General features: G+C 63.4%; 113 protein-coding genes, 1 tRNA gene and 1 riboswitch (2 of these 115 running past the window's edge). Of the genes, 71 read left to right on the top strand and 43 right to left on the bottom strand.

All coding sequences use genetic code 11. The features are described 5' to 3' along the window. The 7 genes from pilM to C2L66_RS14745 form a co-directional block, all read left to right on the top strand. Nucleotides 1–413, top strand: partial view of a type IV pilus biogenesis protein PilM gene (gene pilM / locus C2L66_RS14775; RefSeq protein ID WP_060599596.1) — the 3' portion only. The gene continues 547 nt to the left of window position 1, outside the view; 413 of the gene's 960 nt are visible here — the last part of the coding sequence; the start codon falls outside the window, past its left edge; its stop codon occupies nt 411–413. Next, on the top strand, nt 410–1,021 hold the full coding sequence (locus tag C2L66_RS14770) for a hypothetical protein (protein ID WP_060599597.1): 612 nt from the start codon (nt 410–412) through the stop codon (nt 1,019–1,021). The genes pilM and C2L66_RS14770 overlap by 4 nt, the downstream gene beginning before the upstream one ends. After that, nucleotides 1,018–1,932 carry a type 4a pilus biogenesis protein PilO gene (gene pilO / locus C2L66_RS14765; protein ID WP_060599598.1) on the top strand — a complete coding sequence of 305 codons (915 nt, stop codon included), beginning with the start codon at nt 1,018–1,020 and terminating at the stop codon, nt 1,930–1,932. Before C2L66_RS14770 ends, pilO begins: the two co-directional genes overlap by 4 nt. Then, nucleotides 1,929–3,512: a type IV pilus secretin PilQ gene (gene pilQ, locus C2L66_RS14760; protein ID WP_060599599.1), complete on the top strand. Its 1,584-nt coding sequence runs from the start codon at nt 1,929–1,931 to the stop codon at nt 3,510–3,512. Before pilO ends, pilQ begins: the two co-directional genes overlap by 4 nt. 137 nt (nt 3,513–3,649) lie before the next feature. After that, a complete protein-coding gene (locus tag C2L66_RS14755) occupies nt 3,650–4,201 on the top strand; it encodes a shikimate kinase (protein WP_035988874.1) in 552 nt (183 codons plus the stop codon). A gap of 16 nt (nt 4,202–4,217) precedes the next feature. After that, nucleotides 4,218–5,300, top strand: coding sequence for a 3-dehydroquinate synthase (gene aroB, locus C2L66_RS14750; RefSeq protein WP_060602433.1), 1,083 nt, complete (start codon nt 4,218–4,220; stop codon nt 5,298–5,300). Between the two features lie 81 nt (nt 5,301–5,381). Next, entirely contained in the window at nt 5,382–6,578 is a 1,197-nt protein-coding gene (locus C2L66_RS14745; RefSeq protein WP_082670365.1) for a deoxyguanosinetriphosphate triphosphohydrolase, read from the top strand. 189 nt (nt 6,579–6,767) lie between these two features. Here C2L66_RS14745 and C2L66_RS14740 read toward each other — a convergent pair whose 3' ends face one another. Both C2L66_RS14740 and C2L66_RS14735 read right to left on the bottom strand, forming a co-directional pair. Next, entirely contained in the window at nt 6,768–7,151 is a 384-nt protein-coding gene (locus C2L66_RS14740; RefSeq protein ID WP_054929144.1) for a DUF883 family protein, read from the bottom strand. A gap of 332 nt (nt 7,152–7,483) precedes the next feature. After that, nucleotides 7,484–8,206 (bottom strand): OmpW/AlkL family protein, encoded by a 723-nt coding sequence (locus C2L66_RS14735; RefSeq protein WP_054929143.1) that lies wholly within the window; start codon nt 8,204–8,206, stop codon nt 7,484–7,486. 187 nt (nt 8,207–8,393) lie between these two features. Between C2L66_RS14735 and C2L66_RS14730 the strand changes: the two genes are divergently transcribed. From C2L66_RS14730 to thpR, 5 genes are all read left to right on the top strand, one after another. Continuing rightward, the gene (locus tag C2L66_RS14730) at nt 8,394–9,101 is read left to right on the top strand and encodes a transposase (protein ID WP_035988887.1); all 708 of its coding nucleotides are present in this window, start codon (nt 8,394–8,396) and stop codon (nt 9,099–9,101) included. Between the two features lie 310 nt (nt 9,102–9,411). Beyond that, entirely contained in the window at nt 9,412–14,115 is a 4,704-nt protein-coding gene (locus C2L66_RS14725) for a glutamate synthase-related protein (RefSeq protein WP_054929142.1), read from the top strand. A 101-nt stretch (nt 14,116–14,216) separates the two neighbouring features. Further along, the gene (locus C2L66_RS14720; RefSeq protein WP_060599601.1) at nt 14,217–15,683 is read left to right on the top strand and encodes a glutamate synthase subunit beta; all 1,467 of its coding nucleotides are present in this window, start codon (nt 14,217–14,219) and stop codon (nt 15,681–15,683) included. A gap of 699 nt (nt 15,684–16,382) precedes the next feature. Then, entirely contained in the window at nt 16,383–17,804 is a 1,422-nt protein-coding gene (gene tnpC / locus C2L66_RS14715; protein ID WP_060599602.1) for an IS66 family transposase, read from the top strand. 274 nt (nt 17,805–18,078) lie between these two features. After that, a complete protein-coding gene (gene thpR, locus C2L66_RS14710; RefSeq protein WP_060599603.1) occupies nt 18,079–18,696 on the top strand; it encodes an RNA 2',3'-cyclic phosphodiesterase in 618 nt (205 codons plus the stop codon). 38 nt (nt 18,697–18,734) lie between these two features. Here the strand turns inward: thpR and C2L66_RS14705 are convergent, their stop codons facing one another. After that, nucleotides 18,735–20,003: a D-amino acid dehydrogenase gene (locus C2L66_RS14705; RefSeq protein WP_054929137.1), complete on the bottom strand. Its 1,269-nt coding sequence runs from the start codon at nt 20,001–20,003 to the stop codon at nt 18,735–18,737. 8 nt (nt 20,004–20,011) lie between these two features. Continuing rightward, on the bottom strand, nt 20,012–21,283 hold the full coding sequence (locus C2L66_RS14700; RefSeq protein ID WP_060599604.1) for an MFS transporter: 1,272 nt from the start codon (nt 21,281–21,283) through the stop codon (nt 20,012–20,014). A gap of 360 nt (nt 21,284–21,643) precedes the next feature. Here C2L66_RS14700 and C2L66_RS14695 point away from each other — a divergent pair, with 360 nt between their 5' ends. Beyond that, nucleotides 21,644–22,603: a tyrosine-protein phosphatase gene (locus C2L66_RS14695; RefSeq protein ID WP_060602436.1), complete on the top strand. Its 960-nt coding sequence runs from the start codon at nt 21,644–21,646 to the stop codon at nt 22,601–22,603. Nucleotides 22,604–22,812: 209 nt separating this feature from the next. Here the strand turns inward: C2L66_RS14695 and C2L66_RS14690 are convergent, their stop codons facing one another. Together C2L66_RS14690 and C2L66_RS14685 are read right to left on the bottom strand one after the other, a co-directional pair. Next, nucleotides 22,813–24,117, bottom strand: a complete 1,305-nt coding sequence (locus C2L66_RS14690) for an ATP-binding protein (RefSeq protein ID WP_060602439.1) — start codon at nt 24,115–24,117, stop codon at nt 22,813–22,815. Between the two features lie 16 nt (nt 24,118–24,133). Further along, nucleotides 24,134–24,871: a response regulator gene (locus C2L66_RS14685; RefSeq protein ID WP_054929135.1), complete on the bottom strand. Its 738-nt coding sequence runs from the start codon at nt 24,869–24,871 to the stop codon at nt 24,134–24,136. A 407-nt stretch (nt 24,872–25,278) separates the two neighbouring features. On the opposite strand from C2L66_RS14685, the gene C2L66_RS14680 reads away from it, so the two are divergent. From C2L66_RS14680 to C2L66_RS14665, 4 genes are all read left to right on the top strand, one after another. Further along, nucleotides 25,279–25,482, top strand: a complete 204-nt coding sequence (locus C2L66_RS14680) for a hypothetical protein (RefSeq protein WP_054929134.1) — start codon at nt 25,279–25,281, stop codon at nt 25,480–25,482. A gap of 16 nt (nt 25,483–25,498) precedes the next feature. Further along, a complete protein-coding gene (locus C2L66_RS14675) occupies nt 25,499–25,708 on the top strand; it encodes a DUF6726 family protein (RefSeq protein WP_060602442.1) in 210 nt (69 codons plus the stop codon). Nucleotides 25,709–25,738: 30 nt separating this feature from the next. After that, nucleotides 25,739–26,464: a hypothetical protein gene (locus C2L66_RS14670; protein ID WP_060599605.1), complete on the top strand. Its 726-nt coding sequence runs from the start codon at nt 25,739–25,741 to the stop codon at nt 26,462–26,464. A 63-nt stretch (nt 26,465–26,527) separates the two neighbouring features. Continuing rightward, nucleotides 26,528–27,205, top strand: coding sequence for a flagellar basal body L-ring protein FlgH (locus tag C2L66_RS14665; protein WP_405083842.1), 678 nt, complete (start codon nt 26,528–26,530; stop codon nt 27,203–27,205). Between the two features lie 100 nt (nt 27,206–27,305). Here C2L66_RS14665 and C2L66_RS14660 read toward each other — a convergent pair whose 3' ends face one another. The 5 genes from C2L66_RS14660 to C2L66_RS14640 all read right to left on the bottom strand — a co-directional run bounded on the left by C2L66_RS14660 (nt 27,306) and on the right by C2L66_RS14640 (nt 32,871). Then, a complete protein-coding gene (locus C2L66_RS14660) occupies nt 27,306–28,052 on the bottom strand; it encodes a response regulator (protein WP_009771308.1) in 747 nt (248 codons plus the stop codon). A gap of 983 nt (nt 28,053–29,035) precedes the next feature. Beyond that, nucleotides 29,036–29,563: a hypothetical protein gene (locus C2L66_RS14655; RefSeq protein ID WP_224100698.1), complete on the bottom strand. Its 528-nt coding sequence runs from the start codon at nt 29,561–29,563 to the stop codon at nt 29,036–29,038. Between the two features lie 110 nt (nt 29,564–29,673). Continuing rightward, the gene (locus tag C2L66_RS14650) at nt 29,674–30,171 is read right to left on the bottom strand and encodes a hypothetical protein (RefSeq protein WP_060599607.1); all 498 of its coding nucleotides are present in this window, start codon (nt 30,169–30,171) and stop codon (nt 29,674–29,676) included. Between the two features lie 196 nt (nt 30,172–30,367). Next, nucleotides 30,368–31,141, bottom strand: a complete 774-nt coding sequence (locus C2L66_RS14645; RefSeq protein WP_060599608.1) for an SDR family NAD(P)-dependent oxidoreductase — start codon at nt 31,139–31,141, stop codon at nt 30,368–30,370. Next, entirely contained in the window at nt 31,138–32,871 is a 1,734-nt protein-coding gene (locus tag C2L66_RS14640; protein ID WP_060599609.1) for an ABC transporter ATP-binding protein/permease, read from the bottom strand. Before C2L66_RS14640 ends, C2L66_RS14645 begins: the two co-directional genes overlap by 4 nt. A gap of 317 nt (nt 32,872–33,188) precedes the next feature. After that, nucleotides 33,189–33,299, top strand: a riboswitch (TPP riboswitch). Between the two features lie 230 nt (nt 33,300–33,529). Here C2L66_RS14640 and C2L66_RS14635 point away from each other — a divergent pair. The 29 genes from C2L66_RS14635 (at nt 33,530) to tatC (ending at nt 55,678) form a co-directional block, all read left to right on the top strand. Then, the gene (locus tag C2L66_RS14635) at nt 33,530–34,669 is read left to right on the top strand and encodes an FAD-dependent oxidoreductase (protein ID WP_035988929.1); all 1,140 of its coding nucleotides are present in this window, start codon (nt 33,530–33,532) and stop codon (nt 34,667–34,669) included. Nucleotides 34,670–34,679: 10 nt separating this feature from the next. Continuing rightward, complete coding sequence (gene thiS, locus C2L66_RS14630) at nt 34,680–34,877, top strand: sulfur carrier protein ThiS (RefSeq protein ID WP_009771314.1); 198 nt, start codon at nt 34,680–34,682, stop codon at nt 34,875–34,877. A 59-nt stretch (nt 34,878–34,936) separates the two neighbouring features. Beyond that, nucleotides 34,937–35,761: a thiazole synthase gene (locus C2L66_RS14625; RefSeq protein ID WP_035988932.1), complete on the top strand. Its 825-nt coding sequence runs from the start codon at nt 34,937–34,939 to the stop codon at nt 35,759–35,761. Next, the gene (thiE, locus tag C2L66_RS14620; protein ID WP_082670306.1) at nt 35,758–36,879 is read left to right on the top strand and encodes a thiamine phosphate synthase; all 1,122 of its coding nucleotides are present in this window, start codon (nt 35,758–35,760) and stop codon (nt 36,877–36,879) included. The genes C2L66_RS14625 and thiE overlap by 4 nt, the downstream gene beginning before the upstream one ends. Before the next feature lie 86 nt (nt 36,880–36,965). Then, the gene (locus tag C2L66_RS14615) at nt 36,966–37,787 is read left to right on the top strand and encodes an ABC transporter ATP-binding protein (RefSeq protein ID WP_054929124.1); all 822 of its coding nucleotides are present in this window, start codon (nt 36,966–36,968) and stop codon (nt 37,785–37,787) included. Further along, complete coding sequence (gene mlaE, locus C2L66_RS14610; protein ID WP_035988938.1) at nt 37,784–38,551, top strand: lipid asymmetry maintenance ABC transporter permease subunit MlaE; 768 nt, start codon at nt 37,784–37,786, stop codon at nt 38,549–38,551. The genes C2L66_RS14615 and mlaE overlap by 4 nt, the downstream gene beginning before the upstream one ends. A gap of 78 nt (nt 38,552–38,629) precedes the next feature. Further along, on the top strand, nt 38,630–39,184 hold the full coding sequence (mlaD, locus tag C2L66_RS14605) for an outer membrane lipid asymmetry maintenance protein MlaD (RefSeq protein ID WP_035991115.1): 555 nt from the start codon (nt 38,630–38,632) through the stop codon (nt 39,182–39,184). Between the two features lie 11 nt (nt 39,185–39,195). Further along, nucleotides 39,196–40,128, top strand: a complete 933-nt coding sequence (locus tag C2L66_RS14600) for an MlaA family lipoprotein (protein ID WP_060599610.1) — start codon at nt 39,196–39,198, stop codon at nt 40,126–40,128. A 137-nt stretch (nt 40,129–40,265) separates the two neighbouring features. Then, a complete protein-coding gene (locus C2L66_RS14595; RefSeq protein ID WP_054929122.1) occupies nt 40,266–40,898 on the top strand; it encodes an MlaC/ttg2D family ABC transporter substrate-binding protein in 633 nt (210 codons plus the stop codon). Beyond that, nucleotides 40,895–41,200 carry an STAS domain-containing protein gene (locus C2L66_RS14590; RefSeq protein ID WP_054929121.1) on the top strand — a complete coding sequence of 102 codons (306 nt, stop codon included), beginning with the start codon at nt 40,895–40,897 and terminating at the stop codon, nt 41,198–41,200. Before C2L66_RS14595 ends, C2L66_RS14590 begins: the two co-directional genes overlap by 4 nt. 265 nt (nt 41,201–41,465) lie before the next feature. Then, entirely contained in the window at nt 41,466–42,392 is a 927-nt protein-coding gene (locus C2L66_RS14585; RefSeq protein ID WP_060599611.1) for an ABC transporter ATP-binding protein, read from the top strand. Further along, a complete protein-coding gene (locus tag C2L66_RS14580) occupies nt 42,389–43,144 on the top strand; it encodes an ABC transporter permease (RefSeq protein ID WP_060599612.1) in 756 nt (251 codons plus the stop codon). Before C2L66_RS14585 ends, C2L66_RS14580 begins: the two co-directional genes overlap by 4 nt. A gap of 8 nt (nt 43,145–43,152) precedes the next feature. Then, nucleotides 43,153–43,392, top strand: a complete 240-nt coding sequence (locus C2L66_RS14575; protein ID WP_007731848.1) for a BolA family protein — start codon at nt 43,153–43,155, stop codon at nt 43,390–43,392. Nucleotides 43,393–43,626: 234 nt separating this feature from the next. Then, entirely contained in the window at nt 43,627–44,889 is a 1,263-nt protein-coding gene (gene murA / locus C2L66_RS14570; protein ID WP_060599613.1) for a UDP-N-acetylglucosamine 1-carboxyvinyltransferase, read from the top strand. Next, nucleotides 44,886–45,584: an ATP phosphoribosyltransferase gene (gene hisG, locus C2L66_RS14565; RefSeq protein ID WP_060599614.1), complete on the top strand. Its 699-nt coding sequence runs from the start codon at nt 44,886–44,888 to the stop codon at nt 45,582–45,584. Before murA ends, hisG begins: the two co-directional genes overlap by 4 nt. 54 nt (nt 45,585–45,638) lie before the next feature. Next, entirely contained in the window at nt 45,639–46,961 is a 1,323-nt protein-coding gene (hisD, locus tag C2L66_RS14560; protein WP_054929116.1) for a histidinol dehydrogenase, read from the top strand. 150 nt (nt 46,962–47,111) lie between these two features. Then, the gene (hisC, locus tag C2L66_RS14555) at nt 47,112–48,182 is read left to right on the top strand and encodes a histidinol-phosphate transaminase (RefSeq protein WP_060599615.1); all 1,071 of its coding nucleotides are present in this window, start codon (nt 47,112–47,114) and stop codon (nt 48,180–48,182) included. Nucleotides 48,183–48,235: 53 nt separating this feature from the next. Further along, nucleotides 48,236–48,823 (top strand): imidazoleglycerol-phosphate dehydratase HisB, encoded by a 588-nt coding sequence (hisB, locus tag C2L66_RS14550; RefSeq protein ID WP_054929114.1) that lies wholly within the window; start codon nt 48,236–48,238, stop codon nt 48,821–48,823. A gap of 61 nt (nt 48,824–48,884) precedes the next feature. Beyond that, entirely contained in the window at nt 48,885–49,505 is a 621-nt protein-coding gene (locus C2L66_RS14545; RefSeq protein WP_054929113.1) for a MarC family protein, read from the top strand. After that, nucleotides 49,502–50,143 carry an imidazole glycerol phosphate synthase subunit HisH gene (hisH, locus tag C2L66_RS14540; RefSeq protein WP_035988975.1) on the top strand — a complete coding sequence of 214 codons (642 nt, stop codon included), beginning with the start codon at nt 49,502–49,504 and terminating at the stop codon, nt 50,141–50,143. The genes C2L66_RS14545 and hisH overlap by 4 nt, the downstream gene beginning before the upstream one ends. A 204-nt stretch (nt 50,144–50,347) precedes the next feature. Continuing rightward, entirely contained in the window at nt 50,348–51,100 is a 753-nt protein-coding gene (gene hisA, locus C2L66_RS14535) for a 1-(5-phosphoribosyl)-5-[(5-phosphoribosylamino)methylideneamino]imidazole-4-carboxamide isomerase (protein ID WP_054929112.1), read from the top strand. 147 nt (nt 51,101–51,247) lie between these two features. Then, nucleotides 51,248–52,021: an imidazole glycerol phosphate synthase subunit HisF gene (gene hisF, locus C2L66_RS14530; protein ID WP_054929130.1), complete on the top strand. Its 774-nt coding sequence runs from the start codon at nt 51,248–51,250 to the stop codon at nt 52,019–52,021. Between the two features lies 1 nt (nt 52,022). Then, nucleotides 52,023–52,430 (top strand): phosphoribosyl-AMP cyclohydrolase, encoded by a 408-nt coding sequence (hisI, locus tag C2L66_RS14525; protein WP_009771325.1) that lies wholly within the window; start codon nt 52,023–52,025, stop codon nt 52,428–52,430. Then, nucleotides 52,427–52,801 carry a phosphoribosyl-ATP diphosphatase gene (locus tag C2L66_RS14520; protein WP_054929111.1) on the top strand — a complete coding sequence of 125 codons (375 nt, stop codon included), beginning with the start codon at nt 52,427–52,429 and terminating at the stop codon, nt 52,799–52,801. Before hisI ends, C2L66_RS14520 begins: the two co-directional genes overlap by 4 nt. 120 nt (nt 52,802–52,921) lie before the next feature. Further along, a complete protein-coding gene (locus tag C2L66_RS14515; protein WP_054929110.1) occupies nt 52,922–53,317 on the top strand; it encodes a DUF4870 family protein in 396 nt (131 codons plus the stop codon). 30 nt (nt 53,318–53,347) lie between these two features. Next, nucleotides 53,348–53,713 carry a histidine triad nucleotide-binding protein gene (locus C2L66_RS14510; protein WP_007731835.1) on the top strand — a complete coding sequence of 122 codons (366 nt, stop codon included), beginning with the start codon at nt 53,348–53,350 and terminating at the stop codon, nt 53,711–53,713. A gap of 302 nt (nt 53,714–54,015) precedes the next feature. Next, nucleotides 54,016–54,252 carry a Sec-independent protein translocase subunit TatA gene (gene tatA, locus C2L66_RS14505; RefSeq protein WP_007731834.1) on the top strand — a complete coding sequence of 79 codons (237 nt, stop codon included), beginning with the start codon at nt 54,016–54,018 and terminating at the stop codon, nt 54,250–54,252. A gap of 55 nt (nt 54,253–54,307) precedes the next feature. Further along, complete coding sequence (gene tatB / locus C2L66_RS14500; RefSeq protein WP_060599616.1) at nt 54,308–54,856, top strand: Sec-independent protein translocase protein TatB; 549 nt, start codon at nt 54,308–54,310, stop codon at nt 54,854–54,856. A 42-nt stretch (nt 54,857–54,898) separates the two neighbouring features. Then, nucleotides 54,899–55,678 carry a twin-arginine translocase subunit TatC gene (gene tatC / locus C2L66_RS14495; protein WP_035988995.1) on the top strand — a complete coding sequence of 260 codons (780 nt, stop codon included), beginning with the start codon at nt 54,899–54,901 and terminating at the stop codon, nt 55,676–55,678. Between the two features lie 118 nt (nt 55,679–55,796). Here tatC and C2L66_RS14490 read toward each other — a convergent pair whose 3' ends face one another. Beyond that, on the bottom strand, nt 55,797–57,005 hold the full coding sequence (locus tag C2L66_RS14490; RefSeq protein ID WP_035988997.1) for a Do family serine endopeptidase: 1,209 nt from the start codon (nt 57,003–57,005) through the stop codon (nt 55,797–55,799). 20 nt (nt 57,006–57,025) lie between these two features. On the opposite strand from C2L66_RS14490, the gene C2L66_RS14485 reads away from it, so the two are divergent. From C2L66_RS14485 to C2L66_RS14450, 8 genes are all read left to right on the top strand, one after another. Next, a complete protein-coding gene (locus tag C2L66_RS14485) occupies nt 57,026–57,772 on the top strand; it encodes a Nif3-like dinuclear metal center hexameric protein (RefSeq protein WP_054929109.1) in 747 nt (248 codons plus the stop codon). A 219-nt stretch (nt 57,773–57,991) separates the two neighbouring features. Further along, complete coding sequence (petA, locus tag C2L66_RS14480) at nt 57,992–58,609, top strand: ubiquinol-cytochrome c reductase iron-sulfur subunit (RefSeq protein WP_054929108.1); 618 nt, start codon at nt 57,992–57,994, stop codon at nt 58,607–58,609. Beyond that, a complete protein-coding gene (locus C2L66_RS14475) occupies nt 58,609–59,991 on the top strand; it encodes a cytochrome b (RefSeq protein WP_035989005.1) in 1,383 nt (460 codons plus the stop codon). Before petA ends, C2L66_RS14475 begins: the two co-directional genes overlap by 1 nt. 23 nt (nt 59,992–60,014) lie before the next feature. Then, nucleotides 60,015–60,770 carry a cytochrome c1 gene (locus C2L66_RS14470; RefSeq protein ID WP_054929107.1) on the top strand — a complete coding sequence of 252 codons (756 nt, stop codon included), beginning with the start codon at nt 60,015–60,017 and terminating at the stop codon, nt 60,768–60,770. 95 nt (nt 60,771–60,865) lie between these two features. Then, nucleotides 60,866–61,477, top strand: coding sequence for a glutathione S-transferase N-terminal domain-containing protein (locus C2L66_RS14465; RefSeq protein WP_006052302.1), 612 nt, complete (start codon nt 60,866–60,868; stop codon nt 61,475–61,477). A 75-nt stretch (nt 61,478–61,552) separates the two neighbouring features. After that, nucleotides 61,553–62,038 carry a ClpXP protease specificity-enhancing factor gene (locus C2L66_RS14460; protein ID WP_054929106.1) on the top strand — a complete coding sequence of 162 codons (486 nt, stop codon included), beginning with the start codon at nt 61,553–61,555 and terminating at the stop codon, nt 62,036–62,038. Nucleotides 62,039–62,064: 26 nt separating this feature from the next. Next, nucleotides 62,065–62,140: transfer RNA gene (locus tag C2L66_RS14455), tRNA-Thr, on the top strand. Between the two features lie 148 nt (nt 62,141–62,288). Beyond that, complete coding sequence (locus C2L66_RS14450; RefSeq protein ID WP_060599617.1) at nt 62,289–63,434, top strand: methyltransferase; 1,146 nt, start codon at nt 62,289–62,291, stop codon at nt 63,432–63,434. A gap of 25 nt (nt 63,435–63,459) precedes the next feature. Here the strand turns inward: C2L66_RS14450 and C2L66_RS14445 are convergent, their stop codons facing one another. Then, nucleotides 63,460–64,728, bottom strand: coding sequence for a TIGR03862 family flavoprotein (locus tag C2L66_RS14445; RefSeq protein ID WP_060599618.1), 1,269 nt, complete (start codon nt 64,726–64,728; stop codon nt 63,460–63,462). Nucleotides 64,729–64,999: 271 nt separating this feature from the next. Between C2L66_RS14445 and C2L66_RS14440 the strand changes: the two genes are divergently transcribed. Next, nucleotides 65,000–65,212 carry a DUF1059 domain-containing protein gene (locus tag C2L66_RS14440; RefSeq protein ID WP_060599619.1) on the top strand — a complete coding sequence of 71 codons (213 nt, stop codon included), beginning with the start codon at nt 65,000–65,002 and terminating at the stop codon, nt 65,210–65,212. Nucleotides 65,213–65,234: 22 nt separating this feature from the next. On the opposite strand, the gene C2L66_RS14435 is transcribed toward C2L66_RS14440, so the two are convergent. The 3 genes from C2L66_RS14435 to C2L66_RS14425 form a co-directional block, all read right to left on the bottom strand. Then, the gene (locus C2L66_RS14435) at nt 65,235–66,779 is read right to left on the bottom strand and encodes a UxaA family hydrolase (RefSeq protein ID WP_060599620.1); all 1,545 of its coding nucleotides are present in this window, start codon (nt 66,777–66,779) and stop codon (nt 65,235–65,237) included. A gap of 22 nt (nt 66,780–66,801) precedes the next feature. After that, nucleotides 66,802–68,091, bottom strand: a complete 1,290-nt coding sequence (locus C2L66_RS14430) for an MFS transporter (protein ID WP_035989029.1) — start codon at nt 68,089–68,091, stop codon at nt 66,802–66,804. 427 nt (nt 68,092–68,518) lie between these two features. After that, nucleotides 68,519–68,839, bottom strand: coding sequence for a type II toxin-antitoxin system HicA family toxin (locus tag C2L66_RS14425; RefSeq protein WP_007731784.1), 321 nt, complete (start codon nt 68,837–68,839; stop codon nt 68,519–68,521). 393 nt (nt 68,840–69,232) lie between these two features. Here C2L66_RS14425 and C2L66_RS14420 point away from each other — a divergent pair, with 393 nt between their 5' ends. Then, complete coding sequence (locus C2L66_RS14420; RefSeq protein ID WP_054929101.1) at nt 69,233–70,063, top strand: class I SAM-dependent methyltransferase; 831 nt, start codon at nt 69,233–69,235, stop codon at nt 70,061–70,063. A 21-nt stretch (nt 70,064–70,084) separates the two neighbouring features. On the opposite strand, the gene C2L66_RS14415 is transcribed toward C2L66_RS14420, so the two are convergent. Continuing rightward, nucleotides 70,085–70,654, bottom strand: coding sequence for a DUF1415 domain-containing protein (locus tag C2L66_RS14415; RefSeq protein WP_060599621.1), 570 nt, complete (start codon nt 70,652–70,654; stop codon nt 70,085–70,087). A gap of 27 nt (nt 70,655–70,681) precedes the next feature. Beyond that, the gene (locus tag C2L66_RS14410; protein WP_054929099.1) at nt 70,682–71,314 is read right to left on the bottom strand and encodes a TetR/AcrR family transcriptional regulator; all 633 of its coding nucleotides are present in this window, start codon (nt 71,312–71,314) and stop codon (nt 70,682–70,684) included. A gap of 168 nt (nt 71,315–71,482) precedes the next feature. On the opposite strand from C2L66_RS14410, the gene C2L66_RS14405 reads away from it, so the two are divergent. Both C2L66_RS14405 and C2L66_RS14400 read left to right on the top strand, forming a co-directional pair. Continuing rightward, nucleotides 71,483–72,766 carry an MFS transporter gene (locus C2L66_RS14405; protein ID WP_060599622.1) on the top strand — a complete coding sequence of 428 codons (1,284 nt, stop codon included), beginning with the start codon at nt 71,483–71,485 and terminating at the stop codon, nt 72,764–72,766. A gap of 184 nt (nt 72,767–72,950) precedes the next feature. Beyond that, on the top strand, nt 72,951–73,544 hold the full coding sequence (locus C2L66_RS14400; RefSeq protein WP_060602449.1) for a nitroreductase family protein: 594 nt from the start codon (nt 72,951–72,953) through the stop codon (nt 73,542–73,544). 79 nt (nt 73,545–73,623) lie between these two features. Here C2L66_RS14400 and C2L66_RS14395 read toward each other — a convergent pair whose 3' ends face one another. Next, nucleotides 73,624–75,093 (bottom strand): MFS transporter, encoded by a 1,470-nt coding sequence (locus C2L66_RS14395; RefSeq protein ID WP_060599623.1) that lies wholly within the window; start codon nt 75,091–75,093, stop codon nt 73,624–73,626. 280 nt (nt 75,094–75,373) lie between these two features. Between C2L66_RS14395 and C2L66_RS14390 the strand changes: the two genes are divergently transcribed. Further along, complete coding sequence (locus tag C2L66_RS14390) at nt 75,374–76,642, top strand: Hsp70 family protein (RefSeq protein WP_060599624.1); 1,269 nt, start codon at nt 75,374–75,376, stop codon at nt 76,640–76,642. Nucleotides 76,643–76,736: 94 nt separating this feature from the next. Here C2L66_RS14390 and C2L66_RS14385 read toward each other — a convergent pair whose 3' ends face one another. Beyond that, a complete protein-coding gene (locus C2L66_RS14385; RefSeq protein ID WP_007731769.1) occupies nt 76,737–76,940 on the bottom strand; it encodes a cold-shock protein in 204 nt (67 codons plus the stop codon). 455 nt (nt 76,941–77,395) lie between these two features. Between C2L66_RS14385 and C2L66_RS14380 the strand changes: the two genes are divergently transcribed. Further along, on the top strand, nt 77,396–79,000 hold the full coding sequence (locus C2L66_RS14380) for an APC family permease (RefSeq protein ID WP_063803351.1): 1,605 nt from the start codon (nt 77,396–77,398) through the stop codon (nt 78,998–79,000). Between the two features lie 84 nt (nt 79,001–79,084). Here the strand turns inward: C2L66_RS14380 and C2L66_RS14375 are convergent, their stop codons facing one another. The 7 genes from C2L66_RS14375 to C2L66_RS14345 all read right to left on the bottom strand — a co-directional run bounded on the left by C2L66_RS14375 (nt 79,085) and on the right by C2L66_RS14345 (nt 85,221). Beyond that, nucleotides 79,085–79,870, bottom strand: a complete 786-nt coding sequence (locus C2L66_RS14375; protein WP_054929095.1) for a DODA-type extradiol aromatic ring-opening family dioxygenase — start codon at nt 79,868–79,870, stop codon at nt 79,085–79,087. A gap of 135 nt (nt 79,871–80,005) precedes the next feature. Beyond that, nucleotides 80,006–80,605 carry a UbiX family flavin prenyltransferase gene (locus C2L66_RS14370; protein ID WP_060599626.1) on the bottom strand — a complete coding sequence of 200 codons (600 nt, stop codon included), beginning with the start codon at nt 80,603–80,605 and terminating at the stop codon, nt 80,006–80,008. A gap of 25 nt (nt 80,606–80,630) precedes the next feature. Continuing rightward, nucleotides 80,631–80,942, bottom strand: coding sequence for a Grx4 family monothiol glutaredoxin (grxD, locus tag C2L66_RS14365; RefSeq protein ID WP_035989050.1), 312 nt, complete (start codon nt 80,940–80,942; stop codon nt 80,631–80,633). 104 nt (nt 80,943–81,046) lie between these two features. After that, nucleotides 81,047–81,895: a peptide chain release factor N(5)-glutamine methyltransferase gene (gene prmC, locus C2L66_RS14360; protein WP_060599627.1), complete on the bottom strand. Its 849-nt coding sequence runs from the start codon at nt 81,893–81,895 to the stop codon at nt 81,047–81,049. Nucleotides 81,896–81,904: 9 nt separating this feature from the next. Continuing rightward, on the bottom strand, nt 81,905–82,987 hold the full coding sequence (prfA, locus tag C2L66_RS14355) for a peptide chain release factor 1 (RefSeq protein WP_060599628.1): 1,083 nt from the start codon (nt 82,985–82,987) through the stop codon (nt 81,905–81,907). Nucleotides 82,988–83,130: 143 nt separating this feature from the next. Continuing rightward, on the bottom strand, nt 83,131–84,420 hold the full coding sequence (gene hemA / locus C2L66_RS14350) for a glutamyl-tRNA reductase (protein WP_060599629.1): 1,290 nt from the start codon (nt 84,418–84,420) through the stop codon (nt 83,131–83,133). A 54-nt stretch (nt 84,421–84,474) separates the two neighbouring features. Further along, nucleotides 84,475–85,221 (bottom strand): response regulator transcription factor, encoded by a 747-nt coding sequence (locus C2L66_RS14345; protein WP_054929090.1) that lies wholly within the window; start codon nt 85,219–85,221, stop codon nt 84,475–84,477. Nucleotides 85,222–85,266: 45 nt separating this feature from the next. Here C2L66_RS14345 and C2L66_RS40655 point away from each other — a divergent pair, with 45 nt between their 5' ends. The 5 genes from C2L66_RS40655 (at nt 85,267) to C2L66_RS14325 (ending at nt 88,844) form a co-directional block, all read left to right on the top strand. Beyond that, the gene (locus C2L66_RS40655) at nt 85,267–85,410 is read left to right on the top strand and encodes a hypothetical protein (RefSeq protein WP_156516618.1); all 144 of its coding nucleotides are present in this window, start codon (nt 85,267–85,269) and stop codon (nt 85,408–85,410) included. After that, entirely contained in the window at nt 85,410–85,664 is a 255-nt protein-coding gene (locus C2L66_RS14340) for a hypothetical protein (protein WP_054929089.1), read from the top strand. The genes C2L66_RS40655 and C2L66_RS14340 overlap by 1 nt, the downstream gene beginning before the upstream one ends. 19 nt (nt 85,665–85,683) lie before the next feature. After that, nucleotides 85,684–87,498 carry an aminopeptidase P family protein gene (locus C2L66_RS14335; protein ID WP_060599630.1) on the top strand — a complete coding sequence of 605 codons (1,815 nt, stop codon included), beginning with the start codon at nt 85,684–85,686 and terminating at the stop codon, nt 87,496–87,498. Nucleotides 87,499–87,672: 174 nt separating this feature from the next. Then, complete coding sequence (locus C2L66_RS14330) at nt 87,673–88,224, top strand: cysteine hydrolase family protein (protein WP_060599631.1); 552 nt, start codon at nt 87,673–87,675, stop codon at nt 88,222–88,224. Continuing rightward, entirely contained in the window at nt 88,221–88,844 is a 624-nt protein-coding gene (locus C2L66_RS14325; protein WP_060599632.1) for an HAD family hydrolase, read from the top strand. Before C2L66_RS14330 ends, C2L66_RS14325 begins: the two co-directional genes overlap by 4 nt. Before the next feature lie 18 nt (nt 88,845–88,862). Here C2L66_RS14325 and C2L66_RS14320 read toward each other — a convergent pair whose 3' ends face one another. The 7 genes from C2L66_RS14320 to ychF all read right to left on the bottom strand — a co-directional run bounded on the left by C2L66_RS14320 (nt 88,863) and on the right by ychF (nt 98,566). Further along, the gene (locus C2L66_RS14320; RefSeq protein ID WP_060599633.1) at nt 88,863–90,002 is read right to left on the bottom strand and encodes a DUF748 domain-containing protein; all 1,140 of its coding nucleotides are present in this window, start codon (nt 90,000–90,002) and stop codon (nt 88,863–88,865) included. Nucleotides 90,003–90,234: 232 nt separating this feature from the next. Next, complete coding sequence (gene ettA, locus C2L66_RS14315) at nt 90,235–91,902, bottom strand: energy-dependent translational throttle protein EttA (protein WP_035989071.1); 1,668 nt, start codon at nt 91,900–91,902, stop codon at nt 90,235–90,237. Nucleotides 91,903–92,966: 1,064 nt separating this feature from the next. After that, nucleotides 92,967–94,058, bottom strand: coding sequence for a sn-glycerol-3-phosphate import ATP-binding protein UgpC (locus C2L66_RS14310; RefSeq protein WP_060599634.1), 1,092 nt, complete (start codon nt 94,056–94,058; stop codon nt 92,967–92,969). A gap of 12 nt (nt 94,059–94,070) precedes the next feature. Beyond that, entirely contained in the window at nt 94,071–94,916 is an 846-nt protein-coding gene (ugpE, locus tag C2L66_RS14305; RefSeq protein WP_060599635.1) for a sn-glycerol-3-phosphate ABC transporter permease UgpE, read from the bottom strand. Continuing rightward, complete coding sequence (gene ugpA, locus C2L66_RS14300) at nt 94,913–95,797, bottom strand: sn-glycerol-3-phosphate ABC transporter permease UgpA (RefSeq protein ID WP_060599636.1); 885 nt, start codon at nt 95,795–95,797, stop codon at nt 94,913–94,915. Before ugpA ends, ugpE begins: the two co-directional genes overlap by 4 nt. A 73-nt stretch (nt 95,798–95,870) precedes the next feature. Next, nucleotides 95,871–97,196, bottom strand: a complete 1,326-nt coding sequence (gene ugpB / locus C2L66_RS14295) for a sn-glycerol-3-phosphate ABC transporter substrate-binding protein UgpB (protein WP_060599637.1) — start codon at nt 97,194–97,196, stop codon at nt 95,871–95,873. Between the two features lie 275 nt (nt 97,197–97,471). Then, nucleotides 97,472–98,566 carry a redox-regulated ATPase YchF gene (gene ychF, locus C2L66_RS14290; protein ID WP_054929079.1) on the bottom strand — a complete coding sequence of 365 codons (1,095 nt, stop codon included), beginning with the start codon at nt 98,564–98,566 and terminating at the stop codon, nt 97,472–97,474. A gap of 422 nt (nt 98,567–98,988) precedes the next feature. Between ychF and C2L66_RS14285 the strand changes: the two genes are divergently transcribed. From C2L66_RS14285 to C2L66_RS14270, 4 genes are all read left to right on the top strand, one after another. Further along, nucleotides 98,989–100,161 carry a UbiH/UbiF family hydroxylase gene (locus tag C2L66_RS14285; RefSeq protein ID WP_060599638.1) on the top strand — a complete coding sequence of 391 codons (1,173 nt, stop codon included), beginning with the start codon at nt 98,989–98,991 and terminating at the stop codon, nt 100,159–100,161. A gap of 226 nt (nt 100,162–100,387) precedes the next feature. Next, a complete protein-coding gene (locus C2L66_RS14280; RefSeq protein WP_054929076.1) occupies nt 100,388–101,113 on the top strand; it encodes a DsbC family protein in 726 nt (241 codons plus the stop codon). 86 nt (nt 101,114–101,199) lie between these two features. After that, nucleotides 101,200–102,993 carry a M61 family metallopeptidase gene (locus C2L66_RS14275; RefSeq protein ID WP_060599639.1) on the top strand — a complete coding sequence of 598 codons (1,794 nt, stop codon included), beginning with the start codon at nt 101,200–101,202 and terminating at the stop codon, nt 102,991–102,993. Between the two features lie 199 nt (nt 102,994–103,192). Continuing rightward, nucleotides 103,193–103,789, top strand: coding sequence for an FMN-dependent NADH-azoreductase (locus tag C2L66_RS14270; protein ID WP_054929074.1), 597 nt, complete (start codon nt 103,193–103,195; stop codon nt 103,787–103,789). Between the two features lie 151 nt (nt 103,790–103,940). Here C2L66_RS14270 and C2L66_RS14265 read toward each other — a convergent pair whose 3' ends face one another. The 8 genes from C2L66_RS14265 to rpe all read right to left on the bottom strand — a co-directional run bounded on the left by C2L66_RS14265 (nt 103,941) and on the right by rpe (nt 111,259). Then, complete coding sequence (locus tag C2L66_RS14265; RefSeq protein WP_060599640.1) at nt 103,941–104,747, bottom strand: uracil-DNA glycosylase; 807 nt, start codon at nt 104,745–104,747, stop codon at nt 103,941–103,943. Between the two features lie 93 nt (nt 104,748–104,840). Continuing rightward, complete coding sequence (locus C2L66_RS14260; RefSeq protein ID WP_060599641.1) at nt 104,841–105,476, bottom strand: CYTH domain-containing protein; 636 nt, start codon at nt 105,474–105,476, stop codon at nt 104,841–104,843. A 30-nt stretch (nt 105,477–105,506) separates the two neighbouring features. After that, complete coding sequence (trpC, locus tag C2L66_RS14255) at nt 105,507–106,292, bottom strand: indole-3-glycerol phosphate synthase TrpC (RefSeq protein ID WP_054929071.1); 786 nt, start codon at nt 106,290–106,292, stop codon at nt 105,507–105,509. An 11-nt stretch (nt 106,293–106,303) separates the two neighbouring features. Then, on the bottom strand, nt 106,304–107,332 hold the full coding sequence (gene trpD, locus C2L66_RS14250) for an anthranilate phosphoribosyltransferase (protein ID WP_060599642.1): 1,029 nt from the start codon (nt 107,330–107,332) through the stop codon (nt 106,304–106,306). Nucleotides 107,333–107,348: 16 nt separating this feature from the next. Then, on the bottom strand, nt 107,349–107,936 hold the full coding sequence (locus C2L66_RS14245) for an aminodeoxychorismate/anthranilate synthase component II (RefSeq protein WP_054929067.1): 588 nt from the start codon (nt 107,934–107,936) through the stop codon (nt 107,349–107,351). Nucleotides 107,937–107,949: 13 nt separating this feature from the next. Beyond that, nucleotides 107,950–109,443: an anthranilate synthase component I gene (trpE, locus tag C2L66_RS14240; protein WP_060602453.1), complete on the bottom strand. Its 1,494-nt coding sequence runs from the start codon at nt 109,441–109,443 to the stop codon at nt 107,950–107,952. A 408-nt stretch (nt 109,444–109,851) separates the two neighbouring features. Beyond that, nucleotides 109,852–110,574 carry a phosphoglycolate phosphatase gene (locus tag C2L66_RS14235; RefSeq protein WP_060599643.1) on the bottom strand — a complete coding sequence of 241 codons (723 nt, stop codon included), beginning with the start codon at nt 110,572–110,574 and terminating at the stop codon, nt 109,852–109,854. Between the two features lies 1 nt (nt 110,575). Then, complete coding sequence (gene rpe / locus C2L66_RS14230) at nt 110,576–111,259, bottom strand: ribulose-phosphate 3-epimerase (protein ID WP_035989105.1); 684 nt, start codon at nt 111,257–111,259, stop codon at nt 110,576–110,578. Nucleotides 111,260–111,514: 255 nt separating this feature from the next. On the opposite strand from rpe, the gene apaG reads away from it, so the two are divergent. Beyond that, nucleotides 111,515–111,889 carry a Co2+/Mg2+ efflux protein ApaG gene (apaG, locus tag C2L66_RS14225; RefSeq protein WP_007580651.1) on the top strand — a complete coding sequence of 125 codons (375 nt, stop codon included), beginning with the start codon at nt 111,515–111,517 and terminating at the stop codon, nt 111,887–111,889. A gap of 34 nt (nt 111,890–111,923) precedes the next feature. Here the strand turns inward: apaG and C2L66_RS41245 are convergent, their stop codons facing one another. After that, nucleotides 111,924–112,097 carry a hypothetical protein gene (locus C2L66_RS41245; RefSeq protein ID WP_007580649.1) on the bottom strand — a complete coding sequence of 58 codons (174 nt, stop codon included), beginning with the start codon at nt 112,095–112,097 and terminating at the stop codon, nt 111,924–111,926. On the opposite strand from C2L66_RS41245, the gene mltA reads away from it, so the two are divergent. Continuing rightward, nucleotides 112,018–113,064 carry the 5' portion of a murein transglycosylase A gene (mltA, locus tag C2L66_RS14220; RefSeq protein ID WP_082670307.1) on the top strand. 186 nt of this gene lie beyond the right edge of the window, so the window shows 1,047 of its 1,233 coding nt (coding positions 1–1,047); the start codon lies at nt 112,018–112,020; its stop codon lies off the right edge, out of view. The two genes, C2L66_RS41245 and mltA, sit on opposite strands and share 80 nt — an antisense overlap.

The following is a 113,064-nucleotide window of genomic DNA, read 5'->3' as shown; positions in this document are numbered from 1 at the left end:
CGCATGCGGCGTTGCGCGCGCTGCGTCACGCCGCGACTTTCGAACTCGAGCTGCACGAGCCGTATGCGGCGATCTGGATCGGCAGCGATGGCGTGTACGGCTGGCGCGTCGAAGGGGAAACGATCGCGGAAGAAATCCGTTACCCGTCGCCTGAATATTCGTGCGTCGCCGACGCGTTGCGCGATCTCGCGGAAAACAACCTGAACGTGTGCGCGCTGGTGGGCGGCGAAATCGAATTGCTCGATGGCGTGTGCTTTTCACTTGCCGATGTCGGTGATGTGCTGGGCTGTTCCGTGTTGCCGTTCGACTGTTCTTCACTCAGCGACGGCAACGTGATACCCGACTCGGAGCTGTTGCATGAGCCTTCGTTCGCGGTCGCCTTCGGTCTTGCATTGCGGGGCGTGACGCAATGACCTTCGCCCACGGTTTCAATCTGTTGCCGCACCGGCAGCGCGATGCGCGGCTCGCGCGCCGGCGCCGCTATGTCGAATGGACGAGTGCGACGCTGTGTGGTTGCACCGCTGTGGCATTGCTGATGGTGTGGCAGGCGTTCGAGCGGGTGCGTATCGACAGGCAGCGCGCGGCGATCGAGCAACGCCTTGCCGTGCTTGCGCCGCCGCTTGCCGAACACACGCGGCTCGTGGGCGAGGCACGCGAGGAGCGTCTGAGAAACGAGCGCGCCGCGACGCTTTCCGAACCGCTCATGCACCTGCTCGATCTGCTCGATGCGTTGGGCCGGGAGTCGTCCGAGGCTGTCGCCGTCAGGCAGTTGCGGCAACGCGGATGGGATACGGAACTGCTTGCCGCGTCTTCCGATCATGCAGCGTCGGCGGCGTGGCTGAACCGCCTCGCCGCGTTGAAAGGCGTGAAGGACTCCGACTTGAGCGACATGCGTCGGGCGACGGGCGCAACGGAGGCATCGTCGGCGTTCGAAATCAAAGCCCATCTGAAATGGGACGGGCCGCCTGAGAAAAAACGGGCGCAGGCAGAGGCGCATCAGAACACGAGAGGGAAGCAATGAACACGACTATTGCTGGCCGCATCGGCATGCCAACGACGCGCGAGCGGTTCGGCCACACGCTGGTCGAGCGCTTGCGCGTGCCACTCGAAGCATGGAGCGTGCGACGACGTTGGGCCGTCGCATTGTGCATAGCTGTGGCTGCCTTCGTGCTCGGCGCGAATGCATGGCTCGCCACGGATATGAGCGGAGTCCAGGCCAGCCGCGAAATGTTATCGGCGGCGCAGGGCAAGCTGGGCGAAGCGGAAGCGGTCGTCACGCAGTTGCCTGCATTGCGTCGGGAGGCAAGCGTCGCGCCGATGCCTTCGAACTGGACCTCGGCCGACGACATACGCGTGATCTCACAGCTTGCGGCGCGCAACGAGGTGACGCTGCTCGCAATCGAGCCGGGCGTCGTCACGGGTAGCGGATTCGACGCCATGCGTCCGCTGCATGTGACGGCTCAAGCCGACTTCGATCATGTCGTCGATTTTCTGGAAGGGCTTGCGGGTTTGCCCGTCCTCGTGGTGCCTGAAGACGTGACGCTCAAGCGTCAGGGCGAGGTCTTGTCAATCAATGCGACGCTGCATTCGTTCAGCGCGGTTCATCCAGTGCGGGATGTCACGCGTCGAACGGTGCGCGATGATCCTGACGCGTTCGATCCCGACGAAGAGATCGTGTTCTACGATCCGTTTCAACCTGCGGCGCTTGCGTCGGTCCAGGGGGACGCTTCGTCATCGATGCGGCTGGTCGGGCTTCTGGCCGACCGCCTGCGAGGTCTCGCGCTGATCGAAGCGGGCGACAACGCAGAGACGCTCGAACCGGGGCAACAGTGGGGCGAAGAGCGGGTTGCGCATGTCGATGCACGCGCCCTCACGTTTGCAAAGCGCGATGGCAGCTCGTATTCGCTGACGCTTGCGGAGGCCGTCGAATGATGCGGCTCAATGTCATGCGCTCGATGCTCGCGTGTGCTGCTTTCGTCGCCATGGCAGCGCGCGCATCGTTGCCGCCGCTTCCCGCCGACATGCCGTTCGACGAGGCGCTCACACCCGCCGGCATGCCGCCGTTGCCGCGCGTGGTGACGACGGACGTCGCCAATCCGTTCACGCCGGATGCAACCGATGAAGCGGGCGCGGCCGGGCGCGAGACGGACCCGGCGCGGGATGCGGCACAACCGCCTTCCGCCGCGCGCGTCGAAACCGAACCGAAACGCCAGGACGAAGCGCGCACGGAGCCGCTGGAAGGCCCGCCCGTGCCGCTTCCGCCCGCCGCGCGTCTGAGCACGAACGCCTCGCCGTCGATTCCCGCGGACAGCCCGATTACGTTGCATTTCCAGCACGCCGAACTGGGTGCGGTGCTCGGCGCGTTCGCGAAATTCACCGGCCTGAATATCGTCGCCAGCGACAAGGCGCGCGGCGCGGTCACGCTGCATCTGGACAACGTGCCGTGGCGCGCCGCGTTCGATACGCTGCTCGACGTCAACGGCCTCGCGATGGAGCAGCGCAGCAACGTGATCTGGGTCGCGCCGCTGTCCGAACTGGCGGCGCGCGAGCGTCAGCGCTTCGAAGCGCATGCACGCGCCGCCGAGCTCGAGCCGCTCGCGAGCCGCACTTTCGAGCTGCACTACGCGCACGCCGAAGAACTGCGCAAGCTGCTGACGGCGTCGGGCAATCAGCGTGTGTTGTCCAAACGCGGCGCGGCGATGGCCGACCCGCGCACCAATCTGCTGTTCGTCACCGATCTCGATGCGCGCCTCGCGCAGATCGCGGAACTGATCGCGTCGCTCGACCGGCCGACGCGTCAGGTGCTGATCGAGGCGCGCATCGTCGAAGCGGAGAAGGGTTTTTCGCGCAACCTCGGCGTGAAACTGTCGATGCTCGCCACGAACGAAGACGGCAAGGCGATTGGTGTCGTCGGCGGCAAGGAGGGCGCGATCTACGATCTGTCGGCGCGGCCGATCTCCGGCTTCGACGCGGCCACGGCGGGTTTCACGCTGTTCGCCGCGCAGGCGACGCGGCTCGTGAACATCGAGTTGAGCGCACTCGAAGCGGAAGGGCTCGGAAGAATCGTGTCCAGTCCGCGCGTGGTGACGGCGGACCGGATGAAGGCGATCGTCGAGCAGGGCACCGAACTGCCGTATCAGGCGAAAGTCGGGCAGGGCGTGTCGGGCGTGCAGTTTCGCCGCGCCAGCCTCAAACTGGAGGTCGAGCCGCAAATCACGCCGGACGGCCGGGTCGTGCTGGATCTCGACGTCGCGAAGGACAGTGTCGGCGAGCAGACGGCGTCGGGGCCCGCCATCAACACCAAACATGTGCAGACGCGCGTCGAGGTGGAGGACGGCGGAACGGTGTCGATTGGCGGAATCTACGAGTCGGACGACCGCGATGATGTGACGCGCGTGCCGCTCCTGGGCAAAATACCGCTTTTGGGCGCGCTTTTCCGGCATCGCGCCCACCGCGATCTGACCAGCGAACTCGTCGTTTTCATCACCCCGAGGGTTGTGCAGACAAATTGACGGATCGTCGGGAAAGCGCCATGGGCGCGGGCCGAAAGCATGATCGGCGGCAGCCGCTCCGGCCGTCAGGCTCGACAAGGCAGGCGCTTTGCCAGTAAGCTGCCGCACGAACTACACCGGATTAGCCAGAGGATAAGTTGCAACCGCGGGACGCACACGCCAACGTTTTTTTTGTAGGGCTCATGGGGGCAGGTAAGACCACCGTGGGCCGGGCCGTGGCGCGCCGGCTGGATCGCCCGTTCTTCGACTCCGATCATGAAATCGAGGCGCGCACGGGTGCGCGCATCCCGGTGATCTTCGAACTCGAAGGCGAATCGGGCTTTCGCGACCGCGAGGCCCAAGTGATCGCCGAACTCACCGGACGCGAAAGCATCGTGCTCGCGACGGGCGGCGGCGCGGTCTTGCGCCCGGAAAACCGCGACGCGCTGCGAGCGCACGGCATCGTCGTCTATCTGCGCGCCAATCCGCACGACCTCTGGCTGCGCACGCGCCGCGACAAGAACCGGCCGCTTCTGCAGACCGAAGACCCGAAAGGGCGCCTCGAAGCCCTCTATGAAGTGCGCGATCCGCTCTACCGCGAATGCGCCCATTTCGTGATCGAAACGGGCCGTCCGTCCGTCAACGGGCTCGTCAACATGGTGCTGATGCAGCTCGAGATGGCGGGCGTCGCCAAGCCTGCTACGTCATAATGGCGAGATGAATTCCATGATTACCGTCAACGTCGAACTGGGCGAGCGCGCCTATCCCATACACATCGGCGCCGATCTGATCGGCCGCAGCGAACTGTTCACGCCGCATATTCGCGGCGCGTCGGTGACGATCGTCACCAACACGACGGTCGATCCCCTGTACGGCGACACCCTGCGCAAGGCGCTCGCGCCGCTCGGCAAGGACGTGACGACGGTCGTGCTGCCTGACGGCGAGGCGCACAAGAATTGGGAAACGCTGAACCTGATCTTCGACGCGCTGCTCGGCGCGCGGGCCGATCGCAAGACCACGCTGATCGCGCTCGGCGGCGGCGTGATCGGCGACATGACGGGTTTCGCGGCGGCCTGCTACATGCGCGGCGTGCCGTTCATCCAGGTGCCAACCACGCTGTTGTCGCAGGTCGATTCGTCGGTCGGCGGCAAGACGGGCATCAACCATCCGCTCGGCAAGAACATGATCGGCGCGTTCTACCAGCCGCAAGCGGTGATCGCCGATATCGGCGCGCTGCGCACGCTGCCGCCGCGCGAACTGGCGGCGGGGGTCGCGGAAGTCATCAAGACGGGCGCGATTGCCGACGCAACGTTCTTCGACTGGATCGAAGCGAACATCGAGGCGCTCAATCGCCGTGAGCCGGAAGCGCTTGCCGAAGCGGTCAAGCGGTCGTGCGAGATCAAGGCTTCCGTCGTCGCGGCCGACGAGCGTGAAGGCGGTCTGCGCGCCATCCTCAACTTCGGGCATACGTTCGGTCACGCGATCGAAGCGGGGCTCGGCTATGGCGAGTGGCTGCACGGCGAAGCGGTGGGCTGCGGGATGGTAATGGCGGCGGACCTGTCCGTGCGTCTCGGCCATCTGGACGAAGCCGCGCGCAAGCGGCTGGTCGCCGTCATCGAGGCTGCGCATCTTCCGGTTCAGGCACCCACGCTCGGCGCGGCGCGCTACGTCGATCTGATGCGCGTCGACAAGAAGGCGGAGGCGGGCGAAATCAAGTTCATCCTGCTGAAGCGTTTCGGCGACACACTGATTACCCGCGCCCCCGACGAGGCGGTGCTCCAAACGCTCGACGCCAGCGTCGGCACCTGACGCGAAGCGCAGCGGCCCCGCCAGACAGCGGCCGTCGCATCTGATTCGGAGATATCGGTGAGTGAAATACGCAGCGACCCTCTGAGCGAATCACTCGACGCCGCTTCGGTCACGCCCGTTACCGGCGTCGTATCGCTGCCCACCATCGCCGCGCTCGAAGCGCACCTCGCGCCGTATGCCGCGCATTCTTCCCAATCGCGCGGCCGGCGCCATCACGAAGCCCCGCCGAGCGCGCGCACAGAATTTCAACGGGATCGCGACCGCATCGTTCATTCGACCGCTTTCCGAAGGCTCGAGTACAAGACCCAGGTCTTCGTGAATCACGAGGGCGATCTGTTTCGCACACGGCTCACGCATAGTCTCGAAGTCGCGCAGATCGCGCGTTCTGTCGCGCGCAATCTGCGCGTGAACGAAGATCTCGTCGAGGCGATTTCGCTGGCACACGATCTCGGACACACGCCGTTCGGCCATGCCGGGCAGGATGCGCTCAACGAATGCATGCGAGACTACGGCGGCTTCGAGCACAACTTGCAGAGTCTCGCCGTCGTCGACGATCTCGAAGAGCATTACGGTGCGTTCGACGGCCTTAACCTGTGCTTCGAGACGCGCGAAGGCATCCTCAAGCATTGCTCACGCGAAAACGCCCGGCGTCTGGGCGAACTGGGCGAGCGTTTTTTGCAAGGGCGCCAACCGTCGATCGAAGCGCAGATCGCCAATCTCGCCGACGAAATCGCATACAACAACCACGACGTGGACGACGGTCTGCGTTCGGGGTTGCTCACGATCGAGCAGCTCGCCGAAGTCGAGCTATGGCACACGCACTACGACGCAGCGCGGCGCGACTATCCGCAGATCGAGGGGCGCCGGCTGATTCACGAGACGGTGCGGCGCATCATCAACACGCTGATCGTCGATCTGATCGACACGACCACGCGCAATATTGCGCAGCATGCGCCCGCGTCGCTGGACGACGTGCGCCGCGCGCCGCCGCTCGTCGCGCACAGCGACGCTGTCGCTGCGCAGGCCACACAGCTCAAGCGGTTTCTCTTCAAGAACCTGTATCGCCACTATCGCGTCATGCGGATGGCCAACAAGGCTCAACGGGTGATCGCCGGTTTGTTCGACGCGTTCATCGACGATCCCCGCCTGCTGCCGCCCGCCTACCAGACGCCGGACGCAGCGAAGCAGCCACGCCTCATCGCGCATTACATCGCGGGCATGACGGACCGCTACGCTTCGAAGGAATACCAGCGACTGTTCATCGTAGACGGCGATTGACGTAGTGACTTCTCGCGCCTGACAACGCTGCCAGAGCCGCGCGAACCGCGACGTCAGCAGTCTGCGCAACGATGCCGCGCGCGCGAACTTCCGCTCGCCCGGCTCGACATATCGAAGGGAAGCGGCGCGCAGTCACGCGCCGTGCCCGTGCTGCGCAACTATCCGAGGTCCAGCCCGGCGCCGCGTGCGTCAGCGCGAGCCGCCTCGCGCAAGCAGGGCGCCTGCGATCAGCGCGACGCCACCAACAATGGCAATCGTCCGCCACGGATTTTCATGCACGTAATCGTCGGCATCGTGGATTGCCGCTTCGGCGCGCTCGCGCATCGCATCGCGCGTGTCGTTCAGACGTGTGCGCGCTTCATCGAGGCGTTTGCGCATTTGCGTGCGCAGCACCGCGGCGTCCGCTTGCGTGCCGTCTCCGAGCGTATTCTCGAGTTCGGTCATCAGGGTGCGCAGTTCGCTTGCAATATCTTCTGCGGCATGTCGACTGTGGCGCGCAATGCGTCGCGCACGACGTCCAGCCGTGGTCCAGGATTCGCCCAGGGCATCTCGCGTGTTAGGAAGTGCAGTCATGGTCGCTCCGTCGATGAGGGTAGTTTGAGTGTCCCCGCAACACAGCGCGGGAAGTATCCTCTGACGCAACTTCGATGCCCGCCCCGGCGATCTGATCCACACAGACGCTCCCACTGGACCGATGCATGCCGCATGCGGCAGAAATTGCACCGCTGGCGCGCCCGTTTCAGTCAAATTTACAACGGGCGGCGGCGTGTATGGCGGGAATGATGTCGCGATCCGTCGGAGACGAAGGCGTGTACATACAGGTATCGTGATCGCATGGAAAAACGCCGACGCGCTTTTGCAGATCGGCGTTGTTCAAGCCCGAAAATCTCGTCTACCCTGTTGTGTTAGAACCGGTAACCGAGGTTCACATACGTGACGATCGGGTTCAGACGAATCTTCGTTTCCGACTGCACGTTGACGGTACCGATGGGAGTCTGCGCCTGGGTGTTCAGCTTGGCGGTCGTCGAGAGCGGCAGATACGAGATCGAGAAGCCCGCGAACCAGTGGTCGGTGAACGCGTACGTGAAGCCGGCATTAAACACGGGCTCCCACGAACTATCCGTTGTTACCGTGGTCGGACCATGAAGTACGTTGGCTTCGAAAGCACCGTTCGTGATGTGCTCGTCGGTGAACGAGACGCGGCTCACACCCAAGCCCAGATACGGACGGAACTTCGCTTGCGGCTGGTTGAAGTAGTACTTGAACAGCAGCGTCGGGCTCCACTGTTTTGCTGAGCCGAGCTTGCCATATTGCTGGAATGCGCCGCTGCCGTGCAGGTCGAATTGCGGCGGTACGCCGATCACGAACTCGGTGGCGATATGGTCGGTGACGAAGTAACCTCCGGTGAAACCGATGGTGTCGCCGCTGCCGAGTGTGGCGCCCGTGTTGGGCACAGTGATATTGACGGGCGTGCCGTTGACGTTTGTCTCTCTCAGCGGGTCACTACTGGACTGAGGCGCGAGATGGAACCACCCTGTTGTAACGAAGAAACTGCCGGCCGATTGCGCGTGCGCTGTGGTTGTTATGCAAGCGAGTGCCGCGACCCCCAAGGCCTGTTTTAATTTCATTTGTGCTCCTCCAAAAAAGGCCCGCCAATTATGACCACAACGTTTCAAACAAACCATACGCACCGGTTAGAGCGTTCTGCCTAGGCTTTTTGCCGTTTTCCGGCAGACCCGCTTGGCGCGTGAGGCCGCGCCGGCGCAGCTTTTCGGACCTTCGGGTATGTACCAACGCGACTTTGGATAATCCAGCATGGCACGGCTTGCACGTCTTTATGTCCCCGACCAGCCGCAACACGTGATCCTGCGCGGACTCGACCAGCAGCCCGCATTCGTCGACGACCAGGATTACGAACTGTTCATCGATTGCCTGAAGGCGGCTTCGCGCGATCACCATTTATCCGTTCACGCATACGCGCTGATGCCGGGCGCGGTGCAACTGCTCGTCACGCCCACCGACGAATCGAGCCTGCCGAAAGCGATGCAGGCGGTCGGCCGACGTTACGTTGCGCACTTCAATCGCCGGTACTCGCGGCGCGGCACGTTGTGGGAAGGCCGCTATCGCGCGACGGTGATCGAAGGCGAGAAGTACTTCCTGCTCGCGAGCCGCGTGGTCGAAATGTCGCCGGTGCGCAACCAGCTGGTGAGCACGCCCGAAGACTACCGATGGTCCAGTTATCGGCATCACATCGGCCTGACCTTAGACAGTTTGATCACCGATCATCGTTTGTACTGGTCGCTCGGCAATACGCCATTCGAGCGGCAGCGCGCGTACCGCGAACTGTGCGAGCAGCCGCTCGACGAACGCGAAGCCAGCCAGCTTCAGCAGGCCACCTTGAAGGGCTGGGTGCTCGGTAGCGACTCGTATCGGGAGTGGGCGGCGCGGGCCGCGAACCGGCGCGTCTCGCCCTTGCCAAGGGGCCGGCCGCGCAAGGTCCGGGAGACGCCGCAAACCCAATAAGCCTTTTGTGTTCAACGGCTTGCTGGCAAAAGCAGAAAGAAAACGGCATCCACGCATGCCGTTTTCTTTTGCCCCGTTTTGATGTGGCACCAATTAACAGGGCGAAAAATGCACCACATTGATAATAGGGGCCCGACCATCACATTTTGTTTGCTATTCCTTTGATTCGTCGCGTATATTCCGATTTCCGGCGTCCCGATGTGCAACTGCAATATCGCGCGTCCGCGGCCGCCCGCGCGGTCGAAGTCCGCACCGCGGGCAAAAACAAAATGGTTCAACGGCCCCACGGCCCCTGACAGACGGTGTCCCCATGAACGACCATCAGCAGCCGCTTTCCACGGTTCCCGCCGCGCAAGGTCTTTACGACCCCGCAAACGAGCACGACGCATGCGGCGTCGGCTTTGTTGCGCATATCAAGGGCAAGAAAAGCCACGAAATCATCCAGCAGGGCCTGAAGATCCTCGAAAACCTCGATCACCGGGGCGCCGTCGGCGCCGACCCGCTGATGGGCGACGGCGCGGGCATCCTGATCCAGATTCCGGACTCGTTCTACCGCGAGGAGATGGCGAAGCAGGGCGTGACGCTGCCGCCCGAGGGCGAATACGGCGTGGGCATGATCTTCCTGCCGAAGGAACACGCATCGCGTCTCGCCTGCGAACAGGAACTGGAGCGCACGGTGAAGGCCGAAGGCCAGGTCGTGCTCGGCTGGCGCGACGTGCCCGCGGACCACACCATGCCCATTTCGCCGACCGTGAAGGCGAGCGAGCCGCTGATCCGCCAGATTTTCATCGGCCGCGGCAAGGACATCATGGTGACGGACGCGCTGGAGCGGAAGCTGTACGTGATCCGCAAGACGGCGAGCCACCGCATTCAGGCGCTCAAGCTGAAGCACGGCAAGGAATACTTCGTGCCGTCCATGTCCGCGCGCACGGTCGTCTACAAGGGGCTGCTGCTGGCAGGCCAGGTCGGCGTGTACTACCGCGACCTGCAGGACGAGCGCGTCGTGTCGGCGCTCGCGCTCGTGCACCAGCGTTTCTCGACCAACACGTTCCCGGCGTGGGAGCTGGCTCACCCGTACCGCATGATCGCCCACAACGGCGAAATCAACACGGTGAAGGGCAACGTCAACTGGCTGAACGCGCGTACGGGCGCGATCGCCTCGCACGTGCTCGGCGACGACCTGCCGAAGCTGTGGCCGCTGATCTATCCGGGCCAATCGGACACGGCGTCGTTCGACAACTGTCTCGAACTGCTCGTGATGGCCGGCTACCCGCTGGTCCACGCAGTGATGATGATGATTCCCGAAGCATGGGAACAGCACACGCTGATGGACGACAACCGCCGCGCGTTCTACGAATACCACGCCGCGATGATGGAACCGTGGGACGGCCCCGCTGCCATCGCGTTCACCGACGGCCGCCAGATCGGCGCGACGCTCGACCGTAACGGCCTGCGTCCGGCGCGCTACATCGTCACGGACGACGACCTCGTGATCATGGCGTCGGAGGCGGGCACGCTGCCCATTCCGGAGTCGAAGATCGTCAAGAAGTGGCGTCTGCAGCCGGGCAAGATGTTCCTGATCGACATGGAGCACGGCCGCATCATCGACGACAAGGAACTGAAGGACAACCTCGCGAACGCCAAGCCGTACAAGAGCTGGATCGACGCCGTGCGCATCAAGCTCGACGAAATCGAGCCGAACGCGGAAGACGTCGTCACGGAGCGCCGCGAAGCGGCTGCGCTGCTCGATCGCCAGCAGGCGTTCGGCTACACGCAGGAAGACCTCAAGTTCCTGATGGCGCCGATGGCGCAGGCAGGCGAAGAAGCCGTTGGCTCGATGGGCAACGACTCGCCGCTGGCCGTCATGTCCAACAAGAACAAGACGCTCTATCACTACTTCAAGCAGCTGTTCGCGCAGGTCACGAACCCGCCCATCGACCCGATCCGTGAAAACATGGTGATGTCGCTGGTGTCGTTCGTCGGCCCGAAGCCGAACCTGCTGGACACGAACAACATCAACCCGCCGATGCGCCTCGAAGTGTCGCAGCCTGTGCTCGACTTCAAGGACATCGCGAAGATCCGCGCGATCGATCAATACACGGGCGGCAAGTTCAGCTCGTACGAACTGAACATCTGCTACCCCGTGAGCTGGGGCAAGGAAGGCATCGAAGCGCGCCTGGCATCGCTGTGCGCGGAAGCCGTGGATGCCGTCAAGTCCGGCTACAACATGCTCATCGTGTCGGACCGCAAGACCGACCGCGACAACGTCGCGATTCCGGCGCTGCTGGCTACGTCCGCGATCCATTCGCACCTCGTGCAGCAAGGTCTGCGCACGAGCACGGGCCTCGTCGTCGAAACGGGCTCGGCGCGCGAGACGCACCATTTCGCGCTGCTCGCGGGCTTCGGCGCGGAAGCCGTTCACCCGTACCTGGCAATGGAAACGCTCGCGCAGATGGCCGCGGGCATGAAGGGCGACCTGTCGGCGGAAAAGGCGGTCTACAACTTCACGAAGGCAATCGGCAAGGGCCTGCACAAGGTCATGTCGAAGATGGGTATCTCGACGTACATGTCGTACACGGGCGCGCAGATTTTCGAAGCAGTCGGTCTCGCTGAAGATCTCGTGAACAAGTACTTCAAGGGCACGGCGTCGAAGGTCGGCGGCATTGGCCTGTTCGAAGTGGCGGAAGAAGCGATCCGTCTGCACCGCGACGCGTTCGGCGACAACCCGGTTCTCGCCAACATGCTCGACGCGGGTGGCGAGTACGCCTACCGCGTGCGCGGCGAAGACCACATGTGGACGCCAGATGCGATCGCCAAGCTGCAGCACTCGGCGCGCAGCAACTCGTATCAGACGTACAAGGAATACGCGCACCTGATCAACGACCAGACGAAGCGTCATATGACGTTCCGTGGCCTGTTCGAGTTCAAGGTCGATCCGTCGAAGGCGATTCCGCTGGACGAAGTGGAATCGGCGAAGGAAATCGTCAAGCGCTTTGCAACGGGCGCGATGTCGCTCGGCTCGATCTCGACGGAAGCGCACGCCACGCTGGCTGTGGCGATGAACCGTATCGGCGGCAAGTCGAACACGGGTGAGGGCGGCGAAGATGAAAACCGCTATCGCAACGAACTGCGCGGCATTCCGATCAAGAATGGCGACACGATGAAGTCCATCCTCGGCGATGAAGTCGTGACCGACATCCCGCTGAAGGAAGGCGATTCGCTGCGCTCCAAGATCAAGCAGGTCGCGTCGGGCCGCTTCGGCGTGACGGCGGAATATCTCGCTTCCGCCGACCAGATCCAGATCAAGATGGCGCAGGGCGCGAAGCCGGGCGAAGGCGGCCAGTTGCCGGGTCACAAGGTGTCCGAGTACATCGGCAAGCTGCGTTACTCGGTGCCGGGCGTCGGCCTGATCTCGCCGCCGCCGCACCACGACATCTATTCGATCGAAGACCTGGCTCAGCTGATCCACGATCTGAAGAATGCCAACCCGGCGGCGAGCATCTCGGTGAAGCTGGTGTCGGAAGTGGGCGTCGGCACGGTCGCTGCGGGTGTCGCGAAGGCGAAGGCCGATCACGTCGTGATCGCCGGTCATGATGGCGGCACGGGCGCATCGCCGCTGTCGTCGGTGAAGCACGCCGGCACGCCGTGGGAACTGGGCCTCGCTGAAACGCAGCAGACGCTGGTGCTGAACCAGTTGCGCGGCCGTATCCGCGTGCAGGCCGACGGCCAGATGAAAACGGGCCGCGACGTCGTGATCGGCGCGCTGCTCGGCGCGGACGAATTCGGCTTCGCGACGGCGCCGCTGGTCGTCGAAGGCTGCATCATGATGCGCAAGTGCCACCTGAACACGTGCCCGGTCGGCGTCGCGACGCAAGACCCCGTGCTGCGCGCGAAATTCCAGGGCCAGCCGGAACACGTCGTGAACTTCTTCTTCTTCATCGCGGAAGAAGTGCGCGAAATCATGGCGCAACTGGGCGTGCGCAAGTTCGACGACCTGATCGGCCACAGCGAATACCTCGATATGAAGAAGGGCATCGAGCACTGGAAGGCGAAGGGTCTCGACTTCTCGCGCGTGTTCTATCAGCCGGACGTTCCGGCGAGCGTCGCGCGCATGCACGTCGATTCGCAGGATCACGGCCTCGACCGCGCGCTCGATCACACGCTGATCGAGAAGGCGAAGGCGGCCATCGAGAAGGGCGAACACGTGTCGTTCATCCAGCCGGTGCGCAACGTGAACCGTACGGTCGGCGCGATGCTGTCCGGCACGATCGCGAAGAAGTACGGCCACGATGGTCTGCCCGACGACGCGATCCACATCCAGTTGAAGGGCACGGCGGGCCAGAGCTTCGGCGCGTTCCTCGCGAAGGGCATCACGCTGGATCTGGTCGGCGACGGCAACGACTATGTCGGCAAGGGTCTGTCGGGCGGGCGCATCATCATCCGTCCCACCAATGATTTCCGCGGCAAGTCCGAAGAAAACATCATCTGCGGCAACACGGTGATGTACGGCGCGATCGAAGGCGAATCGTTCTTCCGTGGTGTTGCGGGCGAGCGCTTTTGCGTGCGTAACTCGGGCGCGACGGCGGTCGTCGAAGGCACGGGCGACCACGGTTGCGAATACATGACGGGCGGCACGGTCGTCGTGCTCGGCGAAACGGGCCGTAACTTCGCGGCGGGCATGTCGGGCGGCCTCGCCTACGTGTACGACGTCGACGGTACGTTCGCGGCCAAGTGCAACAAGTCGATGGTCGCGCTGGAGCCGGTGCTGCAACAGGCCGAACAGGAACGCACGGTCGACAAGGCGCTGTGGCACATGGGCCAGACCGACGAAGCGCTGCTCAAGGGGCTCATCGAACGTCACTTCCAGTTCACCGGTTCGCCGCGCGCGAAGGCGCTGCTCGAAAACTGGGATGCGTCGCGCCGTCAGTTCGTGAAGGTGTTCCCGACGGAATACAAGCGCGCGCTGGGCGAAATGGGCGCGAAGAAGGCAGCCAAGGAAGTACTCGCGGCCTGATCGTTTCCCGCCCCAACCCCTGACGACATAACGAAGCGCGCCCGCTGCAACACGCAGCGGGCGCCGATCCCCTCACCGATTAGATAGACATAGAGAACCACATGGGCAAGGCAACCGGTTTTCTCGAGTTCGAGCGCCGCCACGAGGCGTACGAAGCACCCCTCACGCGTGTGAAGCACTACAAGGAATTCGTCTCGGCATTGACCGACGACGAAGCCAAGATTCAGGGCGCGCGTTGCATGGACTGCGGCATCCCGTTCTGCAACAACGGCTGTCCGGTGAACAACATCATCCCGGACTTCAACGACCTGGTATTCCGCCAGGACTGGAAGAACGCGATCGACGTCCTGCATTCGACGAACAACTTCCCCGAGTTCACGGGCCGCATCTGCCCGGCGCCGTGCGAAGCGGCGTGCACGCTCGGCATCAACGACGACCCGGTCGGCATCAAGTCGATCGAGCACGCAATCATCGACAAGGCGTGGGCCGAAGGCTGGGTTGCGCCGCAACCTCCGAAGCACAAGACGGGCAAGAAGGTTGCCGTCGTCGGTTCGGGCCCGGCGGGTCTGGCGGCTGCGCAGCAACTCGCGCGCGTCGGTCATGACGTCACGGTGTTTGAGAAGAACGACCGCGTTGGCGGGCTGCTGCGTTACGGCATCCCCGACTTCAAGCTGGAGAAGTGGCTGATCGACCGTCGCATGCGCCAGATGGAGGCGGAAGGCGTGACGTTCCGCGCGAACGTGTTCGTCGGTAAGGACCCGCTTCCGGCGCACATCGGCAACACGGCGAAGGAAACCATCACGCCGGAAGAACTGAAGGATCAGTTCGATGCCGTGATCCTGACGGGCGGCTCCGAGACGCCGCGTGATTTGCCTGTGCCGGGCCGTGAGCTTGCGGGCATTCATTACGCGATGGAATTTTTGCCGCAGCAGAACAAGGTCAACGCGGGCGACAAGGTTGCGGACCAGTTGCTTGCGAAGGGCAAGCATGTCGTCGTGATCGGCGGTGGCGATACGGGTTCGGATTGCGTTGGCACGTCGAACCGTCATGGCGCGAAGGGTGTCACGCAGTTCGAACTGCTGCCGCAGCCGCCGGAAGAGGAAAACAAGCCGCTCGTGTGGCCGTACTGGCCGGTCAAGCTGCGCACGTCGTCGTCGCATGAGGAAGGTTGCGAGCGGGATTGGGCGGTTGCTACGAAGCGTTTTGAAGGCAAGAACGGCAAGGTCGAGAAGCTGATCGCGGCGCGTGTCGAATGGAAGGACGGCAAGATGGTCGAAGTGCCCGATTCTCAGTTCGAAATGAAGGCTGATCTCGTGTTGCTGGCGATGGGCTTTACGCAACCTGTTTCGCCTGTGCTGGAGGCCTTCGGCGTCGATAAGGATGCGCGTGGGAATGTGCGTGCTTCTACCGAAGGCGATAAGGCTTATTACACGTCGGTCGAGAAGGTGTTCACGGCCGGGGATATGCGCCGCGGGCAGTCGCTCGTGGTGTGGGCGATTCGCGAAGGGCGGCAGTGTGCGCGGTCAGTTGATGCTTATCTGATGGGGCATTCTGAATTGCCGAGGTAGTTTTTGTTTGTCTGCGACGCTGGGCGGTTTGCTTGGGTTTTGCGCTGGCATCCGCGTGCGCTGGCATCCGCGGTGCGTTATCTCGCTTCAAGCGTCGCCCCTGTGCGGGGCGGCACCTACTTTTCTTTGCCGCCGCAAAGAAAAGTAGGCAAAAGAAAGCGGCTCACACCGCCAGCCTTTGACGTTTGCCCACGGGCCCCCAACGTCCCCGCGCTTCACACGGCAACGCACCTGTTCGCGTGCGTTGCCAACGACCTCTCTGTACGCCTCACCCACTCCATATACCCTCGTCACAGCACGCCACGCCAGACAGTGCACCGCCGCCCAGGTGGCAAACTGTGTGTCGGCTCCTTGTGCTCCACACGCTTCACTTCGGACCGATAGCGCGCGCGCCCCACCCTGTAAGAACGCCACCCTATACGACGCGACAACCTACACACAGTTTGCCACCTGGGCGGCCCATACCATTCGCTGACGCTGGCCTTTGTGTGGGAGTCTGAAGCGGGTGAGGCGCCAGTTCGATGCGTTGGCAACGCACACGAACAGGGGCGCTGGCGTGTGAAGTGTGGGGACGTTGGGGGCCCGTGGATAAGAACATGGGCTGGCGGTGTGAGCCGCTTTCTTTTGCCTACTTTTCTTTGCGGCGGCGTAACTATTCAGCGCTTGTAAACTGCTACCAGGATGTGCATAGTGAGGGGCATGACGAAGATGCCCGACATCAAGGAGCTGACACCGGAGCAGAAGGACGCACTTATCATTGATCTGGTGAGGCGTCTGAACGAGCTCGAGGCAAAGCTTGAGAAGAACAGTCATAACTCCAGCAAGCCGCCGTCAAGCGATGGTCCGAAGCGCAAGCCAAAGTCATTGCGTAACACGAGCGACGCCAGGCCGGGCGCCCAACCGGGGCACAAAGGCAAGACGCTCAAACGCGTCGCGCAAGCCGATCACATCGAGATTCACCCGGTGGCGCGGGTATGCGATAAATGTGGCAACCGCATCGCGGCAGCCAGCGTGGCCGTGTTGCCCGAAGGCCGCCAGGTGATTGATCTGCCGCCCACGCGCTTTGAGGTGACTGAACATCGCGTGCAGATCGCACAGTGCCGCTGCTGCGGCAAGCAGCATTCGGGGGCATTTCCCAAGGGCGTGAGCCAGGCGGTTCAGTACGGCCCCCAGATTCGCGCCGCAGCCGTCTATCTGACGCAATACCAGCAGTTGCCGGTTGCGCGCACCGCCCAGGCGCTGGAAGACCTGTTCGGTTTGCATGTGAGTACGGGAACCGTCCAGCACAGTATTGATCAGGCCGCGCAGTTACTGGCGCCGTGCGTTGATCAGATCCAGCAGGCGCTACGCGGGCAACCCGTCGTGCATTTCGATGAGAGCTGCATGCGCGTGGGGCGTGAGTCCCACTGGCTGCATGTCGCCTCGACGCACGCGTTGAGCTGGTATGGCGCGCACAGCAAGCGCGGCAGTCAGGCGCTGGACAGCTTCGGCATTCTCCCCGGCTTTACGGGAGTCGCGGTCCATGACGGCTGGCGGCCGTATGCCGGCTATGAGTGTGAGCATGCGCTGTGCAATGCCCATCATCTGCGTGAACTGGTGTTCGTCCTGGAGTCCACGCAGCAACCCTGGGCACAGCAGATGATTGACCTGCTTCGCCAGGCAAAGCGCGAGGTCGAACTCAGTCGGGCTTCAGGAAACAACATGCTGAGCCCGGCGCGCCAACGCTATTACACACGGCGCAGCCGCGCCCTGATCGCCCGGGCGCGCAAGCTCAATCCACAGCAGGCGCGTGAGCCCTTGCGCCAGGAACGTCGCGGCAGGATCAGGCAAAGCTTTACCTGCAACCTGCTCACACGGCTTCACAAGTATGCCGATGAGGTGTGGCGCTTCATTGCCGATCACCGCGTACCGTTCGACAACAATCAGGCCGAACGCGATATCCGCATGCCCAAACTCAAACAGAAGATTTCCGGGTGCTTCCGCTCGGAATCGGGCATGGAGGCGTTCTGCACGATCCGCTCCTACCTTGCCACCTTACGCAAGCAGAACCGTTCGCTGATCAACGCGCTGGCGTTAGGCTTTGCCGGATTCGTCGTTTCACCTCTGGTTACCGCTGAATAGTTACGCGGCGGCAAAGAAAAGTAGGTGTCGCCCCGCACAGGGGCGACGCGTGAAGCGAGCTAACAATTCGCGGATGCCAGCGCAAAGGCCAAACCACCAAACGGCGACGCGTGAAGCGAGCTAACGCATCGCGGACGCCAGCGAAAAAGCCACAACAACCAAACCGCCCGGCGCCGCGAAGGCGCCACCGAAAACCGAAAACCGAAAACCAAACCACACCACGATCGAACAGGCATAAAGTGTGATTGAGCGGGAACACGCCAGGAGCCACCCAATGCAACGCACCGATCCGCACCCAGACCAAAAAGAAAGCGCCGGGTCTGCCTCAGACCCCAACCTCGAAGCAACAACCAATCCTCACGACTACCAGCGTTGCTTCATAGCGCTAGTCCCCGACACAGCGACCCGCGACGCGCTATCGTCCATCGACATCCCCACGACTGCGCGACGCGTCCCCTACGAACAATTGCACCTGACCGTAACGTTCATCGGCGTACTGCCACAAGAAAAAGCCGCACCGCTGATCGAATCACTAACGCACGAGACAGTGTCACTCAAGCGCACGCCAATAACAAAAATCGAACATTGGCCCCGCGCCTCGCACCCGCGCCTGACAGTCGCAACACTGGCCATGTCCGATGAATTCGTCGCGCTGGACTGGCGTGTGCGCTCGTCGATGATCGCGCTTGGCCTGCCCGTCGATGCCCGCACATTCCGCCCGCACGTCACGCTCGCGCGCTACCGCCAGGACGCGGCGGCAGTCGGCCCCGCAATGGACCTGCAACACGAACTCATCGCGTGCTTCGACTCGTTGACGCTCTATTCGAGCACGCTGGCTCGCACCGGGGCTCGGTATCGATCGCTGGCAAGCGTGCCTGTCGTCTACGGATGACGCTCAACGCAAACCAGACGCAAAACATCGAACAAGCATCAGGAACCGCGATACCGCCCCAACGTCAACCCATCCAGATCGATCTCCGGCTCGCGCTGCGTAATCAGATCCGCGACCACCCGCCCCGATCCCAGCGACATCGCCCAGCCTGTCGAGCCATGTCCAAGATTGATCCACAACCCGTCAATGCCGGACGGCCCGAGCAACGGCGCACCGTCGGGCGTCATCGGACGGCGTCCAACCCAGAACTGCGCGGAAGAGGGCGCCGTCGCATGCGGGAACCAGTCATCGAGCACTTTCATCAGCGTCTGCAGCGCCTGCTCACGCAAGGTCGTCTGCCGGTTGCCGAGCTCCGCCGTACCCGCGACGCGCAGATTCGGCCCGAAACGCGTGATCGCCGTCTTCAACGATTCGTCCATCAATGCGGCGCGCGGCGACTTTTCATCGTCGACGATCTGCAGCGTCGCCGAGTACCCCTTCACGGGATATAGCGGCACTTTCACGCCAAGCGGCGCAAGCAGATCCGCGCTATCGACGCCCGCCGCCACGACGACGGCGTTCGCCACCAGCGTCTCGCTGCCCGCCGCGCTCTCGACATGCACGCCATGCACCGAGCGGCCACGCACGTCGAGTGCCGTCACGCGCGTATCGAAACGAAAGCGCACACCATGCGCCTCGCAGATCGCGCGCAATTCCCGCGTGAAGCGCGCGCAGTCGCCCGCTTCGTCGTCGGGCAGATAGAGGCCGCTCAACGGCGCCTGACGCGCCCAGCGCAGTCCCGGCTCGATCTCGGCGCATTCGGCCGCGCTCACTTCGCGATGGCTGATGCCTGCGTCGCGCAGCACGGCGAGCGCGGGTTGTGCGAGTTCGACGTCGAACGCCGTGCGAAAAAGTTGCAGATAGCCCTGGCTGCGTCCGTATTCGAACGGATGATGCCCGCGAAACTCGCGCAGGCATTCGCGGCTGTAGTACGCGATACGCTGCATCCGCTGCTTGTTGACGCGAAAGCGCGCAAGGTCGCATTCGCGCAGCCATCGCGCGATCCAGCGCCATTGCGCGAGATCGAACGTCGGCCGGAAGATCAGCGGCGAGGCGGGCTTGAACAGATACTTCAGGATCTTGAACGGCATGCCGGGCGCGGCCCAGGGCGTCACGTAGCCGGGCGCGATCACGCCCGCGTTGCCGAAGCTCGTCGCCAGCGCGACGTCGGATTCACGCTCGATCACGGTGACGTCGCAGCCGCGCTCGCGCAGGTAGAAAGCGGTGGCGACACCGATGATGCCGCCGCCGAGAACGATCGTTCGCATGGATGGTATTACACGTGTTCCGCCGATTCCGCGCTTTCGGCCGCAAGCGATTTGCCCTTCGTTTCGGGCAGCGCCAGCGCCGCGACGACGACCAGCAGATAGCCCGAGCCCGCGACGATGCCGATCGCCTTCACGAGCGTCATCGTCTGCGACAGCGTGCCGACCAGAATCGGAAAGAACGAGCCGACACCGCGCCCGAGGTTATAGCAGAAACCTTGTCCCGAGCCGCGGATCGCATTGGGATACAGCTCAGATAGATACGCACCAACGCCCGCGAATATTCCCTGCACGACGATGCCGAGCGGAAAACCGAGCAACAGCATCGCGCCATCGGTGATGGGGAGCATCGTGTAGATCATGCCGAGCACGAACGAGCCGATCGCGAACAGCACGAACGACGCGCGCCGTCCGATCCGGTCGGAGAGAATCGCGCCGACGATATACCCAATGAACGAACCGACGATCAGCACGACCAGATAGCCGCTGGTGTTGAACACGGACAGATGGCGCACCGTCTTCAGATAAGTGGGCAGCCAGGTCGTGATCGCGTAGTAGCCGCCCAGCATGCCGCTGCATAGCGCGCTGCCGAGGATCGTCGTCTTCAGGTGCGCGGCGGAGAAAATCTGCAGGAAATGCGAGGTGTCGAAGCCGTTGTCGCGCGCGCGGCGTGTGGCGAGATAGATGTCGGGATCGCTGACGTTGCGGCGGATATAGATGATCCACAGCGCGGGCACGATGCCGATCCAGAAGCATGCGCGCCACGCGTATTCCTCGGGCAGCAACGCAAAGAACGCCCAGTAGAGAATCGCCGCCGCGCCCCAGCCGAACGACCAGCTGCTCTGCACGGTGCCGACGGCTTTCGCGCGATGCTGCGGCGAGCGTATCGTCTCCGCCATCATGATCGTCACCACCGACCACTCGCCGCCGAAGCCGATGCCTTGCAGCGTGCGCGTCGTCAGCAGTTGCCAGAAGTTGTGCGTGAAGCCCGACAGGCAGGTGAACAGGGCGAAGGTCGCGATCGTCCATTGCAGCACGCGGATGCGCCCGTAGCGGTCGGCGAGTATGCCCGCGAGCCAGCCGCCTATCGCCGACGAGATCAGCGAACTCGTCGCGATCATCCCCGCTTCGCTTTTCGACATGCCCCACGTCGCGATCAGCGTCGGGATCAGGAACGAGTAGATCATGAAGTCGAACGCGTCGACGGCATAGCCGCCGAACCCTGCGTAGAGCGTGCGCCTTTCGCGCGTCGACAACTCGGTAAACCACTGAAATGACGCCATCCCCTCTCCTGTGATCCCGTGTACGTGGGTTGCTGTTGTGATTCTGATGTTCGTCCGGCGTGCCGCAGGTGGCTTGTATTCTACGGTCCGCCTCGATTGCGGCCAATGCGCGGCAAAAATAGCGCGCCGACATTTCACGTGGCGGGAATGGCGGCGCATGCGCTTACATTGCGATTCCTTACTGATTGCTACTGTGTAACCCTTGAGCTGTTTTCGTCCATTACACTGCACGTCGACGCCGTAAGTGATCGGCCCATGCGGTTAATTACACTGTCGATCGGTTCGTCAAACCTGCACGTGACCCGCGTGCGTCTTTCGCATCCGCGCGTGGCACTCGCGCCGCACCTTGTAGACACAACGATGACTTCCTCTGCGAAAGCGGACATTTCGCTCGCCGCTGCGCACGATCTCTACGCCTTGCCGACTGTGCCGGCGCCTTCGCACGCGCGAGCGCAACGCGCGTCGCGCCGCCGCTTCCTGAAAAGCACGGCGGGTGCGCTGCTGCTCTCCGGTATGGGCAGCACGCTGCTGACGGCGTGCGGCGGCAACAACGCGGGCTCGGATCAGGCGCCGACGCCGCGTCTCGCGTCGCTGGAAAACTTTCGTGATGTGGGCGGGACGGCGGCCGGCTATCCGACCGTCGACGGCCGCGTGGTGCGCCGCAACGCGTTCTACCGCTCGAATGCGCTGACGCAAAGCGCCGCCGATGCAGCCGTGCTCGATTCGCTCGGCATCGCGGCTGTCTGCGATCTGCGTACGCCCGGCGAGATCGAGCGCGCATCCGACGCGCTGCCCGCCAACGCGGCGTACGTGAAGATCAACGTCACCGGACGCGAGGACGTCATCACACCCATGCTGGATAACGAGGCGAGCGCGGTGTCGTCGATGGAGCGCGCACAGCGGCTCTACGTGACGGATGCCGTGCAGCGCGCGGCATTCGGCTCGCTGCTTTCGCAACTCGCCAGCACGGCCGGTCCACAGCTGATTCATTCGAGCGCGGGCAAGGATCGCGCGGGTTGGGCCGCGGCGCTCCTGCTGAGCATCGCCAACGTGCCGTTCGACATCATCATGCAGGACTATCTGCTGTCGAACACGTATATGGCGAATGCGATTTCGGCGCGCGTCGAAGCACGCCGCCAGCAGAGCGGCGATCTGGCCGCGAGTGCGGAAAAGCCGCTCGCTAGCGTGCAGAGCAGCTTTTTGCAGGCCTCCTTCGACCAGGTGCAATCCAGCTACGGCACGATGTCGGGCTATCTCACGCGCGGGCTCGGCCTCACGCAATCGACCGTCGATACCTTGCGCGAGCGCCTCGTTCTCTGATTTTTCCGTCGCACAAAGAAAAAACGGCCCGTCCCAGGTGGCAGCGGGACGGACCGAACAGGGAGGCGCCGAGGACGCCGGAGTGCACTATAGGCCCGTAGCGCGGTGAAATGGCGCGACCGTAAGGCAAGGTAAGCGCAAACGGCGCGCGCGTAATGTGCGTAACGTGTCCAGCGTGCGCCAGCCGCTATTCATGGCCCGCAATCGCCTCACGCTTCCGGCATGGCGACAGGCAGCGCGACGCGCACATGCAGTCCGCCTTCCGGGTGATTCTCCACCGTGCACTTGCCGCCGCGATGATGCGCAAGGCGCACGACGATCGCGAGGCCCAACCCGCAATGTCCTTCGCCGCCGCGCGCCGCATCCAGCCGCACGAACGGCTTCATCGCGGCAGCGATGCGGTCTTCAGGAATGCCCGGCCCGTGATCGCGGACGTCGATGAGCCATTGCTGTTCGTCGCGCGACGTCGCGATTTCGACGGGCGGCGCGCCGTGTTCGAACGCGTTGTCGACGAGATTGGTGACGAGCCGGTCGAGCAGCGTGCGCGGCAGCGTGAAGCGCGAACCGGCCTGCAGATCGAGCCTGAAAAGCGGTGCTTCGGCCTCGTCGCCAGAGTCCGCTTCATCGCCTTCATTGCCGTCTGTGGAAGAAAACTGCTCGCGCAGGAAAGCGTCCACTTCCGTCATCGGTCCCGATTCCGCCGACTGCCCCGCGAATTCCAGGAACTGCTGCACGATATTCGTCAGCGAATCGACGTCGCGGATCAGTCCCGCGCGTTCGTTCTCGTCGGCGAGCACGCTGGCGCGAAGCTTCAGACGCGTGAGCGGCGCTTTCAGATCGTGCGCGACGCCCGCGAGCATCACCGCCTGATCGTCGCCCGCTTCGTTCAGGCGCCGCATCATGTCGTTGAACGAGCCGATCAGATCGCGTAGTTCGCGCGGGCCCTGTTCGGAGACGGGCTCGGGCCGGCTGCCCGCGCCGAACGCGCGTGCCGCATGCGCGACGCGCGTGAGCGGCCGCTGCATTTGCCAGACGGCGAGCAGCGACAGCAGCAGCGCGGCAAGCAGCATCGAAATGGATTCGATCACGAAGCGCGGGCGCGGCGGCACGTCGACGGGTATCACGACCCACATCGACTTGCGCGGAAAGCGCACCCACAGACGCGGCATATGCGTGTCGTCCACGGCGATCTCGGTGCCGACGGGCAGGCTCGCGCGCAAATGACGCGTGAGTTCGACGAACGGCCTGCGCGTGGGCGGCTCAAGATGGACGGTGGCCGGCATGTTCCAGGTCGGCACGAGATGCACGCGCAGCGCAGGCGCGACGTCGGCGCCATTGACGGGCTCGCCGTTCGCCGCCTGCAACGCGAGCAGAATGCCGCGCGCGTAGCCGTCCACCTCGTGATGCGGCGGCTGCATCACGACCAGCACGAACCAGCCAGCCTGAATTGCAAACAGCACCGCCGACGACAACAGCGCCATCCTGCCGAACAGCGTATTCAGCGGATTCCTGATGCGGGTCACGCGAGCATCACGCGGGATCGGCGGCGAAGGGCGCGCCGTTGGGGTCCGCGTCGGGGACGAACACATAGCCCTTGCCGCGCACCGTCTGCACGTAGCACGGATTCGACGGATCGTTTTCGATTACGCGGCGCAGACGCCAGATGGGCACATCCAGACTGCGATCGCGGAACGGCAGGTCGTCGCGATGCACGAGATCGTGAATCAGCACGCGCGACAGCACCTTGTACGGATTGTTGACGAAGATTTTCAGCAGCGCGAATTCGCTGTCGCGCAGCGTCACGCGCGTGTCATCGCGCGACAGCGTGCGGGTCGCGAAATCGAGTTCGAATGGGCCGAAGCGATAACGCTTGCGTGCTTCCGGCGCGCTCGTCGTCGCCGGGCCGCGACGGCGCAACACGGTCTGGATGCGTGCGAGCAGTTCGCGCGGATCGAAAGGCTTCGTCAGATAGTCGTCGGCGCCCAGCGACAGCCCGATGATGCGATCGGCCACCGTGCCGCGCGCCGTCACGAAGATCACGGGAATGTCGTCGCCGGCGGCGCGCAACGCGGTGAGCGCGCGCAGGCCGTCGGTGTTCGGCATCATGATGTCGAGCACGACGACGGAAGGCCGCTCCCGTTCGAGACGCCGTTGCAGATGCGTGCCGTCGTGCAGCACGGATGCATCGTAGCCATTCGATTGCAGGAAGCGGCAAAGCAGATCGCGCACGACGGGATCGTCGTCGACGATGAGGACCTGTGGATTCATACCGAAATTCTAGTCCGGCAGGGCTTGTCGGCGGTTGAAGCTTTCCTTACCAACACTTACTCAAACTCTCGGCGAGCGCGCGTGCGGCGCACGGCTTATCGAGCCTGTCTTGCAGGGCGGGGCGCAGCGGTCCGCCGGGCGCGTTGCAGTCCGCAATATTTCGCTTACGTACGCATTGCGGATGTTGAGCAAAGACCCTGCATGTTGCGCGATTGGAAAGATTTCGCGTGCATTCGCAAGCGGTCGTAAGCACCTCGGAAATACGTGCGTTGCTTGAGCCATCGTGACAACGAGGCAGACGGGATCATTCGCTATGCCACACGCTGCCGTGTGCGCCGGACTCAGCGATGCTTTCGCGAACGGGCGCACGGCGATCCCGAAGACTCTCGCACTTCACGAGGTTTGCCATGACTGTTCAGAACAACCATTTCACCACGCAACTGCAAAGCATCGCCCGACCCTCCGCCGCTGAAAAGCCGTCGGCGCGCGGCGCGTCCACGACGGCCGCCGCGACGGCGACGGGCGACAAGACGGGCGACAAGGCGGGCGCGGCGCAAACGTCCGGCTCGCCCGTCGGCATGGTCGGCAATCACGTCAACACGACGGCCTGACGTGCCGGAGTTCGCCGTGCCGAGATCACGCTTTTACACGCACGTAAGACGCGCTGCTACGCGTCTGGCGATGTGGTCGGCCGTGGGCGCGGCGGTGCTGCCGCTCGACGGTTGCGCCGTCGCGGCGCTGCCGTGCCGGCTGACTTCGGCGACGCTGAAGATACTGCCCGTCGTCGGCCATGTGGCCGCGACGCCGTTCGACGCCTGTGCCGCAGCCATCGACTGAGCTGCTGCCACCAGTTACGCGAGGCGAGCCATGCAACTCACTTCGATCGGGCGCGCGCTGACCGCATGCGCCGTGGCCATGTGCTGTGCGCTGATGCCGTTCGCGGCGAGCGCGCAGAACATGTTGCCGCCGCAACAGGCGGCCGCGCTGCGCATGTCGGCGATCGGCGCGAAAAAGCGCGCCGCCGACAAGCCGTTCGCGTTTCGCGGCATTCCGCTCGGCATCACGCTCGACGAGTTTCGCGCTGTCTCGCGGGTGCGCGCGACGCCGCTCGGCAGCGTGCCCGTGTGCGAGACGGACAACGTCGCGGGTTCGCTCGGTATGCGGCTGAAGACGTCGCAGAGCCTGACGATCGCGTGCCAATGGGCGCATCGCGTGGCGGACGGTTGGGAAGTATCGCGTGCCGTCGTCGACGGCGCGCCTGCTGACGAGCATGTGCTGCGCTTCGTGCGCGTCGATGGGCAGAGCGGTTTCCGGCTGTACGAGATTTCGTTCGTTATCGACGAGATCACAGCCGACGATCTGCGCGACGCATTCGAGGACCGCTACGGTGCGCCGCGCACCGCGACGCAGGTCAGCTCGCCGACGGCTGGCCAGTTGCCTGTCTACATCTGGGAAAACGACGTGAGTTCGATCACGTTGTGCCTGTTGCCCGCGACGCACAACGCGACGCTCATCTACCTGTTGAAGGACCCGGACGCGTATATGAAGTCGGTGGTGCGGCAATGGCAGGCGAGCAGTCCCGACGCGGGTTGACGGGAGATTTCGATTGGCTTCGTTGCTTAAACACACGCAAAGGCACGACACACCATGAACGCCATGCACATGCCACGCGCGGCCGCCGTGCTGACGAGCGCCGCCGTCTTCTACGCGCTCGCCGGTTGCGGCAGCACGAAAGATTCGATTGTCGACACGCCGATGCTGCCGCCGCTGTCGACTGCGCCGCTCAACGTGAACACGCAGGGCGCGATCTTCCAGGCGGGCACGGGGATTCTGCTGTACGAGACGCCGCGCGCGCAGCACATCGGCGACGTGCTGACGATCCGTTTGTCCGAGTCGTACACCGGCTCGAACAGCACGAATGCGCAGGCGAGCCGCGCGAGCGACATCACGGCCGAAGCCGCCGACAAATCGACGGGAACGGCGGCGCGTCTGGCGCGGCTGTTCAATATCGGCTCGGCGAGCACGACCTTCAAGGGTCAGGGCTCGATTGCCGACACGAGCGGCATGACGGGGACGCTGGCCGTCACGGTGATCGGCACGATGCCGACTGGCAACCTGGTCGTGTCGGGCGAGAAGCTGATTTCGATGGGCGGCAACCGGGACCGGCTGCGTCTGTCGGGCATCGTGAACCCGAAGGATATCGAGTCGGGGAACTACGTTGCGTCGAGCAAGGTAGCGAATGCGCGTATCGAGCAGGCGGGGCAGGGCATGCTTGCCGATTCGACGACGCTTGGGTGGCTGCAGCGCATGTTCATGAGCGTATTGACGTTCTGATGCTTTGCGCGGGCGGCGCGGGTCGCGCGGTGGTTCTCGAGTTCGCGCGCAAGCTGCCGGCGCATGCCGATCTGTGCGTGAAGCGCGGCGCCGCGGAGCGTCAGAGATTCGCGACGGGGGCGTCGTAACGTTCCGCTGCTCCGATCTCGCCATCCGGCACGAACACATAGCCTTTGCCCCACACGGTCTGCACGTAGCGCGGCTCGGACGGATCGACTTCGATCAGCCGGCGCAAGCGCCAGATCGACACATCGAGGCTGCGATTGCGGTGCGTATCGGTGCCGCCGTGGAGTTTTTCGAGCAGTTGCGCGCGTGTGAGCACGGTCATCGCGTGCGAGACGAACACTTTGAGCATGGCGAATTCGCTGGAGCGCAGGGCGATGCGTTCGCCGTCGCGGCGCAGTTCGCGCGCGGGAAAATTCACTTCGAAGCGGCCGAAGCGATAGGGCGCGCGATTTTCGGGCGCGCTCGGCGCCGCGCTTTCGCGTCGGCGCAGCACGCTGCGGATACGCGCGACGAGTTCGCTCGGGTCGAAGGGTTTGCCGAGATAGTCGTCCGCACCCAGTTCGAGACCGATCACACGGTCGATCACATCCGCGCGCGCGGTCAGCAGGATCACGGGGATGTTGTCGCCTGCGAGGCGCAGCGCGCGTAGTGCGCTGATACCGTCCAGCTCGGGCATCATGATGTCGAGCACGACGAGTGCGGGACGTTCGTGCTGCAGTGCCTGTTGCAGCGCCATGCCGTTCTCGAGCACGGATACCGTGAAGCCACGGCCTTGCAGATAGTCGCGCACGATGTCGCGGACGACGGGGTCGTCGTCGACGACCATAATGGATGAGTTCATCCTGGCGATAGTAGTTGGGGTGCGCTTCGCGCGGAAGCTGGGGGTGCTTTCGAAATCTTTCATGCGTAAGAGGTTTGGTTTTTGCTTTTTGGTTTTTGGTTTTTGGCTTTTTGCTGCGCGGGCAGGCGCGGTTTGATTTTTTTGGGGTGGCGTTGCCGTGCGGTCTGTTTTGGTGTTTTGGGCTTTGTGCTGGCATCCGCAATTTGTTAGCTCGCTTCAGGCGTCGCCGTTCGGTGTTTTGGTTTTTTCGCTGGCATCCGCGATTCGTTAGCTCGCTTCAAGCGTCGCCCCTGTGCGGGGCGGCACCTACTTTTCTTTGCCGCCGCAAAGAAAAGTAGGCAAAAGAAAGCGGCTCACACCGCCAGCCCTTGACCTTTGTCCACGGGCCCCCAACGGCCCCACACTTCACTCGGCAACGCTCTGACTGGTGCCCGTTGCCAGCGCTTCGAATGAACGCCTCACCCGCTTCAAACACCCGTACATGAGCCAGCGGCAGCGAATGGTATGTGCCGCCCAGGTGGCAAACTGTGTGTAGGTTGTCGCGTCGTATGGCCTGGCGCTCTTACAGGGTGGGACGCATGCGCTATCGGTCCGGAGTGGTGCGCGTATGGCGCGAAAGCCGACACACAGTTTGCCACCTGGGCGGCGGTAGACTGTCTGGCGCGGCGTCCTGAAAAACGGGGGCGTGAAGCGGGTGAGGCGCTCATTCAGAGCGTTGGCAACGAGCACAGGTCACGTGGTTGCCGTGTGAAGCGTAAGAACCTTTGGGGGCCCTCAGGCAAGTACTAGCGCTGGCGGTGTGAGCCGCTTTCTTTTGCCTACTTTTCTTTGCGGCGGCAAAGAAAAGTAGGTGCCGCCCCGCACAGGGGCGACGCTTGAGGCGAGCTAACGAATCGCGGATGCCAAGGTAAGGACAAGCACACCACGCGGCGTTGCCATCGCAAAGCAAAGCAAAGCAAAGCAAACCAAAACGCTACACAGCATCACTTCCCAATAGAAGAAGTCTGAATACTTTCAGGCTGCAACTCAGCGATCTGATCGACGACCATCTTACCGATCAACCCATCAAGCTTGACCGAAGCACTCGAATACCGATCAACCCCAAGCCCACCCGTCTGATACCGCGCGGTGACAAGAATCCGCCCATGCTGAATCAGCGTGAGATCGATCATGGAAAGATACTGAGTCGGTTCGTCACTGAACGAGCGGCGCCCGTAGTCGACAGACGCGTTGTACACGAGCCGCGCCTCGCACCCGGCCGGCGACGTCCCCGGGTTATACACATCCGAGCGAATCCCGCGCTTATCGAGCGCAAGCTGCAACGCAGGCACGAAGTCGCCAACCGAAACCAGCTGGTTCACCTCGATGCAAACCGCGCTGATCTTCGCGCGCCGTCCGTTGATGAACGTCGGCGACGAATAATTCGACGCGATCGCGTAGCCCGCCTGAATCACGGAACCCGTCGCATCGGCGGCCGTGATCAGCGTCCACGCGCAACCGCCCAGCGACATCAAACAACACGCCGCGAGCAAGAACCGCAAAACATGCGCGAATGAAGTGACGATCACGATGCGCTCGCGAGCAGACTGAGTGAGATAACGTCGGGCCGTGTCAGGAACGCTCAGCGCGCAATGCGCAGACGCAGTTCGTTCTGGCCTTGCACGCTCGCCGTGACGCTCACGCGGCGATCGGCCGTCTTCACGATGAAGTGCTGGCGCGTCGGCGTGTTGATGTCGTGCACGACGTTCGGGAAGCACGCAGCGATATCCGCGCCGATTTCTTCGAGCGGATCGTTAACGAAGCCGTCGGCTTCCCAGTGCGCGCGCCAGCGGCAGTCGTACGAATGCGCGTTGGCGCGGCAGTCGTCGATCGGATCGACGCCCGGCAGCGTCGCGGCAGGCTCGTCGCGCAGCTTCTTGAAGTCGGCGGACGACACGATGTGCGACAGCGCAGGGCAGACGTCGGCGGGCTCGGCCTGCTTCACAGGCGTGATCTGCGCGGCGTTCGCAGCCGTCGCAAACAGCAGCGCGGCCGTGGCCGTCAGCGCGGCGTCGCGGCCGGCCTGCGTGAGACGAAGAGACAAACGGGAAAGCGAGGGGAGGCGGCGGTCGAATGACATGGCAGGTATTTCCAGTGACGTTGAAATTGCGTCGCGGGCTGCGCCAGGGGAGCGTTTGGCCCACGATGCAATCGTCGCTGGAAATGCCCGCGCGCAAAGCACGGAACAGCGCATGCGCTTCGAAAGTGCTTTCGAACTGTTCGAGAGTCTTTCAGGATGTTGCGCCGGCTGCGAGTGCGTAAGACTCGCGCGCCGCTCAACCGAGCGTCAGCCCGCCATCGACATGAATCACCTGACCCGTGATGTGGCGCGCGGAGTCGGAAAGCAGAAAGGCGATCAGCGCGGCAACGTCGTCGGGTTCGGCGACCTGCCCGAGCGGCGTCGCCTCCGCCGCGCGCGCCCACGCGGGCGCATTCTCCGCGCTCGGTCCGCGATCCTTGCGCGTATAACCCGGCGCGACGCAATTCACCGTGACCCCGTGCTGCGCAAGTTCGGCGGCCGCCGTTTTTGCCAGCGACTCGAGCGCGGCTTTCGCGGCAGCCGTGCCCGCAAACGCCGAGTCCGCGCGATAGCGATGCGCGACGAACGAACTCACGGCCACGACGCGCCCGCGTTTCGATGTTTCGAGCGCAGGCGCCGCCCGTTTGACGAGCGCGGCGAACGCAGCGGGCATCGCCGCGAACGACTCCGCGAGCGCATCGAAATCCAGCGTGCCGATGGTTTGACGCTGGGCGTGTCCCGCGTTGGCCACGATCTGGTCGAGCGCGCCAAAACGCGCGAGCGTCTGATGAACGGCATGTTCGGACGCGCCGCGTTCGGCGAGATCGGCAAGCACCGTTGCGCACGTCGCGCCGCTCGCCGCGCAGGTCGCCGCGACCTGATCGAGCCGCGCACGCGATGCATCGTCCGCGCCGCGCGCGTGCAGCATCAGCGCGACGCGCGGCGCGGCGATGCGCCGGGCGAGCGCGGCGCCGATGCCGGAGCCCGCGCCCGTCACCAGCACGACGCTCTCGAACGACGCGTCGCTCACGCGGCCTCGCGCTCGACCGCGCGCTCGATGAACAGCGTATGGTCGTGGAACGCTTCGAGCGTCTTGCGATGCGCGACGCTGACAATCGCCGCGTTCGGCAGACGCTCGATCAGCGCGTTGTAGATGATGCTTTCGTTCTCGGGATCGAGCGCGCTCGTCGCTTCGTCGAGGAACAGGAAGTCAGGCTGTTGCAGCAACGCGCGCGCTGCGGCAAGACGTTGCTGCTCGCCCGGCGACAGCGAGCGTTCCCAATGCGCCGATTCGCCGAGGCGCTCCGCTAGTTCAGGCAAGCGGCACACCGTGAGCACGTCGCGGCACGCTTCGTCCGAATAGGCGGAAGCCTCCGACGGATAACAGAGCGCCGCCTTCAGCGTGCCGATGGGCAGATAGCTGCGTTGAGGGATGAACAGCAGCTTTGCATCCGCGGGCTTTTCGATCGTGCCTTCGCCGAATGGCCACAGGCCCGCGAGCGTGCGCATCAAGGTGCTCTTGCCCGCGCCCGAAGGCCCGCGCACCAGCCAGCGCGTTTTCGGCGCGATGGTGAACGAGCCGACGTTCGCCATCGGCTCGCCGTTGGGACGCTGCAGACGGAGATTCGTTACTTCGATCGAATCGGTATCCGTGACGTGCACGTTGATGCCGCCGTGCGCGGTGCCTTCGACGACCGACTCATGCAGATGCTGCGAGCGCATCACGCGATGGAATTCCCGCAGACGGTTGACGGTGGCGCGCCACTCGGCGAGTGAATCGTAATTGTTGATGAACCAGGAGAATGAATCGCTGACCGTGCCGAACGCGCCCGTCACCTGCTGGTACATGCCGAACGAGATGCTCTTCGAAAAGTATTTCGGCGCCGCCGCGATGTACGGAAAGACGATAGCCAGCTGCGAGTAACTGATGACGACGATATTGAAGCGCCGCGTGAAGCGCATGATGAGGCGCCAGTTTTCGCGGATGTGCGAGAACACGCCCTTGAGCTGCTGCTCTTCCGAGCGCTCGCCCTGATACAGCGCGATCTGATCGGCGTTTTCGCGGATGCGGATCAGCGAGAAACGGAAGTCGGCTTCCACACGCTGTTGCTGGTAGTTGATCGACACCAGCGGATGGTTGACCTTATGCGTGACCCACGAGCCGACGGCCGCGTAGATCAGCGCCGCCCACACCATGTAACCCGGAATCGAAAACTCCGTGCCGAACATGTGGAACGCGAACGCGCCCGACAGATTCCACAGGATCACGATGAACGAGAACAGCGTGACCGTGGTCGACAGCAGGCCGAGCGACAGATTCAGCGAAGCGCTGGCCAACCCTTGCAGGTCGGCCGAAACCCGCTGGTCGGGGTTGTCGGCGAGATTGTCGCGCTCGATCCGGTAGTACGCGCGATCACCCAGCCAGTCGTTCAGATAGCGGTTGGTGAGCCACTGCCGCCAGCGGAATTCGAGCATTTGCCGGAAGTAGGTCCGGTACGAGCCGAGCAGGATCAGCGCGAGCGCAATGACCGTGAACTGCAGCAGCGAATATTTGAAGACGGGATAGTTGTACTGCTGGATCGCGTCGAAGAACGTGCGCTGCCAGCTGTTGAACCAGACGTTGGCCGCGACCATCGTCATATTCATCGCGATGACGAGCGCGAGCAGGCCCCGCGCTTTCCATCGATCCTCGGACACCCAGTAGGGCTTGATGAGGCCCCACGCGGTGATGTCCGCCGGATTTTTCGAGTTGTCGATCATAAGCATCCTTTCATACGGTCAGCCGGGCGGCGACGGGACGCATTGCGCAGCGGCTTGGTGCTGCTGTCGCATCCCGCCGGGTTGATGGCCCGGCTGCGATTGTTCCGGCACCGACTTAATCTGAACTTAAGCGGACGTTTCACCTCGCCTCGGCGCAGCCGCGCAAACCCGACAAAGGCCTTGCACTGGCGCGGCATTCCGTCCGCATTGACGCGTGCCATTGTGCCAGAGCAACAGGGAACCTCGCCAAAATCAGCCGCGGCCGATTGAGGTCTGCCCGGGTTTGCGGCGCGCGCAGCTTTTATGGTCTAATGGTCCGGACGAAACAGGGGTGCTTCGTGCGCTGGCAGTCGCTGCAGCGAGGCTGAGAGAGACCCTTCGCACCCGATCCGGGTAATACCGGCGCGGGAAGTTTTCGGGAAGTATTTCCTGGAAGTTCTCCTTCCGCCGGGGCGGCGTTCCCGTTTTTCGTGAGCGCCCATGCCCGGCTGGCCTTGCCCGCCGGTTTCGTCCTTGGGTACGTGCGCACTTTGCCGTACGGAAAGGATTCGATGACCGCTCATTTTTCACCTATTCGCTTTATTGCTGCGGGTTACGCCCGTCGCTTCGTTGTCGGCGCGCGGTTTGCGGCGCGGCAGGTTCGCTTTGGAGCCGCACGATGAGGACTTCTGCTCAACCGGATTTCGCCGTAATCGGCGGCGGGCTGTGCGGGCGTCTCGTCGCGTGGCAACTCGCGGGCGAAGGGCATCGCGTGGCGCTTTATGAGCGCGGCGACGCGGCGGGCTCGCAGGCGGCCGCGTGGGTGGCCGCCGCGATGCTTGCGCCGCTCGCCGAGGCCGCCAGCGCCGAACTGCTGATTACTCGGCTGGGCGCGGCGTCGCTGGAAACGTGGCCGACCTTGCTCGCGCAATTGCCCGAGCCGGTGTTTTTCCAGCGCAACGGCTCGCTGATCGTCTGGCATCACAGCGATCGCGCCGAGGCGCCGCTCTTCGAGCGGCGGCTGCGCGCCAACGCGCCCGCCGAACTGCTCGACGGCGGACTCGTCGCGCTGGCAGGCGCGCAGGTCGGCGCGGCCGAGCCCGCGCTCGCCGGCCGCTTCACGCAAGGCTGGCTGCTGCCGCACGAGGGCCAGCTCGATAACCGCCAGGTGCTGTCGGCGCTGGCTGCGGGACTGGCGCAACGGGGCGTCGAGACGCACTGGAACACGTCCGTTGACGACGGCGCGTTGCCGCCCGCGAAGGTCACGATCGATTGCCGCGGGCTGGGCGCGAAGCCCGTCATGCCGACGCTGCGCGGCATCCGCGGCGAAGTCGCGCGCGTGCACGCGCCCGGCATCGATCTGACGCGACCGGTGCGCCTGCTGCATCCGCGCTATCCGCTCTATATCGCGCCGAAGCAGGACGATCTCTATGTGATCGGCGCGACGGAAGTGGAGGGCGAGGATATGTCGCCCGTCAGCGTGCGCTCGGCGCTCGAATTGCTGAGCGCGGCATTTTCGGTTCATCCCGGTTTCGGCGAGGCGCGCATTCTCGAACTGAACTCGCAATGCCGGCCCACCTTGCCCGACCATCGTCCCGTGCTGCTGTGGGACGGCGCGAGCACGCTGCGCGTGAACGGGCTGTACCGGCACGGCTACATGATCGTGCCCGAAGTCGCGGGCGAAGCAGTGCGGCTCGCGTCGGCGCTGCTCGATGGCCGGGTCGCCGATTCCGACGGTTTTGCCGACTGGCAGCGCAACGCGCGCTGGAGCGAGCTGTTCCGGCTGGACCGCGAGCCCGCCGTCACTCTCAATGTTTGAACTCATAGACATGGACATTCAGATCAACCAGAAGCCGCTGTCGCTGCCCGAAGGCGCGACCGTCGCCGACGCGCTCAGCGCGTACGGCGCGCGGCCCCCGTTCGCCGTCGCGCTGAACGGCAATTTCGTCGCGCGTGGGCAGCATGCGGCGCGCGCGTTGCAGGCGGGCGACAAGCTCGATGTCGTGCATCCCGTCGCGGGCGGCTGAAGCTGAAGTTGCAGCCAAAGCCAGGCCACGAGACGCAAGCCACTGACAAGGAATCACACATGAACTCACACGCGAACGCACCCGCCGACGCGCTCACGCTTTACGGCGAAACCTTCCAGAGCCGCGTGCTGCTGGGCACGTCGCGCTATCCGTCGCTGCAGTCGCTGTCGGATTCGATCGCGGCGTCGAAGCCGGGCATGGTGACGGTCGCGCTGCGCCGGCAGATGAGCGAGGGCGGCGCGGAAGCCGGCTTCTTCGATCTGCTCAAGCGCCACGGCGTGCCGCTGCTGCCGAACACGGCCGGCTGCCAGACGGTGAGCGAGGCGGTGACGACGGCGCACATGGCGCGCGAAGTCTTCGATACCGACTGGATCAAGCTCGAACTGATCGGCGACGACTACACGCTGCAGCCCGACCCGGTCGGCCTGATCGAAGCGGCCGCGCAACTGGTGAAGGACGGCTTCAAGGTGCTGCCGTATTGCACGGAAGATCTCGTGATCGGACGGCGTCTGCTCGATGCGGGCTGTGAAGCGCTGATGCCGTGGGGTGCGCCGATCGGCACGGGCAAGGGCGTCGTGAATCCGTATGGCTTGCGCGTGCTGCGCGAGCGTTTGCCCGACGTGCCGCTGATCGTCGACGCGGGCCTCGGCGTGCCGTCGCATGCATGCCAGGTGATGGAATGGGGCTTCGACGGCGTGCTGCTGAATACGGCCGTGTCGCAGGCCACGCATCCGGAGACGATGGCACGCGCCTTTGCGATGGGCGTCGAAGCCGGCCGCGAGGCTTATCTCGCCGGCCCGATGGCCGAACGTGAAACTGCCCACGCGAGCACGCCTGTCGTCGGCATGCCGTTCTGGCATCAGGATGGGAGCGCTGCGGCATGACGGAGACACTGAAACTCGCGGGCCGCGATCTGTTCTGGCCACCCGCCGACGAACTCACGGAAGCGGCCGAACGCATCCGTGCGCACCTCGGCGACTGGCCGCCGACGCACGTCGACTGGCGTATCTGCCTGACGCCGCCCGACGACGCGAATGGCGGCGACCTGATCGTCTTCACCGACCTGAAGCAAAGCAGCGCGCAGCATGTCGAACAGATCGCGCGCTGGCAGACCCAGGGCGCGGGCGTGATCGAGGCCGCCGAAGGTCGGGCGGTGCTGCATCTGGGCGGCGTGCGCTATCAGCTGGAAGGCCATCTCGCGGAAGACTGGATTGCCGCGCTCGCTGCGTTCCTCGATTGCGGCTTCGATCCGCACGATGCGCTGGTGCTCGCGCTCGCGTGGCGCGACGGCGACGAAACAAGGTCCGACGATGCGTGGCCGTGCGACATGTCGCACTTCCCGCGCGTCGCCGGTTTGCCGGACGCGCCTGCGCAAGCTTTCGCTGCATGTCCGGACGCACTCGGCCTCTACGCCGTGCTGCCGACCGCGGAATGGGTCGAGCGCGTGGCCGGGTTCGGCGTGAAGACGTTGCAACTGCGTCGCAAGACGGCTGAGCCGGAAGAACTGAAGCGGGAAATCGCACGTTCGGTCGCGGCGGGCCGCGAGCATGGCGCGTGCGTTTTCATCAACGATCACTGGCAGGCGGCCATCGACGCGGGCGCGTACGGCGTGCACCTCGGTCAGGAAGACGTGCATACGGCCGATCTGCATGCGCTGTCGAAGGCAGGCGTGCGCCTCGGCCTGTCGACGCACGGTTACTACGAAATGCTGACCGCGCTGCACTTCCGGCCGAGCTACATCGCGCTCGGCGCAGTGTTCCCGACCACGACGAAAGTGATGCCGACCGCGCCGCAAGGTCTGGCAAGGCTCGCACGCTACGTGAAACTTCTGGATGGCGTCGTGCCGCTCGTTGCGATCGGCGGGATCAGCGGCGATGTGCTGCCGCAAGTGCTCGCTACCGGCGTGAAAAGCGCCGCCGTGGTGCGCGCGATCACGGAAGCTGCCGATCCCGCATCGGCCGCTGCGACGTTACAGAAAGCGTTTTTACAACAAAAAGTTTAGAAAAGTTAAATCGTTAGCGTCGTCAAGGCAGGGTTTGCACGAAGGCCCTATAATTCGGCCTTCCGTGTAAAAGGACTGTCAGCTACGTGCCTTCCTCTTCCGAGACCCTCCTTGAGCTGCGCGACGTCGACTTCGGCTATGGCGAGCGGCTCGTCCTGTCGAACCTGAATCTGCGCTTCAAACGCGGCCAGGTGGTCGCGGTCATGGGCGGCTCGGGATGCGGCAAGACGACCGTGCTGCGGCTGATCGGCGGCCTGGTGCGCGCGCAGCGCGGCCAGGTGATGTTCCACGGGCAGGACATCGGCGCGCAGACGCGTGACGGCCTGTACGCGCTGCGTCGCAAGATGGGCATGCTGTTTCAGTTCGGCGCGCTGTTCACCGACATGTCGGTGTTCGAAAACGTCGCCTTCGCCCTGCGCGAGCACACCGATCTCCCCGAAGAACTGATCCGCGACCTCGTGTTGATGAAGCTCAACGCGGTCGGCCTGCGCGGCGCACGCGACCTCGCGCCGTCGGAGATTTCGGGCGGCATGGCCCGCCGCGTGGCGCTGGCCCGCGCCATCGCACTCGATCCTGAACTGATGATGTACGACGAGCCGTTCGCCGGTCTCGACCCCATTTCGCTCGGCATCACGGCTAACCTGATCCGCGCGCTCAACACGGCGCTCGGCGCGACGTCGATCCTCGTCACGCACGACGTGCCCGAATCGTTCGCGATCGCCGACTACGTCTACTTCCTCGCCAACGGCGGCGTCCTCGCGGAAGGCACGCCGGCCGAGCTGCGCGCGTCGACCGACCCGACCGTGCGCCAGTTCATCGACGGCACGCCCGACGGCCCGTTCAAATTTCACTATCCGAGCAACACGCCGCTCGCGGCGGATTTCGGCATTGGCGGAGGCCGCGCATGATCAGCTTCATCGGCCGTTCCGTCATTTGCGGGCTCGGGCAAACGGGTTATGCGACGCGCATGTTTCTGCGCCTCGTGCTCGAATTTTTCCCGCTGCTGCGCCGTCCGCGTCTTGTCACGAAGCAGATCCACTTCGTGGGTAACTATTCGCTGGTGATCATCGCGGTGTCGGGGCTGTTCGTCGGCTTCGTGCTCGGCTTGCAGGGTTACTACACGCTCAACCGCTACGGTTCCGAACAGGCGCTCGGGCTGCTCGTCGCGCTGTCGCTGGTGCGCGAGCTCGGCCCCGTCGTGACGGCGCTGCTGTTCGCCGGTCGCGCGGGCACGTCGCTCACGGCCGAAATCGGCCTGATGAAGGCGGGCGAGCAACTGACGGCGATGGAGATGATGGCCGTCGATCCTCTGAAAGTGGTCGTCGCGCCGCGCATGTGGGCGGGCATCATTTCGATGCCGATTCTCGCGGCGATTTTCAGTGCGGTGGGCGTGCTCGGCGGTTACGTGGTGGGCGTGCTGATGATCGGCGTCGACGCCGGCGCGTTCTGGTCGCAGATGCAGGGTGGCGTCGATGCGTATCGCGACGTCGGCAACGGTGTGATCAAGAGCATCGTGTTCGGCTTCGCGGTGACGTTCATCGCGCTCTACCAGGGCTACGAAGCGAAGCCCACGCCGGAAGGCGTGTCGCGCGCGACGACCAAGACAGTCGTCTACGCGTCGCTGGCCGTGCTCGGCCTCGATTTCCTGCTGACCGCGCTGATGTTCAGCTAGGCGGTGGCGAGCCAGGCTTCGCGCGGTGCGCCGCGCAGCGCTCACGCCGCGGCGGCATAGATTCTCTTTGGGATGACGATGAAAAAAACTGCTCTCGATTTCTGGGTAGGTCTGTTCGTGGTGCTCGGCTTCATTGCGTTGCTGTTCCTCGCGCTGAAGGCCGGCAACATGAGCTCGCTGTCGTTTCAGGCGACATACCCGGTCAAGCTGAAGTTCGACAATATCGGCGGCCTCAAGGTGCGCGCGCCCGTGAAGAGCGCGGGCGTGACGGTGGGCCGCGTCGAATCGATCGGCTTCGACAGCAATTCGTATCAGGCGCTCGTGACGCTCGACCTCGACAAGCAGTATCAGTTTCCGAAAGACACGTCCGCGAAGATTCTGACGTCGGGCCTGTTGGGTGAGCAGTACATCGGTCTTGAGCCGGGTGGCGACAGCGAAATGCTGAAAGCCGGCGACACGATCACGATGACCCAATCGGCAATCGTCCTGGAGAATCTGATCGGGCAGTTCCTGTATAGCAAGGCAGCGGATTCGGGCGCTGCCAAACCCGGTGCGTCCGCTGCGGCACCTGCGCCTGCGGAGCCGGCTCCTGCAGCGCCGGCTGCGGCTGCTTCGGGTGCATCCGGCCAATAAGGAGAACAACAATGAACACGACACGCTTACGTGTCGCGGGGATCACGCTGGCGGTGGCAGCCCTGGCGGGTTGCGCAACCGTTCAGAATCCGACGAAGGAAGATCCGATCGAGGGCTTCAACCGTACGGTCTTCACCTTCAACGACACGCTCGACAAGTACGCGTTGAAGCCGGTCGCGAAGGGCTATGTGTTCGTCACGCCGCAACCGGTGCGTGACAGCGTCACGAACTTCTTCTCGAACATCGGCGACGTGTACATCGCGGCGAACAATCTGCTGCAGCTGAAGATCGCCGACGGCGTATCGGACATCATGCGGATCGTGATCAACACGATCTTCGGCGTCGGCGGTCTGTTCGACGTCGCGACGCTCGCCAAGCTGCCCAAGCACGACAACGACCTCGGCCTGACGCTCGGCCACTACGGCGTGCCGGCGGGTCCGTATCTGGTGTTGCCGCTGTTCGGGCCGAGTACCGTGCGCGACGGCGTGGGCATGGTGGGCAACTACTTCATCAACCCGCTCACGTACGTGCAGCCGGACAGCGTGAGCTGGGCGCTCTACGGTCTGAACGTGGTCAACACGCGCGCGAACCTGCTGAACGCAAGCGACGTGCTCGAAGGCGCGGCGCTCGACAAATACTCGTTCGTGCGTAACGCGTATCTGCAGCGCCGCCGCTATCTGCTGACGGGCGGCAATGCGTCCACGGGGCTGCCGGACTACGGTAGCGAAGCACCGCTGCCGAAATACGAAGACGTCGACGGCGGCGCGGCAACGACGCCTGCGCCCGCGCCGGCTTCGGCGCCGCAGGCGGCTTCGGGCGCGTCTTCCAACGATGCCCCGGGTGCCGCGCAGCCCGCGTCGGAAACCGACGCGCCGCCGACGGTCCCCGGCGGCCAGATCGTGCCGCCGGCGCACTTCGGCTACCCGTCGCTGAAGCTGCACTGAGGCATGGCACATGCGAGCGGCGTATCCGTCTGTCGTAACACTCGGATACGTTTCTCGCAGTTTGGGCGTGGATTGCGGCTGAACTCGCGTGATATCGTCGCCTCCAACCTAAGCTTATTTTTTTTGCAGGACTGGAAATGAAAAAATTCTTCTTCTTTATCCCGTTTATTGCAGCTCTCTTTGCGTTCAGCGGCGCGGCGTCCGCGCAAGCCGTCGACAGCAGCAACCCGGACACGATGGTCAAGACCGTCACGCAGCAGGTGATCGACGCCGTGCGCGCCGACAAGACGATCCAGAGCGGCAATATCGGCGCCGTCACGAAGCTCGTGAACGAGAAGATTCTTCCGTACACGGACTTCCGCCGCACGACGCAGCTCGCGATGGGCCGCAACTGGCGCACGGCGACGCCGGAGCAGCAGAACGCCGTCGTCGAGCAGTTCAAGACCCTGTTGATCCGTACGTATTCTGGCGCGCTGGCTCAGGTGAGGGATCAGGAAATCCAGTACAAGCCGTTCCGCGCGAGCCCGGAAGACACCGACGTGGTGGTCCGCTCGGTCGTGATGAACAACGGCTCGCCCGTCGAACTCGACTACCGTCTGTACAAGACGCCGCAAGGCTGGCGCGTGTATGACCTGAACGTGCTCGGCGCATGGCTGATCCAGGCGTACCAGCAGCAGTTCAACGAGCAGATCCAGAAGAGCGGCGTCGACGGTCTGATCCAGTTCCTGACGGCACGCAACCAGCAACTCGCGAACGGCAAACAGTCGTGAACAACTTCGTCAGCGCGCCGGTGAGCACGCCCGTCAACACGTTCGAAACCGGCAGCACCTTGACCCACGCGAGCGCGAAGGCCGCGCTCGAGGCCGGTCTCGCGCGCATCGGCGGCGGCGCGACGGCGGTCGACTGCGCGGCACTCACGCAATTCGATTCGTCGGCGCTTGCCGTGCTGCTCGCATGGCAACGCGCGGCGAGCGCGCGCGGCACGCCGCTCGTCGTCGTCAACCTCCCTGCGGGGCTGTCCAGTCTCGCACAAGCCTACGGTGTCGATACCCTCATCACCGTACGACATTGACGCTCACGCGTCAGTGAGTCGCGCCGCGTTTCACGCTTTGCGCTGGCTCACGTTCTCCCAAGGCAAGTCGGCCGGTTCGACTTTTGCCCTATAATCAAACGTTTTTTGGCGCGTGGCCGTTTCATCCCGCATCGCGGAAACGGCCGTAGAGGTTGCAAGATAGCGCAAGCGGTCTTTTGCACCCGGCCCCAATTTCGTTCCCCCATGCTTTCGCGCCCTTGCCGGGCGATCTATCAGGCGCTGTCCACCTTGACGGCGCACAGTCATGTCAGCGATTGAAATTCGTAACGTCAGGAAGCGCTACAAGGATCTGCAAGCGCTCAAAGGCGTCAGCTTCACCGTCGAACAAGGCGAATTCTTCGGGCTGCTCGGTCCGAACGGCGCCGGCAAGACGACGCTCATCAGCATCCTTGCCGGGCTCGCACGCGCCGATGAAGGCAGCATCACGGTTCACGGCCACCACGTCGTCGACGGCTTCCGTCTTGCGCGCCGCGCGCTCGGCGTCGTGCCGCAGGAACTCGTGTTCGATCCGTTCTTCACCGTGCGCGAGACGCTGCGCATCCAGTCGGGCTACTTCGGCCTGCGCAAGAACGACGACTGGATCGACGAAGTGATGGCCAATCTCGATCTCACCGAAAAAGCCGACGCGAACATGCGCGCGCTGTCGGGCGGGATGAAGCGCCGCGTGCTGGTCGCGCAGGCGCTGGTGCACCGGCCACCCGTGATCGTGCTCGACGAGCCGACGGCAGGCGTCGATGTCGAACTGCGCCAGACGCTGTGGAAATTCATCTCGCGCCTGAACCGCGAAGGGCACACGATCGTGCTGACCACGCACTATCTGGAAGAAGCCGAATCGCTGTGCGACCGCATCGCGATGCTGCGGCGCGGTGAAGTCGTCGCGCTGGAACGGACGAGCACGCTGCTTGAACGTTTCGCCGGCACGCAACTGTTCATCCGTTTCGCGCAGGGCGTGCTGCCCGCCGAATTGCGGGCGCTCGAAGTCGATCCCACCAATGTCAACGGACGTCAACATCTGCTGCGCCTGTCGAGCTACGACGACGTGGAGCGCATCCTCGCGCAATGCCGCACGGCGGGTTGTACGTTCGAGGAAATCGAGGTCCGCAAGGCCGACCTCGAAGACGTGTTCATGCAGGTGATGAACGGGCCGGAAGTGGTCGAGGGGTTGGCATGAGCGGTTTCCGTACGTTGTTCTACAAGGAGCTGCTGCGCTTCTGGAAAGTCTCGTTCCAGACGGTGCTCGCGCCCGTCGTTACCGCATTGCTGTATCTGACCATTTTTGGCCACGCGCTGCGCGATCACGTGCAGGTCTATCCGGGTGTGCTGTACACGAGCTTTCTCGTGCCGGGCCTCGTGATGATGAGCGTGCTGCAGAACGCGTTCGCGAACAGTTCGTCGTCGCTGATCCAGTCGAAGATCACGGGCAATCTGGTGTTCGTGCTGCTGCCGCCGCTCTCGCATTGGGAAATGTACGGCGCGTATGTGCTCGCGGCTGTGGTGCGCGGATTGAGCGTCGGGCTGGGCGTATTCATCGTCACGGTCTGGTTCATTCCGATGAGCTTCAGCGCGCCGCTTTATATCATCGCGTTCGCGGTGCTCGGTTCGGCGATTCTCGGCACGCTCGGTCTGATCGCGGGCATCTGGACCGAGAAGTTCGACCAGCTCGCCGCGTTCCAGAATTTTCTGATCATGCCGCTCACGTTTTTGTCGGGCGTGTTCTACTCGACGCATACGCTGCCGCCCGTGTGGCGGGAAATCTCGCGGCTGAACCCGTTTTTCTACATGATCGACGGCTTTCGTTATGGCTTCTTCGGTATGTCGGATATCAATCCGCTATGGAGCCTTCTGATTGTCGGCGGTTTCTTCGTCGTGCTGGCCGTGCTGGCGATGCGCATGCTCGCTTCCGGCTTCAAGCTGCGTCACTAGGAGCACTCATGCTACCCACTCCCGAACAGGTCAAGAATTACATCGCGGCCGGCCTTCCTTGCGAGCATCTCGAAGTGGAAGGCGACGGCCAGCATTTCTTCGCGACCATCGTGTCGCCGAATTTCGAAGGCAAGCGACTGATTCAACGGCATCAACTCGTCTATGCGGCGCTTGGCGACCGCATGCGCGAAGAGATCCACGCGCTCAGCATGAAAACGCTGACGCCCACCGAATGGCAAAGCGCCTGACTCGCGTATCGACACTACGCGGAAACACCTGCTGTCTGTCGGAGGACGGCGCTCGATAACCTGGCTGCAAGAGCGGAAGAACAAGCTGCACAAAAAAGCTTTAGACGTGGCTGCAAATTAGCTGGAACATTAGTGCGACTTACACAAGAGAATCGCGACGCCGCAAACGGCGCCGCAGCAACCGCCCACAACAAGACGCCCGCAGGCGGACGGGCAGATCAGGAACAAACAGGCATGGACAAACTCGTGATTGAAGGCGGGCAAAAGCTCGCTGGTGAGATCGTTGTTTCGGGTGCGAAGAACGCGGCGTTGCCGATCCTTTGCGCAGGCTTGTTGAGCGCGGAGCCCGTTCATCTCGAGAACGTGCCCGATCTGCAGGACGTGCGCACGACGCTCAAACTGCTCGGCCAGATGGGCGTCCGCACGGAAAGCAGCGACGGAAAGGTGCTGCTCGACGCTTCGAAGGTCGACAATCTGGTCGCGCCGTACGAACTCGTGAAGACGATGCGCGCGTCGATTCTGGTGCTCGGCCCGCTGGTCGCGCGCTTCGGCGAGGCGAAGGTGTCGCTGCCGGGCGGCTGCGCAATCGGCGCACGTCCGGTCGACCAGCACATCAAGGGCCTGCAGGCGATGGGCGCCGAGATCAACATCGAGCACGGCTTCATCGAAGCGCGCGCGAAGCGTCTGAAGGGCGCGCGCATCATCACCGACATGATCACCGTGACGGGCACCGAAAACCTGCTGATGGCAGCCGTGCTCGCGGAAGGCGAGACGGTCATCGAGAACGCCGCGCGCGAGCCGGAAGTCGGCGATCTGGCGAATCTGCTGGTCGCGATGGGCGCGAAGATCGACGGCATCGGTACGGACCGCCTCGTGATTCAGGGCGTCGACAAGCTGCACGGCGCCACGCACACGGTCGTACCGGATCGTATCGAAGCGGGCACGTTCCTGTGCGCGGTCGCGGCGGCGGGCGGCGACGTCACGTTGCGTCACGTGCGTCCGCAGATTCTCGAAGCCGTGACCGACAAGCTGCGCGAAGCAGGCGTGACGATCGAAGAGGGCGACGACTGGATGCGCGTGCGCATGAGCCAGCGTCCGAAGGCCGTGTCGTTCCGCACGTCGGAATACCCGGCGTTCCCGACCGACATGCAGGCGCAGTTCATGGCGCTCAACGCACTGGCGGAAGGCACGTCGCAAGTGGTCGAAACGATCTTCGAAAACCGCTTCATGCACGTGCAGGAACTGAACCGTCTCGGCGCGAACATCACGATCGACGGCAAGACGGCGCTCGTCAACGGCGTCGAGAAACTGTCGGGCGCGAAGGTGATGGCCACCGATCTGCGCGCGTCGGCGAGTCTGGTGATCGCGGGCCTGTGCGCCGATGGCGAAACGCTGATCGACCGCATCTATCACCTGGATCGCGGCTACGACCGGATGGAATCGAAACTCACCGCAGTCGGCGCGAAGGCGCGCCGCATCAAGGGTAATCAGGCATGAGCGAATTGCCGCAAACGTCGTCGTCGCCAGCAGTGGGCAAGCCGCTGACGCTCGCGCTGTCGAAGGGCCGCATCTTCGAGGAAACGGTGCCGCTGCTCGCGGCAGCGGGCATCGAAGTGACGGAAGACCCGGAAACGTCGCGCAAGCTGATTCTGCCGACCACAGATCCGAACCTGCGCGTCATCATCGTGCGCGCCACCGACGTGCCGACGTACGTCGAATACGGTGCCGCCGATTTCGGCGTCGCGGGCAAGGACGTGCTGATCGAGCACGGCGGCGGCGGTTTGTATCAGCCGATCGATCTGGACATCGCGCGCTGCCGGATGTCGGTGGCGGTCGCCGCCGGCTTCGACTACGCGAACGCGGTGCGCCAGGGCGCGCGCCTGCGCGTCGCCACGAAGTATGTGCAGGTGGCGCGCGAACACTTCGCAGCCAAGGGCGTGCACGTCGATCTGATCAAGCTGTATGGATCGATGGAGCTCGCGCCGCTGGTGGGTCTCGCCGACGCGATCGTCGACCTGGTCAGCTCGGGCGGCACGCTGCGCGCCAACAATCTTGTCGAGGTCGAGGAGATCATGCAGATCTCGTCGCGCCTCGTAGTGAACCAGGCGGCGCTGAAGCTCAAGCGCGCCGCGCTGGCGCCCATTCTCAACGCGTTCGAGCGCGCGTCGCAACGCAGCGACGCAACGGCCTGACGCAAAGGCCGCAGCCGAGTCTGACTCGCGCGCCTTACCGAAACGGATACCAGCATGTCTATCAAGATTCGCAAACTCGATTCCAGCACTGAGAATTTCCAGAAGTCGCTGCATGCGGTGCTCGCGTTCGAAGCGAGCGAAGACGAAGCGATCGAACGCTCGGTCGCGCAGATTCTGGCCGACGTGAAGGCGCGCGGCGATGCCGCCGTGCTCGACTATACGAACCAGTTCGACCGCCTGAATGCGAAAGATGTCGGCGCGCTCGAACTGCCGATGGCGGAACTGGAAGCGGCACTGGAAGGCCTGGAACCGAAGCGCCGCGCGGCGCTCGAGGCGGCGGCGGCGCGCGTGCGCGGCTATCACGAGAAGCAGAAAATCGAATGCGGCAGCCATAGCTGGCAGTACACGGAAGCCGACGGCACCGTGCTTGGCCAGAAGGTGACGCCGCTCGACCGTGCGGGTATTTACGTGCCGGGCGGCAAGGCGGCGTATCCGTCGTCGGTGCTGATGAACGCGATTCCGGCGCGTGTGGCCGGCGTGCGCGAAATCGTCATGGTCGTGCCGACCCCGGACGGCGTGAAGAACCCGCTCGTGCTAGCGGCGGCGCTGCTGGGCGGTGTGGACCGCGTGTTCACGATTGGCGGCGCGCAGGCGGTCGGCGCGCTCGCCTACGGCACGCAGAGCATTCCCGCCGTCGACAAGATCTGCGGTCCCGGCAATGCGTATGTCGCGTCGGCGAAGCGCCGCGTGTTCGGCACGGTCGGGATCGATATGATCGCCGGTCCGTCGGAAATTCTCGTGCTGTGCGACGGCACGACCGATCCGCGCTGGGTCGCGATGGACCTGTTCTCGCAGGCCGAGCACGACGAGCTCGCGCAATCCATTCTGCTGTGCCCGGACGAAGGTTTCATCGCGCGCGTCGAAGACGCCATCAACGAACTGCTGCCGACGATGCCGCGCCGCGACGTGATCCAGGCGTCGCTCGAAGGGCGTGGTGCGCTGATCAAGGTGCGCGACATGGAGCAGGCGTGTGCGATCGCCAACGACATCGCGCCGGAACACCTCGAAATTTCCGCGCTGGAGCCGCAGCAGTGGGCGCAACAGATTCGCCATGCGGGCGCGATCTTCCTCGGCCGCTACACGAGCGAAAGCCTCGGCGATTACTGCGCGGGGCCAAATCACGTGCTGCCTACGTCTCGTACCGCACGTTTCTCGTCGCCACTCGGCGTCTATGATTTCTTCAAGCGTTCCAGCCTGATCGAAGTGAGCGCGGACGGTGCGCAGACGCTCGGTGAAATCGCCGCTGAACTGGCGTATGGCGAAGGCCTGCAGGCGCATGCACGCAGCGCCGAGTACCGGATGAAGAACCCAGGCTGACCTTGCGGCGAGCCGCCTTTTCACGCGGGCAACCCCCGCGCTGATTTCGAGACGGCTCCGTTTTCACGAAAACAGAGAACTCAACCCGGGTCGGCTGTGAGCCGCCCCTATTGCGCTGTCGCCTGCCAGAGGGCGGGCGCGCCCCACGCCATGACGACACCTCAAGACATCATTCGCCGCGACGTGCTCGCGATGACGAGCTACCCCGTTGCCGATGCGGCGGGCCTCGTGAAGCTCGATGCAATGGAGAATCCGTTTCCGCTGCCGGAAGCGCTGGCCGCGCAACTCGGCGAGCATCTGGCGGGCGTCGCGCTGAACCGCTATCCGGCGCCGCGTCCGCAGGCGCTCATCGAGAAGCTCAAGCGCGTGATGAACGTGCCGGCGAACTGCGAGGTGCTGCTCGGCAACGGCTCGGACGAACTGATCAGCATCGTCTCCGTGGCCTGCGCGACGCCGGGCGCAAAGGTGCTGGCGCCCGTGCCGGGCTTCGTGATGTACGCGATGTCGGCGAAGCTCGCGGGCATGGAGTTCGTCGGCGTGCCGCTGAACGCCGACTTCACGCTCGACGTGGAGTCGATGCTCGCCGCTATCGCTGAACACCGGCCTACCGTGATCTACCTGGCGTTTCCGAACAACCCGACGGGCACGCTGTTCGATCCGGCCGATATGGAGCGCATCATCGAAGGGGCGAGCGGAAGCCTCGTCGTGATCGACGAAGCGTATCAGCCGTTCGCGCAAGAGAGCTGGATGCCGCGCGCGGCAGACTTCGACAACGTCGTCGTGATGCGTACCGTGTCGAAGCTGGGCCTCGCGGGCATCCGCCTGGGTTACATGGCGGGCCGCATGGAATGGATCAACGAATTCGACAAGGTGCGCCCGCCGTACAACGTCAACGTGCTGACGCAGGCAACGGCCGATTTCCTGCTCGATCACATCGACGTGCTCGACGCGCAGGCTGCGCAATTGCGCGACGAACGCGCGAAGCTGGCGCAAGCCGTCGCCGCGCTGCCGGGCGCCGAAGTGTTCCCGAGCGCGGGCAATTTCCTGCTCGTGCGCGTGCCGGATGCATCGGCGACGTTCGAAACCCTTCTAACTTCGCGGGTTTTGATCAAAAACGTGAGTAAAATGCATCCATTGCTCGCGAATTGCGTGCGTTTGACGGTCGGCTCGCCGGAAGAAAACGCGCAAATGCTCGCCGCGCTAAAACTTGTGCTGAACTGAAGCCAGCACTTTCACAACCCCACTTTTTTCAAAGTCAGATTCGAGGAATTGCCATGCGCCTTGCGGAAGTCGTTCGCAACACCAGCGAAACGCAGATCCGTGCAACGATCAACCTGGACGGCACCGGTCAGCAGAAGCTGGCCACGGGCGTGCCGTTCCTCGATCACATGCTCGACCAGATCGCCCGTCACGGGCTGATCGATCTGGACATCGAAGCGCATGGCGATACGCATATCGACGACCACCATACCGTCGAAGACGTCGGCATCACGCTTGGGCAGGCCGTTGCAAAGGCCGTCGGCGACAAGAAGGGCATTCGCCGCTACGGACATTCGTACGTGCCGCTCGACGAAGCGCTGTCGCGCGTCGTGATCGATTTTTCCGGACGGCCGGGCCTCGAATTCCACGTGCCGTTCACGCGTGCGCGCATCGGCACGTTCGACGTCGATCTCTCTATCGAATTTTTCCGCGGCTTCGTCAATCATGCCGGCGTTACGCTGCATATCGACAACCTGCGCGGCCTGAACGCGCATCATCAGATGGAAACGGTGTTCAAGGCTTTCGGCCGCGCATTGCGTATGGCCGTCGAGCTGGATGAGCGCGCGGCGGGGCAGATTCCGTCGACCAAGGGCAGCCTCTGAGCGACGCGTAGCCACCCATGCCACCCAAAGGACCGGCTGCGCGGCGCGCCGCCGGCTTGAGATGGACATCATCAAGTCGTTTATTTCGCTGCTGGCGTTGATCAACCCGGTGGGCGCGATACCGTTCTTTCTGAGCCTGACGTCGCAGCAATCGTCCGCCGAACAGCGCCGCACGATCCGTATCGCGTCGATTTCGGTGTTCTGCGTGATTGCCGTGAGCACGTTGCTCGGGCAGCAGATCATCCGCTTTTTCGGCATTTCGATCGGCGCGCTCGAAGTGGGCGGAGGCATCATCATGCTGCTGATGTCGATCAGCATGCTGAACGCGCAGGTCGGCAATGCGCGCTCGACGCCCGAAGAGCGTCACGAGGCGGAGATGAAGGACAACATCGCCGTCGTGCCGCTGGCGATCCCGCTGCTGACGGGACCGGGCTCTATCAGTACTGTCCTAGTCTATTCGGCCAGCTATCCTCATTGGTACGAGCGGATTACTCTGATTGGCATCGGCGCTGTGATTGCGGCGCTGTGCTTCGGATCGCTGAGTCTTGCCGAACCGATTGCCCGCTGGGTCGGTCGGACGGGAATCAACATCGGTACCCGGCTGATGGGTTTGATGTTGTCGGCGCTGGCGGTGGAGTTCATCGTCAACGGATTGAAGGCGTTGCTGCCTAATTTGAAATGAAAACTTCGATTGCGATTGTGGATTACGGAATGGGCAACCTGCGCTCGGTCGCCCAGGCGTTGAAGAAGGCCGCGCCGGAAGCGGACGTGGCGATCGTCGACAAGCCCGAAGCGATCCGCGCGGCGGACCGCGTGGTGCTGCCGGGCCAGGGCGCGATGCCCGACTGCATGCGCTCGCTCGGCGAGTCCGGCTTGCAGGACGCCGTCGTCGAAGCGTCGCGCAGCAAGCCCCTGATGGGCGTGTGCGTCGGCGAGCAGATGCTGTTCGACTGGAGCGCGGAAGGCGATACGAAGGGCCTGGGCCTGTTGCCGGGCAAGGTTGTGCGCTTCGATCTCGAAGGCCAGTTGCAGGACGACGGCTCGCGCTTCAAGGTCCCGCAGATGGGCTGGAACCGTGTCCGTCAGGCGCAGCCGCACCCGTTGTGGGACGGCGTCGCCGACAACGCGTTCTTCTACTTCGTGCACAGCTATTACGTCGTGCCGGAAAACGCCGCGCATACGTCGGGCGAAACCGTGTACGGCGTGCCCTTTACCTCGGCAGTGGCGCGGGATAACATTTTTGCGACCCAATTCCACCCGGAAAAGAGCGCCGACGCGGGCCTGCGCGTGTATCGCAACTTCGTGCACTGGAATCCCTGATCCCCGGCCGTCAGCATCTTTAACCGTCCATGTCCTCCGTCCGGCCTTGCTCCCTCGCTCATGTGCCTATGCATTCGAAGCCCGTCGGCAAGGTCGCCGAAAGACATGTACTAAACTAGCGGAACGGCCTGGCGCCGGCCCCGGCCCCGGCCGGATTTGCCGCCAGCCGAACTTCAATTTTTTTCCTGACAACACCCGATTGCTATGCTGCTGATCCCCGCCATCGACCTGAAAGACGGTCAGTGTGTACGCCTCAAACAGGGCGATATGGACCAGGCGACGATTTTCCACGAGGAACCGGCGGTGATGGCCCGACATTGGGTCGACCGCGGCGCGCGGCGCCTGCACCTCGTCGACCTGAACGGCGCGTTCGCCGGCAAGCCGAAGAACGAAGACGCGATTCGCGCGATCATCGAAGAAGTCGGCGGCGAGATTCCCGTGCAACTGGGCGGCGGCATCCGCGACCTGAACACGATCGAACGCTATCTGGACGACGGCCTCGAGTACGTGATCATCGGCACGGCGGCGGTGAAGAACCCCGGCTTCCTGCTCGAAGCGTGCACGGCGTTCGGCGGCCATATCATCGTCGGCCTCGATGCGAAGGACGGCAAGGTCGCCACCGACGGCTGGAGCAAGCTGACGGGCCACGAAGTCGCGGACCTCGCGCGCAAGTTCGAGGACTACGGCTGCGAGTCGATCATCTACACGGACATCGGTCGCGACGGCATGCTTCAGGGCATCAACATCGAGGCGACGGTGCGCCTTGCGCGCGCGGTGAAGATTCCCGTGATCGCGAGCGGCGGCCTGTCGAACATGGGCGATATCGACGCGCTGTGCGAAGTGGAAGCCGAAGGCATCGAAGGCGTGATCTGTGGCCGTGCGATCTATTCGGGCGACCTGGACTTCGCCGCGGCGCAGACGCACGCGGACCGTTTGCGCGAATCGGACGACGCCTGAGCGTCGGGTTTTCCGCGCATCGCGCGCGCCTGAAGCATCGTTCACAGGCGCGCGGAGCGTCCGGCATGCCGGCCTTGCGCCGTTCTCCTGCAATTCACGCATGGGCGAACGGCCTCACCAGCGGTATTGGCAGAAAATAGCAAGATCATGGCTTTAGCTAAACGCATTATTCCCTGTCTGGACGTCACGGCTGGCCGCGTGGTCAAGGGCGTCAACTTCGTCGAATTGCGCGACGCGGGTGACCCTGTCGAAATCGCGCGCCGCTACGACGAGCAGGGCGCGGACGAACTCACGTTCCTCGATATCACCGCTACGTCGGACCAGCGCGACCTGATCCTCCCGATCATCGAAGCCGTGGCTTCGCAGGTGTTCATTCCGCTGACGGTCGGCGGCGGCGTGCGCGCCGTCGAAGACGTGCGGCGGTTGCTGAACGCGGGCGCGGACAAGGTCAGCATGAATTCGTCGGCAGTGGCGAATCCGCAGCTCGTGCGCGATTCGACCGACAAATACGGTTCGCAGTGCATCGTCGTCGCGATCGACGCGAAGCGCGTGTCGGCCGACGGCGAAGCGCCTCGCTGGGAAGTCTTCACGCACGGCGGGCGCAAGAACACGGGCCTCGACGCCGTCCAATGGGCGCGCAAGATGGCCGAACTCGGCGCGGGCGAAATCCTGCTGACCAGCATGGACCGCGACGGCACGAAAAGCGGCTTCGACATCGCGCTGACGCGCGCCGTGTCGGACGCGGTGTCCATTCCCGTCATCGCGTCGGGCGGCGTCGGTTCGTTGCAGCATCTGGCCGACGGCATCAAGGAAGGCCGCGCGGACGCTGTGCTCGCCGCGAGCATCTTCCACTATGGCGAGCACACGGTTGGCGAGTGCAAGCACTTCATGGCCGATCAGGGCATTTCGGTGAGGTTGTAACGTGAATCCGTCTGAAGTCGGCTGGCTCGACAAGGTGAAGTGGGACGCGAACGGCCTCGTGCCCGTGATCGCGCAGGAAGCGTCGACTAACGACGTGCTGATGTTCGCGTGGATGAACCGCGAAGCGCTGTCGAAGACGATCGAAACGGGGCGCGCGGTCTATTTTTCCCGCTCGCGCCAGCGCCTGTGGTTCAAGGGCGAAGAGTCGGGCCATGTGCAGCATGTGCATGAGGTGCGGCTCGATTGCGACGAAGACGTCGTGCTGCTGAAGGTCGAGCAGGTGTCGGGCATCGCCTGCCACACGGGCCGGCATTCGTGCTTTTTCCAGAAATTCGAAGGCTCGGTCGATGCCGGCAACTGGGTTGCCGTCGATCCCGTGCTGAAAGACCCCGAACACATCTACAAATGACGCAAAACTCGCAATCGACGAACGATACGCTTCGGCGTCTCGCTGCCGTTATCGACAGCCGCAAGGGCGGCGATCCTGACGCTTCGTACGTGTCGCGCCTGTTCCATAAGGGCGACGACGCGGTGCTGAAGAAGATCGGCGAGGAAGCCACGGAAGTCGTGCTGGCCGCGAAGGACGTGCGCCTCGGTGCGGAGCGCAAGGCGCTGGTCGGCGAAGTGGCCGATCTGTGGTTTCATTGCCTCGTGATGCTGTCGCACTTCGACCTGAATCCCGCCGACGTTCTGGCCGAACTGGAACGCCGCGAAGGGCTGTCGGGCATCGAAGAAAAAGCATTGCGCAAGAGCCGCGAGCGCGAGCAGAACGGCGACTGAGCACGCGCAGGACATGACCGCGCGCGCAGATGCACGCGCGGCGAAACACGGCGAAGAGACGAGACACGCAGCACCGGCACAGCAACAGTATCCATTCGCACGCTCCAGGAGGACGCAAGCATGGAACAGTCGCACGGCGGTTATCCGCCACCGTCGTATCAGAGCGCAGTCGAAATCGACCGGCAGCGCAGCCTGCGCACGCTGACGCACATCATCTACGCGCTCTATGCCGTGTACTGGCTGACGGGCGGCATCTCGGTGCTGGTCGCGATCATCATCAACTACATCAAGCGGCCTGAGACCATTGGCACGCCATACGAAGCGCATTTCGACTGGCAGATCCGCACGTTCTGGATGGGACTGATCGGGCATCTGATCGGCGTTGCGCTGTTCATCGTGCTGATCGGCGTGCCTATTCTGTGGGCTGTCGCGATATGGACCTTGTACCGTATCATCAAAGGCTGGCTGTATCTGTACGACAACAAGCCGCTGACGAATCCACGCGGCTGGTTCTGAGCAGCACCGCGTTCGCTGTCCACCTAGACCATGAGCCACGATCCCAATTGCCTGTTCTGCAAGATCGCCGCGGGCGAGATCCCGTCGACGAAAGTCCACGAAGACGACGAGTTCGTCGCGTTCCGCGACATCCGTCCGGCGGCCGAAACGCATGTGCTCGTGATACCGCGCAAGCACATCGAGACGCTCTCGAACTGTACCGAGAGCGATTCAGCCCTGCTTGGTAAAATGCTCATATTGGTTGCACGTCTCGCCGATCAGCTGGGCGTCGCGTACAAAGGTGGGCAGACCGGTTTCCGCACGGTCATCAATACGGGGCCTGGCGGTGGGCAGGAGGTCTATCACCTGCACGCGCATCTGCTGGCGGGACCGCGCCCGTGGTTGAGAATGGGCTGAGGGCGGGTCAAACGGGCGCGTTGGCGGACGTTCGGTGAGAAACGAGCGACAAAGATTCGCCGCATCCGCTTTTTGACTACGCACAATGGCGGGCCGGGCATCGCGACGTCGTTATTTAATGTAGGGATGTAACGACAGCGACTCGCAGACATGTTCATAATGGGACCGAGGGCGCTGACGCAATAAGGCGGCGTCGGCGGTAGTTTTGCACACGGGGTGCGTTCTTGTGGCGCGCTTCGATTCAGCCGCAAGGCGCATAGTCGCCGTCGCCAGGCACGACGGTGGGGGTTAAGGAGATTTTCATGGGTTCGTTGAGTATTTGGCATTGGCTGATCGTTCTGCTGATCGTCGCACTGGTGTTCGGCACGAAGAAGCTGCGCAATATCGGCACTGATCTGGGCGGCGCGGTGAAGGGCTTCAAGGAAGGCATGAAGGACGGCGAAACGCCTGAAGGCCAGCAGCGCGACCAGCTTTCGCGCACCAACACCGTCGATGTCGACGCAAAGGAAAAGGCGCCGCATTCCGGCGATTCCCGCTAATCCGGCGCCAGCCGAGCTTGCGCTGACACGCGCGCACTGACGGGAAGCCCTATCCATGCTGGACCTCGGTTTAACCAAGATGGCGTTGATCGGCGTGGTCGCGCTGGTCGTGCTCGGCCCCGAACGCCTGCCGCGCGTGGCTCGCACGGCGGGCGCGCTGTTCGGCCGCGCGCAGCGCTATATCAACGACGTGAAGGCCGAAGTCACGCGTGAGATCGAACTCGACGAATTGCGTCGCATGAAGACCGAGTTCGAATCGGCGGCGCATAACGTCGAAAGCACGATTCACGACAACATGCGCAAGCACGAGACGGAACTGAACGAAGCGTGGACGCAGGGCACGTCGGTGTCGCCGAGTATTGCGGGCGGCGCGACCGACAGCCTGATGAGCGCGACCGACGGTTCCGCTACATCAACGGGCGGGACGTCGTGGCGCAGCACCGACGCCGCCGCTTCCAAACGCAAAAACTGGCGCGTGAAGCAGGCGGCCACGCCGAACTGGTACAAACGCGCGACGTTGCGGCGTACGCGTGTACAGTCGGGCGCCGCGCGCGTCGCACGCCATACGCCCGTCAGCCTGCGTCGGCCGACACGTTTTTTCTGATCGTCCGATGTCCCGCGCATCAATCTCTTACCGAGGGCCGGCGTGAGCGACCCCCAAAACCAGAACGAAGGCACTGAAGAGACCTTCATCTCGCATCTCGTCGAACTGCGCGACCGCATCATCCGCGCGGGCATTTCGGTGATTGTCGTGTTCGTCGGGCTCGTCTACTGGGCGCCCGACATCTTCCGGCTGCTCGCGCGTCCGCTGATGAACAATCTGCCGAAGGACGGCAAGATGATCGTCACCGACGTCACCGGCTCGTTCTTCGTGCCGATGAAAGTGACGATGCTGGTCGCCTTCGTGATCGCGCTGCCAATCGTGCTGTATCAGATCTGGGCGTTCGTCGCGCCGGGTTTGTACCAGCACGAGAAGAAGCTGGTCGGTCCGCTGGTCGGCAGCAGCTATACGCTGTTTCTGTGCGGGATGGCGTTCGCGTATTTCGTCGTGTTTCCGACTATTTTCCGCGTGATGGCGCACTACAACGCGCCGCTTGGCGCGGAGATGACCACCGATATCGACAATTACCTGAGTTTCGTGCTGACGATGTTCCTCGCCTTCGGCGTGACGTTCGAAGTGCCGATCGTCGTCGTGCTGCTCGTACGCATGAACGTGCTGACGATCAAGAAGCTCAAGGAGATCCGGCCGTATGTGATCGTCGGCGCGTTCGTGATCTCGGCCGTGGTGACGCCGCCCGACGTGTTCTCGCAGCTCATTCTCGCGATCCCGCTGATCGTGCTGTACGAAGCGGGCATCATCGCGGCGCGGCTCTTCGTCAGCAAGCCGGTTGCCACGGCTGAAAACGAGGGCGGGGCGGCAAGCTGAGCGAACCTCGTGCCGCTCGGGCCGCGCCCGACAGCAAAAAGGGCAGTGCTCCGTTGGAGACTGCCCTTTTTGTTTGACTTCGCTAATTCGCTAACTGAGCGGCCGACCGATTGATCGCTCAACCGCCATCGTCGTCATCGCCTTCGTCCGAAGGCTGCTTCGGCGGCGGCGGGCGCTTGCCGATCATCACGTTCAGATCCATTTCCTTGTTCTTGCGCACCAGATGCACCTTCGCGTCGGTGCCGGGCTTGATCTGCGCGATTACGTTCAGGAGACGCGTGGTGTCGGTGATGTCCTGGCCGTTGACCGACACCAGAATGTCGCCGGGCTTGATGCCTGCCTTGTCGGCGGGGCCGCCCTTGAGTACGCCCGCGACGATCGCGCCCGACTTCTGATCGAGCCCGAACGATTCCGCGATCTCCGGCGTCACGTCCTGCGGCTCGACGCCGATCCAGCCGCGCGTCACGGTGCCCGTCGTGATGATGCTTTCGAGCACGCTGCGCGCCGTTGAAACGGGAATCGCGAAACCGATGCCGAGCGAGCCGCCCGAGCGCGAGTAGATCGCCGTGTTGATGCCGAGCAGGTTACCGTTCACGTCGACGAGCGCGCCACCCGAGTTGCCGGGATTGATCGGCGCGTCGGTCTGGATGAAGTTTTCGAATGTATTGATGCCGAGGTGATTGCGGCCGAGCGCGCTGACGATGCCCATCGTCACCGTCTGCCCGACGCCGAACGGATTGCCGATCGCGAGCACCACATCGCCGACGCGCGTCTGGTCCATGCGGCCGAGCGTGATGGTGGGAAGGTTGGTCATGTTGACCTTCAGCACGGCAAGATCGGTCTCGGGATCGACGCCGATCACCTTCGCGTTCGTCGTGCGTCCGTCGGCGAGCGCGATTTCGATCTGATCGGCGCCGTCCACGACGTGCTGGTTCGTTAGAATGTAACCTTCCGAACTCACGATAACGCCCGAGCCGAGATTGGCTGCGGGTTGCTCTTGCTGCTTTTTGTTCTTGTCGCCGAAGAAGTAGCGGAACAGCGGATCTTTGGCGCGCGGGTCGGGCGGAAGCGAGCCGTCCTTGCTGGAGAACACGTTGACGACGGCAGGCATCGCCTTTTGCGCCGCGTCCGCGTAGGAATTCTGGACATTGCCCCCGCTGCCGATCCCGGGTGCCACTTCTCGGAGCGCGACGATCGGCTCGGCCAGTTGCTTGCCGAACTGCCCTTGACGCTGCAGCCATTGCGGTTTGAGGGTCGCAATGATGAACATCAGCGCCAGCAGCACGGTCACCGCCTGGGCGAAGAACAGCCAAAAGCGTCTGAGCATCTGAAAAATTAGAGGGTGATATGGATCGGATCGAACTCGAATTGTACTTGAACAATCTCCTTGAAACTTCGCGGTTCAAGGACTATTGCCCCAATGGTCTGCAGGTCGAAGGGCGGCGCAAGGTCGAGAAAATCGCGACGGGCGTGACCGCGTCGCTGGCCTTTCTGGAGGCCGCGCTGGAGTGGGGCGCGGACGCCGTGCTGGTCCATCACGGCTACTTCTGGCGCAACGAGGCGCCGCAGATCACCGGCCGCAAATATCAGCGGCTCAAGGCGCTGCTCGCGAACGACCTGAATCTGTTCGCTTTTCATCTGCCGCTGGACGATCATCCGCTGTACGGCAACAACGCGCAGCTCGGCGCGAAGTTCGGTCTGATCGCCGACGGCCGTTTCGGCGACAACGACATCGGCTGGATGAGCACGTTGCCGATGCCGATCACGCTCGCGCATTTCACTGCAGAGGTCGAGCAGACCCTCGGCCGCACGCCGCTCGTATTCGGCGACCCGGACAAGAGCTTGCGCCGCGTCGCGTGGTGCACGGGCGCGGCACAGGGCTATTTCGACGCGGCGATCGACGCCGGCGCGGACGTCTATCTGACGGGGGAAATCTCCGAGCCGACCGTGCACACGGCGGCGGAAAGCGGTGTAGCGTTCATCTCGGCCGGTCATCACGCGACCGAGCGCTACGGCGTGCAGGCGCTGGGCGCGCATCTGTCCGAGCAGTTCGAGCTCGAACACCTTTTTATCGATATTCATAATCCAGTTTGAATGCTGGCCGGATTAGGCGCAGAAAAGGATTGAAAAACGGAGGAAATGCTTAATAAAAGCCGTGAAAATGTTTGCGATCCGTGCGGGGAAACCCTGATTTATCAATGACTTCGCACGGTTTTTGGCAATCGGCCCTTGTAAATGCCGACTCCATTCGAGCAAACTAGCGGCGGTAGACCCGACGTGAAGGAAAAATCCAACTCAGAAGTGGGGCGTGTGATGCGAGACAAGGAAGATGAACGCGTCGATGGCGGCCGCCGTTCCTGGCTGATTGCGACGACCGTAGCAGGTGGCATCGGAGGAGTCGCCACCGTCGTACCCTTTGTTAGTTCGTTTGCACCATCCGAAAAAGCCAAAGCGGCGGGAGCCCCCGTCGAAGTCGATATCTCCAACCTCAAGCCCGGCGACATGATGACGGTCGCATGGCGAGGCAAGCCCGTCTGGATCATCAATCGCACCGACAAGCAGTTGGCCGACGTCCAGAAGGCCGACAAGGAAGTCGCCGATCCGGAAAGCAAGAACCCGTTTTCGATGCCGGAGCCGGACTACACCAAGAACGAGTTTCGCTCGCGTCCCGAGCACAAGAATCTTTTCGTTGCTGTCGCGGTGTGCACTCATCTGGGCTGCACGCCGACTCCACGCTTTCAGGAAGGCGCGCAGCCCAATCTTCCCGATGACTGGCCGGGCGGTTTTCTCTGTCCCTGCCACGGCTCGACCTACGACATGGCCGGCCGCGTCTTCAAGAACAAACCTGCGCCGCAAAACCTCGACATCCCGCCTTACATGATCACCGGCAACACGCTCGTGATCGGCAAGGACGAGAAAGGAGAAGCGTAATGGCGACGACCGAAAAAGAGGTAGAAACAACGGGACTCACGGGCTGGATCGATCGCCGCTTTCCGATGACGGCGACCTGGAAAGCGCATGTCTCCGAGTACTACGCGCCGAAGAACTTCAACTTCTGGTACTTCTTCGGCTCGCTGGCGCTGCTGGTGCTGGTCAATCAGATCGTCACGGGCATCTTCCTGACGATGAACTACAAGCCCGATTCGCTGCTCGCGTTCGCATCGGTCGAGTACATCATGCGCGAGGTGCCGTGGGGCTGGCTGATCCGCTATATGCACTCCACGGGCGCGTCGATGTTCTTCGTGGTCGTGTATCTGCATATGTTTCGCGGGCTGCTGTATGGGTCGTACCGCAAGCCACGCGAACTGGTGTGGATCTTCGGCTGCGCGATTTTCCTGTGCCTGATGGCCGAAGCGTTCTTCGGCTATCTGCTGCCGTGGGGCCAGATGTCGTACTGGGGCGCACAGGTCATCGTCAACCTGTTCTCGGCAATTCCGTTTATCGGCCCGGACCTGTCGCTGTGGATTCGCGGCGACTACGTCGTGTCCGACGTCACGCTGAACCGCTTCTTCGCGTTCCATGTGATCGCGATTCCGCTGGTGCTGCTCGGGCTGGTGGTGGCGCACATCGTCGCGCTGCATGAAGTGGGGTCGAACAACCCGGACGGCATCGAGATCAAGGCGAAGAAGGATGCGAACGGCATTCCGCTGGATGGCATTCCGTTCCACCCGTACTACTCGGTGCACGACTTCATGGGCGTGTGCGTGTTCCTGATGGTGTTCGCGGCGATCATCTTCTTCGCGCCGGAAATGGGCGGCTATTTCCTCGAGTCGAACAACTTTGTCCCGGCGAACCCGCTGCAAACGCCGCCGGAAATCGCACCTGTCTGGTACTTCACCGCGTTCTACGCGATGCTGCGCGCCACGACCGACCCGTTCAAGATCGTGCTGATGATCGTGATCGGCCTGCTCGGGCTGTTCGCGCTGATCCGGGCGCGCGGCAAGTGGAAGCTCGGCCTGCCCGTGCTCGCCGTTCTGGTAATCCTCGCGATGGCGTTCACGGAATCCAAGTTCTGGGGCGTCGTGGTGATGGGCAGCGCGGTGGTGTCGCTGTTCTTCCTGCCGTGGCTCGACCGGTCGCCGGTGAAATCGATCCGCTACCGGCCGTTCTTCCACAAGGTGTTTTACGGGATCTTCGTGCTGGCCTTCCTGACGCTCGCGTTCCTCGGAACCAAGCCGCCGTCTCCGGCAGCGACGCTGATTGCGCAGATCTGCGCGCTGATCTATTTCGCGTTTTTCCTCGGCATGCCGTTCTGGACGCCGCTTGGCAAGTTCAAGCAGCCGCCCGAACGAGTGCGGTTCAAACCCCACTAACCGCGAGCCAGGAGAAAACGAAAATGAGAAAACTGCTTTCGACGCTCGCGCTGCTCGGTGCAACCGTGCTGGCGCTATCCGCGGCGTCCGTTCGCGCGGAAGGCGAATTCCCGCTCGACCGTGCGCCCGACAACGCGGACAATATTGCTTCGTTGCAGCACGGCGCCCAATTGTTTGTAAACTACTGCCTGAATTGCCATAGTGCGAACCTGATGCGCTACAGCCGATTGCAAGATATCGGTATTTCGCAGAAGGAAATTGAAAAAAACCTGCTGTTCACGACAGATAAAGTCGGTAACACGATGACGGTCGCCATGCGCCCCGACGACGCGAAAGCGTGGTTCGGTGCGACGCCGCCCGATCTGTCGGTGGAAGCGCGGGCAAGAAACCGCGACTGGCTGTATACGTATTTGCGCAGTTTCTACCGCGACGACACACGGCCGACCGGCTGGAACAATATGGTGTACGAGAACGTGAGCATGCCTCACGTGCTGTGGGAGCTTCAGGGGCAAAGAACGGCGAAGTTCGAAGACGAAATCGACGAACACACGAAGGAAAAGGTCAAGAAATTCGTGGGATACCAGCAGGTCACGCCGGGGGCAATGTCGCCGGTAGATTATGATTCTGCTGTGGCCGACCTCGTGTCGTACCTGTCATGGATGTCCGAACCGACGCAGAAGACCCGTCGCCAGCTTGGCGTGTGGGTGCTGCTGTTCCTGGGCGTTCTGAGCTTTTTCGCCTGGCGACTGAACGCCGCGTACTGGAAAGATATCAAATAGTCACACCGTAACGGGTGTGGGGCCGGCGCAAGGGAAGACCTGCATGACGGTTTTCCCGCTCGCTGGCCCTTTAAGTTTTTTGAGGAAACGCAAACATGATGGTTCTGTATTCCGGCACTACTTGCCCGTTCTCCCAGCGCTGCCGGCTGGTGTTGTTCGAAAAGGGCATGGACTTCGAAATCCGCGACGTCGACCTGTTCAACAAACCGGAAGACATCGCCGTGATGAATCCGTATGGTCAGGTGCCGATTCTCGTCGAACGGGATCTGATCCTGTACGAATCGAACATCATCAACGAGTACATCGACGAACGCTTCCCGCATCCGCAACTGATGCCCGCCGATCCCGTCCAGCGTGCTCGCGCGCGTCTGTTCCTGCTCAATTTCGAGAAAGAGCTGTTCGTCCACGTCGGCACGCTCGAAAACGAGAAGGGCAAGGCGGCTGAGAAGAACCACGAAAAGGCGCGCCTGGCTATTCGCGACCGCCTGACGCAGCTCGCACCGATCTTCCTGAAGAACAAGTACATGCTCGGCGAAGAATTCTCGATGCTCGATGTCGCGATCGCGCCGCTGTTGTGGCGTCTGGATCACTACGGCATCGAACTGTCGAAGAACGCCGCGCCGCTGATGAAGTACGCCGAGCGTATTTTCAGCCGTCCGGCCTATATCGAAGCGCTGACGCCGTCGGAAAAGGTGATGCGCCGCTGAGTTTGAGATTGGCATCGGGTGTGGCGCGCGGCGTTCCATTGCGGTTCGCGCGCCTGCCCGGCAAAAGGACCGTTGATGCAAGAGATTTCCACGAAGCCGTACCTGCTGCGCGCGCTGTACGAATGGTGTACCGATAACGGCTATACGCCGCATATCGCGGTGCGTGTCGACAACCAGACGCGGGTGCCGCGCCAGTTCGTGCGCGACAACGAGATCGTGTTGAACATCAGCTTCGAGGCGACCAGCCAGCTGCAGATGGGCAACGAATGGATCGAGTTCAACGCGCGGTTCTCGGGCAAGTCGCACAAGATCGAGGTGCCCGTTGCCAACGTGCTCGCCATTTACGCGCGCGAGAACGGGCAGGGCATGGCGTTCCCGGTCGAATCGGCGGGCGGCGAGGCGACGGACTCCGAGGACGAAGAAGCCGTGATAGCCGAAGCGCCGGAAGCGGCGCCACAGGCTGCGGCTGCTGAGAAAGTCAGCGAAACCGATGAAGATCCGCGTCCCGACGACGATGGATCGAAAGGTGGCGGAAGAGGCCACCTCAAAGTCGTGAAATGAAGTAGAATCGCGGTCTCAAGTCTTACGCCGGCTTAGCTCATCAGGTAGAGCGCTTGACTTGTAATCATGAGGTGGCGGGTTCGAGTCCTGCAGCCGGCACCAGTATCAAAAAACGGGTTACACGGGCATACCGTGTAACCCGTTTTTCTTTGGTCCACTCCACAGTCTCCGTTCAGTCGTCCTCAAACGTCTCATCCCTCCAAAACGGACACGATGTCGACGAGGCCCAACGGTTCAATAGAATACGGACATGACCAACTTCCCCACCCTGACCTGGCCCGAAGCCGACGGCCCGCAATCCGCGCGCTGGCGCTCGGAAGCCGCCGTTCCGCCCGCGAAGCGCGTCGTGATCGCCGACGACCGCACGACGGCCGACGCCGCCTATCGCCTCGCCTGCGAGGGCACGGCGCTGCTCTGGCGCGGCGACTTCCAGAACGCGCGTCAGTTGCTGCAAGCGATGACCCGCCGGCTCGAACGCAAGCCGCGAAAACAGGTTGCTGAAACCCCGCTCGACGCCTTCAACCTGCACCGGCAAGCGCAGTCGCAACGCGCGCGCACGCTCGGCATGCTGCTGATTCCGCTCGAAGCCGACTACACCATTCCATTGCGCCGCGCGCCGAATGTCCAGCAGGCCTGCGAAGAAGTCTACGGCCCGCCTGCGCAGGAACCGTCCGTGGTCTCGTTGCGCGAACTGCTGGGTATGATCGGCGCGCACGAGTGGCGCAAGAAGGGCGTCGAGATTCCCGCTTTGCAGGAGCGCATCCATCCGTACTACGGCGTGTTTTCGCCCGTGCGCGGCGAATATGTCGATCTGGTCGCGCGAACGCCATTGCCTTCCGTCGAAAAGGCGTTCGATATCGGTGTCGGCACGGGCGTGCTGTCGGCGGTGCTCGCGAAGCGGGGCGTCAAGCGTATCGTCGCGACCGATCAGGACCCACGCGCGCTCGCTTGTGCAAAAGAGAACCTGACGCGGCTCGGCTACGACAGCCAGGTCGAGGTGATCGCGGCCGATCTGTTCCCCGAAGGCCGCGCACCGCTGGTCGTCTGCAATCCGCCGTGGGTGCCGGCGCGTCCGGCGTCGCCCGTCGAGAATGCCGTGTACGACTACGAAAGCCGGATGCTGCTTGGCTTTCTGAACGGACTCAGCGCTCATCTTTCACCGGGCGGCGAGGGCTGGCTGATCCTGTCGGACTTCGCGGAACATCTGGGCATGCGCACGCGCGACTGGCTGCTGAGTGCAATCGACAACGCGGGTCTGGTCGTCGCGGGACGCGAGGACATCAAGCCGCGTCATCCGAAAGCAACGGACGCCGCCGATCCGCTGCACGCCGCGCGTAAAGCCGAAGTCACGTCGTTGTGGCGGCTCAAGGCCAAAAGAGCCGCAACGAAGCCGTGACCTTGTGATCTGGTGATCCGGCGATCTAGCGCCGAACGATATAAGCCAGCGCGCCTTGTCCAGCGACAAGGCCGCTGGCGAAGCACGCAGTCAACAGATAGCCGCCCGTCGGCGCTTCCCAGTCGAGCATCTCGCCCGCGCAGAACGCGCCGGGCAGTTGGCGGAGCATCAACGCGTCATCGAGCGCTTCGAAGGGAATGCCGCCCGCACTGCTGATCGCTTCGTCGATGGGCCGTGCGTGAGTCAGCCGCAGCGGCAATGACTTGATGGCTTGCGCGAGCTTCGCGGCATCGGCGAAGTCTTCCTTCGACAGACACTCGTGCAGCAAGCCGAGCTTCACGCCCGTAATGCCGATACGGCTATGCAAATGACTCGACATCGAACGCGAGCCGCGCGGCCGCGTCACTTCGTCGATCACGCGCTGCGCGCTCAGGCCCGGCGCGAGATCGAGCGTTATCGTCGCTTCGCCATCGGCAAGCAGGCGGTCGCGAATCACTGAAGACAGCGCATACACGAGGCTCCCTTCGATCCCCGTCGAGGTCACGACGAACTCACCTTGTCGATGCTGGACCGTGCCGTCCACGCTTTCGACGGCGATCGAAACCGGCTTCACCGGCTGGCCCGCGTAGCGTTCGCGGAAGTACCCGGTCCAGTTCGCGTCGAAGCCGCAGTTCGCTGGCAAGAGCGGCGCGACGGGAATCTCGCGTTGCTGCATCAACGTGACCCACGCGGCATCGGAGCCGAGCCGCGCCCAGCTGCCGCCGCCCAGTGCGAACACAACGGCATCGACGCTCACTTCGCGCTCGCCGTCGGGCGTCGCGAAGCGCAAGCCGTGCATGCCGGACGAAGCGGGCGCAAGCCAGCCGATCCATTTATGCCGCATGTGAAATTGCACGCCCGCTTCCCGCAACCGATGCAGCCACGCGCGCAGCATCGGCGCCGCTTTCATGTCAGTCGGAAACACGCGGCCCGAGCTGCCGACGAAGGTCGCGACGCCCAGTTCATCAAGCCACGCGCGCAGCGCGTGCGGGCCGAACACATCGAGCAACGGCGCGATGTCGGCGCGGCGCTTGCCGTAGCGGCCGAGAAACGGCTCGATCGGCTCGGAGTGCGTGATGTTCATACCGCCTTTGCCCGCCATCAGAAACTTGCGTCCGACGGACGGCATCGCGTCATACACGTCGACGCGCGCGCCGCCGCGCGCCAGCGCTTCGGCGGCCATCAGCCCCGCAGGGCCGCCGCCGATGACGGCAACGCGGGCGTGATGCGTGGGGTGATCGGACGAATTCGGCATCGGTGGAAAGTGACGTGAATGGCGGTGACATGCGCTCGGCGCGAAGGCCGGTATTGTCCCACCCGCCTGGAAGCGGGGCAAACCCGGTGCAGGCAGACACACAGCGCGACCTATACTTTTCTCACGCACCTTCCTTGCCGGCGCACGCCGCGCCGCCCCGCCGCGCACGACTCACGCATTTTTCGCCGCTGCCCGAAGCCTCGCGTCAAAGACGCCGGGGCGACGCCGACGCACGCGTTGCGCGCGGTCACTTTGATCTGAGGAGTCTGTCATGGGCCGCAAATACATCGATTGCCGCGAATGCCCGAGCGACATCAACTGCACGGTCGCCCTGTGCGCAGATTCGGAAAGCGAACTGCTCGAAGCCGCCGTCGCGCATGCGATGCAGGCGCACAAGCACAGCGACTCGCCCGAACTGCGCGCGCAACTGAAGTCCATGTTCCACGACGGCACCCCGCCGCTCGGCGCGCCTGCCGCCGCATGACGTCAGTCCCGTCAGTCCGCGCTCAGGTCACCACGCCGACTTGCCACGGCACGAACTCGTTCTGTCCATAGCCGTGCAGTTCGCTTTTCGAGCGCGTACCTGACGCGCAGTCGAGCATCATCTGAAAGATGTCCGCGCCGAGCTGATCGATGGAGGTCGTGCCGTCGATCACGCCGCCGCAGTTGATGTCGATGTCTTCTTCCTGGCGTTCCCACAGCGCGGTGTTCGTCGCGAGCTTCAACGAGGGCGACGGCGCGCAGCCATAAGCGGAGCCGCGCCCGGTGGTGAAGCAGATCAGGTTCGCGCCCGACGCGACCTGGCCCGTCGCGGACATCGGGTCGTAGCCGGGCGAATCCATGAACACGAAACCCTTCGCGTGAATCGGCTGCGCGTACTCGTACACATCGACGAGATTGGTCGTGCCGCCCTTCGCCACCGCGCCGAGCGACTTTTCGAGGATAGTCGTCAAGCCGCCGACCTTGTTACCCGCCGACGGATTGTTGTCGAGCGCCGCGCCGTTGCGCGCGCAGTAGTCCTGCCACCACGCGATGCGCGCCAGCAGCTTCTCGCCGACTTCGCGGCTTACCGCGCGGCGCGTGAGCAGATGCTCGGCGCCGTAGACTTCGGGCGTCTCCGACAGTATCGCCGTGCCGCCATGCTGCACGAGCCGGTCGACGGCCGCGCCCAGCGCCGGATTCGCCGAGATGCCCGAATAGCCATCCGAGCCGCCGCACTGCAAGCCGACCGTCAGATGCGACGCGCTCACCTTTTCTCGCACCGCGCGGTTTGCATCGGCGAGCATGTCGCGCACCATCGCGATGCCGCGCTCGATGGTCTTGCGCGTGCCGCCGCTGTCCTGAATCGTGAAGCTGCGCAGTTGCGCGGTGTTGTCGGCGAGACCGCCCGATTCGAGCACGCCGCCAATCTGGTTCGTCTCGCAGCCCAGCCCGACGAACAGCACGGAAGCGAAGTTCGCATGCGCCGCGTAGCCCGCGAGCGTGCGCTGCAGGATCGCCATGCCTTCGCCGCGCAGATCGACGCCGCAGCCAAGTCCATGTGTCAACGCGATCACACCGTCGACGTTCGGGAAAGCCGCGAGTTCTTCCGGATGCACGTCGCGCCGGAAATGATCGGCGATCGCGCGCGCGACGGTTGCCGAACAGTTCACGCTCGTCAGAATGCCGATGTAGTTGCGCGTCGCGACGCGGCCCTCCGCGCGACGGATGCCCATGAAATGCGCCGGCTCGCGGGCCGCGGCAGTCGGATGCGTGTCGACGCCGAATTCGTGATCGCGGGCGAATTCGGCCATGCTCAGGTTGTGCGTGTGCACATGCTGACCGCGTGCGATCGCGTCGCGCGCGACACCGATGATCTGGTTGTAGCGCTTGACGGGCTCGCCCTTCGCGATCGCGCGCGTCGCGATCTTGTGGCCAGGCGGAATCAGACCCGTCACCACCAGGTCCTCGGATTCGATGCGTGTGCCCGATACGAGCTGGCGCGTCGCGATGATCACGTCGTCGTTTGGATGAAGACGGATGGCGGCGTGCGCGGCGATGGCTGTCGACATGATTCGGTGCCTTATTGAAAGATCAAACGTGCGAGCGTTGCGCGCCTTCCGGCACGTAGGGGCGCTCGGGATCGGCGGGCAGCGGTTCGATGCGGCCGACGATCACAAGATAGCTGAACGCGCCCAGAAAGCAGAAGCCACCCGCGACGACCAGCGGAATCGTGAACGAGCCTTTGGTCAACGCGACCATGATGCCCGTGAACGTGGTGATGACGATCCCCGCCAGGTTCGACGCGAAATTCTGGATACCGCTGATCGACGCGACGTGACGCGGCGTGGGCGCGACGTCGGCGGGCAGCGACCAGATGCTGGCGGCGGCGAACGCGAGGCTGCCGTACGCAATGCCGAAGAACGCGAGCATCAGATAAACATTCGACGTGAACGCCGACAGCGTGATCACTGACGACAGCAGCATGCCGCCGACCATGCACGTCTTGCGCGCGGCCGTGAGGCTCCAGCCGCGCCGGAACAGCGCATCCGACACCAGCCCGCCGATCCAGCCGCCCGGAATCGACATCAGCGCGGGAATCATGCCGAGCGTGCCGAGCGATTTCAGCGAAAAGCCGCGCGTCTGCACGAGATAGCTCGGAAACCACGTGATGAAGAAATAGATCACGAAGTTCAGGCAAAAGAAGCCGAGCATCATGCCCCACAGCGTGCGATGGCGGAACAGCGACGCCCACGTGACCTTGTCGGCGGCGCGCGCGGCGCGGGTATCGGGCACGACGTCGTGTTCGCCCGTCATGTCGCCATGCGCCGGGCTGCGGTAGATCGCGAGCCAGCCCAGAATCCACACCGCGCCGATGATCCCCGTGACGACGAACGACGCCTTCCAGCCAAGCGTGCCGATGATCAGCGCGACGACGGGTATCGACAGCGCCGAGCCGACGCGCGAGCCGCTATCGAAGATGCTCGTCGCGAGCGCGCGCTGCGACGGCTTGAACCACTGGCTGACGAGCTTCGCGCACGACGGATACGCGCCCGCTTCGCCGACGCCGAGCATGAGCCGGCAGCCGAACATCCCCGCGACGCTGCTCGCGCCCGCCGTCGCCGCCGTGAACAACGACCACCAGCCGACCGCGAGCGGCAACGCGATGCGCGCACCGACGCGATCGACAAACCAGCCGAACGGCATCTGCATCAGCGCGTAAGTCCAGAAAAAGCCGCTCAGGATGAAGCCCATCTGCGCGGGTCCGATGCCGAGCGCCTTCTGGATTTCAGGCGCGGCGACGGCCAGGTTCGCGCGGTCGATGTAGTTCACCGCGATAGCGAGAAAGCACAGCAAGATCACCACCCACCGCATTTTCCTCATGACGACGTCTCCTCCATTGGCGGCATCTGTCGTATGGTTGGCGCCCCTCGGCGATGCCGGTCCGGTGGCCGCTTTCCTACGGGCGTGCTGCGAGCGTGTGGCGGATGCTGTGTGTGCGCGTCCCGCTCTGGCGGCGGGACTGTCGTAGTGCCTGATTCGGACGGACAGGCGGTTTGCGTCTTATGCGCTTATTGAATTTGGGCCGAACCAGTTGGGCATGATAGGAGTCATCGCGTGCAGGCGCATGCTGCGACGCAGCGGCCTCAGCATTTGAGACGCGAAGGGGAAAGGGAAGTGACGCGCAAGTGTCGCGTGCGCCGAGGCGCAAAACCTTGGCCAAAGGCCGTCGCAAGCGGCGCCGAGCCGCAGCAGACGTGGAAAAGCGGAAAGACGGCTGCGCGAGCAGGCCGCGCAGCCGTCGGCGGACTCAGCCCGGATAGGCTTCGTCGACTTTGAGTCCGGCCAGTTTGAAGATTACGCGCAGCGTCTGAGGCTTGATGTCGCGGCGCGACGCGAGCGTCGTCATCACGAAGTCCAGCACTTTCGCGTATTTGAGCAGGGTCAGGCACGTCTCCATATCGACGCTGCCGTCGCGCATGACTTCCGCGAGCCGCAGCATCTCGACCGAGATGTCGCGCGCCATTTCGAGTTCCAGTTGCTGCTTTTCTGTCCACTCGGGCGTGGCCAGCAGCTTCGCCATGAGCTCCTGAAACTTCTGCTCGGCGTTTCCGTTGGGTGTCGTATCCATTTACCGCCTCATCAGATCCGAGCGCGCTTCGTAGCAGTCCCGGCGCACTTCAGGTTACGTAACGTTCGAACCTTTGTTCCGGCTCGACCTCCCCCAGGCGTACCGGCGGTTCTTCGACGTTGCAGTAACCGGTAGCTTGTCTTTCTTTATGCGTTCTGCAAGCCGCCATGCGCTATCTGGCTCGCATCTGACGACTGCCTTGCGACACACATGCTCAGCATGCTCGAACCCGGGCAATGCTCACGCACGAACTATTCCAGGCGGGGTGCGGTGTCGCTGTCCGCGCGCAAGAATCGGCACCGTCCTTCGCGCTTTGGGTAAACTGACAGACACTTCTCCCTTTTTCCGTCACCTGACGCACGTTCGCGATGCAATCGGTGGCACGCTCATTCGATGTCCAGCAAATCCTACGAAGTCCGTCCTAACCAGTCCGTCGAGCTACTGAAGGAACTCCATATCCTCACGCGCGACGGCAAGATGAATCAGGACAGCCGCCGCAAGCTCAAGCAGGTCTACCACCTGTTTCAGTTCATCGAGCCACTGCTCCAAGACGTGAAAGAGACGAAAGGCGAACTGTCCCTTGTTGATCACGGCGCGGGCAAGTCCTACCTCGGCTTTATTCTCTACGACCTGTTCGTCAAGGAACTGCGGGATAACTCGCATATCTACGGCATTGAGACGCGCGAGGAACTCGTCTCGAAGTCAGAAGCGCTTGCGGCACGCCTCGGCTTCAAGGGTATGTCGTTTCTTAATCTTTCCGTAGCCGAATCGATCACATCGGACAAACTTCCGCCGAACGTGGACATCGTCACTGCCTTGCACGCGTGCGATACCGCCACCGACGACGCCATCCGCTTCGCGCTCGAAAAACATGCGAAATACATCGTCGTCGTGCCGTGCTGCCAGGCGGAAGTGGCGGGCGTGCTGCGCAGGAACAAGGGCAAGTCGCTGGCGAACGCATTGACGGAGATCTGGCGGCACCCGCTGCATACGCGTGAGTTCGGCAGCCAGATCACCAACGTGCTGCGTTGTCTGCAACTGGAAGCGCACGGCTATCAGGTCAACGTGACGGAGCTGGTCGGCTGGGAGCATTCGATGAAGAACGAGCTCATCGTCGCGACCTATAAGGATTTGCCGCGCCGGCGGCCCACCGAGCGGCTCAATGAAGTGATGGACACGCTCGGCATTGCGGAATTGCGCGAGCGGTTTTACGTCGAGGCTTGAGATCGGGCGAGCCGTAGCCGGTCAGTCTTTGGCCGGCTCGCTCATCCATGTGTGCCAGCCTTCAGGACCGAGACGGCGCAACGTTTCCATGTTGCGCTCGTAGATGTCGGCGGCGTCCGGAAAGGCGTCGACCGCGCGATCGATACTGGCTTCCCGCAGCAAATGCAGAATCGGATAGGGCGCGCGATTCGTGAAGTTTTCGATATCGTCCGGCTCGTGGCCTTCGAATTGATACTGAGGGTGAAAGCTGGCGATCTGCAGCGTGCCTTCGAGGCGCAGTTGCTTCAGCATCCGCTCCGCGAAGAACAGGCAGTCGTTGTATTCGAGGAATTCGCCGAGCGCGTGCGGAATGATGAGCAGCGTCGTGTCGATGGCGGCGGGATCGGCATCCGCCAAAGTGCGCAGTTCGGATTCCAGATCAGCCAATACGCCTTCCATGCCGGTCGCTTCGCTGATCGCGTAGCGAATCTGCTTCTTCACATGCACGGCCTTCGCGAATGGGCACAGGTTCAGCCCGATCACGGCCCGCGTCAGCCAGTGCCGCGTGGCGTCGAGAATGGCATTGTGCGAATCAGGGGACGTTGAAGACATGGCGGCGCAGCGGGAAAAGCAAAACCGCTATTCTACCGACGCCTCTCCACACGCCAGCGCGACAAGTTGCGCCGCCACTCGCGGCGCGACCGTAATGGGTCCACAACCCGGGCCGTATGTCTGGCTGGACGCGTAGATCCCTTCGATCAGCAATGCGAGCGCGTTTGCCAGCTCGCCCGGATCGCGTGCGCCAGCCTCCGTGCAGAGCGCGTTGAGCCGCTCCATCAGCTTCGTCTTGTTGTTCAGCACGCAGAGCCGCGCCGGATGGGCGGGGTCCGGAAATTCCGCCGATACATTGACGAACGGACAGCCGCGATAGTCTTCTTTCGACGCGCGGAGCGCCAGATCCTCGAAATACTGGGCGAGCTGCTTTTTCGGTTCACCGGGATGTTTGGCGAGACTTTCGTCGAAACGTCTGAAGAACTGCTCGTCCGACTGCTCCAGATACGCAACCACCAGATCGTCTTTCGAGGAGAACTGACGGTACAGACTCATCTTGTTGACGCCCGCCCGCTCGACGACGGCATCGACGCCCACCGCGCGCACGCCTTCCCTGTAGAACAGATCGGCGGCGGCGCGTAAGAGATGCTGCTGGGCTTCGGAACCGGCCGTTTGCGAACGACGGCTCAGCGCGCGTTTGGCGGTATCGGAATTAGCCATGATGGTGTTGTGGTCCTCGAGTCGACGCCTTGACATGTTACCGATCGGTAACTAACATCGCAACACCGATTGTGACAGGTCAGTCACAAATCCTTTACGAAAGCGGTAAAGATCAGATGCGGCTGGCATCGCAGCACCGTGAGCCGTGACGGCAACCTTGGAGAACCGATGAACTGGGCAGCAAGAATAATTGGTGGGCGTTTCCACTACGGCTGGCTAGCCGTGGCCGTGGTGTTTCTGGTGCTGCTGGCGGCGGCGGGCACACGGGCGACGCCGAGCGTGATGATGGTGCCGCTCGAACATGACTTCGGCTGGAGTCGCGCGACGATCTCGCTGGCCATTTCCGTGAACATCGCGCTGTACGGTCTGATGGGGCCGTTCGCGGCGGCCGCGATGCAGCGTTTCGGCGTGCGTCCGACCATTCTGACGGCGCTCGGCACGATGGCGGCGGGCGTCGGTCTGTCGTCGCTGATGACGCATCCGTGGCAGATGATTCTCGTGTGGGGCGTGATGGTCGGCGGCGCGACGGGCGTGGCGGCGCTGACGCTGTCGGCAACGGTCGTGAACCGTTGGTTCAGCACGCATCGCGGTCTCGTGATGGGCATTCTCACGGCTAGCTCGGCGACGGGCCAACTGGTGTTTCTGCCGTTGCTCGCGGCGATCGCGCAGCATCACGGCTGGCGGCCCGTCGCGTGGACGGTCGCGATCGCGGCGGCGCTCGTGCTGCCGCTGGTGGCGTTCCTGCTGCCGGAGCGTCCCGCCGACATGGCGCTGCGTCCGTTCGGCGAACCTGCCGACTCGCCCGTCAAATCCGATATGAGCAAGCAGAATCCGCTCGCAATCGCGTTCGGCACGCTGGCAATGGCGAGCAAGACGCGCGACTTCTGGCTGCTGTTCTTCAGCTTCTTCATTTGCGGCGCGAGCACGAACGGCTACGTCGGCACTCATTTGATCGCGATGTGCGGCGACTACGGCATGACGGAAGTGCAGGGCGCTTCCCTGCTCGCGGCCATGGGCATTTTCGATCTGTTCGGCACGACGCTGTCGGGCTGGCTGTCGGACCGGTTCAACGCGCGCGTGCTGCTGTTCTGGTACTACGGGCTGCGCGGCCTGTCGCTGATGTATCTGCCGCACGCGTTCGGCATCGACTTCTTCGGCTTGCCGCTGTTCGCGGTGTTCTACGGTCTCGACTGGATCGCGACCGTGCCGCCGACGGTCCGTCTCGCCACCGATGTGTACGGCAAGGACTCGGCGCCCGTGGTGTTCGGTTGGGTGGTTGCGGGTCACCAGCTCGGCGCGGCCTTCGCGGCTCTCGGCGCGGGCATGCTGCGCGCGAGTCTCGGCACGTACACGGTGGCGTCGATGATTTCCGGCGGACTGTGCATCGTCGCGTCGATCATCGTGCTGCGGATCAACCGTGGTGAGCGGAGCGTAGCGGCGCAGGCCGTTTGATGCGGTAACCCGCTTCGAAGTGCGAAAGAGCGCGTCGCGGTCGAAGGCCGCGGCGCGCTTTTCTTATGTCTTTTCGCGTTTCAAATGTGCGCGACCAGCAGGGCGCGAACCGGACGGCTCGGGTTATGCTAGTGGGCCCTCGGGCCACTGCCCGCCGATCATGAATTTCGACCGAGAAATGCGCATGACCACCAAACCCGCACGCACCGACGTTCCCATTCATGACCTGATCGCCGGCCGCTGGAGCCCGCGCGCGTATTCGAGCGAGCCCGTGACGCGCGAGCAGCTGCGCACGGTGCTCGAGGCGGCGCGCTGGGCGCCTTCGTCGTACAACCTGCAGCCTTGGCGCTTCGTGGTGTTCGATCGCACCACGGACGACGTCTCCTTCAAGAAAGCTTTCGACACGCTCGTGCCCTTCAATCAGGGCTGGAATGCAAAGGCGCCGGTGCTGATCTGCGTGACGGCGCACACGCTGACGGCGAAGGGCGAAGTCAATCGTTGCGCGCCTTACGACGCGGGCGCGGCGGCGCTGTCGCTGGTGTTGCAGGCGCATGCACTCGGGCTCGCTGCGCATCAGATGAGCGGCTTCGACGTCAACGCATTCCGCAAGGCGTTCGCGGTGCCCGATGACATCGAGGTGATCGCGATGATTTCACTCGGCCATTACGGCGACGTCGACAAACTCGACCCGGTGCTGCGCGAGCGCGAAAAGGCGGCGCGCACGCGTGTGCCGCTCGGCGACATCGCTTTTGCGGGCGGATGGAACAAGGCGTTCTGAGTGGTTGTCAGCGCGTGAATGGTTCGACATGGAACGCGGCCGACGGCCGCGTTTTTTATTGCGCGGCGCTCTCCAGGGCTCATTCGTCGTCGATCACGGATAGCGGCGCGGCGACGCTTTCGAGCGGCCGCCGTTCCGCGTCCACGCCCCAGATTGCCGCGACCACCGCGGCGGCCAGCATCAGCGCCGAGCCGACCAGATAACCCGAAAACACTTCGCTGCGCTGCTGCGTGTCGATCAGCCGGCCGAAAAACGCCGGCCCCGCGATACCGCCGAGCGCGGTACCGAACGCGTAGAACACCGCAATCGCGAGCGCACGGATTTCAAGTGGAAACGATTCGCTGACGGTCAGATACGCCGAACTCGCCGCCGCCGACGCGAAGAAGAAAATCACCATCCACGCGATGGTCTGCGTCGTCACGGTGAGCAATTGCTGTTCGAACAGGTAACCGCTCACGGTCAGCAGCAACGCCGAAATCGCGTAAGTCGCAGTGATCATCTTGCGGCGTCCGATCACGTCGAACAGCCTGCCGATCAGCAGCGGACCCGCGAAATTGCCGAGCGCGAACGGCAGGATGTACCAGCCGACATGGTCGCCGGGCACGTGATAGAAATCGGTCAACACCAGCGCGTAGGTGAAGAAAATCGCGTTGTAGAAGAACGCTTGCGCCGTCATCAGCGACAGCCCGACCAGCGCCCGGCGCCGGTGCACCATGAACAGCGTATGGAAGACCTCGCGCAGCGTGGTGTGTTCGCGGGCGCGCAGGCGCAGGCGCATGAGTGCATCGTCGGCGAGCGCGTGATGTTCCGCGCGAAAGCGCGCCTCGATCCCTTCGACTATTTCGCGCGCTTGCCTTTCTTCACCGTGCGTGAGCAGCCAGCGCGGACTTTCGGGTATCCATGCGCGCATCGGCAGGATTGCCAGGGCGAGCGCCGCGCCGATAAAGAAGCACGCGCGCCAGCCCCAGTCGCCGGGCAGCAGATGCGGGTCGAGCATCACCAGCGAACCGACCGCGCCAAGCGCCGCGCCGATCCAGAACGTGCCGTTGATCGCGAGATCGGTGTGTCCGCGCACCCGCGCGGGCGTGAATTCCTGGATCGTCGAATTGATGGCGGTGTACTCGCCGCCGATGCCCGCGCCCGTCAGGAAGCGAAACAGCAAAAAACTCGTGAGATTCCACGAGAACGCGGTCGCCGCCGTCGCCGCGAGATACAGCGCGAGCGTGACGAAGAACAGCTTGCGCCTGCCGAGCCGGTCGGTCAGCCAGCCAAAGCCGAGCGCGCCCAGCACGGCGCCGGCGATATACGCGCTGCCGGCCAATCCCACGTCCGCGTTCGAGAAGCGCAACACCGCGCTCGACTTCAACGCGCTCGCGACGGAACCCGCGAGCGTCACCTCCAGCCCGTCGAGCAGCCACGTCACCCCGAGCGCGACGACGATCAGCGAATGGAAGCGGCCCCACGGCAGGCGGTCGAGCCGCGAAGGCAGATCGGTTTCGACGATGCTGGCCGGTTCGGCGCGAACCGTGGCGGCGGGAGGTTCCTGCATCGAGTCTCCTGAATGAGCGAGCCAAATGAGCCAAACGAGCCAATTGAGCCAATTGAGCGAGCCGATGCTCAGGCAAGATTTCTGAGGATTCTGTAAGCGGGCTTCGAACAGCGTATCCTGTCGGATTCATTCGAGCCCGGCGCGACCTTTCGATGAAGCAATTCGCATTCCCCATCGCCACTGCGTGCACGGTGCGCCGACGGTTGATGGTGTCACAGCTTTCATGTTACAAAGCCCGTCCCTTTTTCTGTGCGCGCCTGCGTGAGCGGCGAATCCTGCCATGACCTATTGCGCGATTGACTTCGGCACGTCGAATTCGGCAGTTGCCGTCCCGGTCGGCGCTTCGCCAGCCGGTCAGGCGGCGCTGAAGCTGGCGCCTGTCGAAGGCGCCTACACGACGCTGCCCACGGCCGTCTTCTTCAACACCGACGAAAACCGGCGCGAGTACGGCCGCGCGGCGCTGGAAGCGTATGTCGACGGCTTCGACGGCCGGCTGATGCGCTCGATGAAGAGCATTCTCGGCTCGGCACTCGCCGACAACAATACGGACCTCGGCGACGGCTCCGCGATCAAATACACCGACGTGATCGCGATCTTCGTCACGCATCTGAAGCGCTGCGCCGAACAGACGGCGGGTACGCCGATCAGCCGCGCGGTGCTCGGGCGCCCGGTGTTTTTCGTCGACGACGATCCGCGTGCCGATCAGCTCGCGCAGCAGCAGCTCGAAGCGGCGGCGCGCTCGATCGGTCTCAGCGAGATTCACTTCCAGTACGAGCCGATCGCGGCCGCCTTCGATTACGAAGCGCATCTCACGCAGGAAGGGCTGGTGCTGGTGGCCGATATCGGCGGCGGCACGTCGGACTTCTCGCTGGTGCGCGTCGGCCCGGAGCGGATGAAGCGTATCGAGCGCAAGGACGACGTGCTCGCGCATCACGGTGTGCACGTCGCCGGAACGGACTTCGACCGGCGCGTCGAGCTGGCGACGATCCTGCGCGAACTCGGCTATCAATCGCTCGACCCGGAAGGGCGCGAAGTGCCGAACCGTATTTACTTCGACCTCGCCACCTGGCATCTGATCAACACGATCTACACGCCAAAACGCGTGTCCGAACTCGGGTTGATGCGGCATCTGTATTCGGACACCCGGCATCACGACCGGCTGATGCGCGTCGTGGAGCAGCGTTTCGGCCATGCGCTCGCGGCGCACGCTGAAGAAGCGAAGATTGGCGTGGCGGCGGGCGGCGAGACGCTGATCGATCTGGAAATCGTCGAGGAGGATTTGCGCCTCGCATTCGACGAAGCGCAACTGATCGCGGCGGGCAAGGACGAGACGCAGCGCATCGTCCAGGCCGCGCGCGACACCGTGCAGCGTGCGGGCGTCGCGCCGCGCGATGTCGATGCGCTGTACTTCACGGGGGGATCGACGGGACTGGCGTTCTTGTCGGGCGCGCTGGCTGCGGCGTTTCCTGATGCGCGTCCCGTATTCGGCGACCGTCTTGCCAGTGTTGCAACCGGGCTGGGTATTCACGCCCAGCGCGTATTCCAGTAAAGATTTTGGATTTCGCGCCGAAATCCCGATTAACCGCAGAAAAGAAAAAACCCCGCCTTGGCGGGGTTTTTCTGCGTCCGGAAGGAAGCTAAGCTTAGACCGGCTTGATGTTAGCGGCCTGCTTGCCCTTCGGGCCCGTCTTGACGTCGTAGGTAACCTTTTGGTTTTCCTGCAGCGTCTTGAAGCCTTCTACGCGGATTTCCGAGAAATGCGCGAACAGATCTTCGCCGCCGGCGTCCGGCGTGATAAAACCAAAGCCCTTTGCGTCATTGAACCACTTGACGGTACCGGTTTCCATATTACTGTTTCCTAAAAATGGTGAATAAGGCCGAAGCCCGAGGGTGCATGAAAATCAAGGAAGGGTAATAGGACCAACCGGAGTACCGTTGATGGGCGAACTACGAAAGAACCAATTCACTCGCCGCTTGAAATCCTGCCCGTCCTTTATACGGGCATTTCGAGAGAAGGTCAACCGTAATCTTTAAATCCTCATATGGATCGGGGATATTGGGTACTAAATTGCTTACAAAGCTTGCTATTTCCGCGGTTTTTTTGTAGGGCTCAATCGTATTTTGACTGCAATAGCGCGGTGCAACCGTTAAACTACGCCCCGCGCGCGGCCGGTTGCACCTGTGAAACAGAACTCGCAATCGCGTTCGCGATCGCTCGCCGTATGCCCTGGTCTTTCCTATGACTTCAAGCCGTGTCTTTAACGGCCGCGGCAGCGGCGTGCTTTCAGATATAGGAGAAGACGTGAAAAGTTCTATTCAACGGCACATTGGCCCATTCGCGCTGATGCTGACGGGGCTCGGCTCGATTATCGGGTCCGGCTGGCTGTTCGGCGCCTGGAAGGCGGCCAAGATCGCGGGCCCTGCGGCGCTGTGCGCGTGGGTGATCGGCGCAATCGTGATTCTCGCAATCGCGTTGACCTATGCGGAACTCGGCGCGATGTTCCCCGAGTCCGGCGGCATGGTGCGTTACGCGCGCTACTCGCACGGCGCGCTGGTCGGCTTTATCAGCGCATGGGCCAACTGGATTGCAATCGTGTCGGTGATTCCGATCGAGGCTGAAGCGTCGATCCAGTACATGAGCACCTGGCCGTACGAATGGGCGCACAACCTCTTCATCAACAGCGAGCTGACGACACCCGGTCTGCTGCTGTCGGCCGTGCTGGTGGTCGTCTACTTCCTGCTGAACTACTGGGGCGTGAAGGTGTTCGCGCGTGCGAACACGGCCATCACGATCTTCAAGTTCATCATCCCGGGCCTGACCATTCTTGGTCTGATGATGAGCGGCTTCCACAAGGAAAACCTCGGCGAAAGTCTTGGCGGCGCGGGCGCCTTCGCGCCGTACGGCTGGTCGGCGGTGCTGACGGCGGTGGCGACGAGCGGCATCGTGTTCGCGTTCAACGGCTTCCAGAGCCCGATCAACCTGGCAGGCGAAGCGCGCAATCCGGCGAAGAGCGTGCCGTTCGCGGTGATCGGCTCGATCCTGCTGGCGCTGGTGATCTACGTGCTGCTGCAGGTTGCGTACATCGGCTCGGTGAATCCGGCTGACGTGATGAAGGGCTGGGATCAGTTCAACTTCAAGTCGCCGTTCGCGGAACTGGCGATCGCGCTGAACCTGAACTGGCTGGCTATCCTGCTGTACGTCGACGCGTTCGTGAGCCCGAGCGGCACGGGCACGACCTACATGGCGACCACGACGCGCATGATCTACGCGATGGAGCGTAATAACACGATGCCGAAGATCTTCGGCACCGTGCATCCGCTGTACGGCGTGCCGCGCCCGGCGATGTGGTTCAACCTGCTGGTGTCGTTCATCTTCCTGTTCTTCTTCCGTGGCTGGAGCTCGCTGGCGGCCGTCATTTCGGTGGCGACCGTGATCTCGTACCTGACGGGCCCGATCAGCCTGATGGCGCTGCGCCGCGCGGCGACCGACCTCGAGCGTCCGCTGCACATTCGCGGCATGAGCGTGATCGCGCCGTTCGCGTTCGTGTGCGCGTCGCTGATCCTGTACTGGGCGAAGTGGCCGCTGACGGGCGAGATCATTCTGCTGATGATCGTTGCGCTCCCCGTGTACTTCTACTTCCAGGCGAAGTCGGGCTTCGAAGGCTTCAACCAGGATCTGAAGGCGGCATGGTGGCTGGTGGCGTATCTGCCCGTCATGGCGATTCTGTCGCTGATCGGCAGCAAGCAGTTTGGCGGTCTCGGCGTGCTGCCGTATGGCTGGGACATGCTGGTCGTCATCGTGTTCTCGCTGATCTTCTACTACTGGGGCGTGCATACGGGCTATCGCACCGAGTATCTGAATGAGCGTGAGTCGCACGACGAGATTCTCGAAGGTATCGGCGCCTGATCGACGGCGATCGATTGCTTGTCCAATGAAAAAGCCCGCCAGGTTCTGGCGGGCTTTTTCTATTTGCGATGCGCGGCCGGGCGCTTACGCGGTGCCGAACACGTAGTTGGTCATCGCCAGCGATCGCTGGAACGTCCCGAGCGACTGAATGCCGAGCGTGTAGTCGTCCGGCGCGGCGCCCAGCGCGGCGAACACGGGGAGCAGGTGTTCATCCGTCGGATGCATGAACGCGGCGTGCGGCGCCTGACGCCGGTAATCGAGCAACGCATCGATATCGCGGTCGGCGAGGCGCGCTTCGAACCAGTCGGTGAACTCGGTGACGCGCGGATCGGCATCTTCCGGCCGTGCCGAGAAATCCGCTTCGCGCAGATTGTGCGTGATCTGCCCCGAACCGACGATCATCACGCCCTCGTCCTGCAGCGGGCGCAGCGCGCGCCCGACGCGGAAGTGATGCGCGGGATCGAGCCTTGGCTGGATCGACAATTGTGCGATCGGCACGTCGGCGTGCGGGAACATCAGCAGCATCGGCACCCATGCGCCGTGGTCGAGACCGTGCGGTTGCGTCGCGGTCGGAATGCCCTGTTCGCCGAGCAGTGTGGCGGCGCGGCGCGCGATATCGGGCGCGCCCGGAGCCGGGTACTGAATCTCGTACAACTGACGCGGGAAGCCATAGAAGTCATGAATCGTCTCTGGCGCGTCCGAGGTGCTGGCCGTGGGTTGCTGCGTCATCCAATGAGCGGACAGCATCAGTATCGCCTTTGGGCGCGGCACTTCAGCAGACAGGGACGCGAATTCCGCGCGTGGCATCGACGGGTCGATCGGCAGCGTCGGTGCGCCGTGCGACAGGAATAGTGAAGGCAAGCGGGTCATGGCAGCGCGGGCCGGATGAAGGCCGGATAAGTTTCGTTGAAGCGAATATAAGGCCGCACTGCCATTTGATAAACGGCGAAACGGGGATTTGATTGTCTCGTGGCAGTTGCGAATCAGCGGCGCGGGCCGTGCGCTTCACTGCGGCGGACTGTTCAACCCTTGCCACGCGGGCGCGAGCGCCGGACCCAGCGCGAACAGGTCGAGCACGCGGGCGACGGTATCGTCGACCATTTGATCAACTGTCTCGGGCCGATTGTAGAAGGCGGGCAGCGGCGGAAAAATCACGCCGCCCATTTCGGTCACCGCCGTCATGTTGCGCAGATGCGCGAGGTTGAACGGCGTTTCCCGCACCATCAGCACGAGCCGTCGACGTTCCTTCAGTGTCACATCGGCGGCGCGCGTGATCAGATTGTCGGAAAGCCCGTGCGCGACACTCGCGAGCGTTTTCATCGAACACGGCGCGATGATCATGCCGTCGGTCGAGAACGAGCCGGACGCGATGCTCGCGCCGACGTCGCGCACGGAATGAACGACATCCGCGAGCGGATGCACGTCTTCACGCGACAATTGGAGTTCGTGCTGGATATTGAGCCATCCGGCGCTGGAAATCAGCAGATGGCTTTCGACGCCGCCCAGTTTGCGCAGCGTCTGGAGCAGCCGGACGCCGTAAATGGCACCCGTCGCTCCCGTAATGGCGACGATGAGACGGCGAGGCGCCGCGGCGCGTGTTTCCATGACGTGCGGCGCCGTCTCTCGTCGCTTAAGCAGCAGCGAAGAGTTGCTGCAGTTCGCCCGACTGATACATCTCCATCATGATGTCCGAGCCGCCGACGAATTCACCGTTGACGTACAGCTGCGGGATGGTCGGCCAGTTCGAGAATTCCTTGATGCCCTGGCGCACTTCGTCGTCTTCGAGGACGTTGACCGTCTTGAACTGATCGACGCCGCATGCCTTCAGAATCTGCACCGCGCGGCCCGAGAAGCCGCACATCGGGAATTGCGCGTTGCCTTTCATGAAGAGCACGACGGGGTTTTCGTCGACGATTTGCTTGATGCGTTGTTGCGTGTCCATGACTGACCTTGCGGTTCCGGTGTGTATAAGAGATAGAGTGAAATGATAGCGGATTTCTCTGATAGCGACCGGCGGCTGGATCGGCGCGGGCGCGCCGCAGCGCATCAACCCGGCCAGCGACCGCCGCTGATGCGTTCGATATCCGCCAGATCGCGTTCCGAACGCACGTCGGCAAAACCTTGCGCCGCGAGGATCGCGCGAACGGCTTCGGCCTGATCGTAGCCGTGCTCCATCCACAGCACGCCGTTCGGCACGAGCCGCGCCGGCGCGCCGGCGACGATCGCGCGGATTGCCGACAGACCGTCGGCTTCGTCGGTGAGCGCGCCGCGCGGCTCGAAACGCAGATCGCCTTGCGACAGATGCGGATCGCCGCTCGCGATATACGGCGGGTTGCTGACGATCACGTCGAACGTGAGCGAGTCGTCGAGCGCGGCGTACCAGTCGCTCTGCGCGAATTGCAGGTCGCCGCCCGGGCGTTTCGGTTCGAGGAGCCTGGTGGCGTTGCGCCCGGCAACGGCTAGCGCTTCGGCGGAACGGTCGACGGCCCAAACGCGTGCGTCCGGCCGCGACCACGCGATCGACACAGCAATCGCCCCCGTGCCCGTGCCGAGATCGAGCACGCGCGAGCGCGCGGCGCGGCCCTCGAGCGCCTGCACGGCCGTTTCGACGAGCAGTTCGGTTTCGGGCCGTGGAATCAGCACGTCGCGCGTGACCTGGAACTCGAGCCCGAAGAACTCACGCGAGCCGATCAGTTGCGCGATCGGCTCGCCCGCCACGCGCCGTGCTTGCAGATCGCGAAAGGCCGCCACCTTGGCGGTGTCGAGGGCGTCGCCCGCGCGTGTGATCAGTTCCGTGCGACGCCAGCCCAACGCGTGCCCGAGCAGAATGCGCGCTTCGAGCGCGGGCAGCGGCGACGCGTGAAGCAACGTGGCGACGGTGTCGACGGTATTCATGCGCGCCGCTCAGTCCGCGTCGCCCAGCGACGCAAGCAGTTCCGCCTGATGCTCGGACACGAGAGCCGCGATCAGCTCGTCGAGATCGCCTTCCATGATCGATTCGAGGCGATACAGCGTCAGGTTGATGCGGTGATCGGTGAGACGGCCTTGCGGGAAGTTATAGGTGCGGATGCGCTCCGAACGGTCGCCCGAGCCGATCAGGCTCTTGCGCGTCGCGGCTTCCTTCGCGTGCTGCTCGTGGTACTGCTTGTCCTTGATGCGCGCGGCGAGCACTTTCAGCGCGCGATCCTTGTTCTTGTGCTGCGAGCGGTCGTCCTGACATTCGACCACGATACCTGTGGGCAGGTGCGTGACGCGCACGGCGGAGTCGGTCTTGTTGATGTGCTGGCCGCCCGCGCCGGACGCGCGGAACGTGTCGATGCGCAGATCGGCGGGGTTGATCTCGACTTCGCCGATTTCATCCGCTTCCGGCATCACCGCCACCGTACACGCCGACGTGTGGATGCGGCCCTGCGTTTCCGTGGCGGGCACGCGCTGCACGCGGTGACCGCCCGATTCGAACTTCAGCTTCGAATACGCGGCGTCGCCCGCGATCCGCACGATCACTTCCTTGTAGCCGCCCAGATCCGATTCGCTCGCCGACATCATCTCGACCTGCCAGCGGTTGCGTTCCGCGTAGCGCAGGTACATGCGCAGCAGGTCGCCCGCGAACAGCGCCGATTCGTCCCCGCCCGTGCCCGCGCGGATTTCGAGGAAGATGTTGCGCTCGTCGTTCGGGTCTTTCGGCAGCAGCATTTTCTGCAACTCGCCTTCGAGCTTTTCCATCTGATCGCGCGCCGAGCGGATTTCCTCCTCCGCGAAGTCCTTCATCGATGCATCCGACAGCAGTTCCTGCGCGGTGGCCGCGTCGGTCATGGACTGGCGCCATAGGCCGTAATGCTCGACGACGGGCTGCAGTTCCGCGTGTTCGCGCGTGAGCTTGCGGTATTGGTCGATGTTCGTCGTGATGTCTTCGCGGCTCAACAGGTCGTTCAGTTCGGCCAGCCGGGTGGTGAGCTGGTCGAGCTTGGCTTGCATGCTCGTTTTCATTAGGGCGGTCGGAGCGGGCTCCGGAAAGGACGGCTGATTCGGGAAATCGGGACGATAACCCGGGACGAAAGCCCCGGACAATGAGATGAAGCACCACGCGGGCCTGGTCGGCAACCCGCGCGATGCCGCGGCGTGTAGCGCCGCTAACGCTCGGAAGAAGAGTGAGCGTGCTTGTAGAAGCCGCTCATCAGTTCGATGAGCGAATCGCGTTCCTCGCTGCTCGCGCGGTTGAGCGCGTGCGTAGGACCGTGGATCAGCTTGTTGGTGAGCGCCTGCGATAGCGCTTCGAGCACGGCAGCCGGATCGTCGCCGCGCGCGAGCAGCTTTTGCGCCTTTTCGACTTCGGCGCGGCGCAGCGCGTCCGCTTGCGTGTGCATGTGGCGGATGACGGGCACGATGCTGCGCGCGTCGAGCCACTGCATGAAGTTCTGCACGCGCGTTTCGATGATCGTCTCGGCCTGCGCGACGGCGGCCTGGCGCGACGCATTGCCTTCGCGGACGATCGCGCCGAGGTCGTCGACGGTGTACAGGAATACGTCTTCGAGCTTGCCGACTTCCGGTTCGATGTCGCGCGGCACGGCGAGATCGACCATGAAAATGGGGCGGTGACGGCGTGCCTTCACCGCGCGCTCGACGGCGCCAAGACCGATGATGGGCAGCGTCGATGCCGTGCACGACACGATGATGTCGAACTCGTGCATGCGGGTGGGCAATTCCGACAGCGGGATCGCCCGGCCGTTGAAGCGTTCGGCGAGACGCTGGCCGCGCTCGGCCGTGCGGTTCGCGACGACCAGCTCGCGCGGCTGTTGCGCGGCAAAGTGTGTCGCGCACAGTTCGATCATCTCGCCCGCGCCGATGAACAGCACGCGCTGATTCGACACCTTGTCGAAAATGCGCTGCGCGAGACGCACCGCGGCGGCGGCCATCGACACCGATTGCGCCCCGATTTCAGTCGTGGTGCGCACCTCTTTCGCGACGGCGAAGGTGCGCTGGAACAACTGGTTCAGGTAGGTGCCGAGCGCGCCCGCTTCCGACGCCGTGCGCACGGCATCCTTCATCTGGCCGACGATCTGCGTCTCGCCCAGCACCATCGAGTCCAGCCCCGACGCGACGCGAAACGCGTGGCGCACGGCCTCCGACTGCGGCAGCGCGTATACGTGCGGCGCGAGTTCGTCGACGGTGATGTTGTGGTACTTCGACAGCCAGTGGATGGCGGCCTCGCGGGCGGCCTGGTCGTCGGTGGCGCAGTAGAGCTCGGTGCGGTTGCAGGTGGACAGGATGGCCGCTTCCGGCGCCGTGCGGGCCGTGCGGCCGAGGAAAATGTCTTTGAACGTCGACAGTGCCGGCTTGATCTGTTCGACCGGAAACGCCACGCGTTCGCGCAAGGCGACGGGCGCGGTGTGATGGTTGATTCCGATCGTTAGCAGTTGCACGGGGACACTGGGCGTTTTAGGCGCGACGTATTGGGGCTATGGTTAGGCCCAATATTATAGCGTTTCCGCGATTCTTTCAGTCGGCGCGGGTTTATCCGCGCTATCCGTGTTTTCGAGTGGAATCTGGTCCAGACGGTAGCCGTAGCCGTACAACGGCGTAAGGGTGTAGCCGAATTCCGGCCGAAGTTCGAGCTTGGTGCGGATGCGCGACGCGTGCGTGTCGAGCGTGCGCGACTTTACGTCGCGGCGGCGCGACCAGACGGTCTCCAGGATATGCGCGCGCGACACCGGCCGCGACATATTCGTAAACAGCAGCAGCGCGAACTGGAGTTCTTTCGGTGTCAGCGTGATGCTCTGGCCCCGAAAGCTGACGACGGAGCGGCCGGCGTCGAATGCATACTCGCCGAACATTTCGCGCGCGCGGTTGCGCGGGCGGCGGACGCCGGCGCGGCGCATCAACGCTTCGATGCGGGCCAGCATTTCGGGACCGCGCACGGGCTTCGACAGGCAGTCGTCGGCGCCTGCCTGCAACATTGCGACCAGTTCGCTTTCGCGCGGCGTCGTCATCATGGCGATGACGGGCAGGCCCGGCAGAACCTGACGCACCTGCATGATCACGTCTTCCGCGGGAGCGTCGCCGCAATAGGCGGCGGTGAGGAGGAGATCGAAGAATTCGCTCGCGGCGCCCGTCACAAAAGGCGCGCTGGAGGGGAAGTGATGACACGCATGCCCCCCGGCAAGCAGTAGCCGGCCGACGATTTCCGCATGCCGGAGGTCAGGCTCAATAAGGGCAATTCGCATGGACGGTGGGGTGGATGCAGCGGTCTGGCACAGGAGGCTTTCAGCTTGCTTAACCTCACCCCGGCCCCTAAACTCAACCGCTACGCAGAAAGCCGCGCGGACCTTCTAGTGAAAGAGAAAAAAATGCTAGCCATCGACAAAACAGCCGCCTATCAGAACAGTCTTAAATTGATGGGCGGTGGACGCTAATGGGTTGGCCCGGACTGATCATTCTTGGCGCCGTTGTCGGCGCGGCCAGCTGGTGGCTACATCCGCTGCGGCGTGCGAGCCACGTCGCGCTGTGGATGGCGGTGCTGATCGGCGTGGCGGGGGCCGTCATCGCGCACATGGCCGGCAATGTCACTCAACTCTTCCACGACGGCGACACGCTCGAGTGGCCCGTCTGCACCGCTATCGCGCTTGTTGCCGTTGCCGTGACGGTCGGCTTGTTCTCCCGTCGATGAATTCTTGCAGGTGAAACCGATGAACGTACGTCTCCCCGAAACCGCCTCGATCCCAGAGCGCATTGCGCAACTGCGAAGCGCGATGAAGCAGGCGGGCCTCGCCGCCTGGCTCGTGCCATCGGCGGACCCGCATCTTTCCGAATATCTGCCCGGCCGCTGGCAAGGCCGCGAATGGCTGTCGGGCTTCACTGGCTCGGTCGGCACGCTGGTCGTGACGGCGGATTTCGCCGGGCTGTGGGTGGACAGCCGCTATTGGGTGCAGGCCGAGGCGCAACTGGCGGGCACGGGCATCCAGCTGATGAAGATGTTCGGCGGGCAGCAAAGCGCGCCGCACATCGACTGGCTCGCGCAGAACGTGCCGGCGGGCGCGACGGTCGGCGTCGACGGCGCGGTGCTAGGCGTCGCGGCGGCGCGCGCGCTGACCGACGCGCTGAAGGCTCGCGGCGTCGAGCTGCGCACGGACCTCGATCTGCTCGACACCGTCTGGCCGCAGCGCCCGTCGCTGCCGACGGCTGCCGTCTACGAACACGTCGCGCCGCACGCGAGCGTGCCGCGCGCGCAGAAGCTCGACCAGATCCGCCGCGCCATGCGGGAAAAGGGCGCGCAGTGGCACTTCATCTCCACGCTCGACGATCTCGCCTGGCTGCTGAATCTGCGCGGCGCGGACGTGAACTACAACCCGGTATTCGTCGCGCACGCGTTGATCGGGTTGGAGCGTGCGTCGCTGTTCGTGGTCGACGGCAAGGTGCCGGCGGAACTGGCCGAGTCGCTCGCACGCGACGGCATTCGCGTCGAGCCGTACGCGAAGGCAGCCGACGCGCTCGCCGCGCTGCCGGACGGCCAGACGCTGCTAATCGACCCGCGCCGCATTACGTATGGCCTGTTGCAATCAGTGCCGGCTTCCGTGGGGATCGTGGAGGCTGTGAATCCGTCCACGTTCTTCAAGTCGCGCAAGACGGAAGCCGAAGCCGAACACGTCCGTTCGACAATGGAGCAGGACGGTGCGGCACTCGCCGAATTTTTCGCGTGGTTCGAAGGCGCGTTGGGCCGCGAAAAGATCACCGAGCTGACCATCGACGAACAGCTCACTGCAGCGCGCGCGCGCCGGCCAGGCTTCGTTACGCTGAGCTTCGCGACCATCGCCGGCTTCAATGCGAACGGCGCGATGCCGCATTACCGCGCGACACCCGCGTCGCATTCCACTATCGAAGGCAACGGCCTGCTGCTGATCGACTCGGGCGGCCAGTATCTGAGCGGCACGACTGATATCACGCGCGTCGTGCCGATCGGGACGATCAACGACGAACATCGCCGCGACTTCACGACCGTGCTGAAGGGCACGATGGCGCTGTCGCGCGCGAAGTTTCCGCGCGGCATCCGTTCGCCCATGCTCGATTCGATCGCGCGCGCGCCGATCTGGGAAGCGGGCGCGGACTACGGACACGGCACGGGCCACGGCGTCGGCTACTTCCTGAATGTGCACGAAGGTCCGCAGGTGATTTCGCACTACGCGCCCGCCGAGGCGTGGACGGCGATGGAAGAGGGCATGATCACGTCGATTGAGCCGGGTATCTATCGTCCGGGCAAGTGGGGCATCCGTATCGAGAATCTGGTGCTCAATCGCTCGGCCGGAAAAACCGAGTTCGGCGATTTCCTCGAATTCGAAACGCTGACGCTGTGCCCGATCGACACGCGCTGCGTCGCGCTGAACCTGTTGAACGACGACGAGCGCGCGTGGCTCAACGCGTATCACGAGATGGTGCGCACGCGCGTGTCGCCGCATGTGTCGGGCGACGCGAAGGCGTGGCTGGAGACGCGCACGCGGCCGGTCTGACGTGCCGCATTCCGCTGCGCGATCGCTCGAAAACGAGGCGAGCCGATCGTGCAGCGGGTTTTACACTGAATCCCGTTCGCAGCTATGCTGGCGAGTCGCTTCTGAACGGCGGCTCGGTCGTTCAACGTCGCCGTTTCGCTCAACCATCCATTGCCATCGAATAGCGAGGCTCGCATGTCCGGTGTTGCCGTCATCGTCATCGACGTACAGCAGATGTTTTTCAGCGGGCCTTCTCCCGCGTATCGCGGCAACGAAGTAATCGACGGCATCAACCGGCTCACGGCGGCAGCGCGCAATGCGAATGCGCCTGTCTTCTTCGTGCAGCACGAGAGCGACGCTAACGGTCCACTTGCGCGCGGCAGCGACGCCTGGCAGTTGCCCGCCGCGCTGGAGCGCGCGCAAGCGGACGCGTCGATCTACAAGACAGTCGGCGACTCGTTTCATGCGACGCCGCTGGCCGATCAACTTCGTCAACGAGACATCGATAGCGTGGTGATCTGCGGTTACGCGTCCGAGTTCTGCGTCAACGCTACGGCGCGCCGCGCCGAATTGCTCGGTCTGCGCACGACCGTCGTCGCCGATCTGCACACCACGCAAGACAAGCCGCACCTCACCGCCGACAAGATCGTCGAGCACCAGAACTTCGTCTGGGCGAATTCGTCGATGACGGGCAAGCGCGTCAAGGTGCGTCCTCTCGCTGACATTCTGCAAACGGAGTTCGCATGACCATCAAGGCAGTCGTATTCGATTTTGGCGGCGTGCTGATCGACTGGAGCCCGCAGTATCTGTATCGCGAGCTGATTCCCGACGATGCCGAGCGCGCATGGTTCCTGTCGAACGTCTGTACGATGGACTGGGTCATCCGTCAGGACGGCGGGCAGCCGATCGCCGAAGGCACAGCCGAACTGGTCGCGAAGTTTCCCGAGCACGAAGCGCTGATTCGGGCGTTTTACGAGCGCTGGCATCACATGGTGGCGGGCGAGCTCGAAGACGGCGTCGCGACCGTGGCGAAGCTCGAAGCCGCGAATGTGCCGCTCTTCGGCCTGACGAACTGGTCGGACGAGACCTTCCCGTATGCGTGGGAGCACTACCCTGTGTTGCGGCGCTTCAAGGACATCGTCGTGTCCGGGCGCGTGAAGATGGTCAAGCCCGACCCGGCGATTTTCGCGGAGATGCTAAGCCGTATCCGCGCGCATCTGCCGGACATCGAGGCGCACGAACTCGTTTTCATCGACGACAACCTCAAGAACGCGGCCGCCGCGACGGAACTGGGCTGGCATGGCGTGCATCACACGAACGCCACGCAAACGGAGGCGAAACTCCGCGAACTGGGTTTGCCCGTGTAAGACTGCGCTGAAGCGGCCTCACTGACCCAGTAAATTTTTCAGCGCGTTTCCTAATCCTTTCACCGTTTCGCCCGCACCCTTCGCGACGCCCTCGGCGCTAACGCCGAGCGCCTTCGCGAAGTTCGCGCGCAGCTCCGTCATCACGCTTTCATTGAGCTTGAACTTCGGATCGCGCAGATTGCCGTCTATGACGAAGTGCAGCGTGATGTCGTCGCCGTGTTTTTTGAGCGCGGCGACGGCGGCGCGCGCCGGGATTTGCATGAACGTGTCGAGCGGGTCGTCCGTCGCGGCGAGCTGCAGATGATGCAGCGTGACGGTGCCGGGCGCGTGAATGTGATAGCTCGTCACCGTCGCCTGCAGATTGAGGTCGAGCGTGCCGCCCGTGACCTGCGTTTTCGTGCCTGCCTTCTTCAACAGATACGGATCGAGCGTCACGACGTCGACGCCGCGCAGCGTCGTGGTCGTCTGCGAGTCCTTGCTGGCTATCTTCATCCAGCCGTCGAACGTCACCGTGCCCGTGTGCGCCGGCCCTTTGATCGAGCCTTTGACAGACAGCCTGGTCGGCTCGGTGAGGTCGGGCAGATGGATGTGATCGACCGTTGCGCTCGCGTCGCTGACGGTCACTTTGTAAGGCGGCTTGCGGATCATCTCGTCGTAAAAGACGAACTGGCCGTCGGCGAACGCGATGTGATCGATGAGTTTTTCGGCGGGTAACGGCGGGCGGTTGTCCGCCGCGCTGCTCGCTTCGCTTGCCGGCTGGCCGGGACGGCTGACCGCTTGACGCAGCTTGGGCAGGATTTCCAGCCTGCCGCTCGCGGTGCGCACGAGCACCAGACTGAAGCCGCGCACCACGACGCTTTGCAGATGCACGCGATGCGCGAACAGATCGCGTATGTCGGGTGTCATGGTGATTTCGTCGGCGGTGAGGGCGTCGGGTGTCGGCCAGTCGCTGGGCGCCGTCAGCCGGACGTGGCGCAGCGTAATCGCCGACAACCCCACGTCGATGCGCTCGGCTGTGCCGAGCGGCGCGAGTGCCTCCGCGACGCGCTCTTTCACTTCGTGTTGCACGAAATACCACCCGCCCAGCGCAACGACGGCAAGCAGCACGATTGCGCCTGCGACGGCCAACGTCACGCGCTTGCCCATCGACATCGCCATGCGACCTCCTCGTCCGTGCGCTGGCCGTGGTTCGGGTTATGTATTGCGGATTGCCGCACATGATGCGCTCGAGGCACCGGATGCGCGGCGCAGGCAACGGGTGCCCGCGTTCGGGAACTGCGAGGATCGCATGCGATCCTGCGAGCGAAGGAGCAACTCTTATGCCGTCCGCATCGAACCGTGGAAAAAAACGGCCCGGCTGCGGACGGCGATACATCGGAACGGCGGACGCTTAACGGGTGATCGGCTTGTAGCGCAAACGCTTCGGACGCGCTGCTTCTTCGCCGAGACGTGCGCGCTTGTCCGCTTCGTACTCCTGGTAATTGCCGTTGAAGAACGTGACTTGCGAATCGCCTTCGAACGCGAGGATGTGCGTCGCGATACGGTCGAGGAACCAGCGATCGTGCGAGATCACCATCACCGAGCCGGCGAATTCGAGCAGCGCGTCTTCGAGCGCGCGCAGCGTTTCGACGTCGAGATCGTTCGACGGCTCGTCCAGCAGCAGCACGTTGCCGCCTGCGATCAGCGTTTTCGCCAGATGCAGACGGCCGCGCTCGCCGCCCGACAGATTGCCGACGATCTTCTGCTGGTCGCCGCCCTTGAAGTTGAAGCGGCCGATATACGCGCGCGACGGCGTTTCGTACTTGCCGACCGTCAGCACGTCTGCGCCGCCGGAGATTGCTTCGAACACCGTCTTCGAGCCGTCGAGCGCGTCGCGGCTCTGATCGACGTAGGCGAGCTTGACGGTCGGGCCCTGGACGATTTCGCCCGAGTCCGGCTGCTCTTTGCCCGTCAGCATGCGGAAGAGCGTCGACTTGCCGGCGCCGTTGGGGCCGATGATGCCGACGATCGCGCCCGCCGGAATCTTCAGGCTGAGGTCGTCGATGAGCAGGCGATCGCCATACGACTTGCTGACGTTCTTGAATTCGATCACTTCATTGCCGAGGCGGTCGCCGACGGGGATGAAGATTTCCTGGGTCTCGTTGCGCTTCTGGTATTCCTGGCTGTTCAGTTCCTCGAAGCGGGCGATACGTGCCTTCGACTTCGCCTGGCGGCCCTTGGGGTTCTGGCGCACCCATTCCAGTTCTTTCTTGATCGCCTTTTGACGCGCCGATTCGGACGCTTCTTCCTGCTTCAGGCGCTCTTCCTTCTGATCGAGCCAGCTGCTGTAGTTGCCCTTCCATGGAATGCCGTGGCCGCGGTCGAGTTCGAGAATCCATTCGGCGGCGTTGTCGAGGAAGTAGCGGTCGTGGGTGACGGCGACGACGGTGCCGGGGAAGCGCGTGAGGAACTGTTCGAGCCATTCGACGGATTCGGCGTCGAGGTGGTTGGTCGGTTCGTCGAGCAGCAGCATGTCGGGCTTCTGGAGCAGCAGTTTGCAGAGCGCGACGCGGCGCTTTTCGCCGCCAGACAGGTTTTCGATCTTCGCGTCCCACGGCGGCAGGCGCAGCGCGTCGGCGGCGACTTCGAGCTGTTGCTCGGGGCTGCCGCCGTCCGACGTCGCGAGGATGGCTTCGTACTTTGCCTGCTCGGCGGCGAGCGCGTCGAAGTCCGCGTCCGGTTCGGCGTAGGCGGCGTAGATTTCATCGAGCTTCTTTTGCGCGTGGAACACGTCGCCGAGACCGTCTTCGACGGCTTCGCGCACGGTCTGTTGCGGATCGAGCTGCGGTTCCTGCGGCAGATAGCCGATGTTCAGGTTCGGCATCGGCGTGGCTTCGCCTTCGATGTCCTTGTCGACGCCGGCCATGATCCTGATCAGCGTGGACTTGCCCGAGCCGTTCAGGCCGAGCAGGCCGATCTTGGCGCCGGGGAAGAATGACAGCGAGATGTCCTTCAGGATTTGACGCTTGGGCGGCACGATCTTGCCGACCCGGTTCATGGTGAAGACGTATTGGGCCATTTGCTTGCGCTTGGGTTGAGGTCGCGGTCCGCGCGACGGCGGACGGCGTCAGGTGAATGGGTTTGGGTTTTGTGTGACTGGAATTGCCGGGCGCTGCGGGTCTGATTTGGCGCGCGCTGCGGGCGGAAACCGTATTGTACTTCGTGTGTCTTTTGTGGTTTTTGTTTGGGGTTTGGGGCTGGCAGCCGCGTTATGACTTTTCGCTGGCATCCGCGATGCGTTAGCTCGCTTCACGCTTCGCCGTTTGGTGTTTTGGTCTTTGCGCTGGCATCCGCGGTTTGCCTTTTCGCTGGCATCCGCGAGTTGTTAGCGTGCTTCACGCGTCGCCCCTGTGCGGGGCGGCACCTACTTTTCTTTGCCGCCGCAAAGAAAAGTAGGCAAAAGAAAGCGGCTCACACCGCCAATTCTTGACGTCTGCCCACGGGCCCCCAACGTCCCCACACTTCGCACCGCAACGCCCTTGTTCGTGTGCGTTGCCAACGCGCTGAATGAGCGCCTCACCCACGTCAAACACCCGTACATGAGTGAGCGGCAGCGAATGGTACGGGCCGCCCAGGTGGCAAACTGTGTGTAGGTTGTCGCGTCGTATGGCTTGGCGCTCTTACAGGGTGGGACGCATGCGCTATCGGTCCGGAGTGGTGCGCGTATGGCGCGAAAGCCGACACACAGTTTGCCACCTGGGCGGCGGTGGCCTGTCTGGCGCGGCGTGCTGAAACACGGGTGGGTGAAGCGGGTGAGGCGCTCATTCAGCGCGCTGGCAACGAACGTGGGTCACGTGATTGCCGTGTGAAGCGTAAGACCCTTTGGGGGCCCTCAGGCAAGTATTAGGGCTGGCGGTGTGAGCCGCTTTCTTTTGCCTACTTTTCTTTGCGGCGGCAAAGAAAAGTAGGTGCCGCCCCGCACAGGGGCGACGCCTGAAGCGAGCTAACAAATCGCGGATGCCAGCGCAAACTCATAACGCGGATGCCAGCGCAAACTCATAACGCGCACGCCAGCGCAAAGGCAAATCACATAAGCGGTGCACAGCATCCATCAACATCCCGCCATCGGCGGAAAAAATACGATCAATTGAGCCGCCGCCCACTCTCCTCATCAAAGAAATGAACATGCTGCCCGGGCAACGCGACCTGAAGCCGCTCACCGGCCTGCGGCCGATGCCCATGCGGCAACCGCACGGTCACATCGTGCTTGCCCCAGCGCCCATGCGCGAGATTATCCGCGCCGAGCAATTCGCATGAATCAACGGCAAGTGCAGCCGTCGCCGCACCGGCATCGGAAGAGGGCGTCATATGCTCCGGCCGAATTCCAAGCACACACGCCCGGCCCCCCGTCACCTCGCGTCCGACGCACGGCACGCCCGCCAAAGGCAATCTCGGCCCCTCCCCAGCGACTTCAAAAAAAGCGCCATCCTCCGTGATCCAGCCGTTCAGCAAATTCATCCCCGGCGAGCCGATAAACCCGGCAACAAACGTCGTCGCCGGCCGCTCGTAAACCTCCGTGGGCGCACCGATCTGCTCCGCATGCCCGCGGTTCATCACGATTACACGCTGCGCGAGCGTCATCGCTTCGATCTGGTCGTGCGTCACGTACAGGCTCGTCGTCCTGAGACGACCATGCAGACGCTGGATTTCGAGCCGCATCTGTACGCGCAGACGGGCATCCAGATTCGACAGCGGCTCGTCGAACAGAAACACAGCCGGCTCGCGCACGATCGCGCGGCCCATCGCAACCCGCTGTCGCTGGCCGCCCGACAACTCGCGCGGCTTTCTCGACAGCAGCGGTTCCAGTTCGAGAATCTTCGCAGCCGTCATGACGCGCAATTCGATCTTCGTTTTCGGCAGCCCCGCGATCTTCAGCGCATAGCCCATGTTCTCCGCAACCGTCATGTGCGGATAAAGCGCGTAGTTCTGAAACACCATCGCGATGTTGCGATCCTTCGGCTCCAGGTTGTTGACGACCTTGCCGTCGATCGCAATCTCACCCTCGGTGATCGCTTCCAGCCCCGCCACCATCCGCAGCAAGGTCGACTTGCCACAACCCGACGGCCCGACCATCACGACGAACTCGCCGTCCTCGACGTCCGCGTTGATTCCGTGCAGAACGTTCTGCTTGCCATCGTACGATTTCTTCACGCCTTTGAGCGTCAGTGCAGACATGACTCTTTATCCTTATTTCTCAGCATCCACGAGACCGCGCACGAACCAGCGCTGCATCGCCAGCACGACGACGAGCGGCGGCAGCATCGCGAGCAGCGTCGCGGCCATCACGAGATGCCATTCGGTCGCGGTGTCGCCGGAAGCGATCATGCTCTTGATGCCGACCACGGCCGTCGTCAGCGATTGCTGGCTGGTGATCAGGATCGGCCACAAGTATTGATTCCAGCCGTAAATGAACGTGATCACGAAGAGCGCCGCAAGGTTTGTCTTCGACAGCGGCAGCACCACATCCCAGAAGAAGCGCAGCGGCCCCGCGCCGTCGATGCGCGCCGCTTCCATCAGCTCGTCGGGGAGCGTGAGGAAGAACTGGCGGAACAGGAACGTCGCGGTTGCGGACGCGATCAGCGGCAGCGTGAGCCCGGCGTACGTGTTGCTCAGATGCATCGACGACACAACCTGCACAGTCGGAAAGATGCGCACTTCGACGGGCAGCATCAGCGTGATGAAGATCAGCCAGAACGCGGCGTTGCGGCCCGGAAAGCGGAAGAACACGATGGCGAACGCCGAGATGATCGACACGGCAATCTTGCCGATCGCGATCACCAGCGCCATCACGAGGCTGTTCAAGAGCATCGTGCCGAACGGGCTGGCCGCGTTGCCCGTGCCGTGGGTCCAGATGTTCGCGATGTTCTCAAACAGATGCGTGCTTGGCACCAGCGACAGCGGCACGTTGAACACTTCGTGCTCGCTCATCGTCGCCGCGCAGAACGCGACGTAGACGGGGAACACGACCAGCACCACGCCGATCAGCAACACGACGTGGCAGAAGATATCGAAGCCGCGGCGATTCTCGATCATGAGTATTGAACCCTCCGCTCGATGAAACGGAACTGCACGACAGTCAGCCCGACCACGATCAGCATCAGCACCACCGATTGCGCGCCCGAGCTGCCGATATCGAGGCCCTGGAAGCCTTCGGCGAAGATCTTGTAGATCAGCGTGCGCGTCGATTGCGCGGGGCCGCCGCCCGTCGCGGCGTCGATGATCGGGAAGGTGTCGAAGAACGCGTAGACGAGATTGACGACGAGCAGAAAGAACGTCGTCGGAGACAGCAACGGCAGCGCGACGCCGAAGAAGCGCCGCACGGGACCCGCGCCGTCGATCGCGGCCGCTTCGATCAGCGAGCGCGGAATGGCCTGCAGTCCAGCGTAGAAGAACAGGAAGTTGTAGCTGACCTGCTTCCACACGGAGGCGAGCACGACGAGGAACATCGCCTGGCCCGGATTGAGCGCGTGATTCCAGACGATGCCCGCCTTGCCGAGCGCGAAGGTCGCGAGGCCGATGCTCGGGTTGAACAGGAACGACCACAGCACGGCGGCAATCGCGGGCGCGACTGCGTACGGCCAGATCAACAGCGTCTGATAGGCTCTCGCGCCGCGTGTCACGCGGTCGGCGCAGGCGGCGAACAGCAGCGAGATCGCGAGGCCCGACACGGTGACGAGCGCGCAGAACATCAGCGTCGTTTCAAACGATGCAAGATACAGCGGGTCGCCGAATAGCTGCTTGAAGTTGCTCAAGCCGACAAATTCGCTCGACGTGCCGAATGCGTCCTGTGTCTGCGTCGATTGCCAGAGGGCTTCGCCCGCGGGCAGCAGAAAGAACAGCAGTGTGATCGCGAGTTGCGGTGCGACGAGCAGATACGGCAGGAGGCTGGTGCCGAAGCGGGAACGCTTGTCCATCGACGTCCTTAGCAACAGTGAGCGGTTGAGGCGCGCTACACGCTAACGCGTGAAAGCGCGCCTGTTTTGCGGATCAGTTGCCCGCTTTCTCGAAGCGGCGCAGCAGTTCGTCGCCGCGCGACACCGACGAATCGAGCGCATCCTTCGGCGTCTTCTTGTCGGACCAGACCTGTTCGAGTTCTTCGTCGATGATCGTGCGGATCTGCGGCATGTTGCCCAGACGCAGGCCCTTCGTGTACGGCAGAGGCGGCTTGTTCAGCATCTGCCTGATAGCCGTGTCGCTGCCGGGATTCTTCTCGTAGAAGCCCTGCTGCTGGGTCAACTGATACGCGGCCGTGGTGACGGGCAGATAACCCGTGTCCTGATGCCATTTGGCGGCGACGGGCGGCGAGCTGAGATAGGCGAGGAACTTCGCGACGCCCTTGTAGACGGCCGGGTCCTTGCCCGACAGCACCCACAGGCTCGCGCCGCCGATGATCGCGTTCTGCGGCGCGCCCTTTACGCTCGCGTCGTACGGCATCATGCCCGTGCCGAAGTCGAACTTCGCGTACTTGCGGATCGTCGCGAGCGAGCCGGACGAGTTCGTGATGATCCCGCAATCGCCGCTATAGAACTTCGACACCGGTTCGTCCTTGCGGCCGGCATAGGTGAACGCGCCTTCTTTCGCCATTTTCTGCAGGAACGTGATGTGCGCAATCTGCAGCGGCTTGTTGAATTCGAGCTTCGCGTCGGCGCCGTCGAAGCCGTTGTTCTCGGTCGCGAACGGCGCGCCGTGCCATGCGCTGTAGTTTTCGAGCTGAATCCAGCTTTGCCAGCCCGACGAATAGCCGCACGACATGCCCGCTGCTTTCAGCTTCAGCGCGTCCTGCTCCAGTTCGGCCCACGTCTTGGGCGGCGTGTTCGGATCGAGGCCAGCTTTCTTGAATGCGTCCTTGTTGTAGTAGAGGACGGGCGTCGAGCTGTTGAACGGCATCGAGATCAGGTGACCTGTCTTCGAGTCGCTGTAATAGCTGGCGATGGTCGGCACGAAGCCTTTCTCGTCGAGCGTCATGCCCGCCTGCTTGAACACGTCGGAGACGGGAATGACGGCTTTCTTCGCCTGCATCATCGTAGCGGTGCCGACTTCGTAGACCTGCAGGATCGCGGGCGCGTTGCCGCTGCGATACGCGGCGATGCCGGCTGCAAGTGTCTGGTCGTAGGTGCCCTTGAAGACGGGGACGATCTTGTAGTCGCTCTGCGATGCGTTGAAGTCGTTGGCGATCGTGTTCAGGCGTTCGCCGAGGGCGGCTTCCATCGCATGCCAGAACTGGATTTCAGTGGCGGCGTGAGCGCCTTGATGGACGCCGAAGGCCAGAACGGCCGCGACGGATAGCGAACGGAACAGCGGCTTGCAATGCATCGAGAGTCTCCTTCTTTTGCGGAAAGCGCGGAATTGCGGTCGCGCGATTCTAGTTGTGGTCGATGACAGGAAAGCGTCGGTGAATTTTCTGTGTGTAAGGCTCGGTGTCGACCGGGCAATTTAACATCGGAAGAATAACTGGAGAAAGGGCAAATACCCGGAGCATCGATGGGTGCGCGTGCAACGAGGGCGAAAAAAAGCCGCGTCGATGCGCGGCTTTGGAAAGTTTTGTGTGTACCGCGTGAAGCGGCACGGGGGCATTTGACAATCGTTCGTCAGACGTTGAACAAAAAGTTCATCACGTCGCCGTCATGCACGACGTACTCTTTGCCTTCCGCGCGCATCTTGCCCGCTTCCTTCGCGCCTTGCTCGCCCTTGAACTGGATGTAATCGTCAAAGCCGATCGTCTGCGCGCGAATAAACCCGCGTTCGAAGTCCGTGTGAATCGCGCCCGCCGCCTGCGGCGCGGTATCGCCCACATGAATCGTCCACGCGCGCACTTCCTTCACGCCCGCCGTGAAATACGTCTGCAGACCGAGCAGCTTGAAGCCCGCGCGAATCACACGGTTCAGGCCCGGCTCGTCCATGCCCATGTCGGCGAGGAACACTTCCTTGTCTTCATCGGCAAGATCGGCGATTTCCGCTTCGATCGCCGCGCACACGGCGACCACCGGCGCATTTTCCGTTTCGGCGTACTTGCGCACTGCGTCGAGGTGCGGATTGTTCTCGAAGCCGTCTTCCTTGACGTTCGCGACGTACATGGCCGGCTTGGCCGTAATCAGGCAGAACGGCTTGATCAGCAGACGCTCTTCTTCCGTCAGATCGAGCCCGCGAACCGGCTTCGCCTGGTCCAGTTGCACGCGAACCTTTTCCAGCACGGCAGCGAGCTTCACCGCTTCCTTGTCGTTGCCGGACTTCGCGGCCTTCGCATAGCGCGTGAGCGCCTTTTCGACCGTCGCGAGGTCGGCGAGCGCGAGTTCCGTGTTGATCACTTCGATGTCCGACACAGGATCGACCTTGCCCGCGACGTGAATCACGTTCTCGTCCTCGAAGCAGCGCACGACGTGCGTGATCGCATCCGTTTCGCGGATGTTCGCGAGGAACTGGTTGCCGAGGCCTTCGCCCTTGCTTGCACCCGCCACCAGACCCGCGATGTCGACGAACTCGACCACGGCGGGCACGATGCGCTCAGGCTTGACGATGCCCGCGAGCGCCGTCAGACGCGCATCCGGCACTTCGACCACGCCGACGTTCGGCTCGATCGTGCAGAACGGATAGTTTTCGGCGGCGATGCCCGCCTTGGTCAGCGCGTTGAACAGGGTGGACTTGCCGACGTTAGGCAGGCCGACGATGCCGCATTTGAGGCTCATGAAGGTTCTCTACAAAATCAGGTGGTGACAGGCTTCGGCAAACGGAGCGCGGGCTAAATGTGGCGCGGCGCGATGCTGGCCGCGGCCCGCAAGTCCGCTGGCGCCGGGCATGTGCAAGAAGCACGCGCCGAAGACATGCGGCACAGGCGGACTGTCGTAAGACACCCGCCGCGCTGCAAACGCGCGCCGAAGGTGTCGGATAACCGAAAACCGCAATTGTAACCCTGTCCGGCGACGCGCTCGCGGCAGCGGGAGAAGCTGCGGCGCGCGTCGTTCGCTGCGCGAGCGCGTGCATATGCAGTCCGCAATCGACGAGACTTGTGCCCGATCTGCATCAATCACTGCTCAAACAACGCCGAAACCGCGCGCAAAGCCTGTTCCGCCGATCCGTCCCCGGCACCCCTCACGGCTATAATGGCCGGATGAATGCTCACCATCAGTCCTTCGACGTCGCAGTGATCGGCGGCGGGCTCGTCGGCAAGACGGCGGCGCTTGCGCTCACGCAAAGCGGCCTGCGCGTCGCATTGCTCGCGCAGCATTGTCAGCCGCTGCCCGCCGGCGCCGTATTCGATTCGCGCGTCTACGCGCTATCCGCGAGTTCGCAGGCGCTGCTCGAACGTCTGCGCGTCTGGCAGGCGCTCGACACGGCGCGGCTCGCGCCCGTCTACGACATGCGCGTCTACGGCGACGCACACGCTGAACTGCATTTCTCGGCGTTTCAGGCGTCCGTGCCGCAACTCGCATGGATCGCCGAGTCGTCGCTGATCGAACAGGCGCTGGACGCCGCACTGCGCTTCCAGCCCAACCTCACGTGGCTGGACACTCGGGCGCAGGGGCTCGACGTCAAGACGGGCGGCGCGACCATCGGTCTCGCGAACGGCAACGTGCTCGAAGCGGATCTCGTGGTCGGCGCGGACGGCGCGCATTCCTGGGTGCGCGCGCAGATCGGCGCGAAGGTCAACCGGCGCGACTACCGGCAGACGGGCGTCGTCGCGAACTTCAAGGCCGGGCGGCCGCACGGCGAGACTGCGTATCAGTGGTTCCGCGACGGCGAGATCATCGCGCTGCTGCCGCTGCCGGACGGCCATGTGTCGCTGGTCTGGTCGGCGATGACCGATCACGCGAACACTCTCGTCAAGCTCGATCCCGCGCAACTCGCGGCTGAAGTCGAACGGGCGACGATGGGCGCGCTCGGCACGCTCGAATGCGTGACGCCCGCCCAGGGCTTTCCGCTCGCGCTGCAAACCGTCGACCGGCTGGTCGCACCGCGCGTCGCGCTGGTCGGCGATGCCGCGCACCTGATCCATCCGCTCGCGGGGCAGGGCATGAATCTGGGCTTGCGCGACGTGGCGTCGCTGGTGGACGTGATCGTGAAGAAAGAGGCGTTCCGCGATATCGGCGACACGGTGCTGTTGCGCCGCTACGAGCGCTCGCGCAGCGAAGACATCCGCGCGCTCACCATCGCCACCGACGGCCTGCAGAAGCTGTTCGGGCTGCCGGGCAATATCGCGCGCGCGGTTCGCAACACGGGCATGGCATTCGTTGGCGCGCAGCCGCTGGTCAAGCGCTGGCTGGTCTCGGCGGCGCTGGGCTGAACAATGCGCCAGCCGCGTGCCTGGTGGAACGGCACGGCGGCGCGCGCGATCTGACAGGATCGACCGCAAGGCATACCATCTGCGCAGCACCGCCTGATGCACCCCCACACGCATCGATGCAAGAGGGAACACACCGGCACACAACCGGAAACCCGCGCAGAACTTGAACACAGGCGCAGACGAGCGGCAAACGGGCCGCGCGCCGAACCGAATCAGGAGCAGCAGCATGAAGAAACGTATCCGTCTCGCCGCGCTGGCGCTGGCCGCCGCGACTATCGGCCTCGGCTGTTCGGCGCAGGCCGACCAGACCACCGACAAGCTCAAGTCGACGCTGCAATCGCGTCTGAGCGAAGCGACCATCAAGAGCGTGTCGAAGTCGCCGATCGACGGGCTTTACGAGGTGAACCTCGGCTCGCAGATCGTCTACAGCGACGCGACGGGCGACCATCTGATTCTCGGCGACATGATCGACGCCAAGACACGCAAGAATCTGACGGAAGCGCGCCTGTCCGAAACCAACCGCATCGATTTCGCGAGCCTGCCGTTCGCGAACGCGGTGAAAGTGGTGAAGGGCAATGGCAGCCGCAAGATCGCCGTGTTCTCCGATCCGAACTGCCCGTACTGCAAGCAGCTCGAAACGACGTTGAAGTCGATGGACAACATCACCGTCTACACGTTCCTGTATCCGGTTCTGTCGCCGGACTCGACGGTGAAGTCGAAGTCGATCTGGTGTTCGTCGGACCGCGCGAAGGCATGGGAAGCCTGGATGCAGGATCACCGCGCGCCGACCGCCGCGGGCACCTGCGACACGGCCGCGATCGACAAGAACCTCGCGCTCGGGCAGTCGATGAACGTCAGCGGCACGCCCACCGTGTTCCTCGCGGATGGCCGCCGCCTGCCGGGCGCCGTGCCGGCGGACGAGCTGGACAAGGCGTTGTCGTCGGTGCGCTGAACTGCACCCATCGTCCGAATCTGTTTGAAAGGAGGCGCGCGGCGCCTCCTGTCGTTTTCTTCACGAGTTTCCACACACGAGCGCCGATGAAGCCGATCCGCTACACCATCGTACCGAAGCAACCCGCCGCCCATCTTTTCGAAGTCACCGTGACCGTCGCCGAGCCCGATCCGTCGGGCCAGCGCTTCATGCTGCCCGTGTGGATTCCCGGCAGCTATATGGTCCGCGAGTTCGCGCGCAATATCGTCACGCTGCGCGCGTTCAACGACGCGGGCCGCAAGGTGCGGCTCGAAAAGACCGACAAGCACGCGTGGCAGGCGGCGCCAGTCAAGGGCGCGCTGACGCTGCGCTACGAGGTCTACGCCTGGGACCTGTCGGTGCGGGCCGCGCATCTCGACGACACGACGGGCTTCTTCAACGGCACGAGCGTGTTTCTGTCGCCGCTCGGGTTCGAGGATGCGCCCTGTGTCGTCGATATCCAGAAGCCGGCCGGTGCTCAGTTCCGCAACTGGCGCGTGGCGACGGCACTGACGGAAGCGCGCGGCACGAAGCGCTACGGCTTTGGCGAGTACAGCGCGCAAAACTACGACGAGCTAATCGATCATCCCGTCACGCTCGGCGAATTCGAGCTCGCGACGTTCAAGGCGCACGGCGTGCCGCACGACATCGTGATCGCCGGGCGCGTGACGAGTTTGGACATGACGCGGCTGTCGGCGGATCTGAAGCGCGTGTGCGAAGCGCAGATCGCGCTGTTCGAGCCGCGCTCGAAAAAGGCGCCGATGGACCGCTACGTCTTCATGACGCAAGCCGTCACCGATGGCTACGGCGGGCTGGAGCATCGCGCATCGACGGCGCTGATCTGCAATCGCGGGGATTTACCCGTCGAAGGCCGCGACGAGACGACGGACGGCTATCGCACGTATCTCGGCCTGTGCAGCCACGAATACTTCCACACGTGGAACGTGAAGCGCATCAAGCCCGCCGTGTTCGCGCCGTACGATCTGACGCAAGAAAATTACACGTCGCTGCTGTGGCTGTTCGAAGGCTTCACGTCGTACTACGACGATCTGATGCTCGTGCGCAGCGGCCTGATCAAGGATACCGACTACTTCACGCTGCTCGGCAAGACGATCGGCGGCGTGCTGCGCGGCAGCGGACGCCTGAAGCAGACGGTCGCCGAAAGCTCGTTCGACGCATGGGTGAAGTACTACCGTCAGGACGAAAATGCCGCGAATGCGATCGTCAGCTATTACACCAAGGGCTCGCTGGTCGCGCTCGCGTTCGATCTGACGATTCGCGCGCAAACGCAGAACCGCAAATCGCTCGACGACGTGATGCGCCTGCTGTGGCAGCGCTACGGTCGCGACTTCTACAACGGCAAGGCGCAGGGCATCGAGGAAGCCGACGTCGAGGCGCTGTTCGCCGAGGCGACGGGCGCGGACCTGTCGGAGCTTTTCGCGGACGGCGTGCGCGGCACGCGCGATCTGCCGCTCGACACGCTGCTCGCTTCGTTCGGCGTGACGCTCGAAGCGGACGTCGATCCGAAGGGCAAGCCGTCGCTCGGCGCGCGCGTGCGCGGCGGCGCGGACTGCACGCTGGCGGCCGTTCATGACGGCAGCGCGGCGCAGAAGGCTGGCCTGTCGGCCGGCGACGTGCTGATTGCCGTCGACGGCCTGCGCGTGACGGGCTCGAACCTCGACGCGCTGCTGTCGCGCTACCAGCCCGGCGCGAAGGTCGAGGTGCACGCGTTCCGGCGCGACGAGCTGCGCGTCGCGCAGGTCAAGCTGGACGGACCGGAAGTCTCGCGCTACAAGCTCACCGCGAACGATAAGCGCGCGGCGGCCGTGACGGCCCGCAAACGCTGGCTGGGCGGCAAGTAATAGGCAAATGAGAGGCAAATGAGAGGCAAATGAGAGGCGAATAAGCGCTCGCCGAGCCGCCTGCGCGGCGAGATTCCCGGCGGCGGATTGTTCTACCGTTGCAACAATCCGTCGCTGCCGCGCTACTTTTTCCCGGGCGGGTAAAAAAACACAATGGCTCCACTCGCGCAACACAGCGCGCCCCCTACTGGAGTCACAGATGACCACGATCCTGCAAATCAACTCGTCGGCTCGCTCGCAAGGCGCTCAATCGACGCTGCTGGCCAACGAACTGACGGCGAAGCTGCAACAATCGAATCCGGGCGCGCAAGTCGTCGTCCGCAATCTGCACGAAGACGCGCTGCCCCACCTCGACGACGCGATCCTCGGCGCGTTCTTCACGCCGGCCGAGCAGCGCACGGCCGAGCAGCAAGCGATCGCAGCGCGCAGCGAAGCGCTGATCGCCGAACTGCAAGCCGCCGACATCGTCGTGATCGGTGCGCCGCTGTACAACTTCGGCATCTCGTCGCAACTGAAGACGTACTTCGACTTCATCGCACGCGCTGGCATCACCTTCAAGTACGGCGCGAACGGTCCGGAAGGCCTCGTGACGGGCAAGAAGGTGTTCGTGGTGTCGGCACGCGGCGGCAAGTACCTCGGTACGCCGGGCGATTCGCAGACGCCTTATCTGAAAACGTTCCTCGGCTTCCTTGGCATGACGGACGTGAACTTCATCTACGCGGAAGGCCTGAACATGGGCCCCGACGCAGCAAACGCGGCACTGGCCGGCGCGCGCGAAGCGATCGCTGCTGCCTGATCCGTCTGAAACGGTTATGCGGTGAGCCATCCGGCTGGCCGCCTGCTCTTCGATACGGTGATCGGCCGTATCGCGACGGCAAAACAAAACGCCACGGAACACAATTCCGTGGCGTTTTCTTTTTGGGGGCACGCGCGGGTCGGCTTGCGTGTCAGGCGAACACTTCGCCCGTTTCCGGCAAACGCCAGTCGATGGGCTGACGGCCGTGCGCTCCGAGAAATTCGTTGGCGAGCGCGAAATGCCGGCAGCCGAGAAATCCGCGATGCGCGGACAGCGGCGACGGGTGCGGCGCTTCCAGCACGCAATGCGACTTGCCGCCGAGCAGCGCGCGTTTGGCTTGCGCATGCGCGCCCCACAGCATGAACACGAGCCCATCGTGACGCATCGCGAGTTCGTGGATCAGCGTGTCGGTGCATTTTTCCCAGCCGCGCTTCGCGTGACTCGCGGCGCGATCGCGTTCGACGGTCAGCACCGTGTTGAGCAGCAGCACGCCTTGTCGCGCCCACGCATCGAGACAGCCGTGTTGCGGCGCCTCGTGGCCGAGGCTCGCGGCGATTTCCTTGAAGATGTTGCGCAGCGACGGCGGCGGCCGCACCGAAGGCGGCACTGAAAACGCGAGTCCGTGCGCCTGCGGCGTGCCGCGGTCTTCGCCGTGATACGGGTCCTGGCCGAGAATCACGACCTTGACTTCGTCGGGACTCGTGAGCCGCAGCGCACGGAATACGTCGGCGGGATAGACAGTCTTGCCGGACGCGCGTTCGCCATCGACGAACTGGCATAGCGGCGCGTACGTGTCGCTATCGATAAACGGTTTGAGATGCGCGCGCCACGCCGGCGGCAGGGCTTCGAATTGGGATTCGAGCGTCTGAAAACCAGTGGCGGGAGAGGGGGCGCTGTCGTCGTCGGTAAAGAGCGACGGCTGCGTCGGCGGGAGCTGAGAGCGTTTTGCGGAATTCATGGCGGGCTAGTGTGGCAGCAAACTGGCGCGCGCTCAAGGTTCTGCGCGTTCACACGCCGGTTCTCCGCCGTCGCCGTTTATTGTGCGAGCCGCTTATTGCGAGCCGCTTTCACGCAGACGATAGCCGCGCTGTGCCTTGCTCACGTCATCGGGACGCAAGCCATGCACGGCTTGCGCAAGTTCCGCCGACAATGCGTTCAGCGCGCCTGCGTCACCGTGCTTCAGTTCCAGTTCGATTTCGCAGATCGGTGCGCGTCGCGTTTCGCCTTTCACGTCTGCGACAACCTCGCCCTGGTCGATGGCTGCCTCGACATCCGCACCTTCGATGCGCACATGCCAGATGGTCCGCGAGAAATTGGTGCTGAACAGCGGAATGAGCTCGTCACGCGCGCTGCGCAACGCTTCTTTCGACGGTTCGTCGTCACAGGCTGCCAGCAGCGCGTCGATTTCGAGCGCGTTGCCCTCGATGGGCATTTCCCACTCGTGCCGGCTGTGCAAGCCGCCACTCGACGTGCCCACCGTCTTGTACGTCTGCAGCCAGCCGTCCGGCGTGCGGCGCACGCGCACCGCGCTTTTCGCGCGCGCGAGCGTCAGCGACGGCGTGTCGTAATAGATGTTTTCGAGCGTGATCGTGCGGCCCTTGCTACCGGCGCGTTGAATCAACCATTGCGTCGCGGCGCCGACCTGACCGGTCGGCAGCGACAGCTTGATCTCGTGTTCCATGCCCATCGCGTGGCTCGCTCTGTAAGCTGGTGAGAATCAGAAGAACATCCGCGCAAGCTCCGCGCCCGGTTCTTCGGCGCGCATGAACGCTTCGCCGACGAGGAACGAATTCACGTCCATCGCGCGCATCCGCTCGACGTCGCCGCGCGACAGGATGCCCGACTCGGTCACGACGATGCGGTCGTCCGGCATCATGTCCAGCAGGCCGAGCGTGGTGTCGATCGAGGTTTCGAAGGTGCGCAGATTGCGGTTGTTCACGCCCATCAGCGGCGTCTTCAGCGTCAGCGCGTCGACCAGTTCGTCCTTGTCGTGCACTTCCACCAGCACCGCGAGGCCGAGCGAATGCGCGTACGCTTCGAGGTCCTGCATCTGCGAAAGTTCGAGTGCCGCGACGATCAGCAGGATCGCGTCGGCGCCCATCGCGCGCGCTTCGAGGATCTGGTACGGATCGACGATGAAATCCTTGCGCAGAACGGGCAGATTGCAAGCGGCGCGCGCCTCTTCCAGATATTGCGCGCTGCCCTGGAAGAACTGCACGTCGGTCAGCACGGACAGGCACGCCGCGCCGTGCTTCGCGTACGAACGCGCGATCTCGGCGGGGACGAAGTTTTCGCGCAGCACGCCTTTCGACGGGCTCGCCTTCTTGACCTCGGCGATCACGGCCGCGAGACCTGCTTCATGCTTCGCGCGAATTGCGCCGACGAAATCGCGCAGATCGCGCGACGATGCCTGCAGGCGCAATTCTTCGAGCGGCGCGCTTTGCTGCGCGGCGCGCACTTCTTCACGCTTGACCCCGATGATGCGGTCGAGAATATCGCTCATGTCAATCCCGTTTATTTCTTGAACTGTTGCGTGAAGCGGACCAGGTCGTCGACCTTCGCACGCGCCTTGCCGCTCGCGATCGCTTCGCGGGCCAGCTGCAGGCCGTCTGCAATCGACGCCACGACGTTCGCCGCGTACAGCGCGGTGCCCGCGTTCAGCGTGACGATTTCGCGCGCGACGCCCGGTTTGTTGCCGAGCGCCTCGAGCAGCAACGCTTTCGATTCCGTCGCGTCCGCGACTTTCAGCGTGCGGTTCGACACCATCTGCATGCCGAAGTCCTCGGGGTGAATCTCGTACTCGCGCACCTGGCCGTCGCGCAGTTCGCCGACCAGCGTCGCGCCGCCCAGCGACACTTCATCCATGCCGTCCATACCATACACGACCAGCACGTGATTTGCGCCGAGACGCTCCATCACGCGAACCTGAATGCCGACCAGGTCCGGGTGAAACACGCCTTGCAACTGGTTCGGCGCGCCGGCCGGGTTCGTCAGCGGACCGAGGATGTTGAAGATGGTCCGCACGCCGAGTTCGCGGCGCACCGGCGCGATGTTTTTCATCGCGGGGTGATGGTTCGGCGCGAACATGAAGCCCATGCCCGTTTCGGCGATCGATGCAGCGACCTGTTCCGGCTGCAAGTCGATGTTGACGCCGAGCGCTTCGAGCACGTCTGCGCTGCCCGACTTGCTCGACACGCCGCGATTGCCGTGCTTTGCGACTTTTGCGCCCGCTGCCGCCGTCACGAACATCGTCGCCGTCGAAATATTGAACGTGTGCGAGCCGTCGCCGCCCGTACCGACAATGTCGACGAAGTTCGAATTGTCCTGAACTTCGACGTGACGAGCGAACTCGCGCATCACCGTGGCGGCCGCGGTGATCTCGCCGATGGTCTCTTTTTTGACGCGCAGCCCCGTGATGATCGCGGCCGCCATCACGGGCGACATGTCGCCGCGCATGATGAGGCGCATCAGGTGCAGCATCTCGTCGTGGAAGATTTCGCGGTGCTCGATCGTGCGTTGCAGCGCTTCCTGGGGCGTAATCATTGTCGCGTCTCCTTGTTTAAGCGCTACGTGCCGCAGCCTTCGACTGCTTCACGAAGTTTTCGAGCAACGCGTGGCCGTGTTCCGACAGGATCGATTCCGGATGGAACTGCACGCCTTCGACAGGCAGCGTCTTGTGACGCACGCCCATGATTTCGCCGTCGTCGGTCCACGCCGACACTTCGAGGCAGTCGGGCAGCGATTCGCGCTCGATTGCCAGCGAGTGATAGCGCGTGACGGTGAAGTGCTTCGGCAGGTCGGCGAATACGCCTTTGCAGTCGGTTTCGATCTGGCTCACCTTGCCGTGCATGATGGTCTGCGCGCGCACCACGCGACCGCCGAATGCTTCGCCGATCGCCTGATGGCCGAGGCACACGCCGAGAATCGGGTACTTGCCGGAGAATTCGCGCAGCACGTCGAGCGTGATGCCCGCGTGTTGCGGATTGCTCGGTCCCGGCGAGAGACAAATGCGCTCGGGGTTGAGCTTCGCGATCTCGTCTAGCGTGATTTCGTCGTTGCGATAGGTCCGCACGTCTTCGCCGAGTTCGCCGAAGTACTGGACCAGGTTATAGGTGAACGAGTCGTAGTTGTCGATCATCAGCAGCATGGTCAGTCTCCCGTCAGAAGTCGCTATCGAGGCCGTCTTGCACTTGCTCGGCGGCGCGCAGCACGGCGCGCGCCTTGTTCTCGGTCTCTTGCCATTCGGATTCGGGCACCGAGTCCGCGACCACGCCCGCTGCCGCCTGCACGTACAGATTGCCGTTGCAGATCACGCCCGTGCGGATCGTGATTGCGAGGTCCATCTCGCCCGTGAACGACAGGTAGCCGACCGCGCCGCCGTAGAGTCCGCGCTTCACGGGTTCGAGTTCGTCGATCAGTTCCATCGCGCGAACCTTCGGCGCGCCCGACAGCGTGCCCGCCGGGAACGTCGCGCGCAGCACGTCGAAATTGGTCATGCCCGGCTTCAGCGTGCCCTCGACGGAACTGACGATGTGCTGCACATGCGAGTACTTTTCGATCACCATCTTGTCGGTCACGGACACCGAACCGATCTGCGCGATACGGCCGACATCGTTACGCGCGAGGTCGATCAGCATCACGTGTTCGGCGATTTCCTTCGGATCGTTGAGGAGTTCGGTGGCGAGTTCGGCATCGCGCTCGGGCGTATTGCCGCGCGGACGCGTGCCGGCGAGCGGCCGGATCGTGACGATGCGGTCTTCGTTGCGCTTTTCCTGACGCACGAGAATTTCCGGCGACGCGCCGACCACATGAAACTCGCCGAAGTTGTAGTAATACATATACGGCGACGGATTCAGCGAACGCAGCGCGCGGTAAAGCGACAGCGGGTTGTCGCGATACGGTTTCGTCAGACGCTGGCCGACCTGCACCTGCATCAGCTCGCCTGCCGCGATGTATTCCTTCGCCCTGCGCACGGCGGCAAGGTAATCGTCTTTCTTGAACTCGCGGAAAATTTCGGTACGCACGCTCGCCGACGTGACGGGCGGCTGCACCGTCGTACGCAGGCGCTGCTTCAGTTCGCGCAGACGCTGCTTGGCGCGCGTGTACGCTTCGGGCGTCGTCGGATCGGCGTAGATCACGAGGTACAGCTTGCCCGCGAGGTTGTCGATGACGGCGACTTCTTCCGTCAGCAGCAGTTGAATGTCGGGCAGGTTCAGGTCGTCTGGCGGGGCGGTGTGTGCGAGCTTCTTCTCGATGTAACGCACGGCGTCGTAGCCGAAATAACCGGCAAGACCGCCCGCGAAACGCGGCAGGCCCGGGCGTAGCGCGACCTTGAAACGGCCCTGGAACTGCTGGATGAATTCGAGCGGATCGCCGTCGTGTGTTTCGGTGACCTTGCCGTCTTTCACGACTTCCGTCACGCCGTCATGCGTGCGGATCAGCGTGCGAGCCGGCAGGCCGATGAACGAGTAGCGGCCAAAGCGTTCGCCGCCCACTACCGATTCGAGCAGAAACGAGTTCGCGCCGTTGCGCTCGGTTTGCGCGAGCTTCAGGTACAGCGAGAGCGGCGTTTCGAGGTCGGCCAGCGCTTCGGCGATCAGCGGGATGCGATTGTAGCCCTCGTTCGCGAGGGACTGAAATTCGAGTTCGGTCATGTTCCGATCCTGTTCGTGCGTCCGTGCGCTGCGTGCGTCGGACAAAGCGGGGGCTGCGTTACCGGTCGAATGTGCTCGTCACAGGTTTGGAGACCGGCGCGCGCTTTCCCGAACGCATGCACGGTTTCTCAGCACGACGATAGTACGCAAGGTACACGACGGCTAGCTGAAACTCAGTGCAACGGTAGCGTGCCGGTCAAACCGGCGATTCGGAAAAGCGCGTGAGCGCAGCGAAGTAAAAAACGGGCGCCAAAGACGAGCTTCAGCGTACCTCGGGCGAGGTATCAGCGCGACCAGCGACGCCAGGGCCAGGCTCCCCGGTCGATCGTGCTCAGACTCCGTTTTTTATTCAGAAACATGAGAGAAGACTTTAGTTAAGTCAGTGATTGGTGCTGCTTGGGTCGGCGCTCATTTTACTGCATTGTGCGCTGCGATTGCCTTGGCGGCGCCCAACAGCGACACAACTATACCATCGGATTTTATAGTTTGAACAGATTCGCCGTGATTGTAGCCATACGGGACGGTCAGCGTCGCCATGCCGGCCGCGCGGCCCGCGAACGCATCGTTCTGCGAATCGCCGATCGCGACGGCTTCTTCGGGCGACACGCCGAGCGCCTTGCAGGCGGTGAGCATGGGCAGCGGATCGGGCTTTTTCGCCGCGACGCTGTCGCCGCCCAGCACGACCGCGAAGTACTGCAGTAGCCCATGATGTTCGAGCAACTGCGTCGCAAAGCGATGCGGCTTGTTGGTTACACAAGCCAGCTTCAATCCCGCATCGCGCAATGCAATCAGCCCTGCCTCGACATCGGGATAGAGCCGCGTGTGCAGGCCGTTGATCTTCGCGTACTCCTCCTGGTAGATCGCGAGCGCCTCGTCGAAGCGTGATTGCGCCAGGTCGGCTTCGAAGCGCGGCGCCAGTACGCTGCGAATCAGATGCTCGGAGCCCTTGCCGACGTAGTCCATCACCTCTTCGCGCGAAGTTTCCTCCGCGTCGAACTGGGCGAGCATGCCGTTCAGGGACGCGGTGAAGTCGTCGGCGGTATCGACCATCGTGCCGTCGAGATCGACGATCGCCGCGCGAATCTTGCCGGCCGTGAAGGCGGGAGCGGGGTAACGGGGCGTCGTTTCCATCTCAGCGCCCAACCGATGCCAGTGCGCCGCGCATCTTGTCGATGATCGTCTTGTAGTCGGGGTGGCCGAAGATCGCCGAGCCGGCCACGAAGGTATCCGCGCCCGCCGCCGCAATTTCCGCGATGTTGTCGGCTTTCACGCCGCCGTCCACTTCGAGATGAATCTCGCGGCCGGTCTTTTCCTTGTATGCGTCGATTTTTGCGCGCGCTTCGCGCAGCTTGTTCAGCGCTTCGGGAATGAAGGACTGCCCGCCGAAGCCCGGATTCACCGACATGATCAGCACGAGATCGACCTTGTCCATCACGTGATCGAGATAATTCAGCGGCGTGGCGGGGTTGAACACGAGGCCTGCCTTGCAGCCGTGGTCGCGGATCAGCGACAACGTGCGGTCGATGTGATCCGAGCCTTCCGGATGGAAGCTGATCACGTTCGCGCCAGCCTTTGCGAAGTCGGGCACGATGCGGTCGACGGGGCGTACCATCAGATGCACGTCGATGGGGACCTGCACGTGCGGGCGGATCGCCTCGCACACGAGCGGGCCAATCGTCAGGTTCGGCACGTAGTGGTTGTCCATCACGTCGAAGTGAATCCAGTCGGCGCCCGCGGCGACGACGTTGCGGACTTCTTCGCCGAGCCGCGCGAAGTCGGCGGACAGAATGCTGGGAGCGATGCGGAATTGAGTCATGGCGTGGGATGGGCGGGAGACGGAAAACCGCTATTTTAGCGCCGGCCGGCGCGCCGCGGCCTTCGGCGCGGCCTGGCTTTCGCCATGTTCCGGCGTCTTGCCCGGCTTGCCGATGCGGTTGCGGGCCTGCGCCGCATCAAGCAGAATGCCAAACCATGTCAACGCCTGTGCCGGCGCGCCGCTTATTCGCGCCGAGCCGCCCGCACACAGCCTTGCGCGGATCGATTGCGCGCTTTGCTCACCATCGGAATCAGCATGAGCCAGTACGAATTCAGCGTGTCCTCTCAGGTTCGGTATATCGCCGAGGAGTCGGACCCGGAGCATCGGAAATACGCTTTCGCCTACACGCTCACCATCCGCAATACCGGCCAGGTTGCCGCGCAACTGATCGCGCGTCACTGGGTCATTACGGATAGCGAAAATCGCGTTCAGGAAGTGAAAGGGCTGGGTGTCGTCGGGCATCAGCCGTTGCTGAAGCCGGGCGAGCAGTTCGAATACACGAGCTATGCAGTGATCGCGACGCCCGTGGGGACGATGCGCGGCGAGTATTTTTGCGTGGCGGAAGATGGCGAACGTTGGGACGCGCCCGTACCGGAATTCGTTCTGCGCATGCCACGCACGCTGCATTGAGCGCGCTGAACATCAGACGCCGCGCGGCTGTCAGTCAGCGACGCGGTTGCTGCTGCGGCGGGACCTGTTTTGCGTCCTGCTTCTGGCGTGCGGCATTCTTTTTCTTGCCGGACGCTGTCCACACAACGATGAAAATCAGCAGGGAAAGCGCCAGGAGCGACTCCAGCGCGAAGATGAGCATCGGATATTCGTCGAGCAGATCAGACATGGCAGTTTCCATCGAGAACAATCATTGTATGCGCTTTGCCCGCCGGGCCGCGGCCTGGACGGGAGCGCTGTCGCTTGCCGTACTGCTTGCGTCGTGCGGCGGCGGCGGCGCGGTGCGGCCATCCGTTTCGCCGCCGACAGGTGCCGCGATCATACCCGGCCAGATCGCCGCTCAGCGGCTGACGCCTGTCGCCTGGAGACAGGTGCCGGGCTGGCAGGACGATTCACTGATCGGTGCGGCTGCGGCATTACGCCAGAACTGTGTGCGCCTCGCCAGTCAGCCGACGTGGCGGCGCGCCTGTGCGGCCGCGCTGATGCTTGACGACCTGGATGTGGCGAGCGCCCGCAGTTTCTTCGAGACCTACTTCACGCCGTTCCAGTTTTCGAACACCGACGGCACGCTCGATGGACTCGTGACAGGCTACTACGAGCCGCTGCTGCGCGGTTCGCGCGTCCGTCATGGCGTGTATCAGACGGCTTTGTACCGTTGGCCTTCGGCGTACCGCCCCGGTTCTGCGATGCCGGCGCGAGCGCAGCTCGAGCGTTCGGGCGCGCTAACCGGCAATGAACTCGTGTGGGTGGACGATCCCATCGAGGCTTTCTTCCTGCAGGTGCAAGGCTCGGGACGCATCGTGATGGAAGACGGCAGCGTGATGCGCGTCGGCTTTGGCGGGACGAACAATCAGCCGTACAAGTCCATTGGCCGATGGCTGCTCGATCGCGGTGAACTGACGCCGTCGCAGGCGACCATGCAAGGCATCAAGGCTTGGGCGCGCGCAAACCCGACGCGTGTCGATGGCTTGCTCGACACGAATCCGCGCTTCGTGTTTTTCCGCGAGATGCCGTCGAGCGAGCCTGCGCCTGGCGGGGGTGCCGATGGTCCGATTGGCGCGCTTGGCGTGCCGCTGACGCCGGAGCGTTCGATTGCCGTCGATCCGGCGGCGATCCCGCTCGGCACGCCCGTCTTC

The sequence above is a fragment of the Paraburkholderia caribensis genome, from assembly GCF_002902945.1.
GTDB classification, from domain to species: domain Bacteria; phylum Pseudomonadota; class Gammaproteobacteria; order Burkholderiales; family Burkholderiaceae; genus Paraburkholderia; species Paraburkholderia caribensis.
The sequence above is the reverse complement of the archived record's forward strand: the minus strand, read 5'-3'. Positions and strand labels throughout refer to the sequence as shown.

Bases quoted from the DNA above. Each gene is read 5' to 3' on its own strand.
- C2L66_RS14770 (WP_060599597.1), top strand. From the start codon at position 410: ATGACCTTCGCCCACGGTTTCAATCTGTTGCCGCACCGGCAGCGCGAT.
- pilO (WP_060599598.1), top strand. From the start codon at position 1,018: ATGAACACGACTATTGCTGGCCGCATCGGCATGCCAACGACGCGCGAG.
- pilQ (WP_060599599.1), top strand. From the start codon at position 1,929: ATGATGCGGCTCAATGTCATGCGCTCGATGCTCGCGTGTGCTGCTTTC.
- aroB (WP_060602433.1), top strand. From the start codon at position 4,218: ATGATTACCGTCAACGTCGAACTGGGCGAGCGCGCCTATCCCATACAC.
- C2L66_RS14740 (WP_054929144.1), bottom strand. From the start codon at position 7,151: ATGACTGCACTTCCTAACACGCGAGATGCCCTGGGCGAATCCTGGACC.
- C2L66_RS14735 (WP_054929143.1), bottom strand. From the start codon at position 8,206: ATGAAATTAAAACAGGCCTTGGGGGTCGCGGCACTCGCTTGCATAACA.
- C2L66_RS14730 (WP_035988887.1), top strand. From the start codon at position 8,394: ATGGCACGGCTTGCACGTCTTTATGTCCCCGACCAGCCGCAACACGTG.
- C2L66_RS14725 (WP_054929142.1), top strand. From the start codon at position 9,412: ATGAACGACCATCAGCAGCCGCTTTCCACGGTTCCCGCCGCGCAAGGT.
- C2L66_RS14720 (WP_060599601.1), top strand. From the start codon at position 14,217: ATGGGCAAGGCAACCGGTTTTCTCGAGTTCGAGCGCCGCCACGAGGCG.
- tnpC (WP_060599602.1), top strand. From the start codon at position 16,383: ATGACGAAGATGCCCGACATCAAGGAGCTGACACCGGAGCAGAAGGAC.
- thpR (WP_060599603.1), top strand. From the start codon at position 18,079: ATGCAACGCACCGATCCGCACCCAGACCAAAAAGAAAGCGCCGGGTCT.
- C2L66_RS14705 (WP_054929137.1), bottom strand. From the start codon at position 20,003: ATGCGAACGATCGTTCTCGGCGGCGGCATCATCGGTGTCGCCACCGCT.
- C2L66_RS14700 (WP_060599604.1), bottom strand. From the start codon at position 21,283: ATGGCGTCATTTCAGTGGTTTACCGAGTTGTCGACGCGCGAAAGGCGC.
- C2L66_RS14695 (WP_060602436.1), top strand. From the start codon at position 21,644: ATGACTTCCTCTGCGAAAGCGGACATTTCGCTCGCCGCTGCGCACGAT.
- C2L66_RS14685 (WP_054929135.1), bottom strand. From the start codon at position 24,871: ATGAATCCACAGGTCCTCATCGTCGACGACGATCCCGTCGTGCGCGAT.
- C2L66_RS14680 (WP_054929134.1), top strand. From the start codon at position 25,279: ATGACTGTTCAGAACAACCATTTCACCACGCAACTGCAAAGCATCGCC.
- C2L66_RS14670 (WP_060599605.1), top strand. From the start codon at position 25,739: ATGCAACTCACTTCGATCGGGCGCGCGCTGACCGCATGCGCCGTGGCC.
- C2L66_RS14665 (WP_405083842.1), top strand. From the start codon at position 26,528: ATGCACATGCCACGCGCGGCCGCCGTGCTGACGAGCGCCGCCGTCTTC.
- C2L66_RS14660 (WP_009771308.1), bottom strand. From the start codon at position 28,052: ATGAACTCATCCATTATGGTCGTCGACGACGACCCCGTCGTCCGCGAC.
- C2L66_RS14655 (WP_224100698.1), bottom strand. From the start codon at position 29,563: ATGTCGCTGGGCGGTTGCGCGTGGACGCTGATCACGGCCGCCGATGCG.
- C2L66_RS14650 (WP_060599607.1), bottom strand. From the start codon at position 30,171: ATGTCATTCGACCGCCGCCTCCCCTCGCTTTCCCGTTTGTCTCTTCGT.
- C2L66_RS14640 (WP_060599609.1), bottom strand. From the start codon at position 32,871: ATGATCGACAACTCGAAAAATCCGGCGGACATCACCGCGTGGGGCCTC.
- C2L66_RS14635 (WP_035988929.1), top strand. From the start codon at position 33,530: ATGAGGACTTCTGCTCAACCGGATTTCGCCGTAATCGGCGGCGGGCTG.
- thiS (WP_009771314.1), top strand. From the start codon at position 34,680: ATGGACATTCAGATCAACCAGAAGCCGCTGTCGCTGCCCGAAGGCGCG.
- C2L66_RS14625 (WP_035988932.1), top strand. From the start codon at position 34,937: ATGAACTCACACGCGAACGCACCCGCCGACGCGCTCACGCTTTACGGC.
- thiE (WP_082670306.1), top strand. From the start codon at position 35,758: ATGACGGAGACACTGAAACTCGCGGGCCGCGATCTGTTCTGGCCACCC.
- mlaE (WP_035988938.1), top strand. From the start codon at position 37,784: ATGATCAGCTTCATCGGCCGTTCCGTCATTTGCGGGCTCGGGCAAACG.
- mlaD (WP_035991115.1), top strand. From the start codon at position 38,630: ATGAAAAAAACTGCTCTCGATTTCTGGGTAGGTCTGTTCGTGGTGCTC.
- C2L66_RS14600 (WP_060599610.1), top strand. From the start codon at position 39,196: ATGAACACGACACGCTTACGTGTCGCGGGGATCACGCTGGCGGTGGCA.
- C2L66_RS14595 (WP_054929122.1), top strand. From the start codon at position 40,266: ATGAAAAAATTCTTCTTCTTTATCCCGTTTATTGCAGCTCTCTTTGCG.
- C2L66_RS14585 (WP_060599611.1), top strand. From the start codon at position 41,466: ATGTCAGCGATTGAAATTCGTAACGTCAGGAAGCGCTACAAGGATCTG.
- C2L66_RS14580 (WP_060599612.1), top strand. From the start codon at position 42,389: ATGAGCGGTTTCCGTACGTTGTTCTACAAGGAGCTGCTGCGCTTCTGG.
- C2L66_RS14575 (WP_007731848.1), top strand. From the start codon at position 43,153: ATGCTACCCACTCCCGAACAGGTCAAGAATTACATCGCGGCCGGCCTT.
- murA (WP_060599613.1), top strand. From the start codon at position 43,627: ATGGACAAACTCGTGATTGAAGGCGGGCAAAAGCTCGCTGGTGAGATC.
- hisG (WP_060599614.1), top strand. From the start codon at position 44,886: ATGAGCGAATTGCCGCAAACGTCGTCGTCGCCAGCAGTGGGCAAGCCG.
- hisD (WP_054929116.1), top strand. From the start codon at position 45,639: ATGTCTATCAAGATTCGCAAACTCGATTCCAGCACTGAGAATTTCCAG.
- hisC (WP_060599615.1), top strand. From the start codon at position 47,112: ATGACGACACCTCAAGACATCATTCGCCGCGACGTGCTCGCGATGACG.
- hisB (WP_054929114.1), top strand. From the start codon at position 48,236: ATGCGCCTTGCGGAAGTCGTTCGCAACACCAGCGAAACGCAGATCCGT.
- C2L66_RS14545 (WP_054929113.1), top strand. From the start codon at position 48,885: ATGGACATCATCAAGTCGTTTATTTCGCTGCTGGCGTTGATCAACCCG.
- hisH (WP_035988975.1), top strand. From the start codon at position 49,502: ATGAAAACTTCGATTGCGATTGTGGATTACGGAATGGGCAACCTGCGC.
- hisA (WP_054929112.1), top strand. From the start codon at position 50,348: ATGCTGCTGATCCCCGCCATCGACCTGAAAGACGGTCAGTGTGTACGC.
- hisF (WP_054929130.1), top strand. From the start codon at position 51,248: ATGGCTTTAGCTAAACGCATTATTCCCTGTCTGGACGTCACGGCTGGC.
- C2L66_RS14520 (WP_054929111.1), top strand. From the start codon at position 52,427: ATGACGCAAAACTCGCAATCGACGAACGATACGCTTCGGCGTCTCGCT.
- C2L66_RS14515 (WP_054929110.1), top strand. From the start codon at position 52,922: ATGGAACAGTCGCACGGCGGTTATCCGCCACCGTCGTATCAGAGCGCA.
- C2L66_RS14510 (WP_007731835.1), top strand. From the start codon at position 53,348: ATGAGCCACGATCCCAATTGCCTGTTCTGCAAGATCGCCGCGGGCGAG.
- tatA (WP_007731834.1), top strand. From the start codon at position 54,016: ATGGGTTCGTTGAGTATTTGGCATTGGCTGATCGTTCTGCTGATCGTC.
- tatB (WP_060599616.1), top strand. From the start codon at position 54,308: ATGCTGGACCTCGGTTTAACCAAGATGGCGTTGATCGGCGTGGTCGCG.
- C2L66_RS14490 (WP_035988997.1), bottom strand. From the start codon at position 57,005: ATGCTCAGACGCTTTTGGCTGTTCTTCGCCCAGGCGGTGACCGTGCTG.
- C2L66_RS14485 (WP_054929109.1), top strand. From the start codon at position 57,026: ATGGATCGGATCGAACTCGAATTGTACTTGAACAATCTCCTTGAAACT.
- petA (WP_054929108.1), top strand. From the start codon at position 57,992: ATGCGAGACAAGGAAGATGAACGCGTCGATGGCGGCCGCCGTTCCTGG.
- C2L66_RS14475 (WP_035989005.1), top strand. From the start codon at position 58,609: ATGGCGACGACCGAAAAAGAGGTAGAAACAACGGGACTCACGGGCTGG.
- C2L66_RS14470 (WP_054929107.1), top strand. From the start codon at position 60,015: ATGAGAAAACTGCTTTCGACGCTCGCGCTGCTCGGTGCAACCGTGCTG.
- C2L66_RS14465 (WP_006052302.1), top strand. From the start codon at position 60,866: ATGATGGTTCTGTATTCCGGCACTACTTGCCCGTTCTCCCAGCGCTGC.
- C2L66_RS14460 (WP_054929106.1), top strand. From the start codon at position 61,553: ATGCAAGAGATTTCCACGAAGCCGTACCTGCTGCGCGCGCTGTACGAA.
- C2L66_RS14450 (WP_060599617.1), top strand. From the start codon at position 62,289: ATGACCAACTTCCCCACCCTGACCTGGCCCGAAGCCGACGGCCCGCAA.
- C2L66_RS14445 (WP_060599618.1), bottom strand. From the start codon at position 64,728: ATGCCGAATTCGTCCGATCACCCCACGCATCACGCCCGCGTTGCCGTC.
- C2L66_RS14440 (WP_060599619.1), top strand. From the start codon at position 65,000: ATGGGCCGCAAATACATCGATTGCCGCGAATGCCCGAGCGACATCAAC.
- C2L66_RS14435 (WP_060599620.1), bottom strand. From the start codon at position 66,779: ATGTCGACAGCCATCGCCGCGCACGCCGCCATCCGTCTTCATCCAAAC.
- C2L66_RS14430 (WP_035989029.1), bottom strand. From the start codon at position 68,091: ATGAGGAAAATGCGGTGGGTGGTGATCTTGCTGTGCTTTCTCGCTATC.
- C2L66_RS14425 (WP_007731784.1), bottom strand. From the start codon at position 68,839: ATGGATACGACACCCAACGGAAACGCCGAGCAGAAGTTTCAGGAGCTC.
- C2L66_RS14420 (WP_054929101.1), top strand. From the start codon at position 69,233: ATGTCCAGCAAATCCTACGAAGTCCGTCCTAACCAGTCCGTCGAGCTA.
- C2L66_RS14415 (WP_060599621.1), bottom strand. From the start codon at position 70,654: ATGTCTTCAACGTCCCCTGATTCGCACAATGCCATTCTCGACGCCACG.
- C2L66_RS14410 (WP_054929099.1), bottom strand. From the start codon at position 71,314: ATGGCTAATTCCGATACCGCCAAACGCGCGCTGAGCCGTCGTTCGCAA.
- C2L66_RS14405 (WP_060599622.1), top strand. From the start codon at position 71,483: ATGAACTGGGCAGCAAGAATAATTGGTGGGCGTTTCCACTACGGCTGG.
- C2L66_RS14400 (WP_060602449.1), top strand. From the start codon at position 72,951: ATGACCACCAAACCCGCACGCACCGACGTTCCCATTCATGACCTGATC.
- C2L66_RS14395 (WP_060599623.1), bottom strand. From the start codon at position 75,093: ATGCAGGAACCTCCCGCCGCCACGGTTCGCGCCGAACCGGCCAGCATC.
- C2L66_RS14390 (WP_060599624.1), top strand. From the start codon at position 75,374: ATGACCTATTGCGCGATTGACTTCGGCACGTCGAATTCGGCAGTTGCC.
- C2L66_RS14385 (WP_007731769.1), bottom strand. From the start codon at position 76,940: ATGGAAACCGGTACCGTCAAGTGGTTCAATGACGCAAAGGGCTTTGGT.
- C2L66_RS14375 (WP_054929095.1), bottom strand. From the start codon at position 79,870: ATGACCCGCTTGCCTTCACTATTCCTGTCGCACGGCGCACCGACGCTG.
- C2L66_RS14370 (WP_060599626.1), bottom strand. From the start codon at position 80,605: ATGGAAACACGCGCCGCGGCGCCTCGCCGTCTCATCGTCGCCATTACG.
- grxD (WP_035989050.1), bottom strand. From the start codon at position 80,942: ATGGACACGCAACAACGCATCAAGCAAATCGTCGACGAAAACCCCGTC.
- prmC (WP_060599627.1), bottom strand. From the start codon at position 81,895: ATGAATACCGTCGACACCGTCGCCACGTTGCTTCACGCGTCGCCGCTG.
- prfA (WP_060599628.1), bottom strand. From the start codon at position 82,987: ATGAAAACGAGCATGCAAGCCAAGCTCGACCAGCTCACCACCCGGCTG.
- C2L66_RS14345 (WP_054929090.1), bottom strand. From the start codon at position 85,221: ATGCGAATTGCCCTTATTGAGCCTGACCTCCGGCATGCGGAAATCGTC.
- C2L66_RS14340 (WP_054929089.1), top strand. From the start codon at position 85,410: ATGGGTTGGCCCGGACTGATCATTCTTGGCGCCGTTGTCGGCGCGGCC.
- C2L66_RS14335 (WP_060599630.1), top strand. From the start codon at position 85,684: ATGAACGTACGTCTCCCCGAAACCGCCTCGATCCCAGAGCGCATTGCG.
- C2L66_RS14330 (WP_060599631.1), top strand. From the start codon at position 87,673: ATGTCCGGTGTTGCCGTCATCGTCATCGACGTACAGCAGATGTTTTTC.
- C2L66_RS14325 (WP_060599632.1), top strand. From the start codon at position 88,221: ATGACCATCAAGGCAGTCGTATTCGATTTTGGCGGCGTGCTGATCGAC.
- C2L66_RS14320 (WP_060599633.1), bottom strand. From the start codon at position 90,002: ATGGCGATGTCGATGGGCAAGCGCGTGACGTTGGCCGTCGCAGGCGCA.
- ettA (WP_035989071.1), bottom strand. From the start codon at position 91,902: ATGGCCCAATACGTCTTCACCATGAACCGGGTCGGCAAGATCGTGCCG.
- C2L66_RS14310 (WP_060599634.1), bottom strand. From the start codon at position 94,058: ATGTCTGCACTGACGCTCAAAGGCGTGAAGAAATCGTACGATGGCAAG.
- ugpE (WP_060599635.1), bottom strand. From the start codon at position 94,916: ATGATCGAGAATCGCCGCGGCTTCGATATCTTCTGCCACGTCGTGTTG.
- ugpA (WP_060599636.1), bottom strand. From the start codon at position 95,797: ATGGACAAGCGTTCCCGCTTCGGCACCAGCCTCCTGCCGTATCTGCTC.
- ugpB (WP_060599637.1), bottom strand. From the start codon at position 97,196: ATGCATTGCAAGCCGCTGTTCCGTTCGCTATCCGTCGCGGCCGTTCTG.
- ychF (WP_054929079.1), bottom strand. From the start codon at position 98,566: ATGAGCCTCAAATGCGGCATCGTCGGCCTGCCTAACGTCGGCAAGTCC.
- C2L66_RS14285 (WP_060599638.1), top strand. From the start codon at position 98,989: ATGAATGCTCACCATCAGTCCTTCGACGTCGCAGTGATCGGCGGCGGG.
- C2L66_RS14280 (WP_054929076.1), top strand. From the start codon at position 100,388: ATGAAGAAACGTATCCGTCTCGCCGCGCTGGCGCTGGCCGCCGCGACT.
- C2L66_RS14275 (WP_060599639.1), top strand. From the start codon at position 101,200: ATGAAGCCGATCCGCTACACCATCGTACCGAAGCAACCCGCCGCCCAT.
- C2L66_RS14270 (WP_054929074.1), top strand. From the start codon at position 103,193: ATGACCACGATCCTGCAAATCAACTCGTCGGCTCGCTCGCAAGGCGCT.
- C2L66_RS14265 (WP_060599640.1), bottom strand. From the start codon at position 104,747: ATGAATTCCGCAAAACGCTCTCAGCTCCCGCCGACGCAGCCGTCGCTC.
- C2L66_RS14260 (WP_060599641.1), bottom strand. From the start codon at position 105,476: ATGGGCATGGAACACGAGATCAAGCTGTCGCTGCCGACCGGTCAGGTC.
- trpC (WP_054929071.1), bottom strand. From the start codon at position 106,292: ATGAGCGATATTCTCGACCGCATCATCGGGGTCAAGCGTGAAGAAGTG.
- trpD (WP_060599642.1), bottom strand. From the start codon at position 107,332: ATGATTACGCCCCAGGAAGCGCTGCAACGCACGATCGAGCACCGCGAA.
- C2L66_RS14245 (WP_054929067.1), bottom strand. From the start codon at position 107,936: ATGCTGCTGATGATCGACAACTACGACTCGTTCACCTATAACCTGGTC.
- trpE (WP_060602453.1), bottom strand. From the start codon at position 109,443: ATGACCGAACTCGAATTTCAGTCCCTCGCGAACGAGGGCTACAATCGC.
- C2L66_RS14235 (WP_060599643.1), bottom strand. From the start codon at position 110,574: ATGGAAACGACGCCCCGTTACCCCGCTCCCGCCTTCACGGCCGGCAAG.
- rpe (WP_035989105.1), bottom strand. From the start codon at position 111,259: ATGACTCAATTCCGCATCGCTCCCAGCATTCTGTCCGCCGACTTCGCG.
- apaG (WP_007580651.1), top strand. From the start codon at position 111,515: ATGAGCCAGTACGAATTCAGCGTGTCCTCTCAGGTTCGGTATATCGCC.
- C2L66_RS41245 (WP_007580649.1), bottom strand. From the start codon at position 112,097: ATGTCTGATCTGCTCGACGAATATCCGATGCTCATCTTCGCGCTGGAG.